At 70.8% G+C, this 82,404-nt stretch carries 78 protein-coding genes and 1 tRNA gene; 33 read left to right on the top strand and 46 right to left on the bottom strand.

The annotated features are described in order from the left end of the window. On the bottom strand, positions 1 to 1,734 hold a 1,734-nt coding region (uvrC, locus tag VH112_05885; GenBank protein ID HEX4539759.1), incomplete at its 3' end, for an excinuclease ABC subunit UvrC. 56 nt (positions 1,735 to 1,790) lie between these two features. Here uvrC and VH112_05880 point away from each other — a divergent pair. Continuing rightward, entirely contained in the window at positions 1,791 to 4,082 is a 2,292-nt protein-coding gene (locus VH112_05880) for an FUSC family protein (protein ID HEX4539758.1), read from the top strand. 172 nt (positions 4,083 to 4,254) lie between these two features. Continuing rightward, positions 4,255 to 5,367: a quinolinate synthase NadA gene (gene nadA, locus VH112_05875; GenBank protein ID HEX4539757.1), complete on the top strand. Its 1,113-nt coding sequence runs from the start codon at positions 4,255 to 4,257 to the stop codon at positions 5,365 to 5,367. Between the two features lie 123 nt (positions 5,368 to 5,490). On the opposite strand, the gene VH112_05870 is transcribed toward nadA, so the two are convergent. From VH112_05870 to coaE, 4 genes are all read right to left on the bottom strand, one after another. After that, complete coding sequence (locus tag VH112_05870) at positions 5,491 to 5,841, bottom strand: hypothetical protein (protein HEX4539756.1); 351 nt, start codon at positions 5,839 to 5,841, stop codon at positions 5,491 to 5,493. 64 nt (positions 5,842 to 5,905) lie between these two features. After that, positions 5,906 to 8,911, bottom strand: coding sequence for an excinuclease ABC subunit UvrA (uvrA, locus tag VH112_05865; GenBank protein HEX4539755.1), 3,006 nt, complete (start codon positions 8,909 to 8,911; stop codon positions 5,906 to 5,908). Between the two features lie 64 nt (positions 8,912 to 8,975). Next, on the bottom strand, positions 8,976 to 11,000 hold the full coding sequence (gene uvrB, locus VH112_05860) for an excinuclease ABC subunit UvrB (GenBank protein ID HEX4539754.1): 2,025 nt from the start codon (positions 10,998 to 11,000) through the stop codon (positions 8,976 to 8,978). Positions 11,001 to 11,026: 26 nt separating this feature from the next. Further along, complete coding sequence (gene coaE / locus VH112_05855; protein ID HEX4539753.1) at positions 11,027 to 11,692, bottom strand: dephospho-CoA kinase; 666 nt, start codon at positions 11,690 to 11,692, stop codon at positions 11,027 to 11,029. A 188-nt stretch (positions 11,693 to 11,880) separates the two neighbouring features. Here coaE and VH112_05850 point away from each other — a divergent pair, with 188 nt between their 5' ends. The 6 genes from VH112_05850 (at position 11,881) to VH112_05825 (ending at position 19,400) form a co-directional block, all read left to right on the top strand. Beyond that, positions 11,881 to 13,539 (top strand): ABC transporter substrate-binding protein, encoded by a 1,659-nt coding sequence (locus VH112_05850; GenBank protein HEX4539752.1) that lies wholly within the window; start codon positions 11,881 to 11,883, stop codon positions 13,537 to 13,539. Positions 13,540 to 13,619: 80 nt separating this feature from the next. Further along, the gene (locus tag VH112_05845; protein HEX4539751.1) at positions 13,620 to 15,272 is read left to right on the top strand and encodes an ABC transporter substrate-binding protein; all 1,653 of its coding nucleotides are present in this window, start codon (positions 13,620 to 13,622) and stop codon (positions 15,270 to 15,272) included. 52 nt (positions 15,273 to 15,324) lie between these two features. Continuing rightward, a complete protein-coding gene (locus VH112_05840) occupies positions 15,325 to 16,278 on the top strand; it encodes an ABC transporter permease (GenBank protein ID HEX4539750.1) in 954 nt (317 codons plus the stop codon). Positions 16,279 to 16,342: 64 nt separating this feature from the next. Next, positions 16,343 to 17,251: an ABC transporter permease gene (locus VH112_05835; GenBank protein ID HEX4539749.1), complete on the top strand. Its 909-nt coding sequence runs from the start codon at positions 16,343 to 16,345 to the stop codon at positions 17,249 to 17,251. After that, positions 17,248 to 18,363 carry an ABC transporter ATP-binding protein gene (locus VH112_05830; GenBank protein HEX4539748.1) on the top strand — a complete coding sequence of 372 codons (1,116 nt, stop codon included), beginning with the start codon at positions 17,248 to 17,250 and terminating at the stop codon, positions 18,361 to 18,363. Before VH112_05835 ends, VH112_05830 begins: the two co-directional genes overlap by 4 nt. After that, positions 18,363 to 19,400: an oligopeptide/dipeptide ABC transporter ATP-binding protein gene (locus VH112_05825; GenBank protein ID HEX4539747.1), complete on the top strand. Its 1,038-nt coding sequence runs from the start codon at positions 18,363 to 18,365 to the stop codon at positions 19,398 to 19,400. The genes VH112_05830 and VH112_05825 overlap by 1 nt, the downstream gene beginning before the upstream one ends. Positions 19,401 to 19,421: 21 nt before the next feature. Here VH112_05825 and rpsA read toward each other — a convergent pair whose 3' ends face one another. The 3 genes from rpsA to polA form a co-directional block, all read right to left on the bottom strand. Next, positions 19,422 to 20,858 carry a 30S ribosomal protein S1 gene (gene rpsA, locus VH112_05820; protein ID HEX4539746.1) on the bottom strand — a complete coding sequence of 479 codons (1,437 nt, stop codon included), beginning with the start codon at positions 20,856 to 20,858 and terminating at the stop codon, positions 19,422 to 19,424. A gap of 208 nt (positions 20,859 to 21,066) precedes the next feature. Further along, entirely contained in the window at positions 21,067 to 21,843 is a 777-nt protein-coding gene (locus tag VH112_05815) for a methyltransferase domain-containing protein (protein HEX4539745.1), read from the bottom strand. An 8-nt stretch (positions 21,844 to 21,851) separates the two neighbouring features. Then, positions 21,852 to 24,581 (bottom strand): DNA polymerase I, encoded by a 2,730-nt coding sequence (gene polA, locus VH112_05810; protein HEX4539744.1) that lies wholly within the window; start codon positions 24,579 to 24,581, stop codon positions 21,852 to 21,854. Between the two features lie 109 nt (positions 24,582 to 24,690). Between polA and VH112_05805 the strand changes: the two genes are divergently transcribed. Beyond that, positions 24,691 to 25,362 carry a metal-dependent transcriptional regulator gene (locus tag VH112_05805; GenBank protein HEX4539743.1) on the top strand — a complete coding sequence of 224 codons (672 nt, stop codon included), beginning with the start codon at positions 24,691 to 24,693 and terminating at the stop codon, positions 25,360 to 25,362. 43 nt (positions 25,363 to 25,405) lie between these two features. Here the strand turns inward: VH112_05805 and VH112_05800 are convergent, their stop codons facing one another. The 4 genes from VH112_05800 to VH112_05785 all read right to left on the bottom strand — a co-directional run bounded on the left by VH112_05800 (position 25,406) and on the right by VH112_05785 (position 29,334). After that, a complete protein-coding gene (locus VH112_05800) occupies positions 25,406 to 25,996 on the bottom strand; it encodes a response regulator (GenBank protein ID HEX4539742.1) in 591 nt (196 codons plus the stop codon). A gap of 27 nt (positions 25,997 to 26,023) precedes the next feature. Continuing rightward, on the bottom strand, positions 26,024 to 26,317 hold the full coding sequence (locus VH112_05795; GenBank protein ID HEX4539741.1) for a hypothetical protein: 294 nt from the start codon (positions 26,315 to 26,317) through the stop codon (positions 26,024 to 26,026). Positions 26,318 to 26,392: 75 nt separating this feature from the next. Further along, the gene (locus VH112_05790) at positions 26,393 to 27,187 is read right to left on the bottom strand and encodes an energy-coupling factor transporter transmembrane protein EcfT (protein ID HEX4539740.1); all 795 of its coding nucleotides are present in this window, start codon (positions 27,185 to 27,187) and stop codon (positions 26,393 to 26,395) included. Then, complete coding sequence (locus VH112_05785) at positions 27,184 to 29,334, bottom strand: DUF2232 domain-containing protein (protein ID HEX4539739.1); 2,151 nt, start codon at positions 29,332 to 29,334, stop codon at positions 27,184 to 27,186. The genes VH112_05790 and VH112_05785 overlap by 4 nt, the downstream gene beginning before the upstream one ends. 108 nt (positions 29,335 to 29,442) lie before the next feature. Here VH112_05785 and VH112_05780 point away from each other — a divergent pair. From VH112_05780 to VH112_05730, 11 genes are all read left to right on the top strand, one after another. Next, a tRNA-Leu gene (locus tag VH112_05780) sits at positions 29,443 to 29,525 on the top strand. A gap of 313 nt (positions 29,526 to 29,838) precedes the next feature. Continuing rightward, on the top strand, positions 29,839 to 31,023 hold the full coding sequence (fabD, locus tag VH112_05775; protein HEX4539738.1) for an ACP S-malonyltransferase: 1,185 nt from the start codon (positions 29,839 to 29,841) through the stop codon (positions 31,021 to 31,023). After that, a complete protein-coding gene (locus VH112_05770) occupies positions 31,020 to 31,949 on the top strand; it encodes a beta-ketoacyl-ACP synthase III (protein ID HEX4539737.1) in 930 nt (309 codons plus the stop codon). The genes fabD and VH112_05770 overlap by 4 nt, the downstream gene beginning before the upstream one ends. Beyond that, a complete protein-coding gene (gene fabG / locus VH112_05765; GenBank protein ID HEX4539736.1) occupies positions 31,946 to 32,689 on the top strand; it encodes a 3-oxoacyl-ACP reductase FabG in 744 nt (247 codons plus the stop codon). The genes VH112_05770 and fabG overlap by 4 nt, the downstream gene beginning before the upstream one ends. Positions 32,690 to 32,733: 44 nt before the next feature. Next, the gene (acpP, locus tag VH112_05760; GenBank protein ID HEX4539735.1) at positions 32,734 to 32,973 is read left to right on the top strand and encodes an acyl carrier protein; all 240 of its coding nucleotides are present in this window, start codon (positions 32,734 to 32,736) and stop codon (positions 32,971 to 32,973) included. Further along, complete coding sequence (locus VH112_05755; GenBank protein ID HEX4539734.1) at positions 32,973 to 34,184, top strand: beta-ketoacyl-ACP synthase II; 1,212 nt, start codon at positions 32,973 to 32,975, stop codon at positions 34,182 to 34,184. The genes acpP and VH112_05755 overlap by 1 nt, the downstream gene beginning before the upstream one ends. 77 nt (positions 34,185 to 34,261) lie before the next feature. Continuing rightward, positions 34,262 to 35,860 carry an AarF/UbiB family protein gene (locus tag VH112_05750; GenBank protein HEX4539733.1) on the top strand — a complete coding sequence of 533 codons (1,599 nt, stop codon included), beginning with the start codon at positions 34,262 to 34,264 and terminating at the stop codon, positions 35,858 to 35,860. A 4-nt stretch (positions 35,861 to 35,864) separates the two neighbouring features. Beyond that, complete coding sequence (locus VH112_05745) at positions 35,865 to 36,293, top strand: CrcB family protein (protein HEX4539732.1); 429 nt, start codon at positions 35,865 to 35,867, stop codon at positions 36,291 to 36,293. Further along, on the top strand, positions 36,271 to 36,618 hold the full coding sequence (locus VH112_05740; GenBank protein HEX4539731.1) for a DUF190 domain-containing protein: 348 nt from the start codon (positions 36,271 to 36,273) through the stop codon (positions 36,616 to 36,618). The genes VH112_05745 and VH112_05740 overlap by 23 nt, the downstream gene beginning before the upstream one ends. Next, positions 36,615 to 36,980: a CrcB family protein gene (locus VH112_05735; GenBank protein HEX4539730.1), complete on the top strand. Its 366-nt coding sequence runs from the start codon at positions 36,615 to 36,617 to the stop codon at positions 36,978 to 36,980. The genes VH112_05740 and VH112_05735 overlap by 4 nt, the downstream gene beginning before the upstream one ends. Before the next feature lie 59 nt (positions 36,981 to 37,039). Then, positions 37,040 to 38,122, top strand: a complete 1,083-nt coding sequence (locus VH112_05730) for an acyl-CoA dehydrogenase family protein (protein ID HEX4539729.1) — start codon at positions 37,040 to 37,042, stop codon at positions 38,120 to 38,122. Here the strand turns inward: VH112_05730 and VH112_05725 are convergent. The 5 genes from VH112_05725 to trpC form a co-directional block, all read right to left on the bottom strand. Next, a complete protein-coding gene (locus VH112_05725) occupies positions 38,094 to 38,465 on the bottom strand; it encodes a hypothetical protein (GenBank protein HEX4539728.1) in 372 nt (123 codons plus the stop codon). The genes VH112_05730 and VH112_05725 overlap by 29 nt on opposite strands. Continuing rightward, the gene (trpA, locus tag VH112_05720) at positions 38,458 to 39,294 is read right to left on the bottom strand and encodes a tryptophan synthase subunit alpha (protein HEX4539727.1); all 837 of its coding nucleotides are present in this window, start codon (positions 39,292 to 39,294) and stop codon (positions 38,458 to 38,460) included. The genes VH112_05725 and trpA overlap by 8 nt, the downstream gene beginning before the upstream one ends. Then, positions 39,291 to 40,478 carry a tryptophan synthase subunit beta gene (gene trpB / locus VH112_05715; GenBank protein ID HEX4539726.1) on the bottom strand — a complete coding sequence of 396 codons (1,188 nt, stop codon included), beginning with the start codon at positions 40,476 to 40,478 and terminating at the stop codon, positions 39,291 to 39,293. Before trpB ends, trpA begins: the two co-directional genes overlap by 4 nt. 3 nt (positions 40,479 to 40,481) lie before the next feature. Continuing rightward, entirely contained in the window at positions 40,482 to 41,135 is a 654-nt protein-coding gene (locus VH112_05710; protein HEX4539725.1) for a phosphoribosylanthranilate isomerase, read from the bottom strand. Positions 41,136 to 41,202: 67 nt separating this feature from the next. Beyond that, positions 41,203 to 42,003, bottom strand: a complete 801-nt coding sequence (trpC, locus tag VH112_05705; GenBank protein HEX4539724.1) for an indole-3-glycerol phosphate synthase TrpC — start codon at positions 42,001 to 42,003, stop codon at positions 41,203 to 41,205. A gap of 140 nt (positions 42,004 to 42,143) precedes the next feature. Between trpC and VH112_05700 the strand changes: the two genes are divergently transcribed. Further along, a complete protein-coding gene (locus VH112_05700; protein ID HEX4539723.1) occupies positions 42,144 to 42,824 on the top strand; it encodes a response regulator transcription factor in 681 nt (226 codons plus the stop codon). Between the two features lie 3 nt (positions 42,825 to 42,827). Beyond that, the gene (locus VH112_05695) at positions 42,828 to 44,210 is read left to right on the top strand and encodes a HAMP domain-containing sensor histidine kinase (GenBank protein ID HEX4539722.1); all 1,383 of its coding nucleotides are present in this window, start codon (positions 42,828 to 42,830) and stop codon (positions 44,208 to 44,210) included. Here the strand turns inward: VH112_05695 and VH112_05690 are convergent. Beyond that, the gene (locus VH112_05690; protein HEX4539721.1) at positions 44,207 to 45,016 is read right to left on the bottom strand and encodes a hypothetical protein; all 810 of its coding nucleotides are present in this window, start codon (positions 45,014 to 45,016) and stop codon (positions 44,207 to 44,209) included. The genes VH112_05695 and VH112_05690 overlap by 4 nt on opposite strands. Then, entirely contained in the window at positions 45,013 to 45,930 is a 918-nt protein-coding gene (locus VH112_05685) for a glycine cleavage T C-terminal barrel domain-containing protein (GenBank protein ID HEX4539720.1), read from the bottom strand. Before VH112_05685 ends, VH112_05690 begins: the two co-directional genes overlap by 4 nt. A gap of 44 nt (positions 45,931 to 45,974) precedes the next feature. Here VH112_05685 and VH112_05680 point away from each other — a divergent pair, with 44 nt between their 5' ends. Then, positions 45,975 to 48,149 carry an anthranilate synthase component I gene (locus VH112_05680; GenBank protein HEX4539719.1) on the top strand — a complete coding sequence of 725 codons (2,175 nt, stop codon included), beginning with the start codon at positions 45,975 to 45,977 and terminating at the stop codon, positions 48,147 to 48,149. Here the strand turns inward: VH112_05680 and hisI are convergent. Together hisI and VH112_05670 are read right to left on the bottom strand one after the other, a co-directional pair. Next, complete coding sequence (hisI, locus tag VH112_05675) at positions 48,130 to 48,519, bottom strand: phosphoribosyl-AMP cyclohydrolase (protein HEX4539718.1); 390 nt, start codon at positions 48,517 to 48,519, stop codon at positions 48,130 to 48,132. The two genes, VH112_05680 and hisI, sit on opposite strands and share 20 nt — an antisense overlap. Beyond that, positions 48,516 to 48,872, bottom strand: a complete 357-nt coding sequence (locus VH112_05670) for a co-chaperone GroES (GenBank protein HEX4539717.1) — start codon at positions 48,870 to 48,872, stop codon at positions 48,516 to 48,518. Before VH112_05670 ends, hisI begins: the two co-directional genes overlap by 4 nt. A 24-nt stretch (positions 48,873 to 48,896) precedes the next feature. Between VH112_05670 and VH112_05665 the strand changes: the two genes are divergently transcribed. Further along, the gene (locus VH112_05665; protein ID HEX4539716.1) at positions 48,897 to 49,532 is read left to right on the top strand and encodes an alpha/beta family hydrolase; all 636 of its coding nucleotides are present in this window, start codon (positions 48,897 to 48,899) and stop codon (positions 49,530 to 49,532) included. Here VH112_05665 and hisF read toward each other — a convergent pair. Genes hisF through hisD form a run of 6 tightly spaced genes read right to left on the bottom strand, consistent with a single transcriptional unit; the run spans position 49,513 to position 54,559 of the window. Continuing rightward, the gene (gene hisF / locus VH112_05660; protein ID HEX4539715.1) at positions 49,513 to 50,277 is read right to left on the bottom strand and encodes an imidazole glycerol phosphate synthase subunit HisF; all 765 of its coding nucleotides are present in this window, start codon (positions 50,275 to 50,277) and stop codon (positions 49,513 to 49,515) included. The genes VH112_05665 and hisF overlap by 20 nt on opposite strands. Further along, complete coding sequence (hisA, locus tag VH112_05655) at positions 50,259 to 50,993, bottom strand: 1-(5-phosphoribosyl)-5-[(5-phosphoribosylamino)methylideneamino]imidazole-4-carboxamide isomerase (GenBank protein ID HEX4539714.1); 735 nt, start codon at positions 50,991 to 50,993, stop codon at positions 50,259 to 50,261. The genes hisF and hisA overlap by 19 nt, the downstream gene beginning before the upstream one ends. Further along, positions 50,993 to 51,598 (bottom strand): imidazole glycerol phosphate synthase subunit HisH, encoded by a 606-nt coding sequence (gene hisH / locus VH112_05650; GenBank protein ID HEX4539713.1) that lies wholly within the window; start codon positions 51,596 to 51,598, stop codon positions 50,993 to 50,995. Before hisH ends, hisA begins: the two co-directional genes overlap by 1 nt. Further along, complete coding sequence (gene hisB, locus VH112_05645; protein HEX4539712.1) at positions 51,595 to 52,194, bottom strand: imidazoleglycerol-phosphate dehydratase HisB; 600 nt, start codon at positions 52,192 to 52,194, stop codon at positions 51,595 to 51,597. Before hisB ends, hisH begins: the two co-directional genes overlap by 4 nt. After that, on the bottom strand, positions 52,182 to 53,243 hold the full coding sequence (gene hisC / locus VH112_05640) for a histidinol-phosphate transaminase (GenBank protein ID HEX4539711.1): 1,062 nt from the start codon (positions 53,241 to 53,243) through the stop codon (positions 52,182 to 52,184). Before hisC ends, hisB begins: the two co-directional genes overlap by 13 nt. Continuing rightward, the gene (gene hisD, locus VH112_05635; GenBank protein HEX4539710.1) at positions 53,243 to 54,559 is read right to left on the bottom strand and encodes a histidinol dehydrogenase; all 1,317 of its coding nucleotides are present in this window, start codon (positions 54,557 to 54,559) and stop codon (positions 53,243 to 53,245) included. The genes hisC and hisD overlap by 1 nt, the downstream gene beginning before the upstream one ends. A gap of 99 nt (positions 54,560 to 54,658) precedes the next feature. Here hisD and VH112_05630 point away from each other — a divergent pair, with 99 nt between their 5' ends. Then, entirely contained in the window at positions 54,659 to 54,859 is a 201-nt protein-coding gene (locus tag VH112_05630; GenBank protein HEX4539709.1) for a hypothetical protein, read from the top strand. A gap of 122 nt (positions 54,860 to 54,981) precedes the next feature. Here the strand turns inward: VH112_05630 and nth are convergent, their stop codons facing one another. Continuing rightward, positions 54,982 to 55,686, bottom strand: coding sequence for an endonuclease III (gene nth / locus VH112_05625; protein ID HEX4539708.1), 705 nt, complete (start codon positions 55,684 to 55,686; stop codon positions 54,982 to 54,984). Positions 55,687 to 55,747: 61 nt separating this feature from the next. On the opposite strand from nth, the gene mshD reads away from it, so the two are divergent. Beyond that, positions 55,748 to 56,716, top strand: a complete 969-nt coding sequence (gene mshD, locus VH112_05620) for a mycothiol synthase (protein HEX4539707.1) — start codon at positions 55,748 to 55,750, stop codon at positions 56,714 to 56,716. Here mshD and VH112_05615 read toward each other — a convergent pair. Next, a complete protein-coding gene (locus tag VH112_05615) occupies positions 56,702 to 57,481 on the bottom strand; it encodes a VIT1/CCC1 transporter family protein (GenBank protein ID HEX4539706.1) in 780 nt (259 codons plus the stop codon). The genes mshD and VH112_05615 overlap by 15 nt on opposite strands. A gap of 77 nt (positions 57,482 to 57,558) precedes the next feature. Between VH112_05615 and rlmN the strand changes: the two genes are divergently transcribed. Continuing rightward, on the top strand, positions 57,559 to 58,620 hold the full coding sequence (gene rlmN, locus VH112_05610; GenBank protein ID HEX4539705.1) for a 23S rRNA (adenine(2503)-C(2))-methyltransferase RlmN: 1,062 nt from the start codon (positions 57,559 to 57,561) through the stop codon (positions 58,618 to 58,620). Between the two features lie 9 nt (positions 58,621 to 58,629). Next, positions 58,630 to 58,998, top strand: coding sequence for a hypothetical protein (locus tag VH112_05605; GenBank protein ID HEX4539704.1), 369 nt, complete (start codon positions 58,630 to 58,632; stop codon positions 58,996 to 58,998). 33 nt (positions 58,999 to 59,031) lie between these two features. Here the strand turns inward: VH112_05605 and VH112_05600 are convergent, their stop codons facing one another. From VH112_05600 to VH112_05570, 7 genes are all read right to left on the bottom strand, one after another. Next, positions 59,032 to 59,511, bottom strand: coding sequence for a hypothetical protein (locus tag VH112_05600; protein HEX4539703.1), 480 nt, complete (start codon positions 59,509 to 59,511; stop codon positions 59,032 to 59,034). Positions 59,512 to 59,708: 197 nt separating this feature from the next. Then, the gene (locus VH112_05595) at positions 59,709 to 61,277 is read right to left on the bottom strand and encodes a class I SAM-dependent methyltransferase (GenBank protein HEX4539702.1); all 1,569 of its coding nucleotides are present in this window, start codon (positions 61,275 to 61,277) and stop codon (positions 59,709 to 59,711) included. Further along, positions 61,270 to 62,508 carry a radical SAM protein gene (locus VH112_05590; GenBank protein HEX4539701.1) on the bottom strand — a complete coding sequence of 413 codons (1,239 nt, stop codon included), beginning with the start codon at positions 62,506 to 62,508 and terminating at the stop codon, positions 61,270 to 61,272. The genes VH112_05595 and VH112_05590 overlap by 8 nt, the downstream gene beginning before the upstream one ends. Before the next feature lie 153 nt (positions 62,509 to 62,661). Then, on the bottom strand, positions 62,662 to 63,972 hold the full coding sequence (locus VH112_05585; GenBank protein HEX4539700.1) for a serine/threonine-protein kinase: 1,311 nt from the start codon (positions 63,970 to 63,972) through the stop codon (positions 62,662 to 62,664). Between the two features lie 132 nt (positions 63,973 to 64,104). Next, positions 64,105 to 64,395 (bottom strand): WhiB family transcriptional regulator, encoded by a 291-nt coding sequence (locus tag VH112_05580; protein HEX4539699.1) that lies wholly within the window; start codon positions 64,393 to 64,395, stop codon positions 64,105 to 64,107. A 224-nt stretch (positions 64,396 to 64,619) separates the two neighbouring features. Beyond that, the gene (locus VH112_05575) at positions 64,620 to 65,378 is read right to left on the bottom strand and encodes an alpha/beta hydrolase (protein HEX4539698.1); all 759 of its coding nucleotides are present in this window, start codon (positions 65,376 to 65,378) and stop codon (positions 64,620 to 64,622) included. A gap of 96 nt (positions 65,379 to 65,474) precedes the next feature. Continuing rightward, complete coding sequence (locus tag VH112_05570; protein ID HEX4539697.1) at positions 65,475 to 66,344, bottom strand: DMT family transporter; 870 nt, start codon at positions 66,342 to 66,344, stop codon at positions 65,475 to 65,477. 27 nt (positions 66,345 to 66,371) lie between these two features. Here VH112_05570 and VH112_05565 point away from each other — a divergent pair, with 27 nt between their 5' ends. Next, positions 66,372 to 67,115: a polysaccharide deacetylase family protein gene (locus VH112_05565; GenBank protein ID HEX4539696.1), complete on the top strand. Its 744-nt coding sequence runs from the start codon at positions 66,372 to 66,374 to the stop codon at positions 67,113 to 67,115. 11 nt (positions 67,116 to 67,126) lie between these two features. Here the strand turns inward: VH112_05565 and VH112_05560 are convergent, their stop codons facing one another. Next, positions 67,127 to 67,903 (bottom strand): polyprenol monophosphomannose synthase, encoded by a 777-nt coding sequence (locus tag VH112_05560; protein HEX4539695.1) that lies wholly within the window; start codon positions 67,901 to 67,903, stop codon positions 67,127 to 67,129. A 130-nt stretch (positions 67,904 to 68,033) separates the two neighbouring features. Between VH112_05560 and VH112_05555 the strand changes: the two genes are divergently transcribed. Beyond that, on the top strand, positions 68,034 to 69,290 hold the full coding sequence (locus VH112_05555) for a YbhN family protein (GenBank protein ID HEX4539694.1): 1,257 nt from the start codon (positions 68,034 to 68,036) through the stop codon (positions 69,288 to 69,290). A 45-nt stretch (positions 69,291 to 69,335) separates the two neighbouring features. On the opposite strand, the gene VH112_05550 is transcribed toward VH112_05555, so the two are convergent. From VH112_05550 to VH112_05535, 4 genes are read right to left on the bottom strand one after another with little or no spacing between them, the layout of a single operon-like run. Further along, positions 69,336 to 70,094 carry a hypothetical protein gene (locus VH112_05550; protein ID HEX4539693.1) on the bottom strand — a complete coding sequence of 253 codons (759 nt, stop codon included), beginning with the start codon at positions 70,092 to 70,094 and terminating at the stop codon, positions 69,336 to 69,338. Between the two features lie 9 nt (positions 70,095 to 70,103). Then, entirely contained in the window at positions 70,104 to 70,634 is a 531-nt protein-coding gene (locus VH112_05545; protein ID HEX4539692.1) for an NUDIX hydrolase, read from the bottom strand. Beyond that, positions 70,622 to 72,139 (bottom strand): CYTH and CHAD domain-containing protein, encoded by a 1,518-nt coding sequence (locus VH112_05540; protein HEX4539691.1) that lies wholly within the window; start codon positions 72,137 to 72,139, stop codon positions 70,622 to 70,624. Before VH112_05540 ends, VH112_05545 begins: the two co-directional genes overlap by 13 nt. An 8-nt stretch (positions 72,140 to 72,147) precedes the next feature. Then, positions 72,148 to 74,307, bottom strand: a complete 2,160-nt coding sequence (locus tag VH112_05535; protein HEX4539690.1) for an RNA degradosome polyphosphate kinase — start codon at positions 74,305 to 74,307, stop codon at positions 72,148 to 72,150. Between the two features lie 56 nt (positions 74,308 to 74,363). On the opposite strand from VH112_05535, the gene VH112_05530 reads away from it, so the two are divergent. Together VH112_05530 and VH112_05525 are read left to right on the top strand one after the other, a co-directional pair. Beyond that, a complete protein-coding gene (locus tag VH112_05530) occupies positions 74,364 to 75,227 on the top strand; it encodes a crotonase/enoyl-CoA hydratase family protein (protein ID HEX4539689.1) in 864 nt (287 codons plus the stop codon). Positions 75,228 to 75,273: 46 nt separating this feature from the next. Beyond that, positions 75,274 to 76,605 (top strand): FtsW/RodA/SpoVE family cell cycle protein, encoded by a 1,332-nt coding sequence (locus VH112_05525; protein ID HEX4539688.1) that lies wholly within the window; start codon positions 75,274 to 75,276, stop codon positions 76,603 to 76,605. 36 nt (positions 76,606 to 76,641) lie between these two features. On the opposite strand, the gene VH112_05520 is transcribed toward VH112_05525, so the two are convergent. Beyond that, the gene (locus VH112_05520) at positions 76,642 to 77,400 is read right to left on the bottom strand and encodes a bifunctional nuclease domain-containing protein (GenBank protein HEX4539687.1); all 759 of its coding nucleotides are present in this window, start codon (positions 77,398 to 77,400) and stop codon (positions 76,642 to 76,644) included. Between the two features lie 8 nt (positions 77,401 to 77,408). Continuing rightward, positions 77,409 to 78,602: a rod shape-determining protein RodA gene (rodA, locus tag VH112_05515; protein ID HEX4539686.1), complete on the bottom strand. Its 1,194-nt coding sequence runs from the start codon at positions 78,600 to 78,602 to the stop codon at positions 77,409 to 77,411. A 181-nt stretch (positions 78,603 to 78,783) separates the two neighbouring features. On the opposite strand from rodA, the gene VH112_05510 reads away from it, so the two are divergent. Next, entirely contained in the window at positions 78,784 to 79,689 is a 906-nt protein-coding gene (locus VH112_05510; protein ID HEX4539685.1) for a mechanosensitive ion channel family protein, read from the top strand. Positions 79,690 to 79,753: 64 nt separating this feature from the next. Here VH112_05510 and aroE read toward each other — a convergent pair whose 3' ends face one another. The 3 genes from aroE to ruvX all read right to left on the bottom strand — a co-directional run bounded on the left by aroE (position 79,754) and on the right by ruvX (position 82,264). Further along, complete coding sequence (gene aroE, locus VH112_05505) at positions 79,754 to 80,620, bottom strand: shikimate dehydrogenase (GenBank protein ID HEX4539684.1); 867 nt, start codon at positions 80,618 to 80,620, stop codon at positions 79,754 to 79,756. A 5-nt stretch (positions 80,621 to 80,625) separates the two neighbouring features. Next, positions 80,626 to 81,696 carry an endolytic transglycosylase MltG gene (gene mltG / locus VH112_05500; protein HEX4539683.1) on the bottom strand — a complete coding sequence of 357 codons (1,071 nt, stop codon included), beginning with the start codon at positions 81,694 to 81,696 and terminating at the stop codon, positions 80,626 to 80,628. Positions 81,697 to 81,808: 112 nt separating this feature from the next. Further along, complete coding sequence (gene ruvX, locus VH112_05495) at positions 81,809 to 82,264, bottom strand: Holliday junction resolvase RuvX (protein HEX4539682.1); 456 nt, start codon at positions 82,262 to 82,264, stop codon at positions 81,809 to 81,811. Between the last annotated feature and the right edge of the window lie 140 nt (positions 82,265 to 82,404).

Here is an 82,404-nt window from a genome sequence, read left to right as displayed (position 1 = left end):
CTTGCGCGTCGGCCCGAGACCGGGCACGTCGTCGAGCACGCTCTTGGTCATGCGCTTCCCGCGCAGCTGCCGGTGATAGGTGATGGCGAAGCGGTGCGCCTCGTCCCGGATCTGCTGCAGCAGGTACAGCGCCTCGGACGTGCGGGGGATGCGGATCGGGTCGGCCTGGCCGGGGACGTAGACCTCCTCGAACCGCTTGGCCAGCGACGCCACCGGGATCTCCTCGTCGAGGCCCAGTCGCTCGAGGACCCTGATGCCCACGTTGAGCTGGCCCTTGCCGCCGTCGAGGAGCAGCAGCTGGGGCGGATAGGCGAAGCGCCGTCGCCTGGCCCGCTCCCCCAATGGCGCCTCCCGCTCGGCCAGCAGCGCGGTGAACCGACGGGTGAGCACCTCCTCCATCGCCGCGTAGTCGTCATTGCCCTCGACCGAGCCGACCTTGAAGCGGCGGTAGTCGCTCGTCTTGGGGATCCCGTCCTCCATCACAACCATCGAGCCGACGTAGTCGCGGCCCTGGATGTGGCTCATGTCGAAGCACTCGATCCGCAGCGGTGCCTCGGGCAGGTCAAGCGCTTCCTGCAGCGCGTTGAGGGCACGGGCCCGGCTGTTGTGATCGGCGCCCCGCCGCAGGCGATGGCGGGCGAACTCCTCCCCCGCGTTGCGGGTCACCGTGTCGTGGAGCGCCCGCTTGTCGCCCCGCTGGGGGACGCGCACGACGACCCTGGAGCCCCGCAGCGACGCCAGCCACGCCTCATGCACGGCAAGGTCCTCGGGCTCGTCGGGGACCAGGACCTCACGGGGGATGTCCATGATGGCCTCGGCGTAGATCTGCTCGAGCACATGGCCGAGCAGCTGGGGACGGTCAAGGTCCTCGACCTTGTCCACGATGAAGCCCTTTCGCCCCACAACTCGGCCGCGGCGGACGTGGAACACCTGCACGGCCGCCTCGAGCTCATCCTCGGCCACGCCGATGACGTCGAGGTCCTCGGGCCGTTCGGTCACCATCTGCTGCTTCTCGATGGCCTTGCGCACCGAGGTCAGCCGGTCCCTGAGGCGGGCGGCCCGCTCGAACTCCAACCCCTGGGCGGCCTCGCGCATCTGGGTCTCGAGGCGACGGACGATGGTGTCGGTGTCTCCGGCCAGGAAGTCGACCAGCTCACCTACCAGGCGGTCGTAATCCGGCTTGTCGATCTCGCCCACGCACGGACCGGTGCACTTCTCGATGTGGTACATGAGGCAGGGGCGGCCGAGCCGCTGGTGGTGCGCGAGCTTGTTGTCTGAGCACGTCCTGACCGGAAACGAGCGCAGGAGCAGGTCGAGGGTCTCCCGGATGGCGTAGGCGTGGGCGTAGGGACCGAAATAGCGGACGCCCTTGCGCTTGCGGCCCCGCATGACCATCGGCCTCGGCCACTCGTCGTCGAGCGTCACGGCGAGAAATGGGTAGCTCTTGTCGTCCCGGAGCCGGATGTTGAAACGGGGCCGGTGGGCCTTGATGAGGTTGTACTCCAGCATCAGGGCCTCGACGTCGTTGCGAACCTGGATCCACTCGACGCTCTCGGCGCTCGCCACCATCTGCGCCGTCCGCGGCGGGAGGTTGGCCGGATCCTGGAAGTAGCTCGCCAGACGGTGACGGATCGAGTGGGCCTTGCCTACGTAGATGACCCTCCCCTCGACGTCCTTGAACTGGTACGAGCCAGGAGCGTCGGGGATGGTCGCCGTGGCAGGCCGTTGCAGCACGTCTCCAAAGTCTATGAGCAGCGGCACAGCCGGCAGCGCTGTAGCCTCCAGGCGCCGTGGCGACGCGTCAGCCTCGGGGGCTTCTTTGGGGCGCGCTGTTCCGTGTGGAGCCGAGCCGGCCCGCTGTCGGCGCGGGTCTGCGGGTGGCGGCCGCGATCGCCGTGCCTCTGGTCATTGGCCTCGGGATCAACCGGGTGACGGTGGGCGCGGCCGCGGCCCTCGGCGGGCTCAACGTGGGAATGGCCGACTCCGGGGGCCCCGAGCGGACCCGGGTGGCGGCCATGTCCATCGCCGCCGTCGCCGACGCCGCCGCATTCGCCCTTGGTATCGCCGCGGCACGGTCCCTGGGCACCGCTGTGCCGCTGATGCTGGCCATCGCCTTCGCCGGGGGCATCGTGACCCTCTACGGCCGGGTGGCGGGCAATGTCGGCTTCGTCGTCACCGTCGTCTTCATCCTGGGCCTCGGCTTTCCCCCTGGCGCGTTGAGCGGGGTCGAGGCGCTCTGGGTCTCCCTCGTCGGCGGGGTCTGGGCGATGGTCCTCGCTGTGGCCCTGTGGCCCCTGCGCCCGTACGCGGGGGCGCAGAACGCCGTCGCCGGCTGCTACGTGGCTGTGGGCAGGCTGGTGACCGAGGCGTGCTCGCCGGTGCGGCGCGCTGGAGCGGTGGGCCGGGCCTCGCGCCACGCCCGGGAGGCGCTGAAAGATGCTGATGCGATGGTTGGCGCGACGCGCTTCGGGCGGGACGGCGAGAGCCTCGCCGGCCGAGTGCTCGCCGCCCTCAACGAGGCAGCGGGGGTGGTGCTCGACGTCGCCGACGGCCTGGCCGAGGAGCTGGCCGACAACCGACCGGGGGCCACGGCGACCCAGGTGCAGGCGGCGGGCGAGAGGATGAGCCAGACCCTCCGCTCGGTGGGCAATGCCGTGCGGGCCGGCAGCCGGCCCGACGTGACGGGGGCGGAGACTGCCGTCGGGGACCTGGACGAGGCGGTGAACGCGCTCACGGCTCGCGTGCTGCGGGGCGCCGGCGACAGCAGCGAGCTGGCAGCGCTGCGTCCCGTGAGCAACTCTTTTCAGCGCCTGCGGGATGGGGTCGCTGACGCCGCGTCGTTGGCCATGGACCTGCGCGGGCGTTCCGTGGGAGATGACGTCCAGCGGCTGATCGCCTCGACCGGACCGACGCGCCGCGAAGGAGGGCGCCGCCCGGCCCATCTCGGCCGGTGGGTCGCCCTGACGAGCAACCTCACCCTCGACTCGGTCGCCCTTCGCCACGCCCTGCGGTACGCCACGGCGACGACGGTCGGCGTGATCATCTTCCGCAGCCTGAGCCTGCCCAAGGGGTACTGGGTCCCCCTCACCATCGCCGTGATCCTGAAGCCCCACGCCGGCGTCACGCTCCAGCGGGCCCTCCTCCGCGTCGGCGGCACGATCCTCGGCGCCCTGCTGGCTGTCGCTATCACCGCCACGGTGACCAGTGACTGGGCGCTGGCGCTGCTGACGATCCCGGTGGCCGTCGTCGCCTTCTCGTTCCAGCCTCACAACTACGGGCTCTGGGTGATCTTCTTCACTCCCCTCGTCATCCTTCTGACCGAGGTCGGGCATCCCGGGCAGTGGACCCTCGCCGGCTGGCGGGTTGCCGACACCCTCATCGGCGGCGCTCTCGCCCTCGCCGGTAGCTACCTGCTCTGGCCGGACTCCTCTCGAGGGACGGCCCACCGGGAGCTGGGCGCGGCGGTGATGGCGAACCGGGCCTATTTCTGCGCCGTCATGCGGCGGTACATCTGGCCGGGACCCACGACCGATGGTCTGGAGGAGCCACACCGAATAGCCGCCCTGGCGGCCGACAACGCCGAGGCCGATCTCCAGGGTCTTCTGGGCGAGCAGCCCCGGGGTGGTGCGCTCGTGAAGCAGTTCTGGACCCTGGTGGGCGCCAACCGCCGCGTCTACAGCGCGGTGACCGCCCTCGAGGCCCACCTCGGCACCTTCACCGGGCGCCACCCGGTTCCGAGCCTGCCCGAGCTCTGCCGGCACCTCGACGCCGCCCTCGGCGATCTCGGGGGCGCCCTCCGACTCGGTCGCCCACCCGCCCCGCTTCCGCGCCTCCATGAATCCCTGAGCGCCCTCCAGGAGCGCCTAGGGACGGCGCGGTTGGCTCGAGCGAGGGAGCGGTCAGTCGGCGAGGCCGGGCCGGGAGGCGGGCCCAGTGGTGAGGCCGGGCCGGGAGGCGGGCCCAGTGCGACGGCCCGCTCGTCTGTCGTGGAGGAGCTGCGGGACGAGTCCCTCGTGGTTGCCGAGGCCGAGCGCCTCGTCAGGGCGGTCGAGGCCATGCGCTCGGCGCTGGCCGGCCGCTGACCCGGCGGCGGCACGAGACTCCATATCACCGGTCGTCCGCCTACACTCTGGTGTACGCCGGCCTGGTACTCCGGCGACATACACGCTCCGAGGCCGACAACCCCGCGGATGGGCGACCAGGCTGTCCCCGCCGGCCGAGATCGGAGCGCTCCCCAGAGAGGGGTTTCCCAAGATGCTGCGACTCCAGACACCGCTCCCCGAGCGCTATACGGGCGCGTCGCCAGAAGAGCTGGCCGGGCGGATCGGGGCGGCCAAGGCCGCCCTCGGGCCGAGATTGCTCGTCCTCGGCCACCACTACCAGCGGGACGAGGTGATGCGGTGGGCCGATGCCCGGGGTGACTCGTTCGGCCTCTCCCGCACGGCCGCCGACCGTCATGACGCCGACTTCGTCGTCTTCTGCGGCGTCCATTTCATGGCCGAGTCGGCGGACATCCTGACCAGCGCCCACCAGGCCGTGTTGCTCCCCGATCTCAACGCCGGGTGCTCGATGGCCGACATGGCCGACGTCGAGTCAGTCGAGGAGGCCTGGGAGGAGCTGGCCACCGTCACCGACGTGGAGCGGATCGTCCCGATCACCTACATGAACTCATCGGCGGCCCTCAAGGCGTTCGTCGGTCGTCAGGGCGGGGCGGTGTGCACGTCCTCGAACGCCCGGGCGGTGCTCACCTGGGCCCTCGGCATCGACGGCTCCGAGCCCAGGGGCGACAAGGTTCTCTTCTTCCCCGACCAGCACCTGGGGCGCAACACGGGTCACCAGCTCGGCTTCACCGAGGACGACATGCGCGTGTGGAACCCCCGGCGCCCGCTAGGAGGTCTGGAGGGCCCGGACGTGAAGGAGGCCACGTTCCTCCTGTGGAAGGGCCACTGCTCGGTCCATCAGCGCTTCCGACCCGAACATGTGGAGGCCTTCCGGGCCGAGCATCCCGAAGGCGTGGTGATTGCCCATCCCGAGTGCGCGCGCGAGGTGGTGGAGCTGGCGGACCAGGTGGGTTCGACCGACTTCATCATCCGGGCCGTGGGCGAGGTACCGGCGGGCACCGCGGTCGCGGTTGCCACCGAGATCCACCTCGTCCAGCGCCTGGCCCACGAGCATCCTGATCTGTCGGTTGTCTCGCTGGACCCGTTGATCTGCCCGTGCTCGACGATGTTCCGCATCGATGACGCCCACCTGGCCTGGGTGCTCGAGGGACTCGTGGACGGCGATGTGCGCAATCGCATCACCGTCGACGAGGAGACGGCCCGCTGGGCCCGAGTGGCGCTGGAGCGGATGCTCGAGATCGTCTAGCTCCGTGGCTCGCCAGCCTCGGTGCCGTCTCCCGCACTTGGGCGTGTTTCACCTTACGTCGAAATCGGTCGCCGATCGGCCGGCCACTTCGCCCACTCACGACCGCTGTCCCCGGCCGCAGGGCTACAGGTCGCCGGAGGTGATCACGTAGCTCCGGCCGCCCGGGGCCACGGTGGCGGTCACGGATCTATCGCTGATGAAGAAGTTGGAGTTCGTGGTCGGGCCGCCGCTGCTGAAGCGGACGTCACAGGTGTAGTCGGAACGCCGGGTGTTGACGCAGGTCACCTGAGTCACCTTGGTACCTGCCGGCAGGCCGCTGGTGCCGCTGTCCAGCTTGTGCTGGGCCGAGTCCCGTATGGCCGAGGCCAACGTCGTGGGGTTGTCGAGCCGGCCGGTGCTGCCGCCGCCGCCTCCGCAGGCGGCGGCCACTGTCCCCGTCACCAGGGCGGCTGCGGCCACATCTGCCAATCGCATCGAGCCCCCTTTTCGACCAAAGGTGGAACGCGACCAATAGCCTGGACGCACTCGTGGCCGGGCGCTAGTGGTCCAGGACCCTGGTCAGGAACTGACCGGTGTAGCTCTCGGGGGTCTTGGCGACCTTCTCGGGGGGGCCCTCGGCGACGACGGTGCCGCCGCCCTCGCCGCCCCCTGGGCCCAGGTCGACGATCCAGTCGGCCGTCTTGATGACGTCCAGGTTGTGCTCGATGACGATCACGGTGTTCCCCTGGTCCACCAGCCGGCTCAGGACGCCGAGGAGCTTGCGCACGTCGTCGAAGTGCAGCCCCGTCGTCGGCTCGTCGAGGATGTACATGGTGTGGCCCGTCGACCGCTTCGACAGCTCGGTCGACAGCTTCACCCGCTGCGCCTCGCCGCCGGAGAGCGTCGGGGCCGGCTGGCCCAGCCTGACGTAGCCCAGGCCGACATCGACGAGTGTCCGCATGTGACGGGCGATCACGGGCTGGTTGGCGAAGAACTCGAGCGCCTCCTCGCACGACAGATCGAGCACGTCGGCGATGTTCTTCCCCTTGAAGGTGACGTCGAGGGTGTCGCGGTTGTACCGGGCCCCCTTGCAGACCTCGCAGGGCACGTACACGTCAGGGAGAAAGTGCATCTCGATCTTGATCGTCCCGTCCCCGGCGCACGCCTCGCATCGTCCTCCGGCCACGTTGAACGAGAACCGCCCGGGCTGGTACCCCCTGACCCTCGCCTCCTGAGTCTGGCTGAAGAGCTTGCGGATGGCGTCGAACACCCCGGTGTAGGTGGCCGGGTTCGACCGGGGCGTGCGCCCGATCGGCGATTGGTCCACGTCGATGACCTTGTCGATGGACTCGGCGCCCTCGATGGTGCGGTGCCGGCCAGGCACGACCTTGGAGGAGTAGATGCGCTTCATGAGGCCCCGGTAGAGGATGTCGTCCACGAGGGTCGACTTCCCGGAGCCTGAGACCCCGGTGACCGTGATGAAGCAGCCCAGGGGAAGCTCGACGTCGATGTCCTTCAGGTTGTGCTCCCGGGCCTCCCTGATGACCAGCCACTCTTCGCCCGGCTCGCGCCGCATCTGGGGCACGGGTATCGACAGCTCGCCGTTGAGGTAGCGGCCCGTCAGCGATCGCCCGCATTTCTCCAGCTCGGACAGCGGCCCGGAGCAGACGATCTCACCCCCGTGCTCGCCGGCGCCGGGACCGATGTCGACGACGTGGTCGGCGATCCGGATGGTCTCCTCGTCGTGCTCGACCACGATCACGGTGTTGCCGAGGTCACGCAGGCGCAGCAGGGTGTCGATGAGCTTGCGGTTGTCCCGCTGGTGCAGCCCGATCGAGGGCTCATCGAGGACGTACAGGACCCCGACCAGGCCGCTGCCGATCTGGCTGGCCAGGCGGATCCGCTGCGCTTCTCCTCCCGCCAGCGTCCCGGCGGACCGGTTGAGGCTCAGGTAGTCGAGCCCGACGTCGAGCAGGAACTGCACCCGGGCCTGGATCTCACGAAGGACGCGCTCGCCGATCATGCGCTCGCGCTCGGACAGCTCGAGGGCGCCGATGGCTTCGGCCGCCCGCGCGATCGACAGGCTGCAGAGCTCGTCGATGTTATGGCCGCCCACGGTGACCGCCAGCGACTCCGGCTTGAGCCGGGAGCCGTGACACTCGTGGCACGCCACTTCCCGCATGTAGCCTTCGATCATCTCGCGACCGTGGTCCGACTCGGCCTCGCTGTGCCGGCGCTGGAGATAGGGCAGCACGCCTTCATAGTGGGTGTGGTACGAGCGCACCCGGCCGTACCGGTTGCGGTAACGGACGTGGATCTGACGCGTTCCCGAGCCCTGCAACAGGACCCGCTGCTCGGACTTCTTGAGCTTGGCCCACGGCGTCTTCATCGAGAACCCGTAGGCATCGGCCACTGCCGCCACGACCCGGTGGAAGTACTCGGTGCGGTTGCCGGACCAGGGAGCGATGGCGCCCTCGGCCAGGCTGAGGGCCGGGTTGGGCACGACGAGCTCGGGGTCGACCTCGTAGCGGGTGCCCAGGCCGGCGCAGTGTGGGCAGGCACCGTAGGGCGAGTTGAACGAGAAGCTGCGGGGCGCCAGCTCGTCGAAGCTGAGGCCGTCGTAGCTGCACGCCAGGTGCTGGCTGAAGGTGAGGATCTCGTCGCCGGCCCCCTCGGCCCCGTTCGCCTCGACCGGCACGGTGCGCTGCTTCCCCCTGCCCTTGGACGCGGCGCTGGCCCGGGTGCCGTTGCCACGCGGTCTGCCCTTCGCCGAGCGCCCCTTGTCGCCGCCGCCCGCATCGGCGCCGCCGTCGCCGTTGGTGCCGTTGGGGCCCGACCTGGGGACCAGCTGCACCTCCGCGACCCCGTCAGCCAACCGTAGGGCCGTCTCCAGGGAGTCGGTCAGTCGACGGACGATCCCATCCCTGCGGACCAGCCGGTCGACGACGACCTCGATGGTGTGCTGCTCGTACCGGGCCAGCCGGCCGACGTCCCGCTGCTCGCCCAGGTCCTGCACCTCGCCGTCGACCCGGACACGCGAGAAGCCTTGCTTGGCCAGCTCGTCGAGGAGGCCCTCGTACTCCCCCTTGCGCCCCCGCACGACCGGCGCCAGCACCTGGAAGCGGGTGCCGTCGGGCAGGTCCATGATGCGGTCGACGATCTGCTGGGGGGTCTGGCGGGTGACCGGCCGCCCGCACACGGGGCAGTGGGGCTGTCCGACCCGGGCGTAGAGGAGCCGCAGGTAGTCGTAGATCTCGGTGATCGTGCCCACCGTGGACCTGGGGTTGCGGGACGCGGACTTCTGGTCGATCGAGATGGCGGGCGACAGACCCTCGATGAAGTCCACGTCCGGCTTGTCCATCTGGCCGAGGAACTGGCGGGCGTAGGCGGACAGGGACTCCACGTACCGCCGCTGGCCTTCGGCGTAGATGGTGTCGAAGGCGAGCGAGGACTTCCCCGACCCGGAGAGCCCCGTGAACACGATCAGGCGGTCGCGGGGAAGCTCCAGGGAGACGTCCCTCAGGTTGTGCTCGCGGGCACCGCGGATCACCAGGACGTCTGACACAGATCGAGGATACTGGCGGGACCTGGATTTCCCCGCGGATCGTGGGGGCGCGCCCGGGCCCGCCCTAGCCGACCTGGCGGAGCTCCTTCTTGAGGTCGCCGATCTCGTCCCGGAGGCGGGCGGCGTACTCGAACCGGAGCTCCGTGGCGGCCTCACGCATCTCCTCCTCCAGCGTCCGGATCAGCCTGGTCAACTCGTCCTGGGGCAGCTCGGCCAGATCGCCTCGGGGCGAGTCACGCCGTCGCGACCTGCGGTCCCGTCCCGGTCGGGGCGCCTCGGCGTCGGGGCGGATCTGGGCGAGGATGTCGGTGACGGCCTTGCGAATGGTCTGGGGGTCGATCCCGTGCTCCGCGTTGTAGGCCTGCTGCAGCGCCCGGCGCCGCTGGGTCTCGGAGATCGCCCGCCGCATCGAGTCCGTGACGGTGTCGGCGTACATCACGACCTGGCCCTCGACGTTGCGGGCCGCCCGGCCCATGGTCTGGATGAGCGATGTCTCGCTACGGAGGAAGCCCTCCTTGTCGGCATCGAGGATGGCGACGAGGGACACCTCGGGCAGGTCCAGACCCTCGCGCAGGAGGTTGATGCCGACGAGCACGTCGAACTCGCCCAGACGAAGGTCCCGGAGGAGCTCGATGCGCTGGATGGTATCCACATTGGAGTGCAGGTAGCGGACCCGCAGACCCATCTCCAGCAGGTACTCGGTCAGGTCCTCGGCCATCTTCTTGGTGAGGGTGGTGACCAGCACCCGTTCACCCCGAGAGGTCGTCTGGTTGATCTGCTCGATGAGGTCGTCGATCTGCCCCTTGGTCGGCTTGACCACCACCTCGGGGTCGACCAGGCCCGTGGGCCGGACGATCTGCTCGACGACGTGGGCCGACTGTGAGATCTCGTAGGACGCAGGGGTGGCGGACATGAAGATGCACTGGTTGATGCGCTCGTACAGCTCGTCGAAGCGCAGCGGCCGGTTGTCGACGGCCGAGGGCAGGCGGAAGCCGTGCTCCACGAGAACGTCCTTGCGGGAACGGTCCCCCTCGTACTGCCCGTGGAGCTGCGGCACGGTGACGTGGCTCTCGTCGAGGACCAGCAGGTAGTCGTCAGGGAAGAAATCGATCAGGGTGTGCGGCGCCTGCCCCGGCTGGCGGCCGTCGATGTGACGGCTGTAGTTCTCGATGCCGGCGCACGAGCCCACCTCGGCCAGCATCTCCAGGTCGTACTGGGTGCGCATCCGCAGACGCTGGGCCTCGAGGAGCTTTCCCGCGCCATCGAAATAGGCCAGCCGCTCGGCCAGCTCCTCCTCGATGCCGCCGAGGGCCCGCTTCATCCGCTCGTCGCCGGCGACGTAGTGCGTGGCCGGGAAGACCACCAGCTCCTCGAGCACGCCCAGCTGCTCTCCGGTCAGGGGGTCGAACCGGCTGATCCGCTCGATCTCGTCGCCGAACAGCTCGATGCGGATCGCCGTCTCCTCGTAGGCGGGGTGAACCTCGATGGTGTCGCCCTGGACCCTGAACTTCCCCCGCACCAGATTGGTGTCGTTGCGCTCGTAGTTGATGGCGACCAGGCGGGAGAGGACGGACCGCTGGTCGTGCTCCTCGCCCGCCCGCACGAACAGCATCCGCTGCTCGTACTCCTCCGGCGAGCCCAGGCCGTAGATGCACGAGACGGAGGCCACCACGATGACGTCACGTCGGGTCAGGAGGCTCGCGGTGGTGGAGTGACGGAGCCTGTCGACCTCGTCGTTGATCGAGGAGTCCTTCTCGATGTAGGTGTCGCTCGAGGGCAGGTAGGCCTCGGGCTGGTAGTAGTCGTAATAAGACACGAAGTACTCGACCCGGTTGTTCGGGAAGAGCTCCCGAAACTCGTTGGCCAGCTGGGCGGCCAGCGACTTGTTCGGAGCGATCACCAGGGTCGGCCGCTGGACCTGCTCGACCGTCCAGGCGATGGTCGCGCTCTTGCCGCTCCCCGTGATCCCGAGAAGGGTCTGAAACCGGTCGCCCTCCAGCACCCCGCGGCTCAGCGCCTCGACCGCCGCGGGCTGGTCACCGGCGGGCTCGAGATCGGAGACGACCTGAAAGCGGCGTGCCTCGGACACCCAGCCGATCGTACCGGCGGGGTGTATCACTCGGGGCCGGGTCGTCCCTTTCGGCGCCGGAGATCCTCGATCCAGTCCCAGGCCCGATCGACCTCCCCGACCAGGTCCTCGGTGGAGCCCGAGTTGTCGATCACCACGTCTGCCAAAGCCAGCCGGTCCTCCCGCGTCGCCTGGGCGGCCATGCGGGCCTCGATCTCGGCGGCCTTCATACCGCGGTCGCGGACCAGCCGGCTGACGGCGACCTCCGGTGGGGTGTCCACGACCACGACCGCGGCCACGCCGTGGGGCAGGTCCCGTCGTTGGCCCGAGGCCTCACCGCCCGAGCGCCGCCGGCCGCCCTCCACGAGCAGGGGCACGTCGAGCACGACCACGTGGTCGGTACCCGCCTGGGCGGTGAGCCGCTCGGCCATCGCCGCGCCCACCACCGGGTGCGTGATGGCCTCGAGGTCGGCCCGCGCCGAGGGGTCGGCGAACACCACGGCGGCCAGGGCGGGACGGTCGATGGCACCGTCGGCGGTCACCACGCCGGGGCCGAACCGGTCGACGACCGGCTGGTACGCGGGCCCGCCCGGCGCCACCACCTCGCGGGCGATCCTGTCGGCGTCAACGACGACGGCACCCCGCTCTTCCAGCAGCGCCGAGACGGTTGATTTTCCCGAGCCAATGCCTCCGGTCAGGCCCACGACGAGCACGTCCGGACGGTAGCGCTCCCGGCGACGTCGCCGCGCCCGACGGCTCCAGCCGGGCCCCGGGACCGGTCGATCGGCGGCACCCGAGACCTGACGCGGTTGCCCCCGGCTTGCTCTGCCGTATGCCCGATGTCACACTCCTGTCACATTTCGGTCATCAGCGGGCAGGTCTCGAACCAGAAAGGACAGCGATGTCCGACGCAATCGACCGCCGCAGGTTCCTCGCCCAGGGCATTCGGACGGCAGCAGGAGTCGCTGTCCTCGGTGGAGGCGCGTCCACCCTCCTGGCGGCCTGCAGCAGCGGCGGAAGCTCCAGCACCTCCACCGGCACCAACGCGGGTGTATCGACGGCGACGCCGAAGCCGGGAGGCACGGTCACCTTCGCCACCGAGGCGGAGATCGACGGCTTCGACCCGACCAAGAACCGGTGGGACTCGACAGGCATCCTCTACTCGAGGACCGTCTACGACAACCTGACCACTATCGACGCAACTGGCGCGGTGAAGCCCTACCTGGCCCAGTCGATCACCCCGAACAGCGACTTCACGAAGTGGACGATCACCATCCGCCCCAATGTGGTGTTCCACAACGGGACGCCGCTGACCGCCGCCGCAGTCAAGACCAATCTCGACGCCGTCAGGGCGGCCCTCCTGACAGGCCCGGCGCTGAGCAACATCGCCAGCGTCGACGTGACCGACCCCATGACCGTGGTGGTCTCCATGAAGGCGCCCTGGGTCCCGTTCCCGCTCTACCTGACCACCCAGACCGGTGTCGTGGTCGAGCCCGCCAACCTGCTCAGCGGCAACTGCCAGCAGCACCCGATCGGCACCGGGCCCTACGTCTTCCAGCAGTGGGTGCCAAATGACCACTTCACCTCGACGAAGAACCCCCACTACTGGCGGCAGGGGCTCCCCTACGTCGACCAGGTGACGTTCAGGCCGATCCCCGACCCTCAGTCCCGCGAGAACAGCCTCAAATCCGGCACTGTCGACATGATGCACAGCTCGGACACCCAGAACCTGGTGGATCTCCAGGGCGACTCGAGCTTCGTGACCATCGACGACACCCGCTCCGTGTTCGAGCCGGACATGGACTTCGTCATGCTCAACACCGCAGTTGCCCCGATGAACGACATCCGGGTCCGCCAGGCGCTCGCCTACGCCATCGACAAGAAGAAGGTCATCAACACGGTCTGGAACGGCCTGCCTCCGCAGTCGTTCGGCCCCTTCGTGCAAGGGTCGCCCTACTTCGGGCCGACCGGCTACCCGGACTTCAACCTGGCCAAGGCGCAGTCGCTGGTAAAGCAGTACCAGGCCGAGAAGGGCCCGATCTCCTTTGAGTTCGGCACTATCAACACACCCAAGGCTCTCGAGATCAATCAGCTCGTCCAGGCCATGTGGAAGCAGGCCGGGATCCAGACCCAGATCGCCCAAGTCGAGCAGACCCAGTTCATTCTCAACGCCCTCCAGGGCAAGTACCAGGCCTACAGCTGGCGGCAGTTCGCCACGCCCGACCCCGACGCCAACTACGTCTGGTGGAGCGCGGGCACCGCCGCCCCTGTTGGCTCCCTGGCCCTCAATTTCGCCCGCAACAACGATCCCCAGGTCCAGCAGGCCCTGGACCAGGGTCGCGCCAGCGCCGACCCCGCTGTTCGGAGCGCCGCATACCAGAGCATCGCCAAGCGTTTCGCTGTCGACTTTCCCTACCTCTGGATCAACCGGGCCATCTGGATGGTGTCCGCCAAGCCCCGGGTCCAGAACTTCGCCGGGGCCACGCTTCCTGACGGCTCGAAGGCTCCCCCGATGATCGACGGGATCGTCTCGACGACGCAGATGTGGGTCAACTCCTAGCAGTGCGGATGACCGGTGTCACCTCCCGGCGGGTGGGACGCTGTATGTTCGCCACTGACTCCTGACAACAAGGAGGACGCGTGCCCAGGCCTGAACCCTTCGATCGCCGCACTTTCCTGGCTCGGGGAGCCAGGACCGCCGCGGGCGTGGCCGTCCTCGGCGGAGTGCCTGGGCTGCTGGCGGCCTGCGGCGGCGGATCGGGCTCGAGCAGCTCGGCCTCGTCGAGCGCGGGGGTCTCGAGCGCCACGCCGAAGCCCGGCGGCAGCGTCACCATGGGATTGACAGCGGACATCGACGGCTTCGACCCGACCATGAACCGCTGGGACGCCAACGGCGTGATCTACGGGCGAACCGTGTACGACCCTCTGGCTGCCGTCGCGGCCGACGGCTCGATCAAGCCCTACCTGGCCCAGTCGATCACCCCAAACAGCGACTTCACGAAGTGGACCATTACCCTCAGGCCCAACATCGCCTTTCACAATGGCACGCCACTCGACGCCAACGCGGTGAAGGCCAACCTGGACGGCCTGAAGGCCTCCGCCCTCGCCGGCCCGGCTTTCACCAACATCTCCAGTGTGGACGTGACCGGGCCGCTCACCGTCACGGTGTCCATGATGAGCCCATGGGTCCCGTTTCCGGCCTACATCTCGGGCCAGTATCAGTCCGGCTACATCGCCGAGCCCAGCACGTTGGGGAAATCTGCCGGGCAGCACCCGATCGGGACCGGTCCCTTCGTCTTCCAGCAGTGGATCCCGAACGACCACTTCACCGCGACCAAGAACCCGCACTACTGGCGTCCCGGCATGCCCTACCTGGACCAGATCACCTACAAGCCCATCGTCGACTTCCAATCTCGCGAGAACACGCTCAAGTCGGGTGGGATAAACCTCCTCCACAGCGACACGCTGCAGAACTACGTCGATCTCACAGGCGACTCGAGCTTCGTAACCGTCACCGATCTCCACTCCACGCTCGAGCCCGACCAGTCCTTCTTCATGATCAACACCGCCGTCCCGCCGGTGAGCGACGTGCGCGTCCGCCAGGCCCTGGCCTTCGCCACCGACAGGCAGAAGTACATCAACACCATTGACAACGGCGTGCCGCCCCAGTCGACCGGTCCCTTCGTGTCGGGGTCCCCGTACTTCGCGCCCACGGGATACCCGAGCTTCGACCTCAACCAGGCCAAGGCGCTGGTGGCGCAGTACGGCCAACCGATCAACATCCAGCTGGGCGTCACCAACAACCCCATCAACATCCAGGCGGCTCAGCTGCTGCAGAGCATGTGGAAGCAGGCCGGCATCCAGTCCACGATCACCCAGACCGAGCAGGCCCAGTTCATTCTCAATGCCCTCGAGGGCAAGTACCAGGTCTATCAGTGGGTCCAGTTCGCCGCCTCGGACCCCGACATCAACTACGTCTGGTGGAGCACTCCTACCGCCGCCCCTGTGGGCTCGCTGGCCCTGAACTTCGCCCGCAACAAGGATCCCCAGATCCAGCAGGCGCTCGACACGGCCAGGTCCAACCCCGACCCGTCGGTCCGGGCCACCAGCTACCAGACCGTGGCCAAGCGCTTCGCGTCCGACGTTCCCTACTTGTGGATCGACAGATCGGTGTGGGTCGTGGCGGCCAAGCCGAACGTCATGAACTTCAACGGGCCGACCCTCCCCGACGGCACCAAGGCCGTCGGGCTTCAGGGTGGCAGGATCTGGCCCACCCAGATGTGGGTCAGCTAGATGGGGGTGGCGGCAGCCGAGTGAGCCGACCAGGGAGAGGGCAGAGCAGCACATGGTGTTCGTAGCCAAGCGGCTCCTCCTCGCCATCGTCGTGCTGTTCGTCGTGACCCTCCTGTCCTTCGTCCTCCTCCACAACCTCCCCGGTGATCCGTGCATCGCTCGACTTGGTGCCAGCGCAACGACGAACGGGCTGGCTCAGTGCCGGCATCAGCTGGGCCTCGACCAGTCACTGCCGGCCCAGTACGTCCAGTATCTCGACCACAGCCTCCACGGCAATCTCGGCGTCTCCTACCTCAACGGACAAACAGTAGGCAAAGCCATCCAGCAGGCGCTGCCGATCACCGTGGAGCTGCTCATCGTGTCGCAGCTCATCGCCCTGATCGTGGCCATCCCCGTCGGAATACTCGCCGCCCTGCGACCCGACGGCGTGTTCGATCAGCTGTCCACCGGTGTCGCGTTCGGTCTCTTGGCGATCCCCGCCTTCATCCTCGGGGTCCTTCTCGTCTACCTGTTTGCCGTGACCTTCCACATATTCCCGGCGACGGGATACACCCCGCTCACCCAGGATCTCGGCCAGAACCTCAAATCGATCATCCTTCCGTCCCTGACACTCGGTCTCGGCTCCCTGGCCGTCTACATGCGGGTACTGCGGACCGACATGATCGCCACCCTGAGGGAGGACTTCATCACCATGGCGAGGGCGAAGGGGCTGCCCACCTCGCACATCCTGCTGCGCCATGCGTTTCGGCCGTCCACGTTCGCTCTGGTCACGGTGGCGGGGATCAATATCGGAACCCTCATCGGGGGCGTGTTCATCGTCGAGCTCATCTTCCAGCTGCCGGGCATCGGGCTCTTGACGCTCAACTCGATCTACGCCCGCGACTACGGCATCGTCCAAGGCACGGTGCTGGTCGTCGCCGTCGGCTTCGTCCTCGTCAACCTTCTTGTCGACCTCCTCTACGCCGGTCTCGACCCGAGAACCCGCCATGCCCGAGCCACCGTCTAGCCCCCAACCTTCGTCACGGCCCGGCGTCGTCCCGGCCGGGTTGCCCTCCGCCTCCCTCGGCGTCATGGCGGGAGCCCCGGTCGGCGGTGAGGTCCAGGAGGGCCCGCTCGACGTCCAGGTCGGCCAGGCCAAGACGGCACGGGCGCCCGGAGCAGCCATCCGCCACCTGGGGGCGGCGTTCTGGATCTCGGTTGGCTGGGTAGCCCTCGTGATCGTGCTCGCCGTGCTGGCCAACGTGTTGCCTCTCGACGACCCGAACGCCATCGGCTCCTCCCTGCCGAGACAGAGCCCCAGTCTTCAGCACCTTCTCGGCACCGACAGCCTCGGTCGAGACATCCTCTCGAGGGTGATCTTCGGGGCGCGCGTCTCACTCGTCGTGGGCTTCGCGTCGATCCTCATCGGCATGGTCGTGGGCGGTGCGCTCGGCCTCATCGCCGGCTTTTACCGAGGCCCGCTGGACACGCTCTTCGACGGCGTCTCCACCGTTGCGCTCGCCTTCCCGGCTCTCGTGTTCCTCCTGGCGGTCGTGACCGCCGTCGGCCAGAGCTTGCTCACGGTGGTGGTGAGCATCGGGATCCTTTCGATTGCCCCACTCTTTCGCGTGGTTCGAGGCAACGCGATCGTCTACGCGCGGCGAGACTTCGTCTTGGCTGCGCGGGCGCTCGGGGCAAAGAGTGGTCGCATCATCGCTCGCGAGATCCTCCCGAACGTCCTGCCCACGGCCCTCTCCTTCGCACTGGTCGCGGTGGCCATCGCCATCGTCGCCGAGGGGGCGCTGGCGTTCCTCGGGCTGTCGGTGCGCCCACCGACGCCCACCTGGGGGGGCATGATCAGCGAGGGCCGCACGTCACTCCAGCAGGACGCGCTCATCTGCCTCTGGCCGTCCCTCGCCCTGTTCTTCACCGTGCTGGCCCTCAACTTCGCCGGGGATCGTCTGCGGTCGTACTTCGAGGTGAGGGAAGGGGGGCTGTGAGCCCCCGACGCCACGGCCGCCAGAGTCCCGCCGACTACCCCGTCGCGGCCGAGACTTCCGGGCCGCTGCTCGAGGTGGCCGACCTCACGACCCACTTCCGCACCGCCCGGGGGATGGTGCGCGCCGTCGACGGGGTGTCGCTCAGCCTCGATCGGGGGCGGACGCTCGGCGTGGTCGGCGAGTCCGGTTCGGGCAAGACGGTCCTGTCCCGCTCGATCATGGGGCTCCTCCCCCGAAGCAATGTCCTGCGCAGCGGCGAGGTCCGCTTCGCGGGACGAGAGCTCACCACGCTGACCGAGGACGAGCTCAGGGACATCTGGGGAGCAGAGATCGGCATGGTCTTCCAGGACCCGATGACCTCCCTCAACCCCGTGATGCGGGTGGGGCGCCAGATCACCGAGTCGCTGCGCCACCACCTCGGTGTCGACAGGGCCGAAGCCCGCCGTCGCGCCATCGCCCTGCTCGACTCGGTCGGGATCCCCGAGCCTGAGCACCGTCTGCGCGACTACCCCCACCAGCTGTCGGGCGGGATGCGACAGCGGGTCACGATCGCGGTGGCCCTGGCCTGCGGCCCGAGGTTGGTGATGGCCGACGAGCCGACCACGGCGCTCGACGTCACCGTCCAGGCCCAGATCCTCGACCTGCTCGCCCGCCAGCAGCAGGAGCGCTACATGGCCATGGTCCTCGTGACCCATGATCTTGGCGTGGTCGCCGGACGCACCGACGAGATCGCGGTGATGTACGCGGGCAAAGTGGTCGAGAAGGCGCCCACGAGGACCATCTTCACGGACATGAAGATGCCGTACACCGAGGCGCTGGTGCGGTCGATCCCCAAGCTCAGCGACCCCAGCCATACCAAGCTGTCGGTCATCCCAGGGCGACCGCCTGACCTGGTCAACCTGCCCCCGGGATGTCGCTTCTACCCCCGGTGTCCCTACGCCCAGCAACGATGCAGGGACGAGGAGCCCCCGTTGCAGGAGGCGAGCACGCCCGGGCACGTCTACCGATGCTGGTTTCCCGTGGGAACGCCCGAGGGTCGCGACGCGCTCGAGCGCAACCGACGGGATGGCCGGCTCGGCACCGACGCCCCGGTCGCGGGGGTCGGGGCCTGATGGCAGGCAGCGGGACGGCGCAGCTGCGCGCCGAGGAGACCCTCCTGCGCGTCGAGCATCTCGTGGTGGACTTCCCCGCCGGCGCCAGGAGGAGGGTGCACGCCGTCTCGGACGTGAGCTTCGACGTGCGCAAGGGGGAGACCCTCGGCCTCGTCGGCGAGTCGGGTTGCGGGAAATCGACGACCGGGAGGGCGGTCATGCAGCTTCCCCGCCCGAGCTCGGGCTCGGTGCGGTTCGCGGGCCAGGAGCTCACCGCGCTCAAGCGACACGCATTGCGCGAGACCCGGCCTCAAATGCAGATGATCTTCCAGGACCCCATCTCGTCGCTCAACCCGCGGCGGCGCGTCGTCGACATCGTGGCCGAGCCCCTGGCCATCTGGGGACGGGGCCGGGCGGGAGAGCGTGACACCAAGGTCCGGGAGGTCTTCGACGCCGTGGGGCTCGACGTGGAGGCCGCCGGCGATCGGCGCCCGTACCAGTTCTCCGGCGGGCAGTGCCAGCGAATCAGCATCGCCCGGTCGCTGATGCTCGACCCCAAGCTGTTGATCTGCGACGAGCCCGTGTCTGCCCTCGACGTCTCCGTCCAGGCCCAGATCCTCAACCTCCTGGCCGACACCAAGGAGCGCTACGGGCTGACGATGATCTTCATCGCCCACGACCTGGCCGTCGTGAAGAACGTGAGCGATCGGGTGGCGGTGATGTACCTGGGCAAGCTCTGCGAGGTGGCCGGATCCGACGACCTCTACCGGTACCCGACGCATCCCTACACCAACGCCCTGCTGGCGTCGATCCCCGAGCCCGATCCGGATGCCCGTCCTTCGGCCAACGGTGCCGGGCTGGCCGGAGAGATCCCGTCTCCTGTGTCACCTCCGAGCGGCTGCCGGTTCCGCACCCGCTGCCCGAGGGCCCAGGAGCGGTGCGCCGAAGAGGAGCCGGTCATGCGCCAGATGCGTCCCGACCACTTCGTCGCCTGTCACTTCCCGGTGGAGTCGCCCGTCAGCTTCGGGGCGGCCCCGTCGGCGACCACGAACCGGTAGCCGCCGCCAGGCCAGGTGCGCTCACGCGGGCGGTGACTCGCCCTCGGTCGGCGGTGCCGGCGGTGGCGCGGCCTCGCCGTCAGGTGCACCCTCGGGTGCGCCCTCGGTCGTGCCCTTCTCGGAGACGAACTCGGCCCAGGCCTGCTGGGCCTCGGTCTCGGGCGTGAACTCGGTCCCCGAGTAGCCGATGTAGTTGCCCTGCTCGTCGTAGGCGTGCTCCCCGAACGCCTCCCGGTACTCAGGAGCGACCTCGCCGCCCTCGGCCGCCTGCTTGATCGACAGGCTGATGCGGCGCCGCTGGAGGTCGATGTCGATGATCTTGACCCACAGCTCCTCGCCCGGGTTGACCACCTGCTCGGGCAGGTCGACGTGGTGCACGGCCATCTCGGAGATGTGCACGAGCCCCTCGATGCCGTCGCCCACCTGGATGAAGGCGCCGAACGGGACGAGCTTGGTCACCCGGCCGTACACCAGCTCGCCCACCCGGTGAGCGTTGGCGAACTCCTGCCAGGGGTCGGCCTGGGTGGCCTTGAGGGAGAGGCTGATGCGCTCCTTGTCGAGGTCGACGTCGAGCACCTGGACCTCGATCTCGTCGCCCACGCTCACGACCGACGAGGGATGGTCCACGTGCTTCCACGACAGCTCGGAGACGTGCACGAGACCGTCCATGCCGCCGAGGTCGACGAACGCCCCGAAGTTGACGACCGAGGACACCGTGCCGCGGCGGACCTCGCCGGGCTTCAAGTTGACGAGGAACTCCTCGCGCTGCTCGCGCTGGGTCTCTTCCAACCAGGCCCGCCGGGAGAGCACGACGTTGTTGCGGTTCTTGTCCAGCTCGATGATCTTGGCGTCCAGGTTGCGACCCACATAAGGGGCCAGGTCGCGGACCCGCCGCAGCTCGACCAGCGACGCGGGGAGGAAGCCCCTGAGCCCGATGTCCAGGATCAGGCCGCCCTTCACGACCTCGATGACCGGACCGTTCACGACGCCGTCCGACTCCTTGATCTTCTCGATGGTCCCCCAGGCCCGCTCGTACTGGGCCCGCTTCTTGGAGAGGACCAGTCGCCCCTCCTTGTCCTCCTTCTGCAGCACGAGGGCCTCGATGCGGTCCCCCACGGTCACGATCTCCGACGGATCCACGTCGTGGCGAATCGAGAGCTCCCGGGCGGGGATGACGCCCTCCGACTTGAACCCGATGTCGAGCAGCACCTCGTCGGCGTCCACCTTCACGACGCTTCCCTGCACGATGTCGCCATCGTCGAACTCGACGATGGTCCCGGCGATGGCATCCTCGAGCGACATCTCGCCCAGGTCGTCGGCGACGACCTGCCTGGGTGTGTACTTGCCGGTCTCGTCGAAGGTGCCCATCTGGGAGCCGCCCTCGTCCGGAGGGGTCGCCTGAGCGGGCACGCTGGCGCCGCCCGCCTGCGCAGGGGCGGCGTCCTGGGGGGGATTCACCGCGGGCTCCGGTGCCGCGGGAGGGGCGGCGTCGGCTGGTACGGAGCTCGTGGCACGCTGGTCGGACATGTCGATTGGTAGCCTTCTTTCCGGGCAAGGCTCCCGCGGCAACTGTTCGGCGGGAGGCACGTGGCGCTCCGTCTCCCACGAGCCCTGTCAGTCGGCCCGGAGGCGGCGAACCACCAATGGTTGATTTTACCACCAGGCCTCACGGACCCGGGGCGAGGCTGTTGGTGGGCCCGGTTGGTGGCAGAGACCCGGCGCGCCGTTCGGCCACCACCAGCGACTCCGGGTGATCGAGATCAGGAGCCCGACGGGCGTACTGGCCCGGTCCGACGGACCAGATGTCACGCACCTCGAGGCCGGCACGGCCGCACAGGAGCCGCAGCTCCCGGGGGGTGAAGCACGTCGTCCAGAGGTCGAGCCCCGCCTCCCCACCCCGTTGGTCCCGAACCCGCGCCACCTCGTGGTTGACGCCCAGGTCGGCGTCGAAGGTGTCGCCTGCCTCGAGGAAGCGGAGCACGAAATAGGCCGACACCGCCGACAGCGCCAGCCGCCCACCCACGCGAAGCGCCCCGGCCATCGCCGCCAGCGCCGCCCCTTCGTCATCGCCGCCCCCTAGCAGTCCGAAGCCCCCCTGGCACAGGCAGATCACGGCGTCCACGCTGGCCGGGCGGACAGGCAGGTGGCGGGCGTCGCCGCGCACGAACGTCGCCCCCTCGGGGGCCTGCTGCCGGGCCAGGTCGACAAAAGGCTCCGCCACGTCGACCCCAACCACCCGCAGACCCCGGCGAGCCAGGGCGTGGCTGTGGCGACCCGGTCCGCAGCCGACGTCCAGCACCCGCTCGCCGGGCACCAGACCGAGAGCGTCGGCCACGAAGGCCACCTCGGATTCGGTGCTCCTGGTGAACGAGTAGCGCAGGTAGGCGGGTCCGACGATCTCGGCCAGCCGCTCGTAGAAATGCGGCCTGCTCCGACGCGGCACCCTCGACGTCAGACCTTGGCTTCGGCCCAGGTCGATCCCCACGACAGGTTGACGGTGAGGGGCACGCGCAGGTCGGCTGCACCCTGCATGGCGGTCAGGGTGAGCTCGGTGGCCCGCTCGCGCTCGGCCGGTGGAACCTCCAGGATCACCTCGTCGTGGACCTGGAGGATGAGCCGGCTGGCCAGGCCCTCCCGCTCCAGGGCGGTGTCGAGGCGAACCAGGGCGACCTTGAAGATGTCGGCGGCCAGTCCCTGGATGCCGGCGTTCATGGCCTGGCGCTCACCCGCTTGGCGCACCCGGTAGTTGGAGGCCGCCAGCTCGGGGATGGGTCGGCGCCGACCGAACAGCGTCTGGGTGTAGCCCTTCGTCCTGGCCTCGGCCACGGTGGCATCCATATAGGCCCGCACGTTGGGAAAGGCCTCGAAGTAGGCGGCCAGGATGATCGCCGCCTCCTCCACGTCGATGGCGAGTCGCTGCGACAGGCCGTAGGCCTCCATTCCGTAGGCCAGGCCGTACGAGACCATCTTGGCCTTGGAGCGCTGGGAGAGCGTCACGTCCTCGGGCTCGACCCCGAAGACCCGAGCGGCGGTGGTGTTGTGGATGTCCTGGCCGAAGTCGAAGGCCTCGATGAGGCCCGGGTCGTCCGCCAGGTGGGCGATGACCCGAAGCTCGATCTGGTTGTAGTCGGCGATGAGCAGGGAGCACCCCTCGGCCGGGATGAAGGCCCGCCGCAGCCGGCGCCCCTCCTCACTGCGGATGGGGATGTTGTGCAGGTTGGGCTGGTCCGAGGACAATCGACCGGTCCGGGCGACGGTCTGGTTGAAGCTGGCGTGGATGCGCCCGTCCCCGGCGACCTCGGCCAGGAGGCTGTCGCCGTACGTCGATCGCAGCTTCTCCACCTCCCGGTACCGCAGGAGGGCATCGATGACCGGGTGCTCGCCTCGGAGTCGCTCCAACGAGGCGGCGTCGGTGGAGTAGCCGGTCTTGGTCTTTTTCTGCGGTGCCAGCCCAAGCTTGTCGAACAGCACCGTGCGCAGCTGTTGGGTCGAGTTGACCCGGAACTCCATCCCGGCCAGGTCCTGGATCTCACCGTCGAGGCGCTGGACCTCCTCGGTCAGGGTCCGCACCACGGACGTCAGATAGTCGACATCGACCCGGACGCCCGCCACCTCCATGCGAGCCAACACGCGCACCAACGGGAGCTCCACCTCGTCGTGGAGCATGGACAGGCCGCGCGCCGTGAGGGCCGCGCTCAGGGCGGGGGCCAACCGGGCGACCGCAGCAGCCCGACGACCGGTGTCTTCGGCGGGGTCCGTCGCCGTTCCCTCGAGGTCGAGCTGGCCGGCGGGCGGGGCCGCCGGCGACCTGACGTCGACGCCCGCGTAGCGGGCGGCCAGCTCCTCGAGCGGGTAGGTGCTCTCCCCCGGCTCGACCAGGTAGGCGGCCACGGCGGTGTCGAGCTCGAGACGGGCGATGTTCACCCCCATCGGGGTGAGGGCGCGCATGAGCTCCTTGGCCCGGTGGGCCACGGTCGCCACGCCGTCGGGCCCGACGAGCCGGGTCAGCACCTCGGCGACTTCGAAGGCTTCGAGCGTGGCAGCGGGGATCCAGACGACCTCGTCGGGTGGGCGGTCCGGCGGCTCGCGTCCCTCGCCCTCGGGCGGTGTGGTCGTCGCCGTGGCCAAGGCCAGGCCGAGGATCGACGACCGCCCGGGCTGGCCCTCCCATGCCGCCTCGACGACGACCGCCCCACCGCGGGCGAGGAGGGCGGAGAGGGCCGCCGACGCGTCGTCGGGCCTGGCGGCCACGTGGAGCTCGATCTCGAAGGGTTGGGCGCCCACCGGTCCGCTGAGAGCCTCGCCCTGCGGACCCAGCGCCTCGACCAGGCGGTCCCACAGCGTGCGGAACTCCAGGAAGGCGAACAGCCGGCGGACTTCCTCCGGGTCCCACCCCCCCATGGACAGCTTGTCCAGGTCGACGTCGAGGGGCAGGTCCCGTACGAGCGGGATGACCTCGGCGTTGCGCCGCACCTGCGGCTCGTGCTCGGCCAGCGCCTGTCGGAGCTTGGGCGTGGCGCGATCCAGGTTGGCGAACACCCCGTCGAGGTCCCCGTACTCGGTGACCAACCGGGCCGCCGTCTTCTCCCCGACTCCCGGCACCCCCGGCAGGTTGTCGGAGGGGTCGCCCCGCAGGGCGGCGTAGGTCGGGTACTGGGCCGGGGTCACGCCCGTGCGCTCCTTGATCCCGGCCTCGTCGTAGAGCACGTAGTCGCTCACGCCCCGGCGGTTGTAGAGCACCTTGACGTGTGGGTCCTCCACCAGCTGGTACGTGTCGCGGTCGCCGGTGACGATGATCACGTCGTCGCCACGGTCCCGGGCGCGCGTGGCGAGGGTGGCGATCACGTCGTCGGCCTCGAAGCCCGCCAGCTCGACGGTGGGAACGTGCAGCACCTCGACGACCTGGCGCACCAGGCCCATCTGTTGGCGCAGGATGTCGGGCGCCTCTGCTCGTCCCGCCTTGTAGTCCTCGACCACCTCGTGGCGAAACGTCGGCTCCGGCCGGTCGAAGGCCACGGCGATGGCGTCGGGATGGTGGTCCTTCAACAGGTTGATCAGCATCGAGGTGAAGCCGAACACGGAGTTGGTGACCTGCCCGGACGCCGTGGCCATGTCGGTCGGGAGTGCGAAGAAGGCGCGGTAAGCCAGCGAGTTGCCGTCGAGCAGCATCACCTTGGCCACAGGCCGATGCTATTGCGGGCCGCGCCCCGCACCGCGGCTCCTGGCGGGATCGCCTCCCCGGTCGTGGCGCCCGGCCGTTTCGGCGGGGTCCCGGGTAGTCTTGAGGGTCGTGGCCAATGGCTTTCATCCTCCGGTCGAGGAGTACCTCGAAGCCATCCACTCCCTTCAGGAGGAGGGCGTGCAGGTCATCCAGGCTCGCCTGGCCCAGCGCCTCGGCCACTCGGCTCCGACGGTGTCGGAGATGGTGCGCCGGCTCAAGAGCGATGGCTACGTCACCGTGGCGGCGCGATCGGTCACCCTCACGACCAAGGGCCGATCCCGAGCCGAGAGCGTGGTCCGCAAGCATCGCCTGGCCGAGCGGCTCCTCACCGACATCATCGGTTTGGAGTGGCACAAGGCGCATGACGAGGCGGGCCGCTGGGAGCACGTCATCTCAGACGAGGTCGAGGCCCGCCTGATCGACCTGCTCGGCCATCCCCGCACCTGTCCCCACGGCAACCCCATCCCCGGTGCCAGCGGCTCGGCCCCGGCCCAGACCTCGCTGGCGGACGCCGAGCCAGGCGACCATGTCCGCCTCGAGCGGGTCACCGAGCAGGTCGAGATCGATCTCGAGTCGCTGAGCTACCTGAGCAGCCACGGTTTCGTGCCCGGGACCGACGCCCGGGTGCAGACGAAGGAGACCGACGGCAGCCTGACCCTGGTGCTGGACGACATCGGTACCGACGCCCCCATCGAGCTGGGGCCGTCCATCGCCGCCCAGCTCTTCGTGGCCCAGGCCTAGCCGCACCTCGGACCCCGGGTCGGGGCCTCAGGACGGCCGCCCGTCAGGGGGTGAGGGTGCCCTCGATGACCTGACGGGCGACCTCTTTCATCGTGAGGCGTAGTCGCATGGCCGTCCGCTGGATGAAGGAGAAGGCGTCCGCCTCTTTCATCCCGTGGTTGTCCATGAGCATGCCCTTGGCCCGATCCACCAGACGCTGGCGCTCGAGCAGGTCCTCGAGGCTGCGGTTCTGCCCCTCGAGGCCCCGGTTCTCCGCCTCCAGGGCCTTGAGCTCGGCGAACCGGCCCAGGGCGACCTCGATGGCCGGGATGAGCTCTGACTTCTGGAACGGCTTCACCAGGTAAGCGAGGGCACCGGCGTCGCGGGCCTCCTCGATGAGGTTGCGCTGGCTGAACGCGGTGAGGATGAGCACCGCCGCCAGTCGCTCCCCGGAGATCTCCCTCGCCGCGGCCAGGCCGTCGAGGCCGGGCATCTTGATGTCGAGGATCGCCAGCTCCGGCCGGTGCTGGCGGACCAGGGTGACGGCCTCGTCGCCCCGTCCCGTCTCCCCGACGACCTCGTAGCCCTCCTCCTCGAGGACCTCCTTGAGGTCGAGGCGGATGATCCCCTCGTCCTCGGCGATGACCACGCGCACCGTCAACGATCGCTCCTTCCCGGCCGGCTACTGCGGCTCGGTCACGAGCCGGTCGAGCAACTCGTCCTGCGCCCGCTCGAGCTCGGTGATCGACTCGACCACCGCGGCTCGGCTGCGGGCCATGGCATCGGCGTGCCGGCGCGCCTCCCGAAGCTCACGATCGGCGAGCGGCGTCTCCGAGACGAGATATCGGATCCGCGCCTCGTCGGCCGCCTCGGCCAGCGCTGTCAGCTGCTCGTCGACCACGACCAGCTCTTCGCGGACGCGCTTGAGCCGGGAGTTGACCTCGATGAGGCGCCGCTCGACGAGTGACCGGTGCATGCCGGGGTCAGTGTAGAGCGCAACCTGCTGGCAGGAAGGCGGAATTGCCGGGTGCATCGCCGGTTCGTCGGACGATCAGACGATGACCATGGCGGCGCTGATCGCGGCGGCCAGCGCGAGGACCGCCCAGTCCACCAGGCGGGGGCGGGGGCCTGGCCGGCTGGCGGCGCGCAGGCCGCCCCTGGCCTCGATCGCGGCGCCCATCTCCTGGGCCCGCCGGGTGGCAGCCACGAGGGCGCTGACCAGCAGGTCGACGGCCTCGTTGAACAGGCTTCTCGCGCCCTGGGGGATCTCCGGTTGCCGAACCCTGCGGGCGGCGTAGAGCACCCGGAGCTCGTCCACCAGCAGCGGAAGACAGCGCACGCTCAATGCCACGCTGAGCACGATCTCGTCCACGGGCACCCGCACGACGCGCAGCGGCGAGAGCAGGCGCGCCAGAGCCGGCGCCAGCTCGGCCAGTGGCGTCGTCCACCCGACCAGGGCCGAGCCCAACAGCAGCAGCACGGTGAGCACGGTGAACCGGGCCCACTGGTCGAGGCCGCCCAGGCCGATCGTCGCCTGGCCGACATGGACCTCGGGGTGACCGCCGGCGAGGAAGGAGAGCACGGCGCCGATCCCCAGCCCGATGCCGACCCACGGGGGCAGCCGAGGGGCGGCGCCGGCCGGGATCCGGGCGACGAGCACGGCCACCACGAGGGTCGCGGCGAGGATTCCCTCCGCGGGCCAGTTCGGCTTGAGCGACAAGGCGACCCCGAAGGCGAACAGCCCCAGGAGCTTGGTGCCCGCCCACAGGCGGTGCAGGGGGCTGTTGGTAGGGACATAGCGGAGCAGGTGCAGCTCGCTCGACCGCCGGGCACTGGTGCTGCTCACGCCGGTCCGCCCGCACCGGTCCCAGGGGGCGCCGCCAGCTGCAGATCGAGCACCGAGCCGTCGGTGACCAGGTGCCCGCCGTCGATGACGACCAGACGGTCCGCCAGCCCGGGCGCCGCCTCCAGGTCATGGGACACCACGACGGTCGCCACCCCGTGATGGTCCCGCCGGCGCGCCAGCACGTTCACAAGTGTCGTTCGGGTCTCGTCGTCCAGCCCCGCAAGGGGCTCGTCCAGCACCAGGAGGCGCGGCCTGCGCACGAGCAGCCCCGCCAGGGCGACGCGGCGCTGCTGGCCTCCGCTCAGCTCGTCGATCCGCCGCTCGGACATCTCCACCGGATCGAGTCCCACCTCCTCCAGCGCGGCGGCAATCGTCTCCCGATCGAGGTCGGCCCCGAAGGCGACGTCGCCGAACACCGTCGGGCGAAACAGCTGCAGGCGCGCGTGCTGGAACGCCACACCCACCTGTCCCACGCAGTCGGGAAGGGGTCGGCCGTCCAGGGTCGCCTCGCCCTCCGTCGGGACCAGCAGCCCCGCCAAGATCCAGGCCAGCGTGGACTTGCCCGAGCCGTTGTGGCCGCAGACGACCAGACCCTCACCGCGCTCCACGTCCAGGTCCACATCACTCAGGGCCCGGTGGGCCCAGGGCGAGCGCCTGGCGTACACATAGCCCACCCCCGCCAGGTGCACGAGCGCGGGCACCGACCCGGCGCGGACGACGCCAGTGCTCGCCACCGGGGGCCGGACATCGCGCTCGGCTGGCGCCGCCCTGCCGCCGGGCGGGTCGCTCCCGATGCGGGTCAGCCGCCCATCGCCGAGCTCCACCACCAGGTCCGCTCCTCGTACCTCCTCCTGGCGGTGGGTGATGTGGACCACGGTGACGCCCTGGCTCCGGGCCAACTGGCGGAGCACCTCAGTGAGGCCTTCACGACCGGCGGCATCCAGCATCGACGTCGCCTCGTCGGAGATGAGCAACGCCGGTCGCCGGGCCAGCGCGGCGGCGATGGCCAGGCGCTGGAGCTGGCCGCCCGAGAGGGTCGCCGTCTCGCGCTCCTCCAGTCCGGCCAGGCCGACGCAGGCGAGAAGCTCGCCGACCTCCACCTCCTCGTCAGGGGGCATGCCCCAGACGACGTCGTCGCGAACCCGGACTCCGAGGACCTGGCTCTCGGGCCGCTGGAACACCATTGCCGTGCCCCCCCGACGGCCAAGCCCGGCATCCCCGGGCCTCGTGATCGTGCCCTCGGTCGGCGCCAGGCCGGCGAGGATGCGGGCGAGCGTGGACTTTCCGGACCCGTTGGGCCCCAGGACCGCCACGAATGCGCCGGGGGGGATGGTGAGGCTCACGTCGGAGAGGGCGTTCCTCTCGGCCCGCGGATAGCGGTAGCCGACGCCGCGCAGTTCGACCGGGAGCGGCCCCACGGGCGCATCGGGCGGCGGCGGCGGCAGGACGGGGGCCGGCCCCGTGGCCTGCGTGAGGCGACGGAGCGCGGGAACGGCGAACGCCCGGGCGAACACGGCGGCGGCGATGGTGCTGACCAGCTCCCCGGCGGGGAGGGCGATCCACCAGTGGGCGATGATCCAGTTGACGGCGTCGTTTCCCCAGCCGACGACCGAGTTGAGCCCGATATGGCGGAGGATGCGGCTCGTGCCCTGCCAGCCGATGCGGATCTGGGCCAGGGTGAGGTTGCGCAGCTGGCTGAACGAGTACAACACGAGGAGCGTGAGGCCGATCACGGTCGTGCCCGTCGTGGCCACGGCGAGGGCGACGGTGCGGGCCATCCCCCAGCCCCTTCGCAGCGCCGTGCCGACGGCGAACCCGAGGGCGCCGGCGGTCCCGACGTGGATGGCGAGGGCCACGCCGCCGATCAGGAACGCCACAGCTGCTCCGGCGAGCGTCGCCACGACCATGGCGCGCAACCGATGGCGCACCGCCAGCGCGGCCAGGGGCGTCACCGCTGCCGCGTGCAGGATGCCGCCGAGGGGCATGAGCCAGCCGACGAGGATCAGGCCCACGGCGACGTCGGCCAGGATGGCGGACTCGGCCAGCTCGGCCGGGCGCAGCCGGCCCTTCGTACGGGCCGGCGGGCTGGGATCGCCGGGCGCGGCGTCCGCCCGGTTCGTCACCTCACCGATTGCCGGGCTCCCCACCGTCCCAGCCTCTCAGGTCGCGCCAAGTTCCGCCGGTCGGCTGCGTCGGGCCGGGCGCTCGTACAATGACCGGGCTGGATCGACAGTCGCCATCGTTCACAGCGACATGCCCGGATGGCGGAACGGTAGACGCGATGGCCTCAAAAGCCATTGTCCGCAAGGGCGTGCGGGTTCGAGTCCCGCTCCGGGCACGGTTGGGACTCAGCTCTTTGGACCCTGATGAACAGGTGTTCGACTCGAGAGCGGCCGGCTAAGGTGGGTTTGGTGCGCGTACGTCGGTGGATGTTGCTCGGCATTGCCTTCGTGGGCACGACGGTTGCGGCCCTTCGCCAACGATTGCTGGCCCAGAACGAGCGCCGGATGGGCACGCGGTGAGCGGGCAGGAACGGGTCTCGTATCGGGCGTAGCAGGAGAGCCGGTGAAACCCGGTGGCCTCCGGCCTGGTCTGACACCTAGGCCCGGTTGCGAGCGGTACACCACACGTGGCACGCAAGAGGAGCGGCGGTGCTGGCATTCACCTTCCCCGGACAGGGATCACAGCGGCCCGGTATGGGTCGGCCATGGGTCGACCACCCGTCGTGGGAGGTGGTGGGCGACGCCTCCGAGGCGGCCGGGCGCGACATCGCCGGATTGCTGCTGGAAGCGGACAGCGAGGAGCTCACGGCCACCAGGAACGCCCAGCTGGCGACGTTCGCCCTCAGCCTGGTGGCCCTCGACGCCATCGAGCGCCTCGGGCTCGCTCCGTCGGCCTGCGCCGGCCACAGCCTGGGCGAGTACACAGCGCTCGTCGCCGCCGGGGCGCTCGGCTTCGAGGACGGCGCCCGCCTGGTGACCGAGCGCGGCGACGCCATGCAGGGCGCCGCTGACGAGCATCCCGGCACCATGGCCGCCTTCATCGGGATCAGTGACGCCGACGCCGAGGCCGCCTGCCAGCGGGCCGAAAGCGACGTGTGGTTGGCCAACTACAACTCCCCTGGTCAGGTCGTCGTGGCCGGGACGGCAGAGGGAGTGGCCGCGGCCGCCGAGGTGGCCAAGACGCTCGGAGCCCGCCGGGTGCTGCCCATCCAGGTCGGCGGCGCCTTCCACACCCCCCTCATGGGGGCCGCCCGTCATCGGCTCCGCAAGGCCCTCGCCACCGCCAGCTTCGCTGATCCGGAGATCCCGGTCACGGCCAATGTCGACGCCCGGCCCCACGCCACGGCCGAGGAGTGGCCCGGCCTCCTGTCTGCCCAGCTCTGTAGCCCGGTGCGCTGGCACCAGACTCTGAGCGGGCTGTCCGAGACCGGGGTGACGGCGTTCGTCGAGGTCGGGCCGGGCGGCGTGCTCTCCGCCCTTGCCCGCCGGACCGTCTCCGGCTCGCTGGCGGTGAGCGTCTCCAAGCCCGACGACCTCGACGTGCTGGTCGAGGCCCTGGCCGGTGAGGGGCCGCTCCACGCCTACGCCGCCGACCATCAAGGCGAGCACCTGTACACCTCCGAGCGCCTGGTCGTGAGCCAGGCCGCGGGGTTGTTCCAGCCGAGACAGGACCTGCAGGACCGGGTAGAGGTCGGCGACATCGTCGGCAGCGTCGGCTCGGAGGAAGTGCGGTCGCCGTTCTCAGGCTCGGTCCAGGGGTTCCTGGCCCTGGCCGGCCAGCGCGTCCTCGCCGGACAGCCCGTCGCGTGGCTCCGCGCCGCGCCCACCCAGTGACCAGGGGGGCGGCCATCGCGGGGTGGGGGTCGGCCCTGCCCGAGACGGTGGTGACCAACGCCGACCTGGAGGCGCGCCTTGACACGACCGATTCCTGGATCGTCGAGCGCACCGGCATTCGCGAGCGACGGGTAGGTAGTACGACGGGCGAGCTCTCGGTGGCCTCCGGACGAGCTGCGCTGGCAAAGGCCGGGCTGCTCCCGTCCGACGTCGACCTGCTGGTGCTGTCGACGACGACGTCCGATCGAGCCGTCCCGGCGACGTCAGCCACCGTCCAGCACGCGCTGGGGCTGCGGTGCGCCGCCTTCGACCTCAACGCGGCCTGTTCCGGTTTCGTCTACGCCATCGTCACCGCCCACGCGCTCATCTCCACTGGAGTCGACCGGGCGCTGGTCATCGGCACGGACACCCTCTCCGGGATCACAGATCCGAGCGACCGGGGCACGGCGGTGCTGTTCGCCGACGGATCAGGAGCCCTCGTGCTGGAGGCACTCCCCGGGGACGACCGGGTGCTGGGTTGGGACCTGGGCGTCGACGGCTCCGGTGTGCCCCTGCTCTATTGCGACCATGGCGCCTACATCAAGATGGACGGGCGTGAGGTCTTCCGGCGAGCGGTGCGGGTGACGGTCGAGTCGGCCCAAGCGGCTATGGAGCGGGCCAAGCTCAGCGCGGACGACATCACCCTCTTCGTGCCCCACCAGGCCAACCTGCGCATCATCGAGGCGGCCAACCAGCGTCTCAAGATCCCCCTGGACCGGACGGCCATGGTCCTCGAGCGCACCGGCAACACCTCGGCCGGCTCGATCCCGCTGGCCCTCGCCGAGGCCGCTGATGCCGGGCGGCTGCGCGACGGGGACAACGTTCTGCTGTCGGGCTTCGGCGCCGGCATGACATGGGCCAGCGTCGTGGTCCGGTGGGGCCGGTGAGCGCGCGGGCCCAGCGGGTGGTCCTCGTGACCGGTGGCTCACGCGGCATCGGCCTGGCCTGTGCCCGGAGGTTCCAGGACGCCGGCGATCGCGTGGCGGTGACCTTCCGCACCAAGCCGCCGGCGGGGCCCGAGGGACGGAGCGAGCGCTCCACTGAGCTGCTGTGCCTGCGCTGTGACGTCACCGCGCCGAGCGACGTCGAGCAGGCGTTCGAGACCATCGAGGAGCGGTGGGGTCCCGTCGAGGTGCTGGTCGCCAACGCCGGCATCACCAGGGACACCCTGCTCCTGCGGATGAGCGAGGACAACTGGCAGGACGTGCTCGACACCAACCTCACCGGCACCTATCGCACCGTCAAGCGGGCGGTCCGGGGGATGGTGCGGGCCCACGACGGGCGGATCGTGCTCGTCTCCTCCGCAGCCGGCTTCGCCGGCGGTCAGGGGCAGGCCAACTACGCCGCCAGCAAGGCCGGCCTGCTGGGCCTGGCCCGCTCCCTCGCCCGTGAGCTCGGGTCCCGCGGGATCACGGTCAACCTCGTCGCTCCTGGTCCGGTGGCCACCGACATGCTCGACGACGTGGCCGACAGCCGCATGGCCGAGCTCACCGCCATGATCCCCCTCGCGCGGGTCGCCACCCCCGAGGAGGTGGCGACGGCCATCACCTTCCTCGCATCGCCGGAGGCCTCCTACATCACTGGTACCGTGCTGCCCGTGGATGGCGGCCTGGCGATGGGCATCTAGTGCCTGATAGTCCAGTCAACCATCACCGAAAGGAACCATCTTCAGTGGACAACGAAGCCGCCTTTGACAAGTTCAAGACCTGCGCCGTCGAGGTGCTCCAGGTCCAGCCGGACCAGATCACGCTCGACGCCCGCTTCGGCGATGACCTCGACGCCGACAGCCTCGACCTGGTCGAGCTGGTGATGGCGCTCGAGGAGGCCTTCGACATCACCATCGACGAGTCCGAGCTGGAGGGGATCGAGACGGTCGAGCAGGCCTTCAACCTGATCACGTCCAAGCTCTGATGCAGCTGGCCTGGGGTCGGGCCCCGGGTACGGCAGCCACCGGCCGCCGTGTCGCCGTCACCGGCCTGGGCGTCGTGGTGCGCTGTGGCATCGGCAAGGACGCCTTCTGGGACGGCCTCTGTGCGCCAGCTCCGGTGGGTGACCGTCGCGTCACCGCCTTCGACCCGACGGGGTGGTTCGGGCCCAAGGAGGTCCGCCGGGTCGACCGGTTCGCCCAGCTGACCGTGGCGTCGGCCGCCATGGCCCTGGACGATGCCGGGGCCCTGGAACCCGACCCGGACCGCGCCGGCGTGGTCATGGGCACGGGCGTCGGCGGCATCGAGACCCTCGAGGACCAGTTCGTGGTCAGCCAGGAGAAGGGGCCCGACCGGGTCTCGCCCTTTCTCGTCCCGATGATGATGGCCAATGCCGGGTCGGCCATGGTGTCGATGCGCAACGGTTGGCGAGGGCCGTGCGAGACGATCGCCACCGCGTGCGCCGCCGGGTCGCACGCCATCGGCAACGGTGCCCGCCTGGTGGCGTCTGGGCGCTGCGAGGTCGTGCTGGCCGGTGGAGCCGAGGCGGCGATGATCCCGGTGACGCTCTCGGGCTTCGGCAACATGACCGCGCTGTCGAAGTCGGGCATCTCCCGACCCTTCGATCTCGAGCGTGACGGCTTCGTCCTGGCCGAGGGATCGGCGGCCATGGTCCTCGAGGACCTGGACCGGGCCCGGGCCAGAGGCGCGCCCGTCTACGCCGAGCTGGCCGGGGCGGCCAGCACGGCGGATGCGCACCACCTCACAGCCCCTGCGCCCGGAGGCACGGGTGCGGCCGCCTGCATGGAGGAGGCGCTCGACGACGCCGGCCTCGCGCCGCGCCAGATCGCGCACATCAACGCCCACGGGACCTCGACCACACTCAACGACGCGGCCGAGGCCGAGGCCATCAACAAGGTGTTCGGGACACCCGGTCCCGTGCTGACCTCGATCAAGGGCGTCACCGGTCACGCCCTCGGAGCGGCCGGAGCCATCGAGGCGGTCGCCTCGGTCCTCACCATCGACCGGCGGGCGATTCCTCCCACGGCCGGCTACGTGACGCCCGATCCTGAGCTGCACCTCGACATCGTGGCCGGCGCCCCCCGGCCGTGGGAGCCCGGTCCGGTCCTGTCGAACTCGTTCGGCTTCGGTGGTCACAACGGCTCCCTGATCTTCGTGCCCAGCGCCGAGGACTGAGCGCCCGCAGCGGCCCTCGACGAGCGGCCACCAGGCGCGAGTTTCCCTTTGGGAGACCCTCCGGTACGGTCGCCCCGGTGACCGTACCCACCTCCCGACCAGCCGATCTCGACTTCGGTGCCTTCACCGAGGACGGCCCGTGGGTCATCGATCTCCACGACCTGCCGTGGCGAGCGGGGGTCGATCGGATACGGACCCGCACCCGCGCCGAGGTGCCTCAGCTCCTACGGCGACGCCGGCTCCCACCCGGGCGACGGGTGGTGCGGGTGGGGAGCCAGCTGGGACGGGCGGTGGCGGGCTGGTACCTCGTCGAGCGGCGACGGTCACAGGCCGAGTCGCGCGCCGGGTTGTCGCGTCGCCTCCGCATCGCCTTCGAGGAGCTGGGACCGACCTACATCAAGCTCGGGCAGATCCTGTCGTCGGGACAGGGCATCTTCCCTGAGGAGCTGGTGGCGGAGTTCCGCCTCTGTCGCGACCAGGTGCCGGCCGAGCCCTTCGCCGCCGTGCGCCAGACAGTCGAGACCGACCTCGGCCGACCCCTCGACTCGGTCTTCGCCGAGTTCGACGAGACCCCCGTGGCGGCGGCGTCCATCGCCCAGGTCCACGGGGCCAGGCTGCTCACGGGCGAGCCGGTGGTCGTGAAGGTCCAGCGAGCCCAGGTGAGCGGGCTCGTCCGGCGGGATCTGGCCGCCATGAGCTGGATCGCCCCTACCCTTGTCGGCCGCATCCCGGTGACCGCCCTGGCCAATCCTCCCGCTCTCATCGAGCTGTTCGCGGAGACCATCGTCGAGGAGCTGGACTTCCGCCTCGAGGCCGACAACATGCTCGACATCGCCCGCATACTGGCCGAGACCGACCAGCGGGCCCTGGTGGTGCCCCGCCCTCACCCCCGTCTGGTGACCCGGCGGGTCCTCGTGATGGAGCGACTGGCGGGCTTCGGATGGGACGACGTGGCGGGGATGCGCGCTGCTGGGATCGACACGTCGGCGGTGGTGCGGGCCTCGCTCATCGCCTTCATGGAGGGAGCGATCCTGTTCGGCGTGTTCCACGGCGACCTCCATGGCGGCAACATGTTCGTCCAACCCGGAGGCCGCGTCGCCCTGCTGGACTACGGCATCACCGGACGCCTCGACGAGCCCCAACGGCTGGCTTTCCTACGTCTGCTGATGGGGGGCACGACCAACGACGTGCACCTCCAGATCGAGGCCCTGCGCGACATGGGCGCCCTGCCCAGGGACGTCGACGTCGACGGCGTCATCAGGGACCTCGGCATCGACGACCCCGTCAAGGACCCGACGAACATGTCCGCCGAGGAGCTGATCGGCGAGATCCGGGAGCTGACCAAGGCCCTGCTCAGCTACGGCGCCCGCATGCCGAAGGAGCTCATGCTGTTCGTCAAGAACATGCTCTTTCTCGACGCCGCCATGGCCAACCTGGCGCCCGACGTCGACCTCTTCGCCGAGATCACCTACCTGGCGACCTACTTCGCCACCCACCACGGCGACCGCATCGCGCGGGACGTGGGCATCGATCCGCGCACGGTCCCGGTGGACCTCGACGGGGTGCGGGCCTCGATGGGTCTGACCTCCGACGTCGGGGGCCTCACCCACCGCGAGCTCCAGGCCCGACGCGCCGTGATCCGTCGGCGCATGGAGGACCGCCGGAGCCGGCGCTGACGGGGTGAGGAGGGCCGACCCTGCCGTGATCCTCGCGGTGGCCTCGGGCGGGGCCCTGGGGGCACTGTCCCGCTACGGCATCGAGCTCGGAGGCGACGTCGGCCGCGATGCGTTCCCATGGCCCACGTTGGGCATCAACGTGTCCGGGGCGTTCCTCCTCGGGCTCGTGTACACGCTCCTTGCCGAGCGCGTGCGGCCTACACCGTACCTGCGGGCCTTCCTCGCCATAGGGTTTCTCGGTGCGTACACGACGTTCTCGACGTGGACGGTCGAGGCCGTCCTGCTTGTCCGAGACGGAGCCGTGGGGATGGCCGCGACGTACGCCCTGGTGACCGTGGTGGCCGGCCTGCTTTCCGTCGTCGGCGGTATGGCTGCCGGTCGAGCGTGGCCGGCCCGAGCGGGAGGAAGCCATGAGACTCGAAGGAACCGGTGAGCAGCTGAGCATCTTCATCGGGGAGAACGACCACTACCAGCACAAGCCGCTCTACACCGAGATCGTGCATCGAGCCCACGAGGCGGGGCTGGCGGGGGCCACGGTCTTTCGCGGCTTCGAAGGCTATGGCGCCTCGAATGCCATTCACACCACGCGTATCCTGAGCCTCAGCGCCGATCTGCCGATCTTGATCACCATCGTCGACACGTCCGAGCTCATCGAGGGTTTCCTGCCGCAGCTGGACGAGCTGATCACCGAGGGGCTGGTGCTTCGCGAGAAGGTGGACATCGTCAAGTACGTCGGACGGGCCGCACCGAGCTCATGACCTACCTCGGAGTCGCCGTCGCCGGGGCCCTCGGGGCGGTCGTCCGGTACCTCGTCGATCGCGCCGTGGCGCGCCGGCACTACTCGGTCTTTCCCTTCGGCACGCTCCTCGTGAACGCGAGCGGGTCCTTTCTCGCCGGAGTGGTGCTCGGTCTTGCCCTCTATCACGGCCTGGCCTCGACCGCTGCCGTGGTGATCGGCATCGGCTTCCTCGGCAGCTACACGACGCTGTCGACGTTCAGCTTCGAGTCCGTGGGGCTTCTCGAGAGCGGGGCCCTACTGCTCGGCCTGGCCAACGTGGTGGGAAGCCTCGTGACCGGGCTGCTCGCGGCCGGCGCCGGGTTCGCGCTCGGCGCGCTGTAGTGGCGGCCGCCGACCGGACCGGGCACCCTTCGGCCGATCACCCTGGCCCGAGGGACCTGGTGCAGGCAGCCCGGTCGGTCGCCGCCTCGACCCTGTTCCCGCACGCCCAGGAAACCGATGTGGCCGCGCGGGTGCCCGAGGAGAACCTGCAGGCCCTTGCCGACAACGGGCTGTTCGGCCTGGCGGGCCCCCAGCCGGACGGGCACCCGCCGATAGCGCCGCCGGTCGTGCGCGCCGTCCAAGAGGCCCTGGCTGGGGCGTGCGGCGCCACCTTCTTCGTCTGGGCCCAGCATCACACCCCGGTCCGGCTCCTTGCCCGGACTCCCAATGCCGCGCTGCGGGCGCGGTGGCTGGACTCGCTGTGCGCGGGCGGGTCGCTCGCCGGCGTGATGTTCGCCTACCTCCGCTGGGCGTCGCCCGCCGTTCGGGCCACCGAGGTTCCGGGCGGCTACCGGGTCACCGGGGTGGCGCCCTGGGCGACCTCATGGGGAATGGCCGACATCTTCGCCGTGGCCGCCTGCCTCCCCGGAGACCACGTGCTGTGGTTCCTCCGCGACGGGCGAGCGGATGACGGGGTGCGGCCCTCGCCCCCGCTCGAGCTGGCCGTCATGCAGTCCACCTCGACGGTCAGGGTCGCCTTCGAGGACCTGTTCGTCCCCGACGAGGAGGTGTTGCTGGTCGAGCCGCTGGAGACCTGGCGTCGTGAGGACCGGGTCACCACGTCGCAGCCGAGCCCAGCCGCCCTGGGCGTCGCCGGCACCAGCTGCCGGCTCCTCGCCGAGGCCGCTGCCCAGCGGCGCGACCACACCACCACGGAGACGGCCGGCGCGCTGGAGACCGAGCTGGCCGGCTCACGCCAGGGCGCCTACGAGCTCGCCGACGCACCGATGCCCGAGCAGCCAGGCCCCGCCTTCGACGCCCACCTGGCCCGCCTCGTCGAAGCCAGGGTGTCGAACCTCGAGATTGCGCAGAAGGCCTCCAGGGCTCTCGTCACCGCCCTTGGCGGCGGCGCCATAGCCCGCACCCATCCCGCCCAGCGGCTGGCCCGCGAGGCCCTCTTCTACGTCGTGCAGGCCCAGACGGACTCCATCCGCCGGGCCAGCCTCACCCGCCTCACTGGCGACCACCCGCGAAGCGCCTGACCCACCACCTCGGATCGCGAGCGTGGGCGTGGAAGTGGTGCGGCATCTGGCGCATGACCCGATCGACCGAAAACCCCTCGGGGCCGAAGCGCGCCGTCGCGACCTGCTCCAGCACGCCGATCATGTGATCGACAGCCGCGCTCGGCGGCTCTGCGCCGTGACGCCGCCAGACGACCATGGGCACGTCGCAGATCTCGCAGTCGGCGACCCAGCAGACGTCGTCCTCGTGATGCCACGGTGTGATGCGCGCCGCTTCGCACAGCTCGCACCCGTCGACCTTCCCGTCGTCCAGCAGGGAGCGATCGCCCTCGGCCGGTGCTCCGCCATCCGGCTGCTCAGGCATCGATGCCGGCCCGCAGCTCTCCCACGAAGGCGGCGGCCTCGTCGGGACCCCCACCCTCCAGCAGTCGCCGCACGAGCGCCGACCCCACCACCACGCCGTCGGCGTCCTCGCACACGTCCCTGGCCTGGTCGGGGGTGGACACCCCCACGCCGATCAGGACCGGCTTGTCGGTCACGGCCTTGAGCCGCCGGGCCATCCTGCGGGCGCTCGTCGCCAGCTCGTCTCGTTCGCCGGTGACGCCCAGCAGGCCGACCCCGTACACGAAGCCGCGGGCTCGCCGGCAGATGGCCTCCAGCTGGTCGTCAGCCGTCGTCGGCGCCGCCAGCATGACCGTCTCGACCCCGGCGTCGTCCGCTGCCCGGGCCCACTCCCCCACCTCGTCGAGCGGAAGATCCGGCACGATGGCGGCGGCCACCCCGGACTCGACCAGCCGACGGGCGAAGCGGCGGTGGCCGCTCCGGAACACGAGGTTGTAGTAGGTCATCACGGCGAGCGGAATCTCCACGTCGACACCGCTCAGCTCCGACACAATGCCGGCCGGCGTCGCCCCGCGCGCCAGGGCGCGCGCCGACGCCTCCTGGATGGTCGGTCCGTCCATGATCGGGTCCGAGAACGGGATGCCGACTTCCAGGCCGTCGGCGCCGGCCGCGGCGACGGCCCGCACCACGTCGCACCAGTGTGGTGTCAGGGCTCCCGTGACGTAGGGGACGAGAAGCTTGCGACCCTCGTCGCGCGCCGCCCGCAAGGTTGCTTCGAGCGACCCGACGGGCGCGTTGCCCCCGCCGGAAGGTGACGTCTCGTCGGCGGCGTCCGAAAGGACGCGGCTCACCCGAGCAGCTCCATCACCTCGGCCGCGTCCTTGTCACCCCGCCCCGACAGGGTCACGAGCACCGTCGAGCCGGTCGGGATCTCGTCGCCCGCGGCCCGGGCGACGTAGGCCACGGCGTGCGCGGGCTCGAGGGCCGGGATGATGCCCTCGGTCTCCGACAGCAGCCGCAGGGCGTCCAGCACCTCGTCGTCGCCGGCCTCGACGTAGCGGGCCCGACCGACCTCGGCCAGGTAGGCGTGCTCGGGACCGACGCCCGGGTAGTCGAGGCCGGCCGAGATCGAGTGGGCCTCGAGCACCTGGCCGTACTCGTCCTGGAGAAGATGCGAACGCATGCCGTGCACGACCCCCGGGACACCGTGTCCGATGGCTGCGCCGCCGGCGGCCTCGACGCCGATCAGGGCCGCTCGGGTGTCCACGAACCCGGCGAACGTCCCCGCCGCGTTCGACCCGCCCCCGACGCAGGCGAGCACGAAATCCGGGTCGTCACCCCCCAGCACCTCGCGGCACTGGCGGCGCGCCTCGTCGCCGATGACACGCTGCAGCTCGCGGACCATCCAGGGGTAGGGGTGCGGGCCCATCACCGACCCGAGGCAGTAGTGCGTGGTCTCGACCGACGCGACCCAGTCCCGCATGGCCTCGTTGATGGCGTCCTTCAGGGTGCGGCTCCCAGAGTCGACGGGTCGGACCTCGGCGCCCAGCAGGTTCATGCGGAACACGTTGAGGGCTTGGCGCTGCACGTCCACGGCTCCCATGTACACGACGCACTCCAGCCCGAACAGGGCGGCCGCCGTCGCCGTGGCCACGCCGTGCTGTCCGGCTCCCGTCTCGGCCACCAGGCGCCGCTTCCCCATGGTCCGGGCGAGGAGGGCCTGCCCCACCACGTTGTTGATCTTGTGGGAGCCGGTGTGGGCCAGGTCCTCGCGCTTGAGCAGGACCCGCACCCCAAGGCGATCCGACAGCCGGCGGCACTCGGTCACCGGTGTCGGCCGGCCGGCGTACTCGCGCAGGAGCGTGGCGTACTCGCTTTGGAAGGCATCGTCCGCCCAGGCCGAGCGGAACGCCGCCTCCAACTCCTTGCACGCCCCCACCAGCGACTCGGGCACGAACCGCCCGCCGAACGAGCCGAAGCGACCGGACGGGCTCGGCTCGCCCATCGTCGTGGGGGAGGAAGACCGCACCTCCATCCCTCAGCCCTCCTGCCAGTCGTACGGCGCGTCGTCGTCGCCCTGGTAGTCAGGTCGGCCGGCGGCCTTGGCGGCGGCGATGAAAGCGCGGAGCTTACGCGGGTCCTTGCGCCCCGGCCGGGCCTCGACGCCGGTCACGACGTCGACGCCCCAGGGGTGGACGCGGGCGATGGCCTCGCCCACGTTCACCGGGTCGAGACCGCCCGCCAGCAGCAGACGTGAGCCGTCGACGACGCCCTCGGCCAGCCGCCAGTCGAACACCTTTCCCGATCCCGGCGACGGGGCGTCGAGGAGCACGAGGTCGGCGCGGTAGTCAGCGGCGCTTGCGATGGCCCGCTGGCCGGCCGCGAAGGCCTTGATCGTCACGCCGACACGCTCGGCCACCCACCGGGTGGCCTCCGGAGACTCGTTGCCGTGTAGCTGGGCGCCCTTGAGACCGATGGTGTTGACGACCTCGACGACGCGCTCGGGCGTCTCGTTGCTGAACACGCCGACCGTGATCACGTGGGGGGGAAGGCGACGGGCGATGTCGGCAACCCGGCTGGGGGCGACCTGGCGGGGAGACGGGGCGAAGACGAAGCCGAGGGCGTCGGCTCCGAGAGCGACGGCAAGCAGCGCGTCCTCCTCGCTCGTGGTGCCGCAGACCTTCACGAACACGCGGACCCGCTCGCTCTCACCTTGGGCCGGCCTCCCGGGCCCGCCTCGCTCGTGGTGCCGCAGACCTTCACGAAAACGCGGACCCGCTCGCTCTCACCTCGCCGAGGAGGGACCGCACCGCAGCCTGGCGGTCGGGGGCCCGGATCAGCGATTCGCCGACCAGCACGGCGTCGAAGCCGGAGCCGGCCAGGCGGGCGGCATCTGCCGCGCCACGCACCCCGGACTCGGCCACCTTGACGACACCGCCCGGGATCCGCGGCGCCATGTGCTCGGCCCGCTGGTGGTCGACCTCGAAGGTCGTCAGGTCGCGCTGGTTGACGCCGACCAGGTCGGCGCCGGCATCGAGCGCCCGCTCCAGCTCGGCCTCGTCATGGACCTCGATCAGGGCTGCCAGGCCCAGCTCCCTCGCCAGGCCCCGCAGCCGGACCAGCTCGGCGTCCGCCAGGGCGGCCACAATCAGCAGGACGGCGTCCGCGCCCATCAGCCGGGCATCACACACGTCGGCCTCGGACACGGTGAAGTCCTTGCGCAGCACGGGCAGGTCGACGGCGCGCCGGGCCGCGCCCAGGTCGGCCGGCGACCCTCCGAAGAACCGGGCGTCGGTCAGCACCGACAGGCAGGCTGCTCCCCCCGCCGCGTAGGACGAGGCGACCGCCGCCGGATCCAGCTCGGGGGCCAGATCTCCCCGCGACGGCGAGCGGCGCTTGAGCTCGGCGATGACCGCCAGGCCGTCCTGCGTGACCGCCGGGCGAAATGGCCGCGGCTCCGGCGCCCGCCGGGCGGCCTCGACCAGGCCCTCGACCGGGCGGTTGTCCTCCGCGGCCCTGGCCCGATGCACGGCGAGGATGCGGTCGAGGTAGGTGGCCATATTGGCCAAATGCTACCGGTCAACGTCTGCCGATCTCCCGGAATGACGGCCGCTGGCGGAGGTGGGGGTCCCGGCGCGGTCAGGGACGCCGGCACAGACAGTGCGCACCTTCGCGCCTCCACGGGTGCCACCCTTGGTGCGTGGCCAACGACCTCGGGACGATCGTGGTCGTCGAGGACGACCCGAACATCGCCGATCTGGTCGAGCTGTATTTGCGCCGGGAGGGCTTCCGAGTGCTCCAGGCGACCGACGGCGGGCGGGCCCTCGACGTCGTGGGCAGGGAGCGTCCCCGGTTGGTCGTGCTGGACCTCGGCCTGCCCGGGCAGATGGACGGCTTCGACGCCTGTCGCCGCCTCCGGGACGGCGGCGCCGTGCCGGTGCTGATCCTCACCGCCCGCGACAGCGAGATCGATCGGGTGCTCGGGCTGGAGCTGGGCGCGGACGACTACGTGACGAAGCCCTTCTCGCCTCGTGAGCTGGTCGCACGGGTCAAGGCGATCCTCCGGCGGGTCGACGGGCCACCCCGTGACGAGCCCGACGTCCTGGTGACCGGAGGGGTCGAGGTCGACCTGGGTCGCCGCGAGGCCCGAGTCGCCGGTCGGGTCGTTCCCCTGGCGGCGCGGGAGTTCGACCTCCTGGCGCACCTGGCCCACAACACCGGCCTGGCGCTCACCCGACCCCAGCTCCTCGAGGGGGTCTGGGGGCCGGGCTGGTATGGCGACGAGCGAACCGTGGACGTGCACGTGCGCCAGCTCCGCAAGAAGCTGGGCGACCAGCTCCCCCTCGCCACCGTCTGGGGCGTGGGCTACCGCCTGGGCTGACCCGTGCGACGCCGCCTCACCATCGCCATCGTCGGGGTCACGGCGGCCGCCCTGCTGGCCGCTGGTGTCGGCGCCCTGCTGCTGGCCCGGCGGGCTGCGGTCGACGACGCCCGCCAGGGGCTCCTCGGCCAAGCCACGGCGATCGCCCAGGGGACTCAGGCAGCGGAGGCGGCCCGGCCGACCCCGGGCAGTCCCGGCCGGGCGACGATCCTGCCCATCCTGAAGCGGGTGGTCCGGCTGGACGGCGCCGAGGTCGTCACCATCAGCGGCGGCCAGTTCGTGACCTCCCTCCCGTCGGGGCTCACGGCCGGCAACGTCCATCCGGACGAGGTCAGCCAGGGTCTGTCGACGTCGGGGACCAAGGGCAACCTCGTGTACACCGCCGTCCCCGTCCAGCTCACCGCGGCGGAGCGCAGCCGGGGTTTGACGCAGCCCCACGAGGCCGTGGTCCTGACCCGGCGGGTCAGCAGGGCCGGTCCCAGCTGGTTCTATCTGGTCCTGGTGGGAGCGGGCACGCTGGCCGTGGCCGCCGTGGTGGCCCAACGACTCAGCCGGCGGGTGACCCGGCCCCTCGACGACGCCGTGGCGGCCACGGGGCGGATCGCCGAAGGAGACCTGGCGACCCAGGTGCCCGTGGCGGGTGACGACTACCCCGAGCTGGCCTCGCTCACCAGGTCCATCAACACCATGGCGGCCAGCCTCAGCCGGGCCCGAGGCCTCGAACGGCAGTTCCTCATGGCCGTGTCCCACGACTTGCGGACGCCCCTGACCTCGATCCGCGGCTTCGCCGAGGCCATCGCCGAGGGGGCGGCCACCGACACGCAGCGCGCCGCCTCGGTGATCGCCAGCGAGTCCCGCCGCCTCGAGCGCCTGGTCGGGGACCTGCTCGAGCTGGCGAAGCTCGACGCCAGCCGGTTCTCCCTGGACGTGCGCCCGACGGACGTGGCCGAGGTGGTCGTCGATACGACGGAGGGATTTCGCCCCGTCGTCGAGAAGGCCGGGCTGGAGCTGGTGGTGGCCTGCGGGGACGACGGGCCACTGGACGCCATGGCCGATCCCGACCGCCTGGCCCAGGTGCTGGCCAACCTGGTCGAGAACGCCTACAAGTTCGCCGGCGCCCGCATCCGGGTGTCGGCCATGGTGGGGGACGGAGCGGGCGTGGAGGTCCTCGTGGAGGACGACGGACCGGGAATCCGCGCCGACGAGCTGTCGGCGGTGTTCGAGCGCTCCTTCCATCTGTCACGCCCACCGGCGCGCCAGCTGGGGTCCGGGCTCGGGCTCCCGATCGTGGCCCAGCTGGCCCGGGCCATGGGCGCGACCGTCCGGGCCGAGTCCCCCGTCGCCGACGGCGGGGGCACCCGGATGATCGTGAGCCTCCACCGCTAGCCGGCGCAGGCGGGCACGTCGATCGGCACCGGGGCGGCCCCGTTCACCGATACGCCCAGCGGCTGGGTGCCACCGGCCTCGCAGGTGAGGTGCCAGGTGACCTGGCCGCCCCGGTCGGTCGTCGTGGGGTTGGGGCTGGTGACCTGCCAGGCCCCGGTCCCACTGAGCTGCGCGCTCACGCCCGCGGCCGGGTCGGCCCGCCCGACGCCCTGGGCGTCGACCGCCTCGTTGCTCACCTCGACCACCAGGTTGGCGGGCTGGTTGGCCACTGGCGGGTTGGGAGCGACGGCCGAGGTCACGACGGGTCCCGAGAAGCTCTGCACGCCGAGACCGAGGGTCCGGTTCTCTCCGCCCCCGAGGAACAGGATCGCGGGGGTGGCCATGGTCTGGTCGGGCACGCGCCACGCCCGCACCCGGTAGCGGCCGCCGAGGATGTTCGGGAGCGACCACCGCCCGTCGGGTCCGGCGGTCACCCGGGCGGTGGCCGAGGCCTCGCCGACGAGGCGTTGGACCTCCACGGTGGCGCCCCCGACGGGGCCGCCCGGCCCACTCACGGTGCCCGACAGCGTGGCGTGTCCGGGCCCCATCGCGACGCCGGGAATCGTCGTGCGCCCGGGCACCCCGGGCAGTGCGATCCCGGTGAGGTCGGGGGTCGTGGTCGTGGACCGGCTCGGGGCGGTGCTCGGCGGCGGGGGAAGGGCGCTGACCGCGCCGGGGGCGCAGGCAGCAAGCCCCAGCCCGGCGAGGCCCAGCGCGGCAAGGCCCAGCGCGGCCACGGCGGGTGTCGGCGTGCGTCCCAGCCTCATGTCACGAGGGGCAGGGCCTCCACCCGGCCGGAGGCCTCCTCCCCACCCCAGCGGACGACGACATCGGCCGGCGGCTCGACCTCCCGGCGGACGTAGGCCAGGGCCACCGGGCCTCCGAGCGTCGGAGACAGGGCCACGCTGGTCAGCTGGCCCAGCTCGCGCTCTCCCCCATCTTCCGCGAACAGTGCGGCGCCCACTGGCGGGGCGTCGCCTCCCCTGACCACCACGCCCCGCAGGTGGCGGGGGACCCGCCCGCCCCGGGAGTCGATGCGGGCCACGAGCTCCTGGCCGGTGTAGCAGCCCTTGGTGAAGCTGACCGTGCGCTCCACGAGGCCCGTCTCGGCGGGAATGGTGCGGTCGGTCAGCTCTGCTCCCATCGTCGGGATCCCGGCTTCGACCCGCACCGCCTCCCAGGCCGCGGGTTCGCAGACCGGAACCCCGTCGGGCACGGCCGGATGCTCGCCGACCAGGTCGACGCCGGGGAGGCCCGGCCAGTCGGCGGCCAGTGCCAGCCCGTCCCGCTCATGGGCGCCGAGGCCGAGATCGGCCAGGTGAGGGCCGCGAAGGGCGAGGCAGCGCCACCCGAGCGCCTCGATGTCGACCTTGGTCCGGAGCTTGAACCGCGCCAGGCGGGAGACGACGACCGAGCCGTAGCCCCCGTCGACGTCGAGCAGGAGCTCGTCGCCAGCCGTCCGGGTCACCCGCACGACGGCGTCGATCTTGCCCTGGGGGCTCAGCAAGAGCGACCCGGCCGAACTTCCGACCTCCAGGCCTTCGACGTCCTGACTGAGCTGGCCCTGGAGATAGGCCACGGCCTCCGGGCCCGCGACCCGCACCACGTCCCGAGGGACCCACGCCGCGCCCACCTCGTGACGCAGGGCCCGGTAGTCGTCGTCCCAGCTGGCGCGGTCCATAGAGGCAAATGATGGCGCACCCGGCCGCCTACTGTTGACAGTCGATGACCCCTGAGGCCACGACCTACACCACCGACCGCGGGATCCGCGTGCTTCGCACGGTCGAGGACATCGCGGTCGAGGGGGCCATCGACCAGATCATCGACGCGCTCGACACCCGGCGGGGCGCCCTGTTCGCCTCCAGCTTCGAGTACCCGGGCCGCTACACCCGGTGGGACGTCGGGTTCGTGGATCCCCTCCTCGAGCTGTCCTGCCGCGGGCGGGAGGTGAGCGTCACCGCCCTCAACCGGCGGGGGCGCCAGCTGCTCCCGGTCCTGGCCGACGTCCTGGCCGAGGTCCCGGACCTGTCCTCGACCGAGCTGCGAGGCGAGCGCCTGACCGGCGTGGTCGAGGCGCCCTCCCGCCGCTTCCCCGAGGAAGCACGCAGCCTCCAGCCTTCGGTGTTCTCCGTCATCCGGGCCCTGACGGCGCTGTTCCGCAGCGACGCCGATCCCCACCTGGGCCTCTACGGCGCCTTCGGCTACGACCTCGCCTTTCAGTTCGAGCCCATCCGCCTGACGCTGGAGCGGCCCGCCAACCAGCGCGATCTGGTGCTGTACCTTCCGGACGAGATCGTCGTCGTCGACCACCAGCGCCAGCGGGCCTCCCGACGACGGTACGAGCTCGAGGCAGGTGCCCGGTCGACCCGGGGGCTGCCCCGTGAGGGAGACAGCGCCCCGTACGTCGGCGTGTCCGAGGTCGCTCGCTCCTGCGACCACGGGCCCGGCGAGTACGCGGCCGGGGTGCTGGTGGCCAAGGAGGCTTTCGGCCGCGGCGACCTGTTCGAGGTGGTGCCGGGCCAGACGTTCTTCGAACCCTGCACCGTCCCGCCCTCGGAGCTGTTCCGCCGGCTTCGGGAGCGCAACCCCGCTCCCTACGGTTTCATCGTCAACCTGGGACAGTCCGACCACCTGGTCGGCGCCTCCCCGGAGATGTACGTGCGGGTGGACGGGCCCCGGGTGGAGACCTGCCCCATCTCGGGCACCATCGCCCGGGGCCGGGATCCCATGGACGACGCCGAGCGCATCCGGGCCCTGCTGAACTCGTCGAAGGACGAGTCCGAGCTCACCATGTGCACCGACGTCGACCGCAACGACAAGTCCCGCATCTGCGAGCCGGGCAGCGTGCGCGTCATCGGGCGCCGCCAGATCGAGATCTACTCCCGGGTCATCCACACCGTCGACCACGTCGAGGGCACGCTGCGGCCGGGCTTCGACGCGCTGGACGCCTTCCTGTCCCACATGTGGGCGGTGACGGTCACGGGTGCCCCGAAAGCTTGGGCCATGCAGTTCATCGAAGACCACGAGAAGACACCCCGGGCCTGGTACGGCGGCGCCGTGGGCTGGGTCGGGTTCGACGGGCGGATGAACACCGGCCTGACACTGCGGACCGTGCGGGTGCGCAACGGGGTCGCCGAGGTGCGGGTGGGGGCGACGCTGTTGTGGGAGTCAGATCCTGAGGCCGAGGAGCTCGAGACGCGTGACAAGGCGGCGGCGTTCCTGGACGCCGTCCGCCAGCCTCGGCCCGAGGCCGTCGATGGTGATGTCGTCGAGGTGCGCTCGGTGCCCTCCTCCCGCGTGCTGCTCGTGGACCACCAGGACTCCTTCGTGCACACGTTGGCCAACTACCTGCGCCAGGGGGGTGCCGACGTCACGACCCTTCGGGCCGGGTTCCCCCTGGACGAGCTCGACCGGCTGGCGCCGGACCTGGTCGTGCTCTCGCCCGGACCCGGGCGGCCCGAGGACTTCGACTGCTCGGCCACCATCGCCGCCTGCCTGGCGAGGGGCCTTCCCGTGTTCGGGGTGTGCCTCGGCCTCCAGGCCCTGGTGGAGCACCTCGGCGGAAAGCTGGACACGCTGGCGACCCCGACCCATGGCAAGCCTTCCGTGATCCGGGTCGTCGGGGGCCAGCTGCTCGCCGGCCTGCCCGAGCGGTTCACGGCCGGCCGCTACCACTCCCTCCACGCGCCGGCGGCGGCCTTGCCGCCCGGACTGATGGCCACCGCGCTTTCCGAAGACGGGGTGGTCATGGCGGTCGAGCACGTCGACCTTCCCGTGGCGGGGGTCCAGTTCCATCCCGAGTCGATCATGTCGGCCGAAGACGACGTCGGCATCCGACTCGTGCGCGGCGTCGTGGCCCGGCTGGGCCGGCGCAGTGCGGTCAGCCCGCCGTCGGGGTGACCTCGCCGAACGCCCGAAAGAAGCACGTGCGCTCGCCGGTGTGGCACGCCCCCCGCCCCTCCTGGTCCACGACCACCAGCACGGCGTCGCCGTCGCAGTCGTAGTAGGCGCCCCGCACCCACTGGCGGTCGCCCGAGGTCTCACCCTTGCACCAGTACTCCTGGCGGCTGCGGCTCCAGAACCACGTCCGACCCGACGACAGCGTGCGCCGCAGGGCAGTGTCGTCCATCCAGGCCAGCGTCAGCACCTGTCCCGTGGTGTGGTCCTGGACGATGGCGGGCACCAGGCCGTCGTCGTTGAAGGCGATGGCCGAAACGGCGGCCTCGTCGACCTCGATGGGCGTGGCCACGAACGACGCCTGGTCGGTCACAGGTACAGCCCCGTGCCGCCGTCGATCCGCTCGGAGGCGACGGCGTGGATGTCCCGCTCGCGCAGTATCAGGTAGTCGTCGCCCTGGACCTCGACCTCGTAGCGATCCTCGGGATTGAACAGGACCTGGTCGCCGGACGTGATGTTGCGCACGTGGGGCCCGACCGCCACCACCTCGGCCCAGGCCAGGCGCTTGGACACCTGGGCCGTGGCCGGGATGAGGATGCCGGCTCGGGACGTCCGCTCCCCTTCCACCGCCGGAAGCTGCACCAGCACGCGATCGCTGAGCATGGTGATGGGCTGCTTCTGCTGGGGCTTCGAGCTCCCGGTCCGGGCGTCTGCTGGCTGTGTCACTAGGGCACGGTACCGTCTCGCCCGATGCCGATCGAGCCGGTAACGCTGTCGAGTGCCGACGGCCTGGCCCTGGAGGGCGAGCTGAGCGTGCCCGAGCGGGCGTGGTCGGCTGCCGTTCTGGCCCATCCGCACCCTGAGTTCGGCGGGTCCATGCGCTCCATCGTCACCGCCGCCATGTTCGATGCCCTGCCTGCGGCCGGGGTCGCCTGTCTCCGGTTCAACTTCCGGGGGGTCGGCCGCTCGGAGGGGACCCACGGTGGCGGACGGGACGAGCGAGCCGACCTCGTGGCGGCCATCGACGTGCTGTCCCCGATCACCGAGGGCCTGCCGCTCGTGTTGGCCGGATGGTCCTTCGGAGCCGACACGGCCCTCACGGTGGGAGACGATCGCCTGGCCGGCTGGATCGCGGTGGCCCCTCCGCTGCGGGCCGCCGCCGTCGCCGACATGGTCGCCCCTGCCGACTCCCGACCCAAGCTGGTGGTCGTGCCCGAGCACGACCAGTTCCGACCCCCCGAGTCGGCCCGCCCCGTGATCGAGGGGTGGACGAGCACCCAGCTCGAGATCGTCCCGGGCGGGGACCACTACCTCGTGGGCCGGGCCGATCAGCTGATGGCCCTGTCGTTGGCCTGGCTCGAGCGGCTCAGCCGGCAATCGGCCTGACGCTCACGCCCTTGGCGGCCAGGTAGGCCTTGGCCTCGGCGACGCCGTGCTCCGCATAATGGAAGATCGACGCCGCCAGCACGGCGTCGGCGGCGCCGGCCACGGCCCCCTCGACGAGGTGGTCGAGCGTGCCGACCCCCCCGCTGGCGATCACGGGGATGGAGCAGGCCTGCGCGACCGACCTCGTCAGCTCGAGGTCGTAGCCATCTCTCGTGCCGTCGCGGTCCATGGAGGTGAGCAGCAGCTCGCCCGCCCCCAGCCGTTCGCAGACCATGGCCCACGTGCGCGCGTCGAGGCCCGTAGGGGTGCGCCCGCCGTGGGTGTAGACCTCGAACCCCGTACCCCGCCGCCGGGCGTCCACGGCGACGACCACGCACTGTGATCCGAGCTCGGCGGCCATCTCGTGCACCAGGGCCGGGCGCTGCACGGCCATCGTGTTCACCGCCACCTTGTCGGCGCCGGCCCGGAGCAGCCGATGGGCGTCGCCCAGGCTGCGCACGCCGCCCCCGACCGTGAGGGGGATGAAGACCTCGTCGGCGGTCCGCGCCACGACGTCGACCAGGGTGTCCCGGTCGTCGGAGGAAGCGGTGATGTCGAGAAAGACGACCTCGTCGGCTCCGGCCCGGTCGTAGCGGGCGGCGAGCTCGACCGGATCGCCGGCGTCCCGCAGGTTCTCGAAGTTGACGCCCTTGACCACTCGCCCGGCGTCGACGTCGAGGCAGGGGATCACCCGGACGGTGCGCACGCCGCCAGCGCCTCCTTCAGGTCGAGCCGCCCGTCGTGGATGGCCCGACCCACGATCACGCCTGCCAGCCGCCGGCCGTCCGCATCGAGACGGGCGAGGCGGGCCAGGTCTTCCACCGACCCCACGCCCCCCGACGCGATGAGGTCCACGGTCGACACCGCCAGCGCCGCTGACAGGCCGGCGAGATCTGGCCCCGCGAGGGTCCCGTCCCTGCTGATGTCGGTCACGATCACGGCGGCCGCTCCGAGGTCCTCGAGCCGGCCCAGGACCTCGAGCAGCCCTGCACCCGAGGCCTGTGTCCACCCGCGCAGCGATACCTCGCCTCGGCGGTGGTCGATGCCGGCGGCCACGCGCCCCGGGTACCGGGCGGCCAGCCGCTCGACCAGGTCGGCGTCTTCCACCGCCGCCGTCCCCAGGACCACCCGGGCCACCCCGCCGTCGAGCAGAGCCGCCGCGCCCGAGTCGTCGCGCACCCCTCCGCCGGCCTGGACCGGCACCTCGACGGCGGCAGCGATGTCGGTGATGATCCTGCGGTTCACCGGGTGACCGGTCCTGGCCGCGTCGAGGTCGACCACGTGGAGCCACGGTGCACCCGAGCCCGCCAGGTCGATCGCCGTCTCCACCGGGTCTCCGTAGACGGTGCGGCGCTCGAAGTCACCTTGGACCAGTCGGACGCAGCGTCCGTCCAACAAATCGACGGCGGGGTACAGGTCCATCAGCTGCAGGCGCGCACGAACCCGGCGAGGAGGGCCAGCCCGGCTGCTCCCGACTTCTCAGGGTGGAACTGGGTCGCCCACAGCCGGCCCCGCTCCACGGCGGCCACCACCGACCCCCCGTACTCGCACGTGGCCACGACGTCACCCGACGGCTCCGGGGCGAAGGAGTGCACGAAGTACACCCACGGAAGGTCGCCGAGCGGTCGGAGCATCTCGCTGGCGCGATCCGACACCGGACGGAGCACGTTCCACTGCATCTGCGGGCTCTTCGGTCCGGGCGGAAGGGCGCCGACCCTGCCGTCGAGGATCGCCAGCCCGCGCGCGCCGGCGTCTTCCGCCGACGCCTCGTAGAGCATCTGCATGCCGACGCAGATGCCGAGAAAGGGAAGGTCGCGGCGGGCGGCGTCGACGGCGACGGCGTCGAGCCCGGATGCCCGCAGGGCCTCCAGGCAGCGACCGAAAGCTCCGACCCCGGGAAGCACCACCCCCGCCGCTCCCTCGGCCTGATCAGGGTCCGTCACCAGTCGGGCGTCACCTCCCACCCGCTGCAACGCCTTCTCGGCCGAGCGGAGGTTGCCGATCCCGTAATCGAGGACGGCGATCACAGGCGTCCCTTGGTCGACGGGACCTCGGCTCCCTCCACCCGAGCCGCGTCGCGTAGGGACCGGGCCACGGCTTTGAACGAGGCCTCGAGGATGTGATGGGTGTTGCGCCCACTCCGCAGCCTGATGTGCAAGGTGATGCCGGCCGAGGTGGTCAGGGCCCGCCAGAACTCCTCGGCCAGCTGCGGCTCGAAGGCCGGGGTCCCGAGGGGCACCGCGTCAGGAGCCAGGTCCACGTCGTACTGGAGGTAGGGACGCCCGGACAGGTCGAGCGCCACCTCGACCAGCGCCTCGTCCAGGGGCACGGCCATCGAGGCGAAGCGGCGCACCCCGGCTTTGTCGCCCAGCGCCGCGGCCAGGGCCTCCCCGAGCACGATGCCGACGTCCTCCACGGTGTGGTGGGCGTCGACGTCCAGATCGCCCTGAGCGGAGACGCGGAGGTTCAGCCCCCCGTGCCGGCCCAGCTGGGACACCATGTGGTCGAAGAACGGGAGGCCCGTGGTCACCTCCACCAGCCCTGAGCCCTCCAGATCGAGCGCGACTTCGACCGTGGTCTCGCGGGTCCGACGCGAACGCTCGGCGGCTCTCACTTCAGGCACGCAGTCAGGGCGTCGAGGAAGGCGGTGTTCTCCTCCGGTGTGCCGACTGTCACCCGCAGGCACCCGTCGAGACGGGGCCAACCGCTGCAGTTGCGAACGAGCACCGAGCGATCGACCAGACCCTGCCACACCTCGTCCCCGGGACGGGTGAGCGGGCGAAAGAGGATGAAGTTGGCGTCGGATGGCCAGGACTCGACCGGCAGCGCACCCAGGGCGGCGACGAGACGGCCGCGCTCCTCCACCAGGACGGCGACCCTGTTGTCCATGTCCGCCCGGTAGTCGAGGGCCAGACGCCCGGCGACCTGCTTGATGGCGTCGAGGTGGTACGGAAGCACGACCTGCTCGAGGGCGGCCACCACCGACGCCGGGGCCACGAGATAGCCGAGCCTCGCCGCGGCCATGGACCACGTCTTGGAGAACGTCCTGACCACGACCAGTCGGTCGTGGTCGCCGAGCATCGACAGCGCCGACCACGAACAGAACTGGCCGTAGGCCTCGTCCACCACGACCAGGCCGGGCGCCATGTTCAGCACCTGGTCGACCACCTGCTCGGAGTCGGCCCGACCCGACGGGTTGTTGGGCGAGCACAGGAAGGTGACGACGGGCGCCGCCTCATCGTTCACCCGGCGGACCTCGTCGAGGTCGATGCGGAAGTCTGCCAGCCGCTCACCCGTCGCCACACGGGTGCCCGTGAGGCGGGCGATGTGGGAGTGCAGCGCGTACGTCGGCTCGAACACGGCCACGCTGCGGCCGGGCCCGCCGAAGGCCAGCAGAAGGCATTGGAGCACCTCGTTGGATCCGTTGGCGCAGAAGACCTCCTCGGGACGCACGCCATGCACCTTCGCCAGCGCCGAGCGCAGCGCCCAGGCCCGACGGTCGGGATACCGGTGGAACTCGATGCGCGCCAACTCGGCGCACAAAGCGTCCACCCAGGCGCGCGGTGGTGCGATGGGCGACTCGTTGGTGTTGAGCCGGACCGCCACATCCAGCTGCGGCGAGTGGTACCCCTCGAAGAGGTCCAGGTCTGCTCGCACCGGGACCGGCGGCACTAGCTCTCCCATGTCTTTGGGCCGGCCTCCCGGGCCGGCTGCCTGAGTCGCACCGACTCGGCGTGAGCGGGGAGCCCCTCGGCGTCGGCGATGGCACGAACGTGCGGGGCCACCCGGGCCAGGGCGCGCTCGTCCACCGACACAACGTGGATGTGGCGGACGAAGTCGTCGACTCGCAGGGCGCTGGCGAAGCGCGCCGATCCATAGGTCGGGAGCACGTGGCTGGGGCCGGCCAGGTAGTCCCCGACGCTGGCAGGGGCGAAGACGCCGGTGAACACGGCGCCGGCGTTGCGAACCAGCGGCAGCAGGCCGTCGGGCTCGTCGCAGAGGAGCTCGAGGTGCTCGGGGGCGATGCTGTTGGCCACGGTGATCGCCTGCTCGGGACCCTCGACGACCACGGCGTAGCCGCCTTGGGCCAGGGTGGCCTCGATCTCGCTCCGCCGCGGCGACGCCGCCACGAGTCGGGCCACGGCGTCGGCGACCTCCTCGGCCACCCGTTCCGACCAGGTGACGAGCCAGGCCAGCCCGTCGGGCCCGTGCTCTGCCTGCACGACCACGTCGATGGCCGCGAGCTCGACCGGGGTGGTCGCGTCGGCGACCACGACGACCTCTGAGGGCCCGGCGAACGCCGAGGGCACACCGACCACGCCCGACACCTGACGCTTGGCCTCGGACACATAGATGTTCCCCGGCCCGACGATGACGTCCACGGCGCCGATCGTCTCCGTGCCGTACGCCATGGCCCCCACGGCCTGGGCCCCGCCCACGCGGTAGACCTCATCGACTCCGGCCAGGGCTGCGGCCGCCAGCGTCGGCTCGGCCACGCTCCCGTCGGCGTCAGGTGGCACGCACAGGGCGACGTGGGGCACGCCGGCCACCCGCGCTGGCACTGCCGTCATGAGCACAGTGGACGGGTAGCGGGCCCGGCCGCCGGGAACGTAGAGCCCCGCCCGCTCGACCGGTATGGGGAGCTCGGTGACGACAATCCCCTCGCGCTCGTAGGGCTCGGCGCGCGACCAGGTGCGCTGATAGCCGTGATAGTCCCCGATGGCGGACTGGGCCGCCTCGAGGGCCTCCCGGAGGGGTGTCGGGATGGACTCGAGGGCGTGGCCGAGCTCGCCTGCTGGTACCCGCAGGTCGTCGAGCACGACGCGGTCCAGGCGCTCGGTGTGCTCGCGCACCGCCGTGTCACCCCTCGCCCGGACGTCGGCGAGGATGGCCTCGACCGCGTCTGTCGGGGGTTCCTTGGCCATTGCGGGCCGGGGCAGGATCCCGACGAGGTCGGTCACGCCCCGCAGGTCGAGTCGGGTGAGCATTGCCACCCGATCGTAACGGTCCCGTTCCCGGCACCTCCCGGCATTACCGGCCGAGCTCAGCGCCGTCGCTCGCCTCCGCCCCGAGCCAATATCTGGGGCATGACTGCATCGAGCGCGGAGCTCTCCTCGCTGGCGACGGCCCTCGACGAGCTGACCACCCGCATCACGGCCATCGCCGATGGCTACGCGCGTGGCGAGCGTGACGAGCTGGCCGCCGACCTCTATGCCGTCGAGCGGGCCCTCACGGGCGCCCAACGACGCCTTAGCAAGGTCATCGACGCCGACAGCCGAAACATGTGAGCTTTTGGCCGGCGGCTCGGACACGCTAACGGCGCCCGGATGGGCGCCGTCAGCGGAGCGAGCCGGGCGGCGGATCCCGCACTCGCTCGTGGAACCAGGTGGCGGGAACCGGTTCCACTCATCTAGAACGTCGCCCTCCTGACCCTTGTTCCTGCATGGGCCCGGGCCCATCCCACCGGGAGCTCCGCCGAGGGGCAGAAGTCATTGAGCACGCAATCGACGCAGTGTGGCCGGCGGGCCATACACACCCGGCGACCGTGGATGATCAACCTGAGGCTGAAGGAGCCCCACTCGGCCGGCGGGAGCAGAGCCGACAGCTCGTACTCGACCTTGACGGGGTCGGTCTGGGTCGTGAGCCCCAGGCGCCGGCTGAGCCGCCCGACGTGGGTGTCGACCGGGAGCCCGGGCAGCCCCAGGGCGACGCTGCGGATCACGTTGGCGGTCTTCCGACCCACCCCCGGCAGCGTCGTGAGGTCCTCGACCGACGACGGCACGACGCCGCCGAAGCGCTCGACCAGCACCGCGGCCATGCCCTTGAGGCTGCGGGCCTTGTTGCGGAAGAAACCGGTCGGGCGGATCAGCGCCTCGAGCTCCTCCAGGTCCGCGCCGGCCAGCTCCTCAGGGCCCGGATACGCACGAAAGAGCGCGGGCGTCACCTCGTTCACCCGCTCGTCGGTCGTCTGGGCCGAGAGAATGGTGGCCACGAGGAGCTGGAAGGCGTTCGCGTGCGTGAGCGCGCACAGCTGGCGGGCGTCGCCTGGGTACTCCTCGGCCAGCCTGGTCGCCGTCTCGCGAGCCCGGCCGCGAGGAGTGCGGGGTCGGGCCATGGACAAGCACGCTACTGCCGGTACCGGGGCAGCACGGAGGTGCGGCGCTACCCTCGGCTGCGTGCAGCTCGAGGTGAAGCGTCGCATGGGTGAGGCGGACATCGCGGCCGTGTCGGAGCTGCTCCATCTGGCGGCCCTCGCCGACAAGCACCTCCCGCTCGGCGAGCACATGTGGCTGGATCTGGTCGAGGGAGGTCGGAAGGGGTTCGCCGGCTTCGTGGCCTGGGAAGCTGGTCACGGCCATCCCGTCGGCTACGCCCAGCTGAGTCGGGGCCAGTCGAGCTGGGCCATCGAGTTCGTGGTGGACCCTCACCACCGCGAGCCCGGCGGTACCGTCGGGGTCGACCTGGTGCGAGCCGCGCTCGACGAGGTGGCCCGGGAGGGCGGAGGGCACGTGCACATGTGGGTGCCCAAGCCCGGTCCCCAGCACGACGCCATCGCCGCCGCCAATGGCATGGCCCGAGGACGGGAGCTGCTGCAGATGCGCCGTCCCCTGCCGGTCCCGGGAAGCCGAGATCCCGTGGCGACGCGAGCCTTCCAGCCCGGGCGTGACGAGACGGCGTGGTTGGACGTCAACGCTCGGGCGTTCTCGTCGCATCCGGAGCAGGGCGAGTGGGACCTGGAGACGTTGCTGCGCCGCGAACGCGAGCCGTGGTTCGACCCTCAGGGGTTCCTCCTCCACGAGCGGGACGGGCGCCTGGCCGGGTTCTGCTGGACGAAGATCCACGCTGAGCACGATCCCCCGCTCGGGGAGATCTACGTGATCGCCGTGGACCCCGCGTTCCAGGGACTGGGCCTCGGGCGCCGGCTCCTTCTCGCCGGCCTGGACTGGCTGGCCGGACGGCGCCTGCCGACCGGAATGCTGTACGTGGACTCCTCGAATGGCTCCGCTGTGCAGCTGTACCGCGACGTCGGCTTCACCGTGGACCACGTCGACCGGGCGTACGTCGTCGACATCGGGGCCCGCGCATCGCCAGCGCCAGATGGTGCCGACGGTAGGGCGCGTCCGCCCGCGTCAGGCCGCGCCTGAGACGCCGACCGCCCTACCGACCGAGTACGTCACCGCCGCCGCCAGGGCGGAGATCGCCAGCTGTCGTAGGGCAGAGTGCAGCACGGCCCTGCCCGTGAACCTGGCCAGCGCCGCTCCCACCACCAGGGCCGCCACCACGCCCACGGTGACCGACGCCAGGATCGCGGTCGTGCCGGTCACGAAGAACCACGGGAGCAGGGGCGCCAGGGCGCCCACGGCGAACGCCGCGAACGATGACAGCGCGGCCTGGATCGGCGAGCCGAGCGATGCGGGGGTGATACCGAGCTCTTCGCGGGCATGGGTGTCGAGGGCCACGTCCGGGTCACGCATCATCTCGGTGGCGAGATCATGGGCCACGTTGGGATCGATGCCCCGGCTCTCGTAGATGTGGGCCAGCTCGCGTCGCTCGCCCTCGGGGCGACGATGGATCTCGGTCCGCTCGAGGTCGAGCTCCCGCTCCATCAGCTCGGACTGGGCTCGCATCGAGATGTACTCGCCGGCGGCCATCGAGAAGGCGCCGCCGAGCAGCCCGGCCAGGCCTGCCAGCCGCACCACCCCCGAGGCGGGGTGGGCCCCGGCCACGCCCAGGATGAGGGAGACGTTCGACACCAGCCCGTCGCTGATGCCGAACACCGCCGCCCGGGCGGCGCCCCCCTGCACGTTGCGATGGTGGTGCTCGCCGGCGATGGCGTCAGTCGATCGCGAGAGACCCCGATGCGGGAGGGGGAGGTTCCGTGAGCGGACCCGGTTCGCGCCCGACGCCATGACCTCCACGCTAGTGAGTGTCGACGGCCGAGCGGTCCCCCGCCCCGCTCGACTTCGTACCTGTAGCGTGGGCCGGCGTGGACACCCGCTACGAGCTCAGCCGGAGCCAGCTGGGCGCCCTGCTCGGCGACGAGCCTCCGTGGCGGGTCGGGCAGGTGTGGGACGGCCTCTACCGGCGCGTCGTCGAGCCGAGCGAGATGACCGAGCTGCCGCGGCGGCTGCGGTGCCAGCTGGCGGAGGAGCCTGCTCTGGCGCCGGCGCTGCGCCTCGAGCGCGAGTCCGCCGCCGACCAGGGCTGGACGCGCAAGTGGCTGTGGAGCCTGGCCGACGGCAGCCAGATCGAGACCGTGCTCATGCACTACCGGGACCGGTCCACCGTGTGCGTGTCGAGCCAAGCCGGGTGCGCCATGGGGTGCGGGTTCTGCGCCACTGGGCAGGCAGGCTTTCGGCGCAACCTCCGGATCGGCGAGATCGTCGAGCAGGTGGCCCGGGCGATGCGGTCCTGTCGGCAGCTGGCGCCGCCGCGTCGTCTCTCCAACGTGGTCTTCATGGGCATGGGCGAGCCGCTGGCCAACTACCGCCAGCTGGGCGGGGCCATCGAGCGCATCCAGTCCGAGCTGGGCATCTCCACCCGCCACCTCACGATCTCCACGGTCGGCCTGGTCCCCGGCATCCGGCGACTGGCCGAGGACCGCCTCCGCGTCGGCCTGGCCGTGTCGCTCCACGCCGCCAACGATGCCCTCCGCGATCGCCTGGTGCCGGTCAACCGTCGGTATCCGCTGGCCACCCTCATCGACGCCTGCGGTCGCTACCGGTCCCGAACCCGCCGCCGGGTCTCATTCGAGTGGGCGCTCATGGACAACCTGAACGACTCGCCGACCGACGCCGCCCAGCTCGCCGACCTCGCCCGCCCGCTCGGCGCCCACGTCAACCTCATCCCCCTCAACCCCACACCGGGCTGGCCGGCCAAGGGGACCCCACCTGACGGGGTGAGAGCCTTCCACGACGCGCTGACCTCGCGCTCGGTGAACGCCACTGTGCGCCGGAACCGGGGAGCCGACATCGATGCCGCTTGCGGCCAGCTGGCGGGACGGCCCTCGTCGGAGGCCCTGCCGCGCACGCCTCAGTCTGTCAGGTAGCCTGCGGCCATGGAGGGTCGCCGGTGGCTGAACCAAACCCAGCCGCAGACGCTGCAGATCGGCGTGATGCTGCTCTACGTCAACGCCGCGCTCGGCCTGCTCAGCCTCATCATCGGCGGGGCGGCGGGTCTGTTCGGGATCGTCATCATCGCCGCTGAGATCGCCGGCGGCTACGGGATCGCCAACGAGCGGAAGTGGGGCTACATCGTCGGGGTGGCGGCGGCGTTTCTTCCGTTGGTGCTGCTCATCCTCGCCATCGTCGCCGGCGCCAGCGTCGTGCTCGGGCTGGGAGTGATCGGCATCATCTTCCAGATCGCACTGGTGGCGCTGCTCCTGCACCCGCAGAGCCGCGAGTACCAGCGCATCTGGTTCAAGTAGTCCAGCGCCGGCGTCCCCGCCTCCGGCTACCCCTCAGGGATTGGGGTGGATCGCGTCCTTGTGGACGAAGTCCTTGTGGAGGTCGTTGTGCACGTCGGAGAACGGGGTGTCGTTGTGCAGAACGTGGTCGAAGTGACCCTGGTCGAAATGCACGAAGTCCTTGTGCAATGTGTCCGTGTGCGCCGTGTCGGTATGGGTCGTGTCGCCGTGGCTGGTGTCGTTGTGGGTGGTGTCCGCGTGGTCGGTGTGCCCTTTGTCGGTGTGGGCGCTGTCGGTGTGGGCTGAGTCGCTGTGCGACGTGTCGTTGTGGCTCGTGTCGCTGTGGTCGGCGTGATCGGCGTGGTTGCCCGAGTCGCTGTGGTCCCCGTGGCCCGCGGCGCTGGTTGAGCCGCCGCCGCCGCACGCAGCGGCCAATGCCGGCACCGCCAGCACGGCGGGCATGGCCATGCCGGCGCGCAGGATCTCCCGCCGTGAGAACTGGCGCTGACGTTCGTCGCGATCCTCTGGACTCATCCGCCGACTCCTCCCGCCAGTTCCGCCCGCCAACTTCGCCACTCAACCGCCCGACGGCTGTGACGGGATGATACGCAGCAGGGTCGTGCTCGGCAAGGACCGACGTGACGCCATGGCCACCACGAGGCGTTGACTTCGCTCAACGCGCCCGCCCTTCGTCGTCCGACGACGAGCCCGTGGCCTCGTCCCGATCCTTGTCAGCCATTGGTCCCCCCCGGACGAGATGCGTCCATGTCAACGAGTGCGGCCTCCTGGCCCCCAGACCCGGCGACGGTGAAACCGGCCTCCCTGGCGAGGCTGGCGAGGTCGCCGGCCCGAGTGAGCCAGTCGCCGTAGGCATAGACGAGCACCTTGTCGCAGCGCCCACGAAGCCGCTCCTGCAGCGCGGCGGCGCGCCGCTCGTCGGTCTCCAACAGTCGGCCCGGCATCAGAATCGCCAGCGCGTAGCGCCGCCCCTCGACCCAGAGCTCATCGCTGTCGAACATGTCGCCGCTCACGAAGTTGTCGCTATGGCCGCCGTGAAGCTGACGGGCGTGCTCGATCCGCAGGGGGTCGACCTCGACGCCGAAGGGGACCACGCCGGCAGCGGCGGAGGCCAGCCGCTCCAGCAGGGCCCCGTTGCCGCAACCGAGATCGATGACGTTGCCCCCGTGTTGCCCGAGGGCGGCGACAGCGGCTTCGACGATCGGGCGGTGGGCGTCGTGCATGGCCCCGACGGACGAGAAGCCGTTGTCGGTCGCGTACCACTGGGGCCGGGGGTGGAGGCGGACAGCGTTCTCCAAGCCCCGGCGAAAGCCACGGCTCTCGGTCAAGCGAAGCCTCACCGGCACCTCGAACGGGAACGCGAGACCTCGCACGCCCTCGGCAGGGTGGACGGTGCCCCGACGCCGCACCACGTAGGGTCGCGTAGTCGCGTCGGTGCGGGTGGACACCTTGAGCACCGGTGTCTTGACCTGGGCGATGCCGTGGAGGGCCGACCACTCCACCGACCAGGAGAGGATCTCGGTCAGCCAGTCCATCTCCTCGGTGAACCCAGCCTTGCGGCCGACCTCGATGAGACGTGCACCAAGGTCGACCGTGGCGGGACAGTCGAGGCGGCACGGAAGGTGGGGCACGGCCCGGACGCCCATCCAGCGCCACAAGATGTTCGCCTCCGGTGGGCCGCTCACCTCGATGGTCGTCGTCCCCGCGGCAGCGCCGGCCGTCGCCGCGGCCATGGGCCACGTGGTGTCGACCATGCCGTCGTCGACCCACACCCGCCGGAAGAACTCCCGACAGCAGGATGGATAGCCCAGGTGGTCCCCGATGGCCTCCTGATCGCCGGCATCCCAAGCGGCCTTGAACGACGCAACATCACCAGGACGGCCCACCACGAAGCGGAACACGAACGGCTGGCCCGCCTCGAATGGGACGCCGGTGGCCGAATAGGGCTGGCCCGAGACACCCGTCATCTCCACCGGCAGCGCGTTGAGGCCCTCCTCGGCCCAGGCGGCCCCCATGGAGAGGAACTCCTCTGGCGAGGCCATGGTCACCGAGCAGGAGCGCACCCCCGCCAGCACGGCGCGCCACTCGGTCTCGGCCCACGCCGTGGCGATGCGCTGGAGGCGCGGCTGCCACACCCGCTCAGCCCCATCGTTCACCCAGGCCAGGCGGGTGAAGTCAGGCAGGGTGAAGTCGAGACGCTCCATCTCTGCTGGCGGATGCGCGGCGCTGGGATCGGCGCCGAGGGGATCGGCGCCCTCGGGCGTGGTCAGGGTCTCAGCCATCGCCGTGCGGGCTGTCGCCGTGGGGGATGTCGCCGTGGCTCCCGCCGCCGGCGGACACCGCCGCCAGGTCTCTTCCCTCGCTGATCCAGCGACGGGCGCCGGCGATGGTAAAGGACTGGCCAGCACTCCAGAGCTCGAGGAACGCGCTCTCGATCTGGCGACGCTCCGGGCTGGCGGACAGCGGCTGCTGGCCGTCATCGAGCATCTTGTCCTCGAGATGGCGGAACAGGCCCTTCCACAAGTCACAGTCTCGGGTCCGGTTGCGCCAGTCGCCGTCGATGGAGGTACCAGGGCACTGGCCCTTGCACATGATGAAGAACCGGCAGCCTGCGCAGCCCCCGTGCTCCTGGGGCGTGTGGTAGAGGGCAATGTAACGCTCGAACCCCTCGACCGGTGCCTTCACGAAGTCGATGCCGTCCTTGTTGGTGCGCCCGCAGTTGGATGACTGACCGGTGCCCTCGACCCCGCGCACGGCCCTGGTCGTGTAGGGATCGCACGCGTTCCACACACACGTCGACTGGTCGTCGTTGCCCGACAGCAGGTTGCGCATGTCGTCGAACACATCGAAGCGCATGGCGGAGAGCTCTGCCTCCAGGGCGGCGAAGCCCAAAAAGGCGGCGATGTTCTCCTCGTGGGACAAGGCGTAGGCCGAGCCGATGTCGTCACCTTCGACCTCGAGGTCGTGCAGGCGGGCCGACGTGATCCCCATGGCCTCCAGCCGGCGGAACCAGTCGTGCAGCACCGGCAGCTTGTCCGCCGTGGCGTTGCCCCGATGCAGGGTGACGATCAGGCTCGGGGGAATTCCCTCGCGGCACAGTCGCTCGATGGCAGCCTCGGTCTTGGCCGTGTCCTCCCTCGTGCGCTCGAGGCTGCCGGCCCACCGCACGTCATTGAGCTCTCCTGGACCGTCGATGGAGATACCGACCTGGACCTTGTACCTCTCGAACATTCGGACGTGGTTGTCGTTGATCAGCACGCCGTTGGTCTGGATCCCATTCGTGCCGTACCGCTCGAGTCCCCACGCCCAGAGCGTCTCGAGGTCCTCCTCCGGCACCAGCAGAGGTTCCCCACCGAAGACCGTGAACGGTCCACCCTCTCGCTCGACCGCCGCCTTCATGGCCTCCAGGTCATAGGAGCGCGGGATGTTGTCCGCGTCGCGTATCGGGTTCTGGTAGCAGTACTGGCACTGGATGTTGCAAGCCACACCCGTGGGACGCAGCTCTACGGTCATCGAACCCCCAAGCGCCGCCGGTCCGCCATTTCCCCCCTCGTCTCCCTTGATCCCCCGGTGCCCACCGACGCCACGGAATGGGAGGCCCAGATGCTAAGCAACGGTGGGGTCCCATGCAACCTTTTCCGCGGTTTGGTCTGGCGATGAAAAGACTCAACGTTCAGCTGCCTTGACGCCCTTGTTGTCACGACCGCCCACTCGCCCAAGGACCCCGCTCGTGGTCGATGTGGTCGACGACGTCGTCGTGCTCGACGAGCTGGTGGTCGTGGGCGACGTCGTCGTGGTCGTCGGTGGCGCCGTCGTCACCGGGGGCCGGGTCGTGGGCGGGCGGGTCACCGCGGTCGTGGCTGGCACCGAGGTCGTCGTGGTCGTGGGCGTCGAGCCGCCGGTATTGCTGACGACAAGGGCGATGCCGATGGCGGCCAGCGCAACAAGGACCACCGCGAGCAAGGCGGCGGCGCGCAGACGACGGGCCCGCTCATCCCCACCCGTCGGTGGGCCGGGTGGGGCCACGGGGGGCTCGCCGCCCTCGTCACCACCGAGCACCGCGGTCCGCCCTCCCATGATCGCGGTCGGTCCCACGGGCTCGGTCTCCAGCCTGGTGGTGGCCGGATCGGTGCCCGCGGCCAGGGCAGACGCGCCGGCCAAGCTCACTCCGGCGGCGGTCGCCATCTCGGCGGCCGAGGCGAAGCGCTGACTAGGAAGCCGGGCCAGGGCCCGATCGATCGCGGCCGCCAGCCGCGGGTCGACACCGGGCCTGCGCACCTCGAGGGGGACCGGCTCGGGCCGTTCGGGGTCCTGCACGAGCGCCGTCGCACGAGAGAAGGGACGCATTCCCGCCAGGGCTTCGTACAGCACCGCCCCGAGGGACCAGAGGTCCGAACTTGGCGTTGCCCGCTCGCCAGCGAGGCGCTCGGGGGCCAGATAGGCGGGAGTGCCGATGACGAGGTTGGTCCCGGTGATGTCGCCGCTCTGGGTGTCGAGGAGAGGCTCCAGGCCCTTGGCGATACCGAAGTCGGCGACCTTGACGGAGCCGTCGCGCGCCCACAGGATGTTCGACGGCTTGACGTCACGATGGACGATGCCCGCGGCGTGAGCGGCGGCGAGGGCGCCGAGCACCTCCGAAGCGAGGCGACGGGTCCCCGGTTCGTCCATCGGCCCATCCCGGAGACGGTCGGCGAGGGTGGAACCAGGAAGACGCTCCATCACGATGTAGGGCCTGTCGCCCAGCTCTCCGGTGTCGAACACTCCGACGACGTTGGGATGCACCAGGCGAGCGGCAGAACGGGCCTCGACCTCGAACCGGCGGCGGAGCCCCGGGTCCCCGCTCAGGTCGGCCCGCAGCAGCTTGATGGCGACCGGCCGCTCCAGCCGCTCGTCCATGGCGTCGTACACCTCGGCCATACCGCCGCTGCCGAGCGGATGGCCCATCCGGTACCGGCCGGCGACCATCTCGCCGGTCACGCCGCCCTCGCCCGGTGGACAGGCGCTCGGCCCTGATCTACGGACACGGCCGGCCTCAGCCTTCCCTCACGCCCTCGGGGATCGGCCAGCGGGCCGCGCCACGGTCGGGGGCCGCCAGCGGCGACGACCGCCTCAGGAGGCCCGGCGGAGGCGTCGAGCGGCCCGGCGAGCGCGCCGGAGGTCTCGGCGCTCCTCCTCGCTCGTGCCGCCCCAGATGCCGTACTCCTGATTGGTCGTGAGGGCGAACTCCAAGCACGCCGACTGAGCGTCGCAGTCGGCGCAGATCGCCTTGGCGGCGGCGATGGCTGTCACCGCCACGCCTGTCACCCCGACAGGAAAGAAGACTTCGGGATCCACCTCGCGGCACGCGGCGTGCTGACGCCACCGCTCCACGTCCCAGACTGCCCATCGAATCGACTCCACTGGCTCCTCCGGCGTCGCAGCTCTGATGCACACCGGCATCGCCGAACCCCCTGTGACTGGCCCCCCGGTTGGGATGCCTCCGGGGGCGGGCGCTTCGCCCGGTCCCGGCATTCGAACTCTCGTCGTTCCGCTTGCCAACGCTTCCGGCTGGGCCCAGCCGGCCACCCCGGTTATCCATGTTCCCATCAACGGTCCGAGTCACGCCTATCTCCCTCGGCAGGGCCTCATCTGCGGGAGGCATAGCGCTGCACGATGTCGACGAGCACGCCGGGCGCCTCCTGGGGAATGAGATGTCCGGCGCCGGGCACCCAGACCAACTCCGCCCCCGGGATGGCGGCTGCGAGGTCACCCGCAGCCCGGGTCGGGACCACCCGGTCCCGCGGTCCGGCGACGACGGCGGTGGGGGCACGGACCGAGCTCAGCCCGGCCTCGAGCGCCGGGGTCTCGGCCAGCAGGGCTCGCTGCTCGATGACGAAGCTTCGCCACGTCGCCGCAGCCGGGGCTCGGCCGGCGTCCGCAGCCGGCCCCGGCTCGGGCACTGCCCGCAACCAGGACGCCAGTGCCGGCGGGAGCCGTGTAGACCGGCGCAGGGCGGGAAGCAGCCACCGCGAGGCCTGGAAGCCGGCGAAGGCCAGGCTCTCCCCCAGGACGGGGAGCCCGAGGACGCGATCCTGCGGCCCGAGGCTGCTTTCGGTGCCGACGGACCCGACCAGCACCAGTCCACCAACCAGCTCCCTGCGGCGCAGGGCCAGGGCAAGGGCTACCCCGCCGCCGAAGCTGTGCCCGACGACGGTTGCCGACTCGACGCGCCTGTCGTCGAGCAGCCGACCGAGGGCGTCGGCGTTGCCCGCCATCCCCATCGCCGTGCCGCCCGTTCGCCCGTAGCCCGGCCGGTCAGGTACGAGGACGCGGTGGCTGGGCTCCAGGGCCCCGGCGACGTCGCGCCAGTCGGCCGCCTGCCCGGGCTGGCCGTGGACCAGCACGACCACTGGACCCTCGCCGCGGTCCGTGGTCTGCAGCCGGGGTGCGCACCCGCTCACAGAACCCCGGCCGCAGGGCGCGCCGCGGCACAGCCCTCGTCAGACACTGGTGGCGGTCGTCTCCTCGGCTCCGACCAGGAGCGGGGTGCGGGCCACGAGGAAGACTCCCCACGCCATGGCGACGAGCCCGATGATCTCCAACGCCGGCGCCGCGCCGCGCGTCGAGATCCGCTCGCCGAGGGCCAGTGCGCCGATGACGATGCTCACCACCGGGTCGACCACCGTCAGCGTCGGCAGCGACCACCGCAGGGGACCGGCCTGGAAGGCGCTCTGGACGACGACCATGGAGACGATGGCGGTGACGACCAGGGCGTACGGCTCCCACGTGCTGGTCAGCGTGTGGACGATGCCGCTGTGGAAGTCCTGGGCCGTCACCTTGGTCAGCGCCGCGGCCAGGCCATAGAAGACGCCCCCCGCGGCAGCCAGGAGCCCGGCCCTGACTGCTCCTCCGGTCGAGCGGGAGACACCGACCAAGACGGCAATGGGAACAAGGGTGCAGGCACCGGTGATGGCCCAGGTCAAGTTGCTGGCTTCGTCGTGCCCAGGTCCGGGGGCGGCGACCACGAGGAACAGCGCGAGCCCCGCCACAGTGGTCGCCGAGCCCAGCCACTCCGACGGGGAGAGACTGCGATGAGTCAAGGCGGCGCCGAACGGCAAGGCGAAGAGGAGACCACTGACCAGCAGGGGCTGCACGAGCACCAGGGACCCATGGTCGAGGGCCACGAACTGGAGGACGAAGGCGGCGACGTCGGCCAGGATGCCGATCAGCCACATCGGGCGAGCGACGAGGCCCACGAGCAGGCGCAGCCGCAGCGACCGCTCGGCCGGGGCCTCACCGGCGGCCCGCTGCTGGAGCACCGACGCCAGGGCGTAGAGCAGGGCCGCCCCGAGGGCGGCGAGAACGGGCATCGTCGCGCGACGATACGTTGTGCTCGCATGTCGAGCACCGTCCGGGCCCCCCAGCGGGGCCTCGTCATGGCGACCGGCGCGGCCTTGGCCGCGGCCCATGCCGGACCGTCCGTCGTCCGCCTGGTCCCGTCGGCTGGTCGCCGCCTCCTACCGAGGCTGCACGGCGTCGGCCGCTCCGACCACCTGGCGATCACGTTCGACGACGGTCCCGACCCAGCGTCGACCCCGGCCTTCCTCGAGGCTCTGGCCGCCCTGGGATGGACGGCGACGTTCTTCATGCTGGGTGCCATGGTCCGCCGGGCACCCGGGCTCGCCGCCGAGGTGGCCGCCGCCGGCCACGAGATCGGGGTACACGCCGACGAGCACCGCTCGCACCTGCAACGCTCGCCGAGGGGGGTACTGGCCGACTTGGCGCGTGCCGTCAGCGTCGTGGAGGACGCAACCGGCGGACGCCCCGTCTGGTTCCGGCCGCCCTACGGCGCCATCTCGAGCGGGACCTTGCTTGCCGCCCGGCGCCTCCAGCTGCAGCTGGTGCTGTGGACGTCGTGGGGCAAGGACTGGCGAGCTTCGGCCACGCCGGCGAGCGTCGTCGCCGACCTGGAGCGCGGCCTCGTCCCCGGAGCGACCGTCGTCCTCCACGACTCCGACTGCGCCTCGGCGCCCGGCGCGTGGCAGGCCGCGCTGGGATCCCTACCGCTGCTGGCTGAGCGTGCCCGGGCGAGGGACTGGAAGGTCGGGCCGCTCGGCGACCACGGAATCGTCGGGGTCTGACGCCCAGTCGGTCAGGGTGCGGGCTGGCCGCGGCTGCCGACGCCCGCCTCTACGGTCGGCGCCCCGGACGGCTGCCGGCGACGGAACAACCGCACCATCCCCCACCAGGTCACGAGGCCGAGAGCCTCCACGGTGATCCGCATCGACATCTTGGAACGGCCCTCGACCCGGTCCACGAAACGGATCGGTACCTCCGTGACCCGTCCTCCCGCAAGCGAGGCTCGGTGGACCATCTCGATCTGAAAGCCATAGCCATCGGCTCGCACCGCGCCGAGGTCGATGTGGCGGAGGATGTTGGCGCCGTAGGCCCGGTAGCCAGACGTCAGATCGGTGACGTCGAGGCCCAGCAGCAAGGCGGCGTACACGTTCCCTGCCCGGGAGAGAGCTCGCCGGTGCACTCCCCATTGAGGAATCGAGCCGCCTGGCACGTAGCGCGACCCGACGACGACGTCCACACCCTGGCCCAGTGGAGCGAGGAGATCGGGCAGGGCCGCGGGGTCGTGCGACAGGTCGCTGTCCATCTCGACGAACGCCTCGAACCCACGCTCGAGGCCCCACGCGAAACCGTCGCGGTACGCGCTTCCGAGGCCCGACTTACCCGGCCGCCGCAACACGTCGACGCCTCCGACCTCCTCTCCGATGGCGATGGCCAGGTCGGCGGTGCCGTCCGGGCTGGCGTCGTCGACGACGAGCACGTGGGCGGTGCTGTCGGCAGCGCGAACACGCCGCAGGACATTGGCGATGTTCTCAGCCTCCTGGTAGGTCGGGAGGACGACCAGGACCTTCATGGCCGAGCAGCATACGGGACTACACACCGCCTTTGGTGACAGCCAGGGCAGACCCTGTCAGCCCCGAGACACCGACGCCATGCAAGCATGGGGTATGCGACGCGGCGCGCTCGGATGACCGCTGAGGCCGATGACGAGCACTGACGACCGGTCGCGCTGGTGGCACCACGCCCGGCGCCGGGCCGGCAGCAACCGGGCGGGTAGCAAGAGCCTCCTCTCCCGCTCGGTGCGGCACGCCCTCACCATCCTGGCTCTGGGCCTGGTCGTCGAGTACCTGGTGCTGCCACAGCTGGCCGGAGCCGGACGCTCCCTCCACCTCATCAGCCAGGTCAACGTGGGTTACGCCGCCGCCGGCGTCGTCCTGGAGGCCGCCGCCCTGCTGGCCTACTCCCAGCTGACCCGCGCCGTTCTCCCCCACGGAGCCCCGTCGCGCTTCACGATCCTCCGCATCAACATGTCCACCCTGGCCGTGAGCCACGTCCTCCCGGCAGGCACGGCCGGGGGAACACCGGTCGGCCTGCGCCTCCTGACCGAATCCGGTGTCAGCGGCGCCGACGCCACCTTCGCCGTGGCAACCCAGGGCATCGGCTCGGCCGTGGTGCTCAACGTGCTGCTCTGGATGGCCTTGGTCATCTCCATCCCGTTGCGCGGCTTCAACCCGCTGTACGGGATCGCCGCGCTTGTCGGTGTTCTCCTCATGGCCGCCGTCGCCGCCCTGGTGCTCCTCTTCACGCGGGGAGAGGACCGGGCTGCGCACATCATCCGCCGGATCACGTCGAGACTGCCGTTCCTGGACAACGACGCCGTCACGGCGGGGGTCCGCCGCCTGGCCACCAGGTTGCGCGAGCTGTCACGGGACCGACGCCTGCTCGGGGTGGCCGTGTGCTGGGCCGCAGCCTTCTGGCTCCTGGACGCCTCCTCGCTGTGGGTGTTCGTCGCCGCCTTCGGTCACTTCACGACCCCGTACGGCCTGCTCGTGGCCTACGGTCTGGCCAACGTCCTGGCCGTTCTCCCCATCACGCCGGGAGGGTTGGGAATCGTCGAGGGCGTCCTCGTGCCCACCCTGGTCGGGTTCGGGTCACCCCGGGGGGTCGCCATCCTCGGTGTGATCACCTACCGGCTGGTCAACTTCTGGCTTCCGATCCCTGTGGGAGCGCTCGCCTATCTGTCGTTGCGCGTCGAGCCCGGTGCGTCGCGCCGGCGCCGGGCCCAGGAGCTCGAGGACCTGGCCGAGGCCGCCGGGCGCGAGGCCGAGGATCGTCGCGCCTGGGCGGCCCGTCACGGCCTGCGCTCGCCGCACAGCCCGACCGGTGACGAGGTCGGCGCCGGCGAGGCGAGCGGGACGGGCGACGGGTCGCCGGCCAAGGGGGACGCGCCGCCCGACTGAGGCCGCCCCACTGAGGCCGCCCCACTGAGGGCGCCCGGTGGGACGTCAGCCGCCGGGCCGGTCAGGGCGTCGCTGGCCCGGCCAGGGAACCTTCTCCGTCCAGCTCGTGCCTGTGGGCGTGCTCGACCCGCTTCCCGGGGGCGGGGCGGTCCCCGGGCCGGCTGCGTTCTCGGGCCGGCCTCCCGGGCCGGCTGCGTTCTCGGGCCGGCCTCCGGGGCCGGCGCCCCGTTCGAGAACCTTGTCCGGGTTGAGCCCTTGGATCTCACCCAGGGCGGCGTCGATGGCGTCGAGGCGGGCGACGACATCGTCGGCCGAGCGGTCGCCGCCGCTCAGCTCTCTGGCGCTGACGGTGGTGCGCATGCGCTCGGCGACCTGCTCCACCCTCGCCACCTGGGGCTCGATCTCGGCGTACAGCCGGCGGCGCAGGCCACGAGGCTGCCGCTCGGCGGCCACCAGGCGGCGATCCACCGAGACGGCCAGCTCCAGGAGATCCTCGAGCAACTCCTGCCACGGCGCCTGCTGCCGCACGCCGCCCCATCGTGTGCTCTCGATCGGACCCGTCGACACCACGGAGTTCGTAGCAAGCACGAGCCGGCGATGCAGCACCGCGGCGGGCGACAACGACCAGCGCCAGCGGAGCGGAACCGACACCCCCCGGGCGCCGGGAGCCAACAGCAGAGGACGCTTGAGCCGGCGCGCCACCACCACGCCGGCCACGGCCGAGATCAGGACGGTCACCGCCACGACCAGGGCAATCACCGCCAGCACGTCAGAGAACGACACCGCCAGGACGTGCGCAGTCACCACATGATCCTACGTCCGGGCCCGAACGAGCGCGGCGGCAGTCTGGATCAGGTCCCGGTCCCGCTCGTAGGTCGCCAGGGCCACGGCGTCGTCCACCGCACGCCACACCGCCTGGTCCACCTCGCCAGTGGCGTAGGCCGATGGCTCGGTGGCCCCGGCGACCGGATGCATGAGCCAGTAGCGCACGACCTTCAGGCGGCCCCGCCGGTCGCGATACCGGCTCTCGGGGAGGGGTTCGTCAAGCACGCACCGGAGCCCCGTCTCCTCTTCGACCTCGCGAAGGGCGGCGCTGACGTGGTCCTCGCCGGCCTCGAGCTTGCCTTTGGGCAGCGACCAGTCGTCATACCGCGGTCGGTGCACGAGCACGACCTCGACCACGTTGCCCTCGCCCCGCCGCCACACGACCCCCCCGGCGGCGGCCACGACCGGCTCCGTCGCCGTCTCGTCCTGCCGGCCTCCCGGGCCGGCTGCGTGTTCGGGCCGGCCTCCCGGGCCGGCTGTCTCGTCGGGCGGGCCGGCCTGGCCGCTCAGGTCATCCACGATCGCAGCGACTTGCGCCGGGCTCCCTTCCACGCGTCGGGCCACTCGCGGCGCGACGCCTCTGCTGTCACCGTGGCGAAGCCGAGCAGCTCGCCGATGGCGACGGCCTGGTCGACAGGCGTGTCCGTGGTGATGGCTTCGCGCAACCAGGCCGCCGCCACCACCGAGTCCTGGAGCCGACCGAGCACCTCCTGCAGGGCGGCGACGGCAGAGGCGAACCGCTTGGCCGGGCGCCCCTCGATCCCGATCACCGCCTCGGCGGCGTACCGGCAGCGCTTGGCCTTGATGCGAACCCGGTGGAGGTCGGTGTCGGCGGGCTCGGGCCCGAGATCCGAGATCGATCGGCGGAGCTTGTGCCACGCCTTGCCGACGAGGGTCGACGCCACCTCCTCGGCCGGCTGCTCGGCGACCGCGGTGAGGCGGGGCGTGGCGATGCCGTCGACGAGAGCATCGAGGAGAGCGACGTAGCGCTTGCTGTCGAGCACATCGAACAGGGCCCCCAGGGATGCCTGTCGGGACGCGACCACTCGGTCGATCAAGGGGCCGACCTGGGCACGGTCCTCGGACGGCAAGCGACCGGTCTCTGTCCGGAGCCGATCGAGGAGCACGTCGGCGTCACGAACCTCTCCCAGTGGCGACGCCAGCCACCCGAGCTCCCGCCGCAGACCTTCTGCCCACTCCGGGTCGACGAGGCTCTTGAATGTCCGCAGATCGGAACGGAGCCGCCGCGTCGCCACCCGGGCCTGATGAACTTCCTCCGGGTCCTCGTCGAGTCGCACCCCCGGGTCGTGGTTGACCAGCCGGGACACACCCGAGGCCAGCGCAGCACGCACCATCTGGTCAGCTCGCGCACCCTTTGCCGGCGGGTCGACGTGGGTATCGGAAGGCGCCTGCGCCTGGGGACCCAGGGCGCGCACGACCTTGGGCAGCGGGACCGGGTCGTCCGCCCCCGCTTCTCGGAGACGCTTGGCCACCTCCTCGGCGACCCCGTCAGGGGCGTCGGGTGCCAGCTCGACCTCGACCTCCCGAAATCGGGCCAGGACCCGCCGGCCGTCCATGACCGAGACGACATCGTCGTCCACCTCCGCCAGCGGACGGCCCGACATGTCGGCCACCTCAAGGCGCGCCCGCCGGCTGTCGAGGCGGGCAACGCGCCCGAGTGTCGAGCTGCGGACGTAGGCACGCACGAGCCTCGCCGCGGCCGACGGCACGGACCCCGGGGCGCCCTCGAAGTCGAGCTCGCGGCGAGTGAGGCCGCTCGAGGAGCGGGAATCGCCGGGCAGCTTCAGCGTCCACCGCCCCCCGCTGCTGTCCTCGCCCTGCTCGACCCGGTACCGCAGGCTCACACCCGACCGGGCCAGCCGCAGATCGGGCGTGTCCCAGTAGGTCGCGCGCAACCGGCGCGGCGGAATGGTGGTCACCACTGCGTCCGGGATGGCGTCGGCGAGGTCGGGCATCTCGAAATGCGGGGGGGCCGCCAGCTTGATCTCCCGCTCGATCCCCACTGACGCCGCTATGTCCGGCGCCGTGACGCCAGGTTGTCTGGTTCTCTCCGCCGTTGCGCCCGCTCGCGGGCGGCCTCCATGAGGCGCCGCTGGGTGCTGATCCCCGCCTCGGTCGGCACCCTCGACCAACACCCGTCCGGACCCAGGGTCCAGGCCTGGGTGTCGTCAGCCAGGAGCAGCTCCAGCACCTCCCGGAGCCGGCTCCGAGCCTCGGGGTCGACGACGGGAATCGTCGCCTCGATGCGCCGGTCGAGGTTGCGGCGCCGGAGGTCAGCCGAGCCGATGAGCATCACCTCGGGACGATCGCCCACCCCGCCAAAGCTGAAGATCCGCGAGTGCTCGAGGAAGCGGCCCACGATCGAACGGACGCGGATGGTCTCCGACAGGCCGGGCACGCCCGGGCGCAGGCAGCAAATGGCCCGGATGACGAGATCGATGGGCACTCCGGCAGCGGACGCCGCGTACAGGGCGTCGATGATCGCCACGTCGTCGAGGCCGTTCACCTTGATCACGATGCGCCCTTCGGGACCCGCCGCCGTCTCGGCCTCGATCAGCTCGATGATCCTCGATCGCATGGCTACCGGCGCCAGGATGAGCCGCCGATACGTCGACCGCCGGCTGTAGCCGGTGAGGAAGTTGAACAGATCGGTGAGGTCGGCGCCGAGACCGGGATCGGCAGACAGCACCCCGATGTCCTCGTACAGACGGGCGGTCTTGGAGTTGTAGTTGCCCGTGCCCACGTGGCAGTACCGGCGGACGACGCCATCGTCTTCCTGGCGCACGACGAGCGCGGTCTTGGAGTGTGTCTTCAGACCCACCAGGCCGTAGACGACGTGGACGCCCGCCTCTTCCAGCGCCTTCGCCCAGGCGATGTTGGCCTGCTCGTCGAAACGCGCTTTGAGCTCCACCAGCGCCGCCACCTGCTTGCCCTGCTCGGCCGCGCGGATGAGGCCGTGGACGATGGGGCTGTCGCCCGAGGTCCGGTACAGGGTCTGCTTGATGGCGAGCACGTGCGGGTCGTCGGCGGCCTGGGCGATGAAGGCCTCGACCGAGGTGGCGAACGAGTCGTAGGGGTGGTGGACGAGAACGTCGCGCTCTCGGATCACCGCGAAGAGGTCCACGGCCTCGTCCCCCGCCGTGGCCAGCCGGGGCTGGGTCATTGGCGCCCACGCCGGGTCGTGGAGATCGGGCCGCTCGAGGGCGTGCACGGCCCACAGGCCCTCGAGCCCGAGCAGTCCTTCGACGCGGTACACGTCGTCGGGGCCGATCTCGAGCTCCCGCGCCAGCAGCTCGGCGACTTCGGCACCGGCGGCGGCATCGATCTCGAGCCGTACGGCGCGCCCGAAGCGTCGTCGCCGAAGCTCCATCTCCACCGCGACAAGCAGGTCGTCGGCCTCGCCTTCCTCCAGTGTGAGATCCGCGTTCCGGGTCACCCGGAAGGGGTAGTGGGCCCCGATCTCCATGTCCGGGAAGAGCGCATCGAGGTGGGCGGCGATCACCTCCTCGAGGGCGACGAACCGATCTCCACTCGGCAGGACGAGGAACCGGGGCAGGAGCGGCGGCACCTTCACCCGGGCGAAGCGCTGGTCGCTCGTGACCGGGTCGCTCACCATCACGGCCAGGTTGAGCGAGAGGTTCGAGATGTAGGGGAAGGGGTGCCCGGGGTCGACCGCCAGCGGGGTGAGGACCGGAAAGACCAGCCGCTCGAAGACCTCGTCGAGATGCTTGCGGTCGTCGTCATCCAGCGCGCCCCAACTGGACAGATGGAGCCCGGCCTCGTCCAGCGCGGGTGCGATCTCGCCGACGAAGATGGTGCTCTGGCGGGCGACCATCTGCTCGAGCTTCGGACGGATGGCAGCTAGCTGCTCCACCGGGCTGCGACCGTCGGGAGACGGCGCCACCAGGCCCGCAGCCACCTGGTCCTTGAGGCCGGCCACCCGCACCTGGAAGAACTCGTCGAGCCGCTCGCTGAAGATGGCGAGGAACTTGACCCGCTCCAACAGCGGCACGTCGGGCCTCTCGGCCAGGTCCAGCAGACGCGCGTTGAAGTCGAGCTCGGACAGCTCGCGGTTGAGGTAGCGGACGGCGGGCAGCCGAGGATCGAAAGTCCCCCCGGCGGCCGCCTCGTCGTGCCCCCCTGACAGGATGTGGCCCGTGTTGACCGCCATGGCCCAAGGTTAGCCCGGCCCCTGGCGCTGACAGCCCCGCACGAAGGAGCGACGCGATGGGATACGAGCAGATCGCCTACGAGGTCGATGACCGGATCCTGACCATCACATTGGACCGTCCCGACCACCTCAACGCCTTCACCGTGACGATGCTCCACGAGCTGCTGGATGCGTTCGACCGCGCCGATGCCGATGACGAGGTGCGCGCCATCGTCGTCACGGGCCGTGGCCGCGCCTTCTGCGCCGGTGCTGATCTGTCGGCCGGGCCGACGGCCTTCGACAACCGGGGGCCGAGCGGTCGCGTCGGCGAAGCGCCGCCTCCTCGCGACGGCGGTGGCATCGTCGCGTTGCGCATCTTCAACTCGACCAAGCCCGTCATCGCCGCCATCAACGGGCCGGCGGTGGGCGTGGGCCTCACGATGACGCTACCGATGGACGTGCGCCTGGCGTCCGAGCGGGCACGGATGGGCTTCGTGTTCACTCGGCGGGGAGTCGTGCCCGAGGCCTGCTCGAGCTGGTTCCTTCCCCGTGTGGTGGGCATCAGCAGGGCGCTCGACTGGGTCCTCAGCGGGCGGGTGTTCCCGGCCGGCGAGGCTGCGGTGGCCGGGCTCGTGCGCGAGGTGGTGCCCCACGAGGACCTGCTCCCGTCCGCCCGCCGCGTGGCCGCCGGCATCTCCAACGACACCTCGGCTGTGTCGGTGGCCTTGGCCAGGCGGATGCTGTGGCGGATGCTCTGCGCCGACCATCCGATGGAGGCCCACAGGATGGACTCCCGCGCCATGGCCGAGATGGGTCGATCTGGGGACGCGCACGAGGGGGTGGCCGCATTCCTCGAGAAGCGCCCAGCCCAATTTCGGATGACCGTCAGCGCCGACCTGCCCGAGGTCTTCCCGGGATGGGTCGAGCCGCCGTTCGAGTAAGCCCTGCTCAAGGCCGGCCCGCTCCGGGCAGTAGGCTCCCCTGCCGGTGAGACCGAGACGCCGAGCGGTCACGTCCAGGCGACGGACCGAACTGGGGTTGCTGATCCTCGGGGGCATGTTCGTCGGGTTCGCCTACGTGCTGGCCTCCCTGGGCAAGACCGCGTCCATACCCGCCAACGTGGGGCCCTTCCTCGGGGTCATCTTCGGGCTCGCCCTGGTCGCCCACATTGCCAACCGGTGGATGGTGCCCGACGCCACGCCGGTGATCCTTCCGATCGCGGCGCTCCTCAACGGGCTCGGCTACGTCGTCATCGCCCGCCTCAACTTCAAGCTGGCGGGCCTCCAGGCGGTGTGGACGGGCCTCGGGGTCGCCGTGTACGTGCTCACACTGGTCGTCGTGCGCCACACGCGCGACCTGGCCCGCTACCGGTACCTGGTGGCGTTCGCCGGGTTGGCCCTGCTGCTCGTGCCCCTGGCTCCCAAGATCGGCCAGAACATCAACGGCGCCCGGCTGTGGGTGCGGCTCGGGCCGGTGACCTTCCAGCCCGTCGAGCTGGCCAAGATCGCCCTCATCATCTTCTTCGCGTCCTACTTCGTGGAGAAGCGGGAGCTGCTCACGTTGCCGACCGTGCGCATTGGCAACCGGCTGTTCACCGATCCACGACCCTTCGGCCCGGTGGTCCTGGCGTGGGGCTTCTCCCTGCTCGTCATGACGGCCGAACGAGACGTGGGCTTCTCGCTGCTCATCTTCGTCCTCTTCATCTCGATGCTGTGGATGGCGACCGGGCGCATGACCTACCTCGTCGTGGGTGCGATCCTCTTCGTGATCGGCGCCTTCGGGGCCTCGCACCTCTTCGGCCACGTCAACGACCGCATCGCCGTGTGGCTCGACCCTTGGAAGTACGCAAACGGGATCGGCTACCAGGTGGTGCAGGGCCAGTACGCGCTCGGCTCCGGCGGCCTCGCCGGCTCGGGGCTGGGGCTGGGCCACCCCGGGCTCATCCCCGTCGCCACCAGCGACTTCATCTTCGCCGCCATCGGGGAGGAGACCGGCCTCCTCGGCACGGTCGGGATCGTCATGGCCTTCCTGCTGCTGGTCGGGGCGTCCCTGCGGACCGCCCTCGTGGCCAAGTCCGAGTTCGCCAAGCTGCTGGCCGCCGGCATCGCCGCGGCCATCGGCTTCCAGGCTTTCTTCATCATGGCAGGGGTGGTGCGGCTGCTCCCCCTCACGGGCGTGACCCTGCCGTTCGTCGCCTACGGGGGGTCCTCGCTCCTCGCCAACTACGTGCTCATCGCGCTTCTGATCCGGGTGTCGGACGAGAACGTCCAGCAGGCCGTGCCGCCCGACGCCGAGCGGGTGGCGGTGGCTGCTGGCTGACTGACGGCTGCTCGGGCTCGCGGGTCAGGAGCGGGGTCAGGCGCCCGGAGAGCGGCCCGCCGCCACCAGGACCTCCTCGGCCACCATGATCGGGACCGGCAGCGGCTGGCGGAGCGCGAGGGCGAGCGCGTCCGACGGTCGGCACTGCACCATGTGCGATCCGCTCGGGCCGGAGAGGGCCAGCTCGGCGTGGAAGACCGGGCCGTCCACCCCGGTGATCCGCACCGCGTCGACCTGGAGGCCGAAGCGCTGGAGGATGGTGGTGAGCAGGTCGTGGGTGAGCGGTCGCGGCGTGGCGATGCCCCGCCAGGCGTAAGCGATGGCGACGCCCTCGGGCTGCGCGATCGTCACCCGCAGCTCCCGCATTGGCGCGTCGATCTCTCGCAGCACGACAGAGGGGTGGACGCTGGGCAGCTCCAGGGCGACGCCCATGAAGGCCGCCTGGCGCATCGCCTCCGGCTCGCCCGCTCCCTCGTCGGTGTCGCCCTCGTCGGTTTCGCCCTCGTCGGTGTGGCCCTCGCCGGTGTCGCCCTCGCCGGTGTGGCCCTCGCTGGTGTCGCCGTCGCTGGTGTGGCCCTCGCTGGAGACCTGGCCGGGAACGTCGGCCCGGCCCTCCGGCCCGCCGGGGCCCTCGGCGGGCCCGAACGTGGCCTCGCCGGGCGTTGCCGGGGCTTGGTCTGGCTCTCCCGGAGGCCGGGCCCGGTGGCCCTCGCCCCGGGCCTCGGAGGGAGCCACAGAGTCGTCGGCCCGGCCCTCGAGGGACGGGGTGGGGCCGGCTCCCCCGTCGCCCGACATCGACGCCCTCAGCGGAATCGCCGCATGCCCACGTTGAGCACGATCCCGATGGCGGCGAAGAAGGCGATGGTCGCTGACCCGCCATAGCTCATGAAAGGCAGCGGAATACCGGTGATGGGCATGATGCCCATCGTCATGCCGGCATTCTGGAACACCGAGAGCCCGATGAGGCCGAGCACTCCCCCGCACAGCAGCGTGCCGAATGTGTCCCGCGCCGTCTGGGCAGCTCGCAGGACCCGCCAGATGATGATCCCGAACAGCGCCAGCAGGGAGGCGGCCCCGAGGAAGCCCAGCTGCTCGCCGACCGCAGTGAAGATGAAGTCGGTCTGCTGCTCGGGAACGTAGTTGAGGTTCGTCTGGGAGCCGTTGAACAGTCCCTTGCCGGTGGTGCCCCCCGAGCCGATGGCGATCTTGGACTGGGCCAGGTTGTAGGTGGACTGCTGGCTCTGGTTGTTGGAGCTGGCGCTGCCCTGGGCAGCCGGCGTCGTCTGCCCGGCTGGCGTCTGGTGCACGAAGGAGGTGAGCCGATCGACCTGGTACTGCTTCAGCACGCCGAGCTGGGCGACGGCGACGATGCCGAGCACGGCCAGCAACCCGAGCGCGGCGAGATAGCGGCCCTTGACGCCTGCCACCACCATCATGACCAGCAGGGACGCGGCCATGACCATGGCGGTCCCCAGGTCCGGCTGCTTGTAGACCAGGAAGATCGGGATGCCCGCCATGAGCAGCAGGACAACGACGTGGCGGAGCATGATGGCGCCCTGGCGCCGTCGCAGGTACGAGGCGATGGCCAGGATGAGGGCGAGGGAGGCGAAGGCCGAGGGCTGGAGCTGGAACGAGCCCACCTGGAACCATCGCTGGGACCCGCGGGCGCTGCTCCCGAGCGGGCTCAGCACCGCCAGCAGACCCAGCAGGACGGCGCCGTAGGCGAAAACGCCCAGGATCTCGAACTGGTGGTAGTCGATCAACATCACGACGACCATGACCGCCAAGCCGATGATGGCGTAGAGCAGCTGCTTCTTCAGATAGAAGCGGGGGTCGGCGCCGGCGAGCTCCAGCTTGCCTCGGGTCGCCGAGTAGACCATCACCACGCCCATGGCCGCCACGGCCAACGTGGCGAACGCCAGCACCACATCGACGTGCTGGAACATCGACGTGCGGCTCCGAGCCCGGGTCGGTTGGTCCAGGACGCGTAGAGCCACCATCACCTCCTCGCCACGACCGCCGCTATCGTGGCCGCATCGATTCTGAATGAGCCCCGGTGGCGGCGCAAGCCACCCCTGGTCCGAGCCCGCCGCTCGGGCTACCCGCCTCCAGAGGTTCGACCCGTTTCCCGCCGGCCTGTGAACCTGGGGCCGGGCTCGGTCGGCAAGGATGCCAGGCGTGATCTTCGCTGCAACCACACCCCTGATCAGCGGTCAGAACGACACGGGCTACATCCATGACCTCCTCCGCCAATACGGAGCCAGCGAGTTCCTGGCCCGCACCGTCCAGTTCATCGTCGTCCGCCCCCTCGAGATCATCCTCATCCTCGTCGTCGCCTGGCTGGCGTCCCGGCTCGGCGCCAGGGTCGCGAAGCGAATGCTGCGCTCGCTCAGCACCCGCACCCGACTCGAGTCGCTCTCGCCTCGGGCCTCGCTCCGGGTCGAGACGATCGGTGCCCTGGTCGCCAGCCTCTGGCGTGTCGTGGTCTGGGTCATCGCCGGCCTCACCATCCTCGGTGTGCTCGGGATCAATCTCACGCCCATCCTCGCCGGGGCTACCGTCATCGGCGCCGCCCTGGGGTTCGGCGCCCAGAGCCTGGTGCGCGACTTCCTCTCCGGCTTCTTCATCATCGCCGAGGACCAGTACGGCGTTGGTGATGCCATCGCCGTGGGTGACACCAAGGGGACGGTCGAGGAGGTCAGTCTTCGGGTCACACGGCTTCGGTCGGTCGATGGCACCGTCTGGTATCTGCCCAACGGCGAGATCCGACGGGTCGGCAACACGTCGATCCAATGGGCCCGCGCCCTGGTCGACATCGTCGTGCCCTACGGGACCGACGTCGATCGGGCCACCGAGGTGATCGCCGACGAAGGAGCCGCGGTGGCGTCGGACCCGGCGTGGTCGTCGATGTGCCTGGGCCCCCCCGAGGTCTGGGGTGTCGACTCGATGGACCATGAGTCGATCACCATCCGGCTCGTGGTGCGGACCACGACCTCACAGAAGGACACCATCGCCCGGGTCATGCGGGGTCGCATCAGCGCCCGCCTGCAGCGCGAAGGCGTCGTCCACGTTCCCGACGGCTAGCTCCGTCATCGCGAACGAAGGCAACCCGACGGCGAGCAAGCGCGGTGGAGCACGACGGCACCGCTTACGCGCCTCTCGACTGCAGCACCTCGGTGGCGGCGGTGCGCATCACCTCCAGGGGAGCGCCCTCGCCGGTCCAGAGCTCGAAGGCGAGGGCGGCCTGGTGCACGAGCATGCCCACGCCGTTGACCGCGGTGGCCCCCCGTCGGTGCGCCGCCTCCATCAGCGCGGTCGTCGCTGGCTGGTACACCAGGTCGACGAGGACCTGGCCGGCGCCGAGCCGGTCCGGCTCCACGAGCAGTGGGCGATGAGCGGAATCCCCGATCGACGTGGACCCCGCCGTCATCCCCACTGGCGTGGCGTGCACCACGAGATCCATGTCGCCGATCTCCGCCGCCTGCCCGGTCCGTCCAATCGCGCCCGCCAGGGCAGCCGCCGCTCGACCGCGGTCCAGCGTGCGGTTCACCACCACCACCTCGGCCGCCCCTGCCTGGGCGAGCGCCAGCACCACGGCCCTGGCCGCTCCCCCGGCGCCGATCACCAGGCAGCGTCGCCCTGAGGGTTCGAAGCCCGGCTCCGACCGGAGCGCATCGATGAAGCCCTGTCCGTCCGTGTTCTCCCCGATCAGCTCGTCGTGCTGGCGAACCACGGTGTTGACGGCGCCGAGGGTCGTGGCGGTCGGTGAGCAACGGCCCAGCGCCGCCGCCACCACGCTCTTGTGCGGCATGGTCACGGAGAGACCGTCGATGCCCAGCGCGGCGGCGCCGACGAGGGCCTCCCGCGCCCGACCGGCCGGGACCGGGAAGGCCACGTAGGCCCAGTCGAGGCCGAGCGCCGAGAACGCGGCGTTGTGCAGGGCAGGCGAGAGCGAGTGACGCACCGGATCGCCGATCACCCCCGCCAGGCGGGTGGCACCGGTTGGCCACGCCACGTTCGTCAACCCAGGCCGCGCTGGCGGGCCAAGGCGATGTTGGCGTTCTGCTCGGCGAGGGTCGTCGAGAAAGCCTCCGTCCCGTCGGGTGCGATCACGACGAAGTACAGCCATGGCCCGGGCGTGGGGTTGAGCGCCGCCACCAGGGAGGCATCCGAAGGGTTCGCGATCGGCGTCGGCGGCAGGCCCGGGACCCGGTAGGTGTTGTAGGGCGAGGCGATGCTGAAGTCAGGCTTGGTCAACGTGGTGACGTTCCCGCCGAGCGCGTAGATCACGGTGGAGTCGAGCTGGAGGGGCATCCCCTTGGCCAGTCGGTTGTAGACGACCTGTGCCACCCGGCCCTGGTCGAGCGGGACCTTGGCTTCCCGCTCGACGATCGACGCCACGATGAGGGCCTGGTACGGCGTCACCTTGATCTGGGCTGCCTGCTGGGCGATCCCCATGGCGTTGGCCTTGCTGTCGAAGGCGCGCACCATCTGGCCGAGGATGGTGAGGTCGTCAGCATTGGGGTTGAACGAGTACGAGGCCGGTTGGATCAGCCCCTCCAGGCTCGTGGTGCCGGGGGGCGCGAAGGCCGAGCGGACCCGGCCGCTGTTGGCCGCGGCCAGGAAGCCCGCCGCCGTGTGGCCCGGAAGTCGCCCGACTCTCGCAGCCACCTCGGCCAGGGTGGCGCCGCTCGGGATCGTCACCCGATCGGCAGTCGGCCCCCGCCCGAGGGCACCCACGACGTTGCCGTAGGAGTCGTCTCGACGGAGCGCGTAGCTGCCGGCCTGCACGGTGCCCGCTCCATGGATCCGCACGTAGAGGCGAAACAGCGTCGGAGACCCGATCACGCCGTTGCGGCCCAGGATGTCGGCGGCCGCGGAGTACGAGCTGCCGGCGGGCAGATTGACCGTGACGGTCCGTCCGGGGCCGCCGGGCGGGTTGACCTGGAAGTCGATCCAGACCGCCGCCGCCGCCACCAGCACGACGACGCCAGCCACGCCAGCGAGCACGACCCGTTGAGTGAACGAGAGCTTTCGGCGCCGCCGCACCCACTCCGGCGCGGCGCCGTCGTCGTCGACTTCGGTCGCCACGACGCCCCCATCGTCCTCGGGGTATGACGCGCGCCGAGGTGCCTGACGCCAGTCATTGGCGGTAGATGGTCGACCCTCGACGGGATCCCCCGTTCGGCGGGAGGCCCCGCGGTCACTCATCGCCAGTCCGGGGCGCGCCCCGGCGCACGTGGCTGTCGAGCCATGACTGCAACATGATGGCGGCCGCGACCTTGTCGACCGAGCCCCGCCGGGCTTGGCGACGGCCTGCGCGCCGCAGACCCGACTGCGCAAGGGAGCGCCCGGCGCTGACCGAGGTCAACCGCTCGTCGTGGGTCTCCACTGGCACACCGACGACGTCGGCGAGCCGGTCCGCCTCGGTCCGCGCCTCCCGGGCGGCGGGCCCCAGGCTGCCGTCGAGCGACAGTGGCAGCCCGACGACGACCGTGGACGCTCCCACCTCGGTGACGATCCGCGCGATCTCGGCATGGTCGCGGCTGACGTCGCCCGAGCGCTCGATCACGTCGTATGGGGACGCCAGGGTGCCATCACTGTCGCTGACCGCGACACCGACGCGCCGCTCACCGAGATCGATACCCACGACCCTCATGTCAGGCCGAGGTTGGCACGCACCAGGGCCAGGGCCTCGTCGATGCGCCCGGGGTCCCGGCCGCCGGCCAGGGCCAGCTCGGGGCCCTTGCCCCCGCCGCCGCCCACCAGGCGGGCGGGCTCGGCCAGCAGCTCGGCGGC

The sequence above is a fragment of the Acidimicrobiales bacterium genome (assembly GCA_036270875.1).
GTDB lineage: Bacteria > Actinomycetota > Acidimicrobiia > Acidimicrobiales > AC-9 > AC-9.
The sequence above is the reverse complement of the archived record's forward strand: the minus strand, read 5'-3'. Positions and strand labels throughout refer to the sequence as shown.

Excerpts from the sequence above, each read along its gene's own strand:
- nadA (HEX4539757.1), top strand. The coding sequence starts at position 4,255 with ATGCTGCGACTCCAGACACCGCTCCCCGAGCGCTATACGGGCGCGTCG.
- VH112_05870 (HEX4539756.1), bottom strand. The coding sequence starts at position 5,841 with ATGCGATTGGCAGATGTGGCCGCAGCCGCCCTGGTGACGGGGACAGTG.
- VH112_05850 (HEX4539752.1), top strand. The coding sequence starts at position 11,881 with ATGTCCGACGCAATCGACCGCCGCAGGTTCCTCGCCCAGGGCATTCGG.
- VH112_05840 (HEX4539750.1), top strand. The coding sequence starts at position 15,325 with ATGGTGTTCGTAGCCAAGCGGCTCCTCCTCGCCATCGTCGTGCTGTTC.
- VH112_05835 (HEX4539749.1), top strand. The coding sequence starts at position 16,343 with ATGGCGGGAGCCCCGGTCGGCGGTGAGGTCCAGGAGGGCCCGCTCGAC.
- VH112_05825 (HEX4539747.1), top strand. The coding sequence starts at position 18,363 with ATGGCAGGCAGCGGGACGGCGCAGCTGCGCGCCGAGGAGACCCTCCTG.
- VH112_05795 (HEX4539741.1), bottom strand. The coding sequence starts at position 26,317 with ATGCACCGGTCACTCGTCGAGCGGCGCCTCATCGAGGTCAACTCCCGG.
- VH112_05755 (HEX4539734.1), top strand. The coding sequence starts at position 32,973 with ATGCAGCTGGCCTGGGGTCGGGCCCCGGGTACGGCAGCCACCGGCCGC.
- VH112_05740 (HEX4539731.1), top strand. The coding sequence starts at position 36,271 with ATGAGACTCGAAGGAACCGGTGAGCAGCTGAGCATCTTCATCGGGGAG.
- VH112_05735 (HEX4539730.1), top strand. The coding sequence starts at position 36,615 with ATGACCTACCTCGGAGTCGCCGTCGCCGGGGCCCTCGGGGCGGTCGTC.
- VH112_05725 (HEX4539728.1), bottom strand. The coding sequence starts at position 38,465 with ATGCCTGAGCAGCCGGATGGCGGAGCACCGGCCGAGGGCGATCGCTCC.
- trpB (HEX4539726.1), bottom strand. The coding sequence starts at position 40,478 with ATGGAGGTGCGGTCTTCCTCCCCCACGACGATGGGCGAGCCGAGCCCG.
- trpC (HEX4539724.1), bottom strand. The coding sequence starts at position 42,003 with ATGGCCACCTACCTCGACCGCATCCTCGCCGTGCATCGGGCCAGGGCC.
- VH112_05690 (HEX4539721.1), bottom strand. The coding sequence starts at position 45,016 with ATGAGGCTGGGACGCACGCCGACACCCGCCGTGGCCGCGCTGGGCCTT.
- VH112_05685 (HEX4539720.1), bottom strand. The coding sequence starts at position 45,930 with ATGGACCGCGCCAGCTGGGACGACGACTACCGGGCCCTGCGTCACGAG.
- VH112_05680 (HEX4539719.1), top strand. The coding sequence starts at position 45,975 with ATGACCCCTGAGGCCACGACCTACACCACCGACCGCGGGATCCGCGTG.
- VH112_05665 (HEX4539716.1), top strand. The coding sequence starts at position 48,897 with ATGCCGATCGAGCCGGTAACGCTGTCGAGTGCCGACGGCCTGGCCCTG.
- hisA (HEX4539714.1), bottom strand. The coding sequence starts at position 50,993 with ATGGACCTGTACCCCGCCGTCGATTTGTTGGACGGACGCTGCGTCCGA.
- hisD (HEX4539710.1), bottom strand. The coding sequence starts at position 54,559 with ATGCTCACCCGACTCGACCTGCGGGGCGTGACCGACCTCGTCGGGATC.
- VH112_05630 (HEX4539709.1), top strand. The coding sequence starts at position 54,659 with ATGACTGCATCGAGCGCGGAGCTCTCCTCGCTGGCGACGGCCCTCGAC.
- nth (HEX4539708.1), bottom strand. The coding sequence starts at position 55,686 with ATGGCCCGACCCCGCACTCCTCGCGGCCGGGCTCGCGAGACGGCGACC.
- VH112_05615 (HEX4539706.1), bottom strand. The coding sequence starts at position 57,481 with ATGGCGTCGGGCGCGAACCGGGTCCGCTCACGGAACCTCCCCCTCCCG.
- VH112_05605 (HEX4539704.1), top strand. The coding sequence starts at position 58,630 with ATGGAGGGTCGCCGGTGGCTGAACCAAACCCAGCCGCAGACGCTGCAG.
- VH112_05600 (HEX4539703.1), bottom strand. The coding sequence starts at position 59,511 with ATGAGTCCAGAGGATCGCGACGAACGTCAGCGCCAGTTCTCACGGCGG.
- VH112_05595 (HEX4539702.1), bottom strand. The coding sequence starts at position 61,277 with ATGGCTGAGACCCTGACCACGCCCGAGGGCGCCGATCCCCTCGGCGCC.
- VH112_05590 (HEX4539701.1), bottom strand. The coding sequence starts at position 62,508 with ATGACCGTAGAGCTGCGTCCCACGGGTGTGGCTTGCAACATCCAGTGC.
- VH112_05570 (HEX4539697.1), bottom strand. The coding sequence starts at position 66,344 with ATGCCCGTTCTCGCCGCCCTCGGGGCGGCCCTGCTCTACGCCCTGGCG.
- VH112_05565 (HEX4539696.1), top strand. The coding sequence starts at position 66,372 with ATGTCGAGCACCGTCCGGGCCCCCCAGCGGGGCCTCGTCATGGCGACC.
- VH112_05560 (HEX4539695.1), bottom strand. The coding sequence starts at position 67,903 with ATGAAGGTCCTGGTCGTCCTCCCGACCTACCAGGAGGCTGAGAACATC.
- VH112_05555 (HEX4539694.1), top strand. The coding sequence starts at position 68,034 with ATGACGAGCACTGACGACCGGTCGCGCTGGTGGCACCACGCCCGGCGC.
- VH112_05535 (HEX4539690.1), bottom strand. The coding sequence starts at position 74,307 with ATGGCGGTCAACACGGGCCACATCCTGTCAGGGGGGCACGACGAGGCG.
- VH112_05530 (HEX4539689.1), top strand. The coding sequence starts at position 74,364 with ATGGGATACGAGCAGATCGCCTACGAGGTCGATGACCGGATCCTGACC.
- VH112_05520 (HEX4539687.1), bottom strand. The coding sequence starts at position 77,400 with ATGTCGGGCGACGGGGGAGCCGGCCCCACCCCGTCCCTCGAGGGCCGG.
- ruvX (HEX4539682.1), bottom strand. The coding sequence starts at position 82,264 with ATGAGGGTCGTGGGTATCGATCTCGGTGAGCGGCGCGTCGGTGTCGCG.